We start from the raw sequence: 115343 nt of genomic DNA, 5'->3' as shown, positions 1-115343 counted from the left end.
CGGTGGCGAGCCCGCCTGCTGCGGCGCCGAGGGGGTACGCTGCATGAGGCGTGTCGCCAGCACCACGACGGCGACTATGACCGCAGCGCCGAGGATGAGTCGTGGCCAGCGTTTCATTGCATCACCGCTGGCTGCCGCAAGCCAGCGGCATGCGAACGAGGTTTGAGGATTCCGGCGACGGGTCGCTGGGGGCAGGCTGCTGCGACAGCCACTCAGCCACCGCAGAGACGTCGGCGTCGCTCAGCCGACCGGCGATGCGCTTCATGCAGTCGGGCTCGGCCGCATGGCGCTCGCCTACCTTCCATCGCGTGAGCTGGCCGACAATATACGCGCGGCGCAGCCCGACCAGCCCTGGAATACCCGGTTCCATCCCGGTCAGCCCGTTGCCATGGCAGGCGGCGCAGGCCGGAATGCCCTGGCCAGCATCGCCCTTGGTCACAAGCGCCTGACCGCGTGCGAGCACGGGTGGCGCGGCGTTGGTGCTCTCCTTGGGCGCGAAGGGCGGCCGAAGCTTGGCGAAGTACTCGGCCATTTCCTTCAGGTAGGGGTCGGGCAGGTAGGCCACCAGGTAGTTCATCGGCGGATAGCGCCGCGTTCCGTCGCGAAAGGCCGCTAACTGGTTATAAAGGTACCCTGCCGGTTTGCCGGCTATGCGAGGGAAGTAGCCGTTTGCTGTGCCTTGGCCACTCTGGCCATGACAGGTCACGCAGCCTTGCACCCTGGCTTCGAGGGAGTCCACTTGCCTGAACGCCGGAATCGCCTCAGGTTGCGCGATCCCGACCAAGGGAAAGACTAGTAGAGTCGCGAGCGGCGGGAACTTCCATGTGGGGCGCATGGTCGGTGTGCCGTGTGAGATGCATCAAGCGTAGCCGCCAAGCGTCGCGTGTCAAGCCAAAAGGCAACCTGAATAGGACTTGCATTCGAGGAACCAGCTTTTTGCGCCATATGCCCCATGACGAATTCGGCCATAGCAGAGGACCGGTCGTCTGCCATCGCTTGGGCGCGGTCTCGTCAGAATGCGGTGGGCGACAGGTCCAGCCCGCCGCTAGAATCGATCGAAATGCGATAGCGGACCGTCGAAGCTGGATTAAGCCTTACCTCCCTCTCCTTTAACCCTCCGGGACACATCACTGAAGTCTGGGCGCCAAGAATGATCGGCCCCGGTTTAGCGTAAAACCGGGCTACCTCACCTGATCTGAGTCGGCCCACTTCCTTCCCGTCCACTGATAGGACTGTATCGCAGGCGCTGCCGTAGAACCCTTCATCCCGGGTCACGATTAACGTCGCGAAATCGCCAGGCGGCGGCGTTTGCAATCCGCTAAGTCGTTCTGAAGGCGCTGGCGCCGCCTTGGTCGCCGTTATGGGGGTGGTCGAGCATGCGCACGTCAGCGTTGTCGCGACACAGACAGGAAAGATTATGGTTCGAATCAGCACGTCACTCTCCAGAATGCTCCAACTTGTCCAAGGGAACAAAGCGATGGTTGTGAGTTGATTTTTGCCATTTCAAGCTGAATCGTGTTATCCAGCTGTGGAAAATAGGCCTTCTCACTTATGGTCCACTCAAAATCTGTGCCGGACGCCCAAGGCGACGCCGAACATGTTGCTCTGGCCGTTGCCCAAAACATAGCTGTTACCTAGTGACAGGCTGTTGGCATAGAAAGTCGCCAGCGACTCAAGCATCAACCCCGCGTTCTTGGCGTAGGCCGTAGTCATGTAGAGATCAGTGCGTTTGGATAGCGCATAATCGGCGACGAAGGAGATCTGCCACGGGTTGGCCACGCTCGTGTTGCCGTAAAGGTTCTTGAGATCGTCGTAGTTGTACTCGAGCGTGAGCGCAAGCGCCGGCGTGACCTGGTAGTTTGCCCCTATCCAGTAGAAGTCATCCCGCTGAATCAAGGCATCGGCCGCATTCCTGTTCTGGCCCCAGCGGTAGCCGCCCATGATCTTGGCGGGGCCGAAGGCATAGCTGGCGCCTACTACGGCCTTCTTGACGGTGCCGGTGCCGGTGCCGATGGTGGGATTCCACTGATCATAGCCGGCTGTCGCGGCGAACGGGCCGAACGTATAAGCTAGCGCCCCGCCATAGGCGGTGTCGCGTCGGAACTGCCCCGGCACTTCGCCATTGCCGCCGATCGGAATGGGGAACCCTACCGAGGGCGGCAGGGCTACCCCGACGCCGAAGGACCAGTGCGCAAGCGCCGTCAGTCCTCCGAACTTCCCGGTGTACTTGACGGTGTTGTCCGCGCGGTAGTTGGGGCCGGACTGCATGACGACCGGTTCATACTGCGTGGCATAGGCGGTTGGAGAGAAGTTGGCCAGCGCCTCGAACATCGAAGTGTACTGACGGCCCAGGCTGACCTGGCCAAAACGGTCGCTTTGGACGCCCACGAATGCCTGGCGGCCGAACAGACGGCCGCTTTGCTGCGACAAGCCGTTGTCGATGCCAAAGCCGCTTTCCAGCACGAAGATAGCCTTGATGCCGCCGCCCAGGTCCTCGTTGCCGCGCAGGCCCCAGCGGGAGCCGGAAAGTCCTCCCGAAGTCAGCCGGTAGGCGTCGTTGCCCGGTCCCGGATTAAACCCGTTGGCGGCCGTCGGCACGACGCCCGCGTGGTTGACGTATTCCAGGTTGGCGTCGATCACGCCGTACAGCGTGACGCTTGACTGCGCAAGGGTTGCTAGCGGCCAACCCATCAGTGATGCCAGGGCCATCCTTTTCAGTACCATGCCCGCTCTCCTCTTATTATCTTCTTCGTGGTGGGTCCAGTCCAATGCGTTGCTTGTTGCATGCCCTGACCTTACAGCATGCTGCCGGGCAGCATGTTCGAGCATAGGAGGCAGTCCGTTCTCCGCCAACATCCGATGAATGAAAACCGCGTGAAGCGCAACACAGTGTCGGCCAATTGCAACAGTCGCCTGCGCCGCATGCTCCGTGCCCGCTCTGAAGCTTCACCGTGCGCTCAACAACAGCCATGGCAATACCTGGCGTGATCCACGACATGCGGACGCACAGCTCTCGGACAGAGTCCAGACCCAAGATGTCTCAAGGTATGGCCGGGCTCGGTCTATGGAACGGCAAGATAGAAATCGAGGCCATCGCTTATAAGACTTGAAGCCGGAACGTGCACGCCACGGTCCGCGCGAGCGTCGCGCCAAAGTTCAAATTGCGCACTATATTGGACTGGCGCTGTCGCAATATGCCGGCGGCGCCACTGGAAACCGGCCACGCCATGCGCACCGAAGACATCGACCCAGTACATTCCCGGCCGTTTGGTGCCGGGCCAGGCTCGCTCGGCATCCGCGGTTTTGGCTGCGCCCTGGTTATGGCCACGGCATGGCTTGGCGTTTCTTTATGGTTGGCGTTGCCCTGGATGGCCGGACTTGCGGAAAGGATCGGCTCGGTACCTACATGGCTGATCGTCGGTGGCATTGCGCTGGCGCCAGGGTTCATGAACGCCTTTCAGACCGCCAGTCTGCTGCAACGCCCAAGCGCTCGCTACCGCGAACCCATTGCCTACCCCGCCCTGACAGTACTGATCGCGGCCTATAACGAGGCCGACCAGATCGCCAATGCCTTGCGCTCTCTTCTGGGCCAGAAGTACTCTGCGCCGTTGGACATTATTGTCATTGACGACGGTTCCCATGACGGAACCGCAACGATCGTACGCGAGACGTTCCCGGAAGTACGTGTGATTGCGTTGGCATGCAACGGGGGCAAGGCGGCAGCGCTCAATCGTGGACTGGCTGTCGCGCACCATTCTCTGGTCGTCACCGTCGACGGCGACAGTTGGCTACATGCCGATGCGCTCCGGTATCTGGTACTGGAGTACGTGAATGGCCCACCCAATACCGCAGCGGTTGCCGGCGCCGTATTCGTGGGCAACGGGGACAGGAGTTGGTCGTCTCGCGTCCAATACTGGGACTACTTGCATGGCATAGCGGCGACCAAACGCACGCAGGCCGCTTATGGCGGCACGCTGGTCGCCCAAGGTGCCCTGTCACTGTACCGTACCGATCTGCTGCGAGAAATCGGGGGGTGGCCACAAAGCCTTGGCGAGGATATCGTCCTCACCTGGGCGTTGTTGTCTCGAGGATACGACGTCGGCTACGCCGAGCGGGCGCTCTGCTTTACCAACGTGCCGGAAACTTTCGGCGGCTTGCTACGGCAGCGGGCTCGCTGGGCGAGAGGCATGGTCGAGGCCTTCCGTCATCACCCGGGCATTCTGCGCCAGCGCCGCATCACAACATTTCTGGTTGGCTGGAATCTGCTTTTCCCGTGGCAGGACCTGGCCTTTACCTTTGCGTTTATTCCGGGCCTGGTACTCGCACTGTTCGGTCAGTACTGGTTGGTTGGTCCAGTGACGCTGGCGTTGATCCCATCGGCCGGCCTTATCGGCTTCGTGATGTACCGGATGAGCGCGAAGGTGTTTCAGCAGGCAGGCTGTACGGTAGCGTGGGATCCGCTGGCGCTTGTCTTCTACACGCTGGCCTACGGACTCATCAATCATCCGGCCAGTTTGCGTGGCTACCTCGCCGAATTGTTCGGACAGGCGAAAACGTGGGGTACGAAATAATGGTCCTGCGCTTCCTGCCAGTGCTGCTCCTTGCGGTCGCTGTCAGCGCGGCCGCATCCGATGAGGTGGTCGACAAACGCCCGCCCGGACAGAGCCCCGACCTCTTCGAGTCGCCTGAATATGACCCACTGACCGGGATAACAACCGACTATTTTGGGACCCGCGATACGACGGGATTCAAGCGGGATTCGCTCCGTCTTGGTGGAATGGTTCACTATGCATCCCGGTACGACTTTGTCAGCGTTGGCGTGTCTCGCGATGAATTCCGCCACGGCGATTGGACTGGCATTGCTGACTCCGTCCTGGTCGAAGGGCGGAGAGTCAATCAGCGTACCGCAGAAGGGATCACTGGCCGATTGGCGGTTACCACGAATACCGGGCATCCTCAATGGCATGGGGAGGCCACATGGAACGTGCGCTTTGGAGAGCGTGGCGGTGTCGAACTCATTGCGAATCGCGACGCTGTAGAGAGCGAAGCGGCTCTCCAGAATAACATCCTCTCCAATTTCCTTGCGGCAAGCTTTGACTACGCGCCCACCGAGCGTCTGACGATGATAGCCATGCCAACCTGGCGGCGATTTACCGATGGCAACAAGCAACTTGGGGGGCGAGCGTGGCTGATCTTTACCCCGGTGCCGGAGAGCGGGATCGGCATTGAACTGAAGGGACAGGGCTTTCACGGTAGCGGGCAACCCCAGCAGATGTATTTCAATCCAGAGGAGTACCGCAAGGCAGAGGCGGGACTACGGTTGCGGCGCTCGTTTGGCGATTGGTGGGTTTTTGCGTATGCCCGCTTGGGCCACGAATGGATCGATCACCACATTGACAAGCCGACGGCAGAATTTGGAATCTCCGCCAGACGCACCTTCAGCAACGGCATCACCGCTGCGGTGCAGTTCGCCTACAGCCGAAGCTCCTATTCGGATGCAGTCCAGAACCTCAATGAAAATTACGGATGGCGCATGCTGAGAGTCGTCGTCGTATTGCCTTTCGACCGCCTTTTCACTTCTTCTCAGGTACCTGATTGAAGTCTCGCCGTCGCAGCACGTGTGCCAGATCTCCTCTCCGCCCGGACTGCCGGGCGCTTCGTTTTCAGATCGACTGCCTGCCGCAAGCGGATTATCGGCCCACGGCGGCAGGAATGCTGCGTGCGTTGTTAGTTGCTCGATGCGAAGCGCTTGTTTCGCCCTTGGTTTTGGATAGCGGCGATAAGGTTGTGGTACGCGTCCCTGTCAACGCTCTCCACGGTATTCCAAATCTTGACGCGATCGAACATGCTGCTGCTAATGTCGAATGCCGCTTCTTCGATCTTGAGGAAAGTGCATTTGTCATGTTCGTGACTTGAGCCAGCAACATCTTCATACACTATGATCCGGATTTGGTTCGCCAAACTCTGTGCTAGTTCGCGAATTTCTTCCTGGCTCTTTTCACCAAAGGGCAAATCATGGATGTTGGCAGGCTTCTTTTTGAACAATCCAAACATATCTAAGACTTCGTTTAGGTAATTCACAAACTCACGGGCGACAGCCCGCTCCACCCTTGCCCGATTGGAACCTTTAGTCGTTGGAAAGGAATTCGATAGTGAAAGCCGGTGGTGCCATGCCGTTTTCGGAAATTCTCTCCCAAACAGCACAGACGGAGGAAATATAGGCCGCACCGAAAGCGAGCACAGCGCTAATCTTGATAGCCATTTCATTTTGTACCCCAGAAAACTTACACTACCAAAATAGGCGTAACGCAGAGGCGCGACTTTGCCCGAGCCGCCACTAGCTTTGCATTTGATGTCAGGTGCAGATAACTGCACTCAACTAGCAGAACTGGGCGAGCGCGATTCCCCATGCGACCCGAAGGCCACGTCTGTTGACGGGAGGGCGCGCGGTTGATGGATGGGTAAATGCCGTGAGGCAGAAATCCTCGTACCCCAAGGAAACTGCCGATGGAACGCAAACGGACCTGTCGGGCGAGGATTTGCGGGCTGGGACGAAGCGCTGAATGATCGCTGTGCGGCGGAAGCTGACGCCGGACGGTATCCACCAGAATGAACGCGTGGCGTGTTCAGGAAGGCGGCAGAATCGCCGTACCTGTTCGGACTAGAATCCTCGGAGGAGGTGTGAATCATGTCCGCTATCAAGTGCATGGATCCGGGCCACCCCGCCTACCAGGCAGCGCTGCATAGGACAACCCGCTACCCTGCGGAGCACGTCACGTCGACGGCTAGCTCCAGAAAAAGGCTGCGCCCCTGTGTACCGCATCGCAAGGTCGGGCGCGGTAAGGTCGGCACCGGCGGCAAGCGCAGCGGCGAGTAGGCCTTGGAGCGCCGATCACCACGGTTGCAGCAGCCCCTGTGGTCGCAGCATGGACGGCATCCAGAAGGCCAACGTGGCGGATCGACCATGCTGAGGCCGCACGCAACGCCGGTCTGGCAATGCCGCCAAAGCAGGTGCTGATCTATGGCAACGCCAGGCGGGGAACGCCGTTGATGCTCGCGGCACCCAGCGTTGCGCTGGACTTGCCCTGCGCGTGCTGGTGCGCGATGACTGCCAGGGCAGCACCAGGGTGAGCGTCCACACCGCCGCGGAACTGGAAGGCCCTCACCCATTGCCGGCCGGCAGCGCCGCGCCGCTGGCTGTGGCGCAGCAGCTGATTCTTGACACGGTGGGGGCGCAAGGCGGCCCGGGGTGGTTTATCCCGCCAGGCCCTTGTTCGGGTTGATCAGGTACTTCTCCCCCGTCGCACGCTTGTTGTAGATGGCGATCACGTCCAGGTCCAGCACCTCGGCCAGCGAGATTTCTTTCGAGTAGTGGCTGGCAAAGGTGGTCTTCAGCTCCGCCACTACGCGTTGCTTCAGCGCGTTGGCCCGCTCGCGCCCGATCTTCTGCAGGAACGGGAACAGCAGCCAGCCGCCCATGCCCCACGCCATGCCGAAGTTGCGGCTGAACTCGGTCGGGCTTGTGTCCAGGCCGCCGTAGAGGTAGACCTGCTTGTGGGTGGTCGAGCCATAGCGGCTGTATTCGCGGGCCGTCTTGTTCAGGGCCGCTTCCATGCAGGTGAGGATCTGGCCGCCGAGCTTGCCGCCGCCCGTGGCGTCGAACGCGATCGTTGCGCCAGTGGCGACGAGTGCCTCGGTGAGGTCCTGCATGAACGTGGGCGACGCGGTGTTGCAGACGTGGACCGCACCTTGTACCTTGAGCAGGTCCGCCTGCTCTTGCTTGCGCACGATGTTCACCAGCTTGATGCCATCCTTGAGACAGATCTGATTGAGCATCTGGCCCAGGTTAGAGGCCGCGGCGGTGTGCACCAGGGCGCTATGTCCTTCGAGCCGCATGGTCTCGACCATGCCCAGTGCGGTGAGCGGGTTGACGAATGACGACGCGCCGTCAGCAGGTGTGGCGCCTTCGGGCAAGATTAAGCACTGGTCCGCGGAAATGCAGCGGTACTGCGAGTACATCGCGCCGCCGATGGCAGCCACAGTCTTGCCCATCAAGGCTTGCGCCGCAGGGGACGAGCCTGCATCGACGACCACGCCCGCGCCCTCATTGCCAACCGGCATGGACGCATCCAGGCGGCCCGCCATGCTGCGCATCGCGCCTTCCGGAACGCGCGCGGTGACTATGGGGCGCTCCGCCGTGCCGCTGGCCTTGGCCGTGCTCATGTCGGCCGCACCGAACAGCAGGCCGAGATCGGACGGGTTGAGGGGAGAGGCTTCAATGCGGATGAGCACTTCGTCCGGGCCAGGCTGCGGCGTGTCGATGCTGTCTAGCGAAAGCTCGAGTTCACCGCTGCTCTTGATTTTCGAACGAAGTTGAAGTGCAGTGGGCATTCGATGTCTCCTTGGTCTGTCGGTTTGCGGTGAGCGAGGCGGCAGCGTGCGGCCGTTTTCGCCAGCAGTCAGCAATGTAGCAAGTTCCTGCGAATCCCGTACTGGGCCGGAAATTCAGGTCATGCGTCGGCCGACAGGCCATCATGCATCGTACTGATAGCTGCGGATGGCGGTCAGCCCTCCCACAATCGATCCACTGGCGCCAGTGTCCAGCAACGGGGAAATCGCCTTTTGATGCGGAGTGGTGGCTTTCGGGTTCCCGCTGTGGCCTGCGCGGGACGGAATCCTGGGGGCGGAGGTCTTCAGGCGCTGTTCGTGCTCGAAAGCAGCATAGGCAGCGACACCGGCACCCTGCAGCTTCAGATAACTGCACGGTCCCTTGCACAGGGGTTGAATGCGGGCTAAGTTGGAACAGCCGTCATGCGCCGGCGGGGGCAGATATGGTGCGATTGGCACTTCTACCATGGTTGCTGGCCTTTGCGGTCATGCTGTTCGGACCAGCGCTACTTGCCCAGCGGAGGCCATCGATGCCGCTCATACTGACATCCCCCGCGTTTGCCCAAGGCGGGGAGATTCCCACTGTGCACACGTGCGAAGGCGCCGATGTGTCACCGCCCCTGGCGTGGTCAGGGTTGCCACCCTCCACTGCCAGCCTGGCCTTGATTGTCGATGATCCGGATGCGCCTGACCCGGCGTCACCGCAAATGACATGGGTCCATTGGCTCGTGTACAACCTGCCTCCGCAGCCCGGCGCGCTTGCGCAAGGTATGAGCCGGCAGAGCTTGCCGCCCGGCGCACGCGAAGGTCTCAACGACTGGCACCGTGCCGATTACGGCGGACCGTGTCCTCCAATTGGCCGGCACCGGTATTTCCACAAGCTATATGCCTTGGACGTCGTGCTGCCGGATCTCGGCAAGCCGGACAAGGCGGCGCTGGAGCAGGCAATGAGGGGGCACGTTTTGGCCCATGCCGAACTCATCGGGACCTACCAGAAGCATGCGCGCTGAAGTAGTCGCGCACTCGCCCCGAGCAGCGAGCTCAGGCCAACCGTCTTGCCAAGGATGCCGGTCTCCGACTCCATGATGACCGTGGTCCCATTCCGGCCAGCAGCACTCGTAGGCTGACTGGCTTGGCATCGCTCGCTCCCGGCTAGACGGCGTTGCGACTGCGACTATGGGCCTAGAAGCAAGTCCGGAGCATTCCAAGCGCGTCGCGGAATTGCTGCTCGACTGGAAAGCGGAGATTCTAAAGCTTGAACGGGCCTTTCGCGAACTGTGGCCCTGGGGCGTCAAGGCGGACCGACGTGTCTCTTGTCCCCAGCCGAGCGCGTCTCCGAGTTTAGTCAGCGCTTGTAATACCAGCCGCCGGCGAGGAAGCGCGTGACCCCCATGGTGACCAACGCGACCAGTAGCGCGTCCTCGCCCCGGCCGGTGACGTACAGCCAGAGCGCCCACCCGCCCCGCCAAAACCCAGCGCAAGGACGAACAAGATCGACATCAGCTGCCCCCATGTCTGAATGAGTGCGGACCGGTCGCACCCGACAACGCGACCTTCAGTCGTGGAGATCAATCAGAAAACGCTGGGGCTTCGTGCCAATCCATGCCGGAGCCCTGCCACGACCCGACCAGGTCTGCCCCGTTTTGGGATTGCGGTACTTCGGAAGGGGGGCAGCCTTTTTCTTAGTTGGAACCGCACCAGCAGCGCGCCCAACGCTTGGCTTGCCTGCAATGTCGTCAATGCTCAGGTCGTACTCCTGCATCAACTGCTGAATCTCCTCCACCACCTTTGGCACCTCCGCAGCCCACAACTGCTCAATTTGCGCATCGACGGATGCCAGTTGCGCGAGCAGTTCATGAGAGGTTACGGGTTTGGGTGTGCTTTGCGTTTCGGCAGGCGCTTCCCGCTTCTGTGGGCGCTTCCGGGTTTGCGTCACTTCAGTCGTTGCTTCCAAAGCGACGGCTTCAGCCAGCGTTTTCAGCTTCTGTCCACGCTTCCGGGTTCGCGTCCCTTCAGTCGGAGCTTCCGGAGCGGCAACTTCAGCCGACGCTTTCGGCTTCTGTTGGCGCTTCCGTGGTCTCCGCTCTTCAGTCGTTGCTGCCGGCGCGGCAGGTTCTGTCAGCGCTTTCGACGTCTGTCGGCGCTTCCGTGGTCGTTTCTCTTCAGTGGATGCTTCCGGGGCCAGGGCTTCAAGCGGCTCTATCGAGGCTTGAGCTTCAGGGAACTCGCCCTGGACGTCCGGTTCAAGCGACTCTACCGCCGCCGCGGCCTCAACCGGAACTTCGGCGGTCAACGCTTCAGTCGGCGCTACTGGCCGCATCGCTTCAATCGGTGCCTCAGCAGCGCCATACTCGACCAGCGCTTGCGGGGCGGCAGCTTCAATCGGTTCTTCCTGGGTCGGCGCTTCAGTCGGGGCTTCCGGGCTTGCGTAAGTCCGTCGGCGCCGATATGACACCGTCGCCTTGGCGCTGCTATTCCGGCTGGTCGTCCAGAAGTCCAGGCGTCGGGCCTCAGTATCAATGCTTCCAACACCGCCGCCTTCGCTACTGGCCTGACCAATGACGGGGTTCGCGTCGGACGCCACGTCAGCGCTGGCCACCTCCATCTGACCGGGAACGTCCGTCGCATCCTGCGCGACAAGTGGTTCAACCGCTTGCTCTGGGGCCAATTTGTTCTCCTTCGTCGAAGTCACTGCAGGTGCGGATGCGCTGAAACATTCTAGCGGCTCTCGTCAACGGCGTCGTCAGACCTACGGTCGACCATCCCACAACCAATGACGGAAGGCCCGGATCGCGCAGCGCGCACCACGAGGCTATGGTTCCCACGTCCAGGGATTGAGCAGCGCGACCCGTGAAGCGACGAAATCTGAAACGTTTCGTGTTGCGACTGTCATTCCGTGCACCAGCGCGGTGGCAGCAATCAGGCCATCCCGCAGCGGCTGCGGGTCCGGGACATGCAACCTCGCACGCCTCTGCGCAACTGCCGTATCAATTGGCAAGATGCGTCCCGCAAACGCTGGCAGGACGTGGCTATCGAGCCAGGCTCGTAGAACCGCTCCCTTCGGCGGATCACGACGCTCGGCCAGCAGAACGCCTATTTCCAGTTCGTGGATCGTGATAGCCGACACGAACAAATCGGCAGCGGCGACGCTGTCGGCCCATTGAACGACGTGGAAATCAGCTTTTCCATGTCGAGCCTTGCGCAGTTCGGAGACGACGTTAGTGTCTAGGATGAACATCAGTCGAGGTCCGCCGGTCGAGCAAGTTCAGCATGATGGGGGATATCGAGATCAATATCCTCGGCTTCCGGCATGGCCAGCAGGTCAGCAATCTTTTGCTGACTACCAGTGAGTCGCTGATATTCCTCGATGCTCAACAGGACGTGAGAAGGTCGGCCGCGATCAGTAATGAAAACGGGGCCGTCCTTCGTGGCCTTCTTGGCGCGAGTTACATCCTGGTTCAGCTCTCGACTGGATAGAGTTGTGATGTGCACTTTTAGCCCCTGCAGACCGAAGATGTAGTTACGTTACTACACGAACCTATAGCGTGCAAGGGCCCATATGAAACCGCGCCAAACCGGGGCTGACTAGGCGGCAAGGCGGTGTTCTTCTTTTCCGGCGATGGACGGATACCATCGGTCAACGCAAGACCGGAGTTGGCTATTGAGCACGGAACTACTCCCCTCCCCCACCAGCCGGCATCGGACGCCGCTTTCTCATGACCACAGGAGCAGTGATGTCGTTATCGGAGGGCACGCGTGTCGGACGTGTGCCAGGGCCTGATTGATGTGCCCCGGTATTCAATTGAATAGTCGATATGGCTCGCTTGTAAATAGCCTGCATACCGCGCTGGTTTCGCGCTGCGTCCTCACTTCGCGTAAACGTCATCGAGATTCGCACAGCCCTTCACCTCAATGGGATTTCCGCTCGGATCAAGGAACATCGTTGCCTGCTCGCCAGGGCTGTCCAACGAAGCGCGAACTGGGCGGTAGCACAAAGTCGATCGCTTGCGCTGTCAATCGATTGGCAGGAGTTCGCCAATCTTGCATGTCCATGACCAGGCCCCAGATGCGGCATCGGTACGAGATGATCTCCATTTGTGTGCGCAGCGGACTGCAAGGTGCAGAAGCATCGAAGCCCTTCGCCCAGTCCCAAGGACGGCTCATCTTTTTGGCTACGTCCTGCAGATCGCGCTGCGTCAAGTCTATGCCGACGCCATAGCCCCAAACAAGCTCGAGTGTGTCGATGGGTCGACAATTTCGCCGGATTGGCCAATCGCAACCACAAGCTCAATTTCGTGATGCAAGTTCTCTGTCAGCCGCGGAGCCGGAATAACGTACTCAGTCATTTGTTTCTCATAGGTAGGAATGACAGCGCTCGGCAGACCTGCCGCATGCGGGCCAGTCAAATAGGAGCGAGGTCGTCGAACTCAGGACATTTCCGGACGAGCCCACCAACTAATCCTCCGTCGCCCATCAAGACCGCGACCGTGCAGCATCTTAGGCGCCGGAGAAAAGGAGCGGCATCCGGAACATCAGCACAGCGTCATGTAGCGCGCGGGTATCCGGACATGGTGAAATCTGCTTGGCGGAGCTGCCCGAGCAAGCTCGCTGTGGTAGCGCTACCAAGCGCGGTCAACGGCGGGCGCACCGTGCTCCAGCTCGCATGTCCCGAAAATTCAGCAACTACACGCTTCATTGCCGGAATCATCGGCGCGGATTGGAACACCTTGCGAATGACGTCCGCATTGACTTGCAACGCTTCCCCTTGCGGCGAGTTCCATCCCTCGTAGAGTTGCACAGTGCCATGTGGATTCATGTTTACGGTCGCGCTGATGCAACCCGCAGCACCGCTGCTCAGCCCCTTCGTCAGAAGCGATTCGCTCGCCGGAAAGACGTCGAACCCATCGGCCGCGAAGTGGTCGATCATGGCGCGCGTGTTCTCCCAATCGCCAGACGAGTCCTTGGCGCCCACCACCGTTTCTGGATAGCGTTTGCGCAGCATCTCGATCAAGTTCAGGGTGATGGGTGCCGCCGTAAACTGGGGAATGTGGTACAGGTACACCTTCAAGCGATCATCGCCGATACGCTCGATGACTTCCGAGTAGTAGGCAAAGAGACCCGCGTCGGGAACATTCTTGAAGTAGAACGGCGGCAGCATCAGGACACCTGCGGCGCCATTCTTCACCGCGTGGCGGCTCAATGTGACCGCGTCCGACACCGCGCACGCCCCTGTGCCGGGCATGAGCTTGCGGGGCGGGATGCCGGCTGCCAGAAGTTCGTCGGTTAGCGCGATACGTTCGTCCACGGACAGCGACGCTGCCTCCGAATTGGTGCCGAACACGGCGAGCCCAGCACCCTTGTCCACCAGCCAGCGGCAGTGCGCGATAAACCGCTCGGTATCTGGTTCGAGGCGATTGTTAAATGGAGTAAGGACCGGCGCAAGTGCGCCGCGAATGCGGTCTGTCATCGAGTCTCCTTCTGTGAAATGGTCTGGCGACGCACGGGGCGCGCCCTGTCTTTACAAGACAAGACACCGGCGGACGCCAACGGCGCCCTATGGCTGAGGGTGGGCAGGTGTCCTGCTGGCGTAGGCCGTAACACCCTGCTGCGACTCGATCTTATGAGTCGATCACATAGGTCATTCCACGTTTAGAACCAAAAATTTTTATGCCTTCGAGCCCGCCCAGGGCCCTAGTCTTCATCCCAGACAGCCGCCAGGTCTGTTGCCAGCAGCCGGATGGTTCACATTTGCTCGCCCACGCCTGTGAGGTAAGCCCAAGGCACTCCAGCCCCGATGCTGCGCATTAGACGAACGCCACAAAAGAGGTATGACAATGACTGATCGAGAGACAACCGCCGACGCCGAAAACCCCGAGAAGGGACTGAAGAAAGGGGTAACCAACTACGGCGACAAGGAGTTCTCCCTGTTCCTGCGTAAGGCTTTCATCAAAGGGGCCGGCTATTCCGACGACGCGCTGGATAGGCCGATCATCGGCATCGTCAACACGGCGAACGACTACAACCCCTGCCACGGCAATGCGGCGCAGCTCATTGAGGCGGCCAAGCGAGGCATCCTGCTGGAGGGGGCGCTGCCGATGGTGTTTCCGACCATTTCTCTGCATGAGAGCTTCGTCAATCCGACGGCGATGTATCTGCGCAACCTGATGTCTATCGACACGGAGGAGACAGTGCGCGCGCAGCCAATGGATGCCGTCATCCTCATCGGCGGTTGCGACAAGACCGTCCCGGCCCAATTGATGGGCGCGGCGTCCGCCGACGTGCCGGCAATCCAGTTGGTGACCGGCCCCATGCTGACCGGCTCATACGAAGGCGAACGAGTTGGTGCTTGTACGGACTGCCGGCGCTATTGGGGTAAGTACCGCGCCGGAGAAATCAACGCCCAGCAGATCGCCGACGTTAATACGCGGCTCGTCTCGAGCATCGGCACGTGCTCGGTAATGGGTACGGCGAGCACCATGGCATGCGTGGTAGAGGCGCTCGGCATGATGGTGCCGGGCGGCGCGACTCCGCCCGCGGTGACAGCCGATCGCGTCCGCATCGCGGAGCAGACTGGTCGCTACGCCGTGCAACTGGCAAAACACGGCTTGCGGCCCAGCCAGATCATGACCGGCAAGGCCTTCGAGAACGCGCTTCGCGTGCTGTTGGCGATCGGCGGCTCAACCAATGCGATCATTCACCTGACTGCCATCGCAGGTCGTCTGGGTATCGAAATCGATCTTGACCAGCTTGACGCAATGGGGCGCGAGACGCCAGTACTCGTCGATCTCAAGCCGTCCGGCCAGAACTACATGGAGGACTTCCACAAGGCCGGCGGCATGGTGACCTTGCTGCGAGAACTCCGTCCTTTCCTTCATCTGGATACGCTGACCGTCACCGGCCGCACACTCGGCGAGGAAATCGATGCGGCGCCCAAGTCCTTTCCCCAGGAGATCGTGCGCTCCGTCCAAAAGCCGATCTATGCGAGTGGTGGCCTGGCTGTCCTGCGCGGCAACCTTGCCCCACAAGGAGCCATTATCAAGCAAGCCGCTGCCACGCAGGAACTGCTGGAGTTCGAAGGGCGCGCCGTGGTGTTCGAAAGCCTGGAAGATATGGCGGAGCGCATCGACAGCCCGGACCTCGACGTGAATGCCGACGATGTGCTTGTGCTGAAGAACATTGGCCCCCGCAGCGGTACCGGCATGCCGGAAGCGGGTTACCTCCCGATCCCCAAGAAACTGGCGCGGGCTGGCGTCAAGGACATGGTCCGCATCTCGGATGGTCGGATGAGCGGCACGGCCTTCGGAACCATTGTGCTGCACGTCAACCCGGAGGCATCCGTCGGTGGACCACTGGCCTATGTGCACAACGGCGACCGAATCCGCCTGAGCGCGAGCAAGAGGGAGCTCTCCTTGTTGGTTTCCGACGAGGAACTGGAACGCAGGAAGCGAGCGAAGCCGATCACGCCACCGACGGTCGAACGAGGCTTCCAGCGGCTGTTCTATGACTCGGTCACCCAAGCGGACGCCGGCGTCGATTTTGAGTTCCTGCGACCGAAAGTCATGACCGACAAGGTACCCAAGGCGCGGTAGCGCGATCAAGCGAGCGTTGAGCACCAGCAAAACTTCAACCCTGCTCGACGCTTTCCCAACCCGGCGCTCCTGAGGCGCCGTGAACACACACGTCACGAGATCGCTCATCAAGCGACGGGGCAGTCTGCCGTCGTGCAGTCGCGCAGATCGCCATCAGGAGACACACTTGCCAAGCATTTTCAACTCAGCCCCGTGGAAATGGGCTTCATCCTATCGGCATTCGGATGGGCCTACGTACTCTTCCAACTTGCCGCGCTTCCTGGTGGGGGCGTGTGAAGCGCCATCGTTCCCTGGGAACAGCCGCATCGTAGCGGCCTGGTTTCCAGGACATGAACGCGGGACTGCCTCGGCAATTTTCAACGCGTGGCTGCCTTGGGCTGGGCCTTGAACTCGGACACGGCGGCAAAGCAGGCCACTGGCATCAGCGGTGCTGTTTTGAACACCTGTGGAAATCTGGGGGCCATTACGATGCCGCTCGCCATCGGATTCCTGGTGAACAAGGCGGGGTCATTCGAGTCTGCACTCCTCTACGTGCGCACGGAGCCGTGGCGATCTTCTGCTATCTCTTTGTGGTCGGCGAAATCAAACGCGTTGAGCTGAAATAGTCGGGGCGGGAGCGCTTCTCCATGCAGGGCACGTCATGAAGCATGGCGTGCCCTTTGACGTTCGAGTGCGGGGGCCCTTGAGCGATTCATCGCATAGCACGGTCTGCCGAGCGCTCTGGAATTCCGATGTGCGACTCAACATCGTAGAATGAGCCCTCATAATTTTCTTTCGCCGCAACCACTAGAGCGCGAGGATGGCCATGGATGTGCGCTATATCCAGAGTTTTGTGAGCGTGGTTGAGTTCGGGTCCTTGGCCGAGGCTGGTCGACGCCTGGATCTAACGCCGGCTGCAGTAGCCGCCCGTATTCACGCGCTGGAAGATGAGATTGGGGCCAAGCTGATTACGCGCGTCGGACGCGTCGTCAAGCCTACGGAAATGGGGGTGGTTTTTCTCGAGCGCGCAAAGCCGGTCTTGAGAGACCTCAGGGAACTGCGATCGATTGCAAGCTCAGGGCTTGCCGTCGGAGAGATGCGGCTTGGCGTGTTCGTATCTGCCATGGTGAGCGTGCTGCCACCCGTGTTGAAGCGGCTCTACGCCAAGTATCCCGAGCTGAAGATCTTCGTCAAGGTGGGTTCCTCCATCGAACTGTCCAACCTGGTCAGCCAAGGAGACCTCGATGCCGCCATCGTCGTCGAACCCCAGTTCGCAATCGGCAAGGGCTGCGAATGGAAAGCGCTAATCGAAGAAGAGTTGATTGTTGTCGCCCCTTCGTCCCTTGGGAACCGCGACGCCCACGACCTACTGAGAAACGAGCCGTTCATCCGTTATGACCGCAGCGTCCTAGGGGGACAACTCGCCGACCGGTACCTGCGTGATCATGGCATACGCCCAAATCAACGTCTGGAGATTGACGGGCTGCTCGCCATTGCCGCGCTCGTCGAGCAGGAACTTGGCGTGGGCCTGGTTCCTGATTGGTCGCCGCTTTGGAGTCGGAACATGGCGATCGCAAGAGTGCCCCTGCCTGATCGGCCGCCGGTCAGAAAAGTGGGGATCGTCTGGAGTGAGTATGGCGCGCGTGCGGTCATGGCACGGGAGCTAATGATTGAGGCGAAAGCAGTGTTCGCGCAGTAGGTCCTCCGCGCCAGGTTGCGTGCTGATTCCTTGCCGCCTGGCCGCAGGGTACATGGGGTTGCTACCCACACCATAAAAAGATTCTGTTCTGAACATAACGGCACTGTCTTTCGTTCGTCGGCTGCAGCGACAAGACTGTGGGCTAGGCACTTCACCCACAACAGAGAACGGAGACAATCGCCATGGCTCATACCCACTTCCCCGCGCGTCGCCTGCTGCTGGCCGCCATTGCAAGCGCAGCGATCCTTCCCCTGACTGCATTGGCAGCGTACCCGGATAAGCCAATCCGGATGGTCGTGCCTTATCCTCCAGGCGGCGCAACGGACGTTATCGGACGCATTCTTGCAGCACGCCTTTCGACGGCGCTGGGCCAACAAGTCGTGGTGGAGAACAAGGGCGGTGCGGGCGGAAACCTCGGCGCAGACGCCGTCGCGAAAGCGAAGCCGGACGGTTACACGATACTGATGGGTGCGATCACCTCTCATGCAACCATGGCGACGCTCGAAAAAGGGCGCCTCTCATACGATCTGCTAAAGGACCTGAAGCCCGCTATGGTGGTCGGATACGTACCGCTTGTGTTTGTGGTCAATCCTTCCGTGCCTGTCAAGGACTTTGCCCAACTGGTCTCATATGCCAAGGCAAATCCGGGCAAGCTTAGCTATGCCTCCTCGGGCGTAGGCGCACCGCAACGAATGGCGGCCGAGTTGTTTAAGAAGCAGGCAAACGTCGACATTCTCCACGTACCTTACAAGGGAAGTGGTCCTGCAATGACCGACCTCATCGCCGGGCAGGTCATGATGATGGCCGAGACCGTCCCTGCCGTTCAGCAGTTCATCAAGGACGGTAAGCTACGCGCATTGGCAGTTACAACGCCACAGCGACTGTCCATATTGCCCGATGTGCCGACGGTGCAGGAGTCGGGATGGAAGGATTTTGAGGTGGTGTCCAACTTTGGTGTACTCGTCCCGGTCGCCACGCCAGCGGAAGTCGTCGCCCGTCTCAATAGCGAGTTGGCCAACATCGTGCAGAGCGCGGACGTGAAGGCGCAGATGCTGCAGCAGGGCGTCTATGCGGCAACGCCGCAGTCGCCGGCACAAGCCTCTGCACGGCTAAACCAGGAGGTCGCCCGTTGGGGGAAGGTCATCGCCGATGCCGGCATCAAGTCGGACAACTGATTGCGGCGCAATCTGAAGGTAGACTGCATGGAACCGCTGATCAAGGTAGGCGAGTTTGCTCCTGGGTTGCAGGAATGGATCGACCAGGAGTTCGTTTGCCATACCCCTGATATCGGCCGACCTTTAGCTCATGCCATCGGCCGCTATTGCTGCGCGAGCATCAGGTTCAGGTTCTGAACCGCGGCGCCGGATGCGCCTTTGCCAAGGTTGTCGAAAACCGCGGACAGCAGAACGTGCCCGTGTTCCATGTTAGGAAATACGCTTAAGTGCATGTCGTTCGTACCGTTCAGCACTTGCGGATCCAGGTGCTTTAAAGCGCACGACTCGTGCAACGGCAGGACATGTACATGGGCCGCCCCGGCATAGTGGCGGGCGAGGCATGCGTGGAGCGTGGCGCCATCCACGTCGGGGGCCAGCAGCCTCAACGCGACGGGCACAGTCAGCACGATGCCCTGGCGGAACGCACCATACGCGGGAACGAAGATGGGACGCTGCGCGAGCCCGGCGTGCTGCTGGATCTCCGGGGGGTGCTTGTGGGCGAGTTCCAGGCCATACACTTGGAATGCGGGTGCGCTGCCGGCATCCGGCCCCTCAAACTCCTCCACGCCGGCATGCCCGCGTCCGGAGTAGCCGGACACCGCATGAATGCTGACCGGGTAGCTGGGTGGCACAAGCCCGGCCTGCACCAGGGGACGCAGCAGGCCAATCGCACCGGTCGGATAGCAGCCAGGATTGGTGACGCGTCGCGCGTTCGCAATGCGCGCGGCCTGTCCCGGTGCAATTTCCGGAAAGCCGTATGTCCAGTCCGGATGCGTGCGGTGGGCGGAACTTGCGTCGATCACTCTGACGGCGGGATTGACGATGGCGTTCACCACCTCGCGTGCGGCGGCATCGGGCAAGCAGAGGATGGCGATGTCGCAGGCATTGATGGCTTCCGCACGACGCCGCGGATCCTTGCGTTCCGACGCGGCAAGCGTGACCAGGCTGAGGTCGGCCCGGCCGCGCAGCCGTTCGTGGATTTGCAACCCGGTGGTGCCTTGGTCGCCGTCGATAAAAACCAGGGGAGAGCTCATACGAGGAATACTCCGGTGACTGAAGGGTTAACACATCGAAGGAGCCTCAATCTTCCATGGACCACTAGAATAGGGAAAGTTGAATTTCACAACCTTGACATTCAGTTTTCCTGAATCTGGAGCCGACATGCGAGAGATCAGCCTGGACCGCCTGCGCACGCTGGTCGCCATTGCCGACCATGGCTCATTCGCCGAGGCGGCGCGTGCATTGCACCTTGCGCCGCCCACGGTCAGCCTCCACATCGCTGAACTGGAACACCGCATCGGAGCACCGCTCCTGTCGCGAAAGCGCGGACAGGTAAGGCCGTCGGCGATCGGAGAGGTGCTGGTGGAGCGCGGGCGTCGGCTGCTGGCCGATGCGGAGCAGGCGCTGGACGATATTCAACGACAAGTGGAGGGGCTCGAAGGGCGCGCCCGGCTCGGTGCTTCAACTGGTGTGATCGCGCACCTGCTGCCACAGGCGCTAGAGGTGCTGCGCCAGCAGCATCCCGCGATCGACATTCAAATTGCGGTCCTCACTTCGCAGGAAACACTGTCCCGACTGGTGGACGGCACGCTGGATATCGGACTGGTTGCACTGCCTCAGCCGCCGGTGGCCGGACTGGTGATAACGCCCTGGCGCCGCGACCCCGTGATGGCCTTCGTGCCGGCGCACTGGCAGTGCCCGGCCCGCGTCACGCCGGAATGGCTCGCCGCCCAGCCGCTGATTCTCAACGACGCGACCACGCGCCTCTCGCGTCAGACTGCGGAGTGGTTCGCGGCCGCGGGACACCATCCCGCACCACGCATTCAGCTCAACTACAACGACGCGATCAAGAGTCTGGTTGCGGCGGGTTACGGCGCGGCGCTTTTACCCCACGAGGCCACCACGCCATTTCCGGACAAGCGCATCGTCATGCGTCCGCTGCGCCCGGCGTTATGGCGTCGGCTCGGCATCGCTCATCGTGCGGGGTACGTTGAACGCTCCACCCAACACGTACTTGATGTGCTGTGGGATCTGCGCTTGGTGTAGTAGTTGCCAGTCCCAGCTTCGGTTCGTTCTCGCTGGGACGGTAGCCTTATTGCACGCCACCGGCGGCGTGCTCAAGTTTGTCCCGGCGCGGTCGCGCTTCGATGATTCGGCTACGCTGGCTTGCGTGGCGGACCGCGGGGAATTGGGCAGGATTACGGATTTTAGCGACAAGGGTGATATCAGCGGCATAACATGGCTCTCTTTGTTCGATGAACTCACGCAGGGTCGCGTCGGTCGGCGCCGAAGCTTCAGCAATGACCCAGGAAACATGAAGTGGTGATGTACCCCATCACCGCAGGCAACGTCGCAAAGGAAAAGGTGTTTGAGCTGAAGTTCAGGTCCGCGACGGACAGACCTGGAGGCAACGCTATGCCATCGCGACGCCAAGTAAGCGGCCAGCATCTGGCGGCCAGATAAGTGCGTTTCCGCACGTAAGAGTTTGAAGCATGGACTGATACTAGCGACACATCGATCCTCTCTTCTTCAAGAAATAAGCGAAATGACAGAAGTGATTGCACGAGGATTGATACGTTGTCGCCGGCCTGGTCTCACTGCCGCCAATGGGAGCGTGGGCCCTGGGGCTGTTCGGTGTTGACGTTCCCCTGCATTTGGAGGAGCGTATTCTCACCTCGGCGGCTGGGCTCCTGCTCTGGCTGTCAAGCGAAATGGCATGGCACTCCAGCGAGCTTTGAGGGGCGGCGGGGCAAGCCTCCACCGTGTGTGGTCAAGATGACTGTGCACATTGCAATCGCTCCGATGCCCGCCTCTAACAACGGGCCCTGGCGATGAATCGAGCGGCATGGATAGCACGCACTTTGATTGCATTCCCCTGATTCGATACGTCGTCGGATCTGGGAGATGTTCACGATGATTGACGGCCGACTGCGATCACGTTCGGCTTGCCGTCAACCTCTTCAATGCGCGGCAGGGTGCCGGCAGCAATCCGCTGCCTGACCGTATTCTTTAGTTCAACGGCATGCCAGCAACCCTGCACGATGGCGAGCAGCGCGTCAGCGGTAACTGCGAATCGTCCCCCGCACGAGGCGCAACGGTACATACGACTTCCATGTCGATGATCTAGTCGGTCGCGCCATCGTCGCGCTAATGCAGCACATAATAAGCAAGGTACCGCTTCTGTAGAACCCAACTTCAGACTCCTGTGCCTTTCAACTGGACAAGGCAACCTCGCCCGTCCGTTGGCGTTAGTTTCCCGCTCCCAAGCAACCGAGCTACGGTCAGCCTATGCAGGAAGGCCAAAGCTCTATTGCAAGCAACTTTCGTGTGGTCGAGGATCGACGTTCCCGCCACTTGCGCTCGCGCCACTGTTGGTCGGGCCAGGCACGCCGCGCTCGCCAGAGGCGGGGCGACATTGGACGGGGACGGGTTCGTAATAGACGAGTGGCGGTGGAGCAGGCACGGCATAACCCGGCACTCCAATGCCGATGCCTACCTCGACACGGGCTTGCGCACTCCCCCGATCGACCACGCCAATGCCTAGCATGCCAACTATTTCCTCCTGGCATGGACTGTAGTCGCGACGCGAGGCAGGAAGTGTTTACAAAACGTTAGCGCAGTACCCACTTGTAACTCATCTCTGCGTCCCATTCGTCGGCCACGGTGCGGCAAAGACTTAGCGATGTTTGAATTGTCTGACTGACATTTCCGACGATTCCACGTACACCCACCCAGATTCCGTTCACCGCCGACAGTCCGTCAAATGATCGTTTGCACCGGCAACAAGACATTGATTCCGTTGCCCAGCACACAGAACCCTCGTCTAAAAGATGGAGTTGCAATGTATCGTCATTTCAGCTGCGAGCGACACACATGGGCATGAATGCTCTTGGCCCGGCGTCAAGGCCAGAATAATTTGAGGAAGGCCAATCAACATGTTCGACGATCTTCGCAGCGCCTATAACCAGGTCTATGTTCCCTTCTCCGGCGCGGAGTATCTGCGTAGCCTCGATGATTCGAGAGAGATCTGGATCTATGGCGAACGTGTGCGCAATGTCGCAGAGCATCCTGCATTTCGCAATATGGCGCGAATGGTCGCACGCCTGTATCAGGCCCTACACGATCCGGCGCACCATGCAGTGCTCTGCGTTCCAACCGAGTGGGGCGGGTACACTCATCGCTTCTTCCGCGCGCCGCTCGACGTGGCCGAACAAGTCGCACAACGGAATGCGATCGCCTGCTGGCAGCAGCGCGCCTGGGGCTGGATGGGACGGTCGCCGGACTATAAGGGCGCTTTCCTTGCCACGCTAGGCGCTAACGCAGACTTCTACAAAGGCTATGAAGTCAACGCACGGCGGTGGTACCGCAAGGCTCAAGAGAGAACCTGGTTTATGGGCCATGCCGTTGTCAATCCGCCGGTGGACCGCGATCTGCCGCCATCGTGCACATCCGAGGTGTACGTACGCGTAGTCGGTGAGGACGATGCCGGCATCTATGTCAGCGGCGCCAAGGTGGTAGCGACCGGCGCGGCGCTGACCCACTATATTTACGTGGCGCATGTCGACACCATGCCGGCGCGTGGGCCAAAGTTCATAGTGGCCACCAACACGCCGGGCGTAAAGCTGCTGTGCCGGGTCTCGAATGAATACCGCGCGGCGGTACTCGGCAGCCCGTTTGACTATCCGTTGTCATCGCGACTGGACGAGAACGACGCCATCCTGGTGATGGACAATGTCTTCGTGCCTTGGGAAAACGTATTCATGCACGGCGAGGTCGCGCAGGAAGACTGTACACAATGCGGCTCCGGATACCTCGAACGCGCGTCGCTTCATGGCTGCACGCGCGTGGCGGTCAAGTTGGATTTTATTGTCGGACTGCTGGCGCGCGCGCTGGAGATCACGGGTACCAGAGGCTTCCATGGCGTTCAGGTTCAGTTGGGCGAGGTGATCGCGTGGCGCAATGCCTTCTGGGGCTTGTCGGATGCGATGGCCAAGAGCGATGTCCCATGGCAAGGCCATGTCCGCCCCGATTCGCACTTTGCCGGCGCATATCGCGTGCTAAGCCAGGAGGCACTGCCGCGCATTCGCAATATCATTGAACAGGTGGTGGCCAGCGGTCTCATCTACATCAATTCGCACGCCTACGATTTCCAGGTGCCCGAAATTCGCGCCTGCCTCGACAAGTACCTTCGCGGCTCTGGCGGCGCCCCGGCACAGGAGCGCGTAAAGGTGATGAAGATGCTTTGGGATGCCATCGGCACCGAGTTCGGCGCGCGCCACGAGTTGTACGAAATCAACTACATTGGCAGCAATGACGCAAGCCGACTGACCAACTTGTCGGCGGCGCAGGACAGCGGCAACCTTGAGCGCATGAAGGCGTTTGCGCGCTCAGCGATGGACGAGTATGACCTGAGCGGCTGGACCGTGCCGGACTTGGTCAATCCCAACGACGTCAGCATCCTCCCGCCTGGCCCGCTTGCCAAATAGCGGCGCGCGTGCCATTGGCGCTAGCTCCCATGGGAGAGACTAGCAACGATGAGAGTTCTCGCCTTTCCTGGCCGAGAGATCTTTCTTTATCGCACCCCTGACGAATCGTCGTCCGGAATACTATCGCAATTTTTTGAGCACCTTCCGCTTGGGGCCTGCGATTGTAGAATCGCAGAGCACCCGTGACATCGGAGGGTTGGCCGAGCGCAGAGAGGGTGCATTCTCTTCTGCCATCGGCGTGCCACCCCGGGGTTTTCTTCCTGTTAGTTGGTCGCAAGTCGGCGTTTCGCTGCAGCAAGGATCTGCCGCTCCATTTCGGCGACTTCTGCACGCGCCGCGACCTCGCAAGCGGATTCGATTTTGACGCACCATCACGAGACAGTCCACAGAGGTCTGCACGAGCAATCCCAATGGATGATCAGGCTACCAACTAAGCGTCGACACCAGGCAACGTAGCGACGATCTCTCTTTTCTTACCATCCGCCAGATACGCAACGCGGCCGTCCTTGCGCACATATAAGCCTGAAGATGAAAGCACAACATTTAGTTCTTCCGGGCACAAACGAAAACCGTCCGAATCATGAGTCGCGCGGTTGATCAACAATATCAGATGATTTCCTACCCGATAGCTTGCCTGTGCGCTCGCCAGTGCTGTAAATAGGCGCTTCCACTTAGTCGCGGTTTGGCACGGATCCGGCAGTCCCATCTCCTTGAGCAGCCTTCCAATTTGTGGGCCTGTAAGGCCGCGCTGCCTGTCACCCAGCACCCGGCATGCGGCTTCAAGATGCTGCATTTCGAAGGGTACGAAGTGCGTCATGAAAGCTCCGTGAAAAAGAAGCGGTAGACCCTTGCGCCTCACTGTAGTGAGGGCCAATGGGTGGCTGGATCACTTCTATCGCGGCCTAATGGCTGCCTCCCTAACGCTGGCGCAAACGCCGTACCAGGTGGGCCGCGGACCCGTCTGATGCGCCACTATGAGGTCAGACTGTGATGCGGCCGTGGATGGAGGCTTGCCTCGCACACGCGTCACTCTTTACGTCTTAGCGACCTGGGATCGCTATTGTCAGCGCTGCTTCCCGGGGTGAGGGCGGCGGCGGCTGATACGCTCTGCTTCTCGCTTTGCTGTTCAGGCTTTCGCTTCGCTCTACTTCCCATGCTTTGGCGCTCACCGTTATACAAAGTCGGCAAATTTGCGCGTTGGATTGCTTCCAAAAGCCCTCACATCGTAAAATGTGCGCTAGTGAGCTTTTTGCAATCAGAGCAACCTCATCGTTGACGCCCGGCATCGAATTCTTGGCGACCGCCGATTGCACGTAATGCCAACGGTGGCGTTTGCATCGAGGAAGCTTTGCGCGCCGGGACTGTCCATGGCCCCTGCGCGAGACTCTTCCCGACAGGCATTGGCGAGCAAAAAGAAAACCCCCGGCAAATGCTCAGGGGCCATAAGGGTGCGACGGGCGTTCGCAGACCCGCCGATAAACATCCTTACACGTAATGCGTCCATTGGCTTCCCCACTTCGGTGGGTGGCCGAAAATTCATCTCACCAGGCGACTGTTAACCTCGTCCGTTGTGACAACAGCGCAGAGGGGATGGGCAAGCCGATCCTGCTTCAAAAGGAGTAGTTTGGTATTGACCGTCCGCCGCGGCTAGTCGGGCATCTCGCCCTGCCCGTCCCTGTCCCGCGGCGTCGCGCAGCTTCCAGCGATGAAATCGCTGGGTGTCTAGAAATCACTCTCCAAAATTCGAGCGCAACCTAGTTCGGGCCGGAAAACGCGAATGATTCACGCACTCATTTCGCCCCCTCGTCAAAGAAGTGCCGCGGTGTGAGCGGGCGAATCACAGATGTCGATTAGTAGCGGCATGTACCTTCTCAACGCGGCAGATGGGCCAACAGAAGGATCGCCACCAGTTGCCGGCGTGCATGCCGTACGTCGCGCAAATTTCCTTGCCCCGCGCCGGAGATCCTAATGGCTCGTCTGCTGATGCTGCTCTGTTGGGAGCGGATTGCCTGCCTACGCGATGGAAGGCACTGTCGCGCGCGACATGCACAAGCTGTCCAATCCGCGTGCCTTTGCGTTGATACCTGAGGTGTTGATCCCCGATGCGTGCGGACCAAGTATGTATACTTCAACGCGCCCATATCGTTTATGGCTACCTCAGAGTTGGTAGGTGGCGGCGCACCGGAATGCCGAGCACTGGATAGCTGACCATCCGAACGCTGCGATAAGGCGACTTTAATCGAGCCAACCACATGGGCCAAGCACCTTCACCCACCCAGTTGCTGGCCACCACCGGCAACGGCACCGTGCCAGCTATCCCCACCACACCCCGCTATGGCAGCGGTTCCTCTCACTGGGACGGCTTTGTACTGGAGCGCCATGTGCTCGCCGCCGGCGCCCTGGACACCACGGTCATGCCTGTGCACTGCTTGGCCATCCCGGTCACCCGCCATCCTGTGCCGATTCGTTGGCAAATCAACGGACGGGGAATGGACGGGACGATGGCGCCAAAACGGGTCTACTTCCGCGCCGCTGGCGACGCGCTGTCGAGCAGTTGGTCAGCGCCGCTAGATGCCGTCTATTTTTCCGTGCGACCCGATGCCGTTGTCCACGCTCATGAACAGACGCACGAACGCAGCGCACCTGATCTGCAGTCCGACTTCGCCGGCGGGGCCGACAGCGGCCTTGTGCAATTGGTGCTGACGCTCGACGCACACGTTAGGGGTGGTAGCGTGGGCGGTAGCCTTTACGAGCAATCCTTGCTGCTGGCTATTAGTTTGCGCGTGGGCCTCCTCTATGGCGCCGGCGTGTCGAACACCACAGCGCTGGCCGTCACGCCTCAGCGTGGCCTTCTGTCCCGACACACGCTCGCGCGGCTGGACGATTTCATTCTCGCTCACCTCGCCCAGCCGCTCACTATCGACACAATCGCCGCGGCGATCCATGTCAGCCCTTTCCACCTGTGCCGCATGTTCCGCAAAACACGCCAGGTCAGCCTTTGGCAATATGTATTGATCTGCCGGATCGAGTATGCACGCAAGCTGATACGGCGCCACCCCCATATGCCACTGGCCGATGTGGCGGCCGCCAGCGGCTTCGATTCCTACACTCAGTTCTTCGCAGCCTTCCGCAAATTTAGCCGAATTTCACCAAGCGAGTTTCGCCGCAGTGTCGGAAGGCAGTCAAGCTAAGCCAGGCCTGCCCGCCATGAGGCCGGCTTAGGCGCGGGCAATTTCCGCGCCCCAAATTTTGCGCAAGAAACCGCAAGTGGGAACGGGCCGGATCCCCTATCGTCTACGCATTCCCCCGATTGGGGGGCTAGGCCAGACAGAGCACGTGGGCCGTCACGCTGTACGGGGCAGCGCTCTGCAGGTGCACCGCTGACGGCATTGTGGGGAAGCCGATGAACGAAGAAGTGGTATCTCAAACCATACGAGGTCTGTACGAGGGCATCCTCGACGAGACCGCCTGGCAGTCCGGCCTGGTAAGGTTGCGCGACGCCAGCGACAGCATGAACGCCTCGCTAGTCGAGTTCACACCCATTAACCAGCGGTTCCGGGTCAACGAGATATATGACCAAAACCAGGAACTGGTCGACGCCTACAATGGCCATTACCAAGCCGAGGATCCGGCGCGCACATACATGCGCCACATGGACCAGGGTGACTGGTATATCGATTCACGTGAACTGGGTCAAGCGAACATGATGCGGCTACCCTTTTACCGGGAATTCATGTACGGTTTCAGGCTGAGTTCCGTCATGGCTTGCCTGGTCGAGCGCAAGCCGAGCCAGGAAATCTATTTTTTCCTCCAGAAGCCCCTCGGGCACCCGCCCTACCAGGCCGACGACGCGCACCGAATAGGCTGGGCGATCCCGCACCTGCGCCAGGCACTTCGTCTGCGGCAGCGCGCGCACGAGGCCCGCGCGCTTGTCGAATTGTCCGAACAAGTACTCGAACGACTTTCCTTTGGCCTGATCGCGGTCGCCGCTGATGGCAAGGTGCTACTCCACAACGCCTGTGGCGAACGTTGGGTCAGGCGGTTGTTGGCAGGCCATGGCGTCTCCTCGGGACTCGTGAGCCACGACGGTTGGTGGATGAAGCGGTCGCTCCAGGAGATGTTGGCCTCGGCTTGCGACCCGTGCGAGACCGTCCCGGCCCAGGCTACGCATGCCTGCGACAACAGCGGGAACAGCGCAGACGTCATCGTGCTACCTCTGCCACCGGCCCACCATCTGGCCGAGCCATGGCAGCGTCCCGCCGCGCTGGTGGTCATACACGAGGCCGGCGCTGCGGCGCCTCTGTTGTCGGATATGCTGTGCGATTTATATGGCCTGTCGCCAGCCGAAACTCGGCTGGCGACCCTACTCACCGCGGGAATAGGATTGCCTGAAGCCAGTGCGCGACTCGCCATCGGGCACGAGACGGCTCGCACGCAGCTCAAGATGATCTTTAACAAGACCGAGACTGGTTCCCAAGCAAGGCTCGCTCATCTGCTGACGCAACTGGGGGCTTGCGTTGGCCCTGGCTGACGATCGGCAGGATCCCAACGGACGTGCTGGAGATCATCGCGTCAACGTCCCAAGCGAGCCCCTCGGCCCTAGGGCGATAGACCCTATACCGCTTGCGGGCACGACTGACGAAGATGCACCACGGCAGTCCTGCACCCGCCCGTTTCGCTCAGAGCATCGCCCTCCCCGTTCGAGGGCTCTTTCGTTTCTGGCACGCCCGGAGGCAGAAGGAAATGCCCCCCGCGGAGCTTCTGTGGATGTTGTTAATCTGAAGTTCGATATTTTCGGAAGGTCCGAGTCAAGAGTGTGCGTAAATGCCCGTTGGTCCAGGGTGGCGATGACTCGAATGGCGCAAAAAGAGTCCGCGAAGAGACGACCGGGTTGAGGCGGCGCAGCCGTAAACGCAACAGCGGGCCCCTCGTTGTCGAAGCTGACCGCCTCGAGAGAAGTCGGGATTGGCTTGGCAATCCAGCGCCCGCGGTTTTTCAGGCTAACGGGGGAGAGCCCAGGCTCTCTTCCAGGCGGTCGATCCGGGCGACACGGTCGAATGCTCGACACCGAGCTAGGATCCGCACTTGGCGAAGACGCTAGCGGATTCGGCTGGCATCGACTTGGGGTTGCTGGATCAGGTCTCCCAGTATCTCGACACCAACGACAGTCAGGCAATGCAGCGATGGATGTGCCTCGGTCGCCCAGTTGCTTGAACCCGCCCCTTCCGAGGGGTTTATACCGAGCCTGCCGGCTCCCGTGAGCACGCGCTGCGGACACCAGCCTGCAGCCGAGGCCTGGCGATCTATGACTGGTCTGCTTTGATAGCTGTCATTGCCTTCGTGTCAGCTCGAATGGCAGGACAGGGTCGCAGATGTCCTGCACGCGCAGTCGGGTTAGGGCTATGCTGAACAAGCCGCGTGAATTGGTGCGTTCAGACTGATAAGAACGTGTGCGGTCGAAAAACTCGGCTCTGATGACGAGAATTTTCCTACCGCATCCCCAAATGGGGCGTGTTGGCGGAGCAGTTGCCCCACATTCGCCCTTTACGGACGGACTGCTCCCATCAAATGCCCTCGGCTGAGGTACAGATTGGCCAGCGCCAGGGCCGTGAAGGCCCGGCCGGCATTCTTTTTCAAGCCACGGTAGCGTACTTTGGTGAAGCCCCACAGGCGTTTGACTACGGCAAAGACATGCTCGACCCGAGCACGGATCTTCGATTTGTTGCGGTTCTTCCCACGTTGCACTTCGTCAATCTGCCCGTTCTTGCGCGTACGCTGATTGGTGAAGTCCTTGGCGCGGGGCGCCTTGGACGCGATCAGCGCCTGCTGACTGGCGTAGGCGCTATCGCCATAGACTCGCTGCTCCTGCCCATGTAATAGCCGGGGCAGTGCATGTTTGTCGTGGACATTAGCCGGCGTCACGACTGCCGAATGGGCCAACCCACTCTGGCTGTCCACGCCGATGTGCAGCTTCATTCCAAAAAACCACTGCTGTCCTTTCCGCGTCTGATGCATCTCGGGGTCGCGTGCCTTCTCCTTGTTCTTCGTCGAACTGGGTGCGCCGATGATCGTGGCATCCACAATGGTGCCGGTCTTCAGCTTCACGCCACTGGCCTGCAGGACTCGGCCAACCTCAGCAAACAGCCTTTCGGCAAGCTGGTGCTTCTCCAGCAGGCGGCGAAACTTCAGCAGCGTGGTGGCATCCGGCACCGGTTCACGACCCAAGTCAATCCCGACAAAGCGGCGCAGGCTGGCGCTGTCATATAGCGCCTCCTCGCAGGCCAGATCCGCCAAGTTGAACCACTGCTGCAAAAAGTGGATGCGCAGCATCCGTTCCAGGCCAATAGGCGGCCGGCCGTTGCCCGCCTTCGGATAGTACGGCTCGATCACAGCGCACAATGCTGCCCACGGCACGATCGTCTCCATCGTCGCCAGAAATGCCTCGCGTCGCGTTGGCTTGCGGTATTGCTCGAATCCTGCCCCTTGATCTGCACCCGCCGCCAACGTCATCTGCTTCATGTTCATCTCTTCGCGCTCGTGATTCTTCAGATAACGCTTACTCTCACGAACTGGAGGACTTAATCAGCATTGCCTTAGATCGCACGCTCGGAGCTTGCTGTCAATGGCAAGGTTGAACATCGCCAGTTCGCGAACATTCGTCGTAAGCGATCCGACGTACCAAAGCAGCGTTGATCCGAATGGCATTTTGCGCACTACGAGCAGCAGAAGCGGGGATTGCAATCCGGCCGCATGGTGAATGATTCTAGAAGATGAGCAGTGGGCATTGTAGCGCCGCGTCGACCTTCCGGCCGGACAACGGCCTGCTAGCATGAACGTGGGCTAGGACCAGATGGGACAGTCATCTCTGAAAATCAGAAATAATTTCGAGGAGAATTCATGCACTATAAGAATTTGGTCATTTTGAGCGCTGTGGCGCTGATGACAGGTAGCGCGCTGGCGCAGAAGTCGGGCCTGACCCGCACCGTGGTCGGCCGGGCCGATGTATCCGTACCGGGTCGCGAAGCCGTGGTCGCGCGCGTGGAGGTGGCGCCAGGCGCCTATGCGGGGCGACATACGCATCCCGGGGACGAGATCAGCTACGTCATGGACGGCGAGGTGCAACTCCTAGTCGACGGCCAGTCGCCGCGCACGATCAAGGCCGGTGAGTCGTTCGTGGTGCCGGCCGGCGTGGTGCATGACGCCCACAACAGCGGTAGCACGGCGACTCGGCTGGTGGGCGTGTACGTGGTCGAGAAAGGGAAGCCGCTGGCATCGCCGGCGCCGTGAGTGATGTGTCGATCGGTGCGGGTTGCCACATCAAACAGGGGCACCAAGACCTTCGAGGCCAAAAGCAACGATGGCAGAGCCGGTAGGGCCGTACGCTGGCGCATCGGGCTTGCGGGCGGCGGCCGCTCGACATTGCCGGCGTCTACCAGAACGAACGCATGGCGCCGCCTTCCGCCCGGAACGCGGCCAGCGCAAGAGCTGACAGGGGCCTCCACAGGTTCAACTCAAGGCTGCGCACGTAGTCAGTGTAGCCATCGTCAAGCCCGACACCATTCGCCGCCGCCCACTTTACGCCGGGCCTCGCAAATCGCTTTCAGTCCGCTCATCCGTTGTTCCGGCTTCGCCTTGCATTGTACAAACAGTGTCCTTGCCAGCCGACGCCAAGGACATCGGCCATGCGGATGAGGTCGGATTCATTCACGTACGAGGGACTGTCAAAAATGTCCAATTCGATCAGAGATCTGCAAGGAGGTACTGAATTGAAACTCGTGGCAGGAGACTTTGCGTTTCAATATTGTTACGTTTTGAATTCCGCACAGTGCAGATAGAAAGGAAAATGAATTCTGCATCATGCGATGCCATCCTATTGTGATTGGATCTCGCACCATCATGAAGTCACTCCACGAGTTTGATGAGAGCGAAGGCTCGAATCTCAATGCAATATCCTTTTATTTCTGTTTTTTTCTGAGTTGCGCAACAAAGAGGGACACAGAAAATGCGTCATACCTTACTTGCCTCAATAACTGTGGTCGCGGGCCTTCTAGCCTTTCTGGTGTCATGTGCGACAGGGACGAGCAGCGTTCCTGGGAAAAACCTGCTTGATCTGATCAACGAAAAGCGGACCGCTGCGGGATGCCCTGCCGTGCTTGGCTCAAGTGAGTTGCGGAGTGCTGCAGATCGACATGCGGTGGATATGCGCGACAAAAAAGCCCACCTACAGCCCAACACGGACGGGCACACGGGTTCGGATGGAAGCAGACCGGGGCAGCGAATCGCCAGTGCCGGCTTCGCGCCCCTCTCGCGCTATGGTGAGATCCTCTATTTTAGCGAGTCAACTTCCAGCGAGGCAGCGACGGTCAACTGGTGGATGAACAGCCCAGCGCACAAAGCAATTATGCTCGACTGTCAGTTCACTCACGCCGGTGTAGGGCTTCTTTACCCCGGTGGCACCAAGTGGTACGCCGTGGTGGATTTCGGTAAGCATTGAGCTGAACCGACGACACAAGGCCATACGTCGGGCAACTGCGCGCGGTGCAGAAGAAGGTAGCCTGGTTCGTCGTGGAGAAACAAGATGCGGAGTACCGCCTTGATCAAACCTGAGCTGCTCCGTCATTGATCACTAGTCGAACCTGGCTCGCCGAGCAGACCACGCATCTGTTAATTATGGCGGTACGGGGGCGAATCAGGATTGGCGTATCCGGTGTGCGCCTGGGTTGTCCTGTTGCTCGCCGATTTGCCACACTCACGACGTGCTCCCCAATCGATTCAACGCGTTCGATATCCAGTGGCTCCTGCATGCCACCGAAAAAGCGCGCAATAGCAGGAAGCACGCCACACGGGAAAGCCTGCCGCGCGTTCGCGTGGCAGGTCTTCTCGAGCGTTGTTCATCGGAGCGGGTTGCCGACCATGTCGGCTGGGCGCACCCATTCGTCGAACTGTTGTTCGGTCACATAGCCGAGCGTGAGTGCGGCCGCTTTCAGCGTCGTGCCTTCCTTGTGCGCCTTCTTAGCGATCTGTGCAGCTTTGTCGTAACCGATGTGAGGATTCAGGGCCGTCACCAACATGAGCGACTCGTTGAGCAGAATGTCGATGCGTGCGCGGTTTGGCTCAATGCCGACCGCGCAGTGATCGTTGAAGCTCTGCGCACCATCCGTGAGCAGGCGGATAGATTGCAGCACGTTGTGCGCGATCATCGGCCGAAACACATTCAACTCGAAATTGCCGCTCGCGCCTCCGAAGTTCACCGCGACGTCATTGCCGAATACCTGGCAGCACAGCATCGTCACCGCCTCGGACTGCGTAGGGTTCACCTTTCCGGGCATGATCGAACTGCCCGGCTCGTTTTCCGGAATCGACAGCTCCCCTAGGCCGCAGCGCGGGCCACTCGCGAGCCAGCGGATGTCGTTAGCGATCTTCATCATGCTGGCGGCGACTGTCTTTAATGCGCCGTGCACGAACACGAGTGCGTCGGCGGCGGCCATTACCTCAAACTTGTTCTGTGCGGACACGAATGGAAGGCCCGTTAGCTTACCGATCACTGCGGCGACCTTGTCCGCGAACTGCGGATGAGCGTTTAGCCCGGTTCCGACCGCGGTGCCGCCCTGCGCGAGCTGATAGAGATGCGGCAGCGCCGATTCGACATGCGCGATCCCCTGGTCGAGCTGAGCGACGTAGCCGGAAAACTCCTGGCCGAGGGTGAGTGGCGTCGCGTCTTGTAGATGCGTGCGGCCAATCTTCACGATGTCTGCGAACGCCTTCGACTTCTGGTCGAGCGTCGCACGCAGCGTTTTTAGTGCAGGCAGCAGGCGCAGGACGATCCCGTACGCGGCGGCGACATGCATGGCGGTCGGAAACACGTCGTTAGACGACTGGCCACGATTCACATCGTCGTTCGGATGGATCTTGCGCGCTTCGCCGCGCTCCCCGCCAAGGAGCTCGCTCGCGCGGTTCGCAATCACCTCGTTCAGGTTCATGTTGGTCTGCGTGCCGGAGCCGGTCTGCCAGACCGCAAGCGGAAACTCGTCCGGGTGTTTGCCGGCGATAATCTCGTCGGCCGCCTCGATAATCGCACGTGCCTTCTGCTCGTCGAGCACGCCAAGTTCGTGGTTGACTTCGGCCGCCGCACGCTTGATCCACGCGATAGCAACGATCAGCTCGGGCGACTGCTTTTCAGTCGAAATGCTGAAGTTCTGCAGCGAGCGCTGGGTCTGCGCGCCCCAAAAATGTGCGGCGGGCACGGCGATTTCGCCGAATGTGTCGCGCTCCATCCTTACGGTATCAGTCATCGCTAATCTCCGCTGTATAGCCTCATCCGGCAATTTTTCCTGGCTGCGGTGAAGATTTTCTGCACGCCGGAACTCGCAGGAGACAGGCCGGGTCGGCTTCTGGCCCTTACGCCATCAGAAGCGCCTCGTATTCTTCCCGGAACTGATCCAGGGAGCTGTTCACCACCGTCACGGCGCCATCGATCAGGCCGCAGCGCCCGCTGCCGGGAAGGATGCGGCACAGGTTTTCCAGCGCTTCGACGTCCGCGCGCACGCCGCGGCCGGTATCGATCCGATTGAGCAGGCGCATCAGCTGGAAGGTCCCGCCCTTGCATGGCGGACACTGCCCGCACGATCCCTGCGCGAAGAAGCTGACATACTCGGCCACCTTGCGCACGATGCTGGTGCCTTCCGAGACCACGATCATCGCGCCGGTGCCCAGCCGCGAACGCCGCTGCCGCACGGAATCGAAGTCCAGCGCCACGTCGAGGTCGCGCTTGGTCAGCAGGGTATTGGAAGGCCCGCCCGTGAAGACCGCCTTGAATTCCTTGCCCTGCAGCATGCCGCCGCCATGCGCGAACACCAGGGTCTCCAGGCTGGTGCCCATCGGCAGCTCGTACAGCCCGGGCCGCAACACGTCACCCGACAGCGAATACAGCTTGGTGCCCGCGGCATGGCCGATGCCGAGGCTGCGGTACCACTGCGCACCGTGGCGCATGATGCCGGGCACGTGGGCCAGCGTCTCGGTGTTGTTGACGACGGTCGGTGAGCCATGCACGCCGTGCTGGGCGGGAAAAGGCGGCTTGCGGCGCGGGAACGGGAAACCGCCCTCCACGCTCGCGATCACCGCGGTTTCCTCGCCGCCGATGTACAAGCCCGAGCTCGGCACCACGCTCAGCGATACCGGCCCGCCCACCAGCCGCGCCAGCTCGGCGAACTGCGCATGCGCCTGCCACTGCTGCACCGCCTGCCGGGTCATGTCCAGCGCCAGCGGCTGGTGCGGATTGACGTACAGCACGAGGTGGTTGGCGCGGGTGGCGGCCGCGGCGATCAGCGCACCCTCTATGACCTGGTGCGGTGTGTGTTCCAGCAGGAACCGGTCCTTGAACGTTCCCGGCTCGTCTTCGTTGCCATTGCAGATGACGTATTTGTCGCCATCGGCGGCAGCGGCCACCGGTGCCCATTTGCGATGCGTTGCGAATCCGGCGCCGCCCATCCCGCGCAGGTCCGCCTGTTCGATTTCTGCAATGATCGTGGCCGGATCGCGCAGCGCCCTGGCCAGCCCCTCTCCGCCGCCCCGCGCAAGCCAGCCATCCAGGTCCGCACCGACGCGGATATCCTCGTTGAGGAGTACCTGATTCAGGTGTTCCATCGCGCGCTCCGTGGGTCGATCACCGCGTGCCGCCGACCGTGCGGCCCCGTACGCCGGAGCGCAATCCGGCATCGTCGCGCAGATCGAAATGGGCGTAACCGGGGAACAGCTGCGGTGCCTTGACATGCAGTGGCAGCCCGGCCAGCGTCAGTTCCCGCTGCCACGCATGCACGTGGCCGATCCCGGCGCGCACGGCCATCCCAGCGCGCCCCGCTTGTGCCGCGCTGGCACCGGCACGCCGGCCCATGCTCAGGATGTCGAGCAGCGCGTTGCCCATCAGCCGGTTGCGCCCGTGGATGCCGCCCGTAACCTCGCCCACGCAGTAAAGTCCCGGCACGCTCGTCGCGCCATCCTTGTCGATGGCAACGCCGCCATTCTGGTAGTGCAGGGTCGGATAGACCAGGAAAGGCTCCTGCGCCGCGTCCTGCCCGCACTTGTGCGCCAGATGGCGCAGCGTGACCAGCCGCTTGGCGAGGATGCCGGGATTCTCCATTTCGAGCGTCGGCGTGTCGAGGAACACCCCGACCTGTCCGCCCCGCTCGATGCCGCGGCCCTGCGCGCACTCGCGCAGGATGGCCGAGGCCACGATGTCCCGGGGCTTGAGTTCATCGACAAAGCGCTCGCCCTCGCCGTTGAGCAGCCGGGCGCCCGCCGAGCGCGCCGCTTCCGAGATCAGGCCGCCCGCCAGGTGCGGCGGGTAGGCGATGCCGGTGGGGTGGTACTGGAACGAATCGAGCTCGCGCAGGCGCGCCCCGAGGCGATAGGCAAGCACCAGGCCGTCCGCGGTGGCGCCGTAGTGATTGGAGGTGGGGAAGCTGTTCAGGTGCAGGCGCCCCGCCCCGCCGGTGGCGAGAATCACGGCACGCGCGCGCACCAGCATGAAGGTTCGCCATTCGAGGTTGTAGATCACGGCGCCGGCGCAGCGGCCCCGTTCGTCGGACAGCAGCTCGACCGCGGGGCAGCGGTTCCACACCGCAACCCCCGGTTCCAGGTCCACGGCCTCGCGCAGCACGCGCATCATCTCCAGCCCGGTGTAATCCCGATAGGACAGGATGCGCGCGGCCGACGCCCCGCCTGGCTTCTTGCGCAGCAGGTTGCCGCCAAAGGGCCGGTCCTCTTCCTGGTCAAACATCATGCCCAGCCGGATCAGCCAGCGGATGACATCGGGCCCGTCCATCACCATCTGCGCGACCAGTTCCGGCTCGCCGCGGAAATGACCGGCGCGCAATGTGTCCTCGAAGTGCAGCTGGGGACTGTCATCCTCGCCGATGGCCGCCTGGATGCCGCCCTCGGCCATCACGGTATTGCTGTCGCCAAGGCGCAGCTTGGTGGCCAGGATCACCTGTGCGCCCTGCCCGGCCGCCGTGAGCGCTGCCGCGCAGCCGCCTCCGCCGCCGCCGATGATCAGCACATCGGTGGAGACGAGTTGGGCGCCGGCAATGTCGACATCGTCAATCAGCGCATTAGCCTGCAGACAGCGCGCAAGATCCGGCTGGCAGGGCTCGCCGCGGTTCACGCCGACGGCCAGCGCGACGCGCGCATTGGGACCGTGGTCTGGGTGATAGCCCTTGAGCAGGGCTTCGACACTGGTGTCGTCGCTGCGCATCGCCGCGGTAACGCCGGGCCGGTAGCGCCGGCGCGCTTCATCGTATGGGATGCCGGTTGGCATGTTTGTCTGCCCCGTCAGCCCGGCGGCTGCGCGCCGGGCGCGTCAAAGTCGATCGTCATCGCGCCGCTTTCGATCTGCTGCAGGCGCAGCATCAGGTTTGCGGGCCGCAGTGTTTGCGCCGCGATCATGCGCCGCACGAACAGGCCGAGATGGTTGGGGCGGATATGCTCGGGGCACGCCAGCGTGCAGAGGTTGCACATGACGCATTCGTCGAAGACCTGGCTGGCGGCGGTCAGCTTGCCTTCCACCGCGAACTGCACGCCCTGCTGGACCGCCAGTTCCTTCGGGCAAGCGCGGTCGCAGCCGCTGCAGTGGCGGCAATGGGCGGCCTCGGGGAATACCGTGGAGACCGTCTGCAACACGTCCCAGCTCTCGCCGACCTCCTCCATGCGATAAACGTGCCGCTCCGACGCCGTGAAGTAGTCCAGGAACGCGACCTGCATGCCGTCCTCGACCAGCGTCTCGCAGGCCAGCGCCGTGCGCACCTCCGGCTCGCCGCTGCGGCGCACCATGACCCGGCACGAGCCGCACACGCCCTGGCCCATGCAGCCCACGCCTTCAACCAGCGTTTCCCCGGCGTGCAGGAAGGCTTGCAGGATGGAGCAGTTTGCCGGTGCTTCGAGCTGCCGCCCTTCCACGCTCAGACGTACCATTGTGCACTCTGTGGTATGGGGGACGCCAAATGCACACTGGCGCCATGTGCGAAAAGATCATATAAAAAACCATAGCACACCGAAGGTCTTTGCCTAGGGGAAGTCGCATGAAGACGATGTGGAAGCCGCTTGCGCCGGTGATTGCAGCGATCTTGGTCGCGCTGGCCCCCGCCCCAGAGGGACTACAACAGCACACGTGGTTCTACTTCGCCATCTTCATTGGCGTGATTGTCGGGCTGATGCTTGAGCCCATTCCCGGTGCGGCCATCGGGCTGATCGCCGTGACCGTCGTGACGGTCTTCTGCGAATGGGTGTTCTACAGTCCCGAGCAGCTCGCGAAGCCTGGCTTCAACCCGGCGAACGCCGCCCTCGCCTGGGCGCTTTCCGGTTTCGCCAACAGCACGGTGTGGCTGATCTTTGGCGCCTTCATGTTCGCGCTGGGATACGAAAAGACCGGCCTGGGCAGGCGCATCGCCTTGCTGCTGGTGCGGGCGATGGGCCGCAAGACGCTCACGCTGGGCTATGCGGTGATGATGGCCGATGCGTTGCTGGCGCCCTTCACCCCTTCAAATACGGCGCGCAGCGGCGGCACGATCTTTCCCGTGATCCGCAACCTGCCGCCGCTCTATGACTCGAAGCCGAACGATCCGTCGGCGCGGCGGATCGGGTCGTACATCATGTGGACCGCGATCGCCACCACGTGCGTGACCAGTTCGATGTTCCTTACCGCGCTGGCGCCCAACCTGCTCGCCGCCGAGCTGATCCGCAAGACGGTCCAGGTCGACCTGAGCTGGATGCAGTGGTTCATGGCCTTCGCGCCCGTGGGGATCCTGCTGTTGCTGGCCGTGCCGCTGCTCGCGTACCTGCTGTATCCGCCGGAAGTGAAGGAAGGCACCGAAGTGCCGGCCTGGGCGGCGCAAGAACTCCAGAAGATGGGCCCGCCAAGCCGGCGCGAGCTTCTGCTCGGGGTCCTGGTGCTGATCGCCCTGGCGCTGTGGATATTCGGGGACAAGCACGTCAATGCGACCACTGCGGCCCTGATGGTCATTGGCCTGATGCTTGTGACCGGTGTCGTGACCTGGGACGACATGCTCGCCAACAAGCAGGCCTGGAACACCCTGGCCTGGTTTGCGACACTGATCGCGCTGGCGGACGGCCTGAGCCGGACCGGCTTCGTCAAGTGGTTCTCCGACACCATGGCAGGCCACATGAGCGGCTTTCCGCCACTGGCGGCGGTAGTGATCCTGGTGCTGGTCTTCTACTTCACGCATTACATGTTCGCCAGCGTCACCGCCCATACGACGGCAATGCTTCCGGTCATGCTCAGCGTCGGCTCCACCATTCCCGGCATGCCAATGGAAGCGTTTGCGCTGATGCTCGCCCTCACGCTGGGCCTGATGGGCATCCTCACACCGTACGGCACCGGGCCCAGCCCGGTCTATTTCGGCAGCGGCTACCTCCCTGCCGGCGATTACTGGAGGCTTGGCGCAATCTTTGGCGTCATCTTCATCGCCGTATTCCTGATGATCGGCGTGCCGCTACTGTTTTGAAACGGATCGCCCGATCCACGCTGCGCCACACTTCCCTCCACCGCGAGGGCCACAAGCGCCGATCCGCCTGCATGTCGGAACGCTTCGCGAAGTCGGGGATTCATCATTGGCTTCAGCTGGCGCCTTCCCATGCGATCAGCGCGCTGGCAAATCATGACGCTCAGGGACTGGAACCTGACAACAATACCGAAATTTTCCCGCGGGGCGGTCGTCGCGCTAAGCCGCGGCTAGGTATCTTGTCGTGTCAGGGCACGGATGCCAGGGTATATCTCGGAGTGCCATCGGGTGCCAGAGAAAAGATCATAGTTGCCGCACCGGCGCGCCGTCATATATCGCTTGTCCCGTGCCGCAATGCCGTGGCACAGACCGTGCGCCGGGTGGGCCTGCCCGCAGCCGGAAATGGCGTCTTGATCGCCTTCCATGGTCAGTAGCCTAGTGGCGCGGGTGTCTTGCGGACGCACGGGCCGCCTGCGACACCGCTGGCCAAGCTGACCCCTGCTCCGAAGTTGTAGCGCTGGTTTCTCCTGGCTGTGAATTAATGAGTGGGTTTTCAATCGAGCATGTTGCCGTGCTCGACTGAACAGACGCATGGAGCGTGCCGGTTGTGAAACATAGCCAGAAGACTGCCGAGGTGGCCGCGCAAACGCCGGGTTTCCGGGCGGGATGGTCTGTATGACCTCGGCGTGGCGGAACGCAACGCGACGTGGAGTGTTGGAAGGCATCTGGCAGTGCGACGAACCTCTTTAGTGCCACCCTACACCTACACGTGGCGCGACGGATGCAGGGCCCGCACTGTGACGCCGCTGACGAGGCGGAGGCGCTGCTTCTTCTCTAGGGCCGCATGGGCGAGTTCCGCAGTATTCGTGCGCCATCGGTCTCGAATCTGACCCGGTGATGCGCCGGCTCCTGAAACTGAGCTTACGCATTCGGCTCCACCACCGCGGCCGCGTTCACCGGGGGGCAGGTAACCTTCGTCGCCACAGAAGGATCTAGCGGCAAGGCATCTGGTGCGAGACTCAAGGCCGGGATCCTCAATTCCGGTAGTGAGGCGCAGGCTTCATTCGCGCGGCCACAAGCACTCTGCGAGCGAGGGGCGACGCCCACTCGAGCCTGGGTGGCTGTACGAAATCAAGTACCTGGTCCGGCGTGCGGTCGCCCGACTGGGTGAAAGTCAAGCAACCTAAAGCGGTATCACCGCAAGACTCGGGCGCCTTTATGAGCATTTGCTGAGCCCGGCGCATGGGTTATCGCGGGCCCGAGCGCATTCCCGCCTGTATCAGCGCCTCGCTGGGCGGCGCCACCTGAAGTGTCGCGAGCAACAGCCCCATGCCGGCCAGGATGCGGTACTGGCTCGCCAGTTCGGTGTACTGGCCGGTCACATAGGCCGTGCGTGCGCTGAAGTACTCGTTCTCGGCATTGAGCAGATCGAGCAAGCTGCGTTGCCCAATGCGGAACTGCTTGCGATAGCCGACGCGCGTGGCGTCGCTGGCCTGCACGTATTGCTGCAAACTCACCAGCCGGTCCTGCGCGGTCCGGTAGGCGTTATAAGCCAGCGACACACCTTCCTGCACCTGCCGGCGTAGCCGCTCCAGGTTCTGCTCGGCTTCCTGAATCTGGTAGCCGGCCTCGTTGATGCGGGCCTTGTCCGCGTTGCCGCGAAACAAGTTGTAGCGCACGCGCAGCATCACGCTGCGCTCATCAGTGGTGCCCAGCACGCGATCGCGATCGCGGGCCGCAGTGGCCTCCAGGTCCAGTCGTGGCCACAACGCGGAGCGGGCCAGCGAGCGGGCAGCCTGGGCTTCAGCGATATCGGCCTGTCCGGCGCCCAGTGCGGGATGGCTGGCATTGGCCACTCGCTGCGCTTCGGGCTCTGTGGCGGGCAGCACGGCAGCTAGCGATTCCGGCCGGGTCAAGCGCTGTGGCGGCGCGCCGACCACACGCAGGAAGGCCGCGACGGCGTCCTGCAGTGCGCCCTGTTCGGCGCGCAGGTTGGCTTGCGCCAGCGCCAGCCGGCTCTCGGCCTGGTATAGATCGGCGCGGCGCAGAACGCCATTGTCGGCGCCGAGCCGGATTTGGTCCTGGATGTGCTGGTGGACTTCGAGGTTAGCCTCGGCTATCGCCACGGTCTCCTGACGACGAAGTACCTCCACATAGACGCCAACCGTGCGCAGCGCAATATCTTCGGCGGTGGCACCGACGCGGTACGCAGCGCCATCGATCCGGGCGCCCTGGCGTTCCACGTCGCTGCTGACTCCAAAGCCGTCGAACAGCATCTGCGTGATCGTGACGTCGGCGGCATGGCGGGCATACGATGAGTCCGACAGGCCGGTGACCCGGGTGCTGTGGCTGTCCAAGCGCACGCGGCCGGTGGCGGCGTTGACATCGACCCGTGGCAGGTAACCGGCGCGCGCCTGCTTCAACCCCTCATCAGCGGCCAGCCGGCGGCTGCCCGACGCTAGCACTTCGGGATTGGTGTGCACGGCCTGTTCGACTGCCTGCGGCAGTGGCTGCGCTGCCGCGTGATGCGGCACCGCAATGGCTGCCCATAGCAGTACGGGTGCCAGCCGGCACCATCTCGTCGTCATGCTTCCCCCAGATCGGGTACACCGCGCTCGCGCAAACGGCGCTGCGCAACGCGGTGCCCTACCCGTTTATTATGGTTGTTTCAATGCGCCGGCAGTGTGCTGCCGTCCTGCATTTCCGCTTGTCGTTCTTCCTTGTTTCTGACCTCGACTTTCTTCCCCTCTTCGTCGTCTTTCTGTCATTCCCCTGGATTGCCCTCTCCGGAGGCCGGCGTCAGGGCGTGTGGATATTGCCGTTGCTCAGCAGCGTATTCAGGTCCAGTCCCACCACGCCCTGCAGGACGGCGATATCCTGGAATGCGGCGCCGGTACCACTGCCGTCCCGGTCGAGGCTGACGACGGTGTTGCCGTCGACTTCGGACAGGCGCACGAACTGCGCTGCATTGGCAGTGGTCACGCTGACGCCCGACAGCAGGTCGGACAGATCCAGTGCGTCGCCTCCGGCAGCCGCGGACGCACGGTCGAAGTCGGTGATCGTATCCACCGACGCGGCATCGGCACGCAGGAAGCGGTAGGTATCGGCGCCGGCGCCGCCGGACAGCGTATCGGCCCCGGCGCCACCAACAAGCAAGTCATTGCCCGCGCCCCCGGCCAGTTGATCGTTGCCCGCGCCACCGCGCAGCACGTCGTTGCCGCCCGAGCCAGTGATCGTGTCGTTGAAGGCCGAGCCAATCACGCCTTCCATGTTCCTATAGCCGTCGGTACCAAGTCCGACCGCACTGAGGTTGACTGACGTGACGCTGCTGCTCTGGACCAGCGTGAAACTGACCGCGCCAGTGGCATCGGTGAAATCCAGCAGGTCGATGCCGGCACCCCCATCCAACGTATCGTTGCCAGCAGCGCCACGTAGGACATCATTGGCGGAGCTGCCGCTCAGCGTGTCATTGAAGCCCGACCCAATCACGCCCTCCATGTTGCTATATCTGTCGCTGCCGAGGTCGACACCGGATAGGTTAACGACCGTGTTACTGCCCGACTGCGTCAGCGTGAAGGTCACCCCACCGGTGGCATCGGAGAAGTCCAGCATGTCGATGCCGTCACCACCGTTTAGCGTATCGTCACCGGCGCCCCCGCGCAGCACGTCGTCACCAGCGCCGCCCAGCAGCGTGTCGGCGGCAGCGCCGCCGATGAAGGCGTCACTGCTGGCAGCGCCGGTCAACGCATCGCTGTTGCTGCCGCCATCCAGGTAGGAGGCCTGGTAGCTCTGGCTCGCCAGGGACACCGTGGCCGCCCCATTCGTCGACGAGACATTAACGATGACGTTGGCCGTGCTGGTGCCGCCCGCGCCATCCGAAACGGTATAGCTGAAGCTGCCAGAAGGCGAGTTGTCGGCGTCGAACATGACGTAGCTGTTATTGCTCCCGGGGGCGAACCTCAGGTTGCTGACCGCGCCAGCGGCCGAGCTCAGCGATGTGATGGACAAGGCCCGACCATCGACGTCGCCGTCATTGCCAAGCAAGGCGCTGACCGGGATCAGGATGCCGTTGGTATTGTTCGAGACATAGACCACGTCCGCCGCGGCAACCGGTGCGTCGTTGACCGGATTGACCGTGATCGCCACCGTGTCGGTATCGATGGCAGTGCCGTCGCTGGTCTGGATCTGCAGCGACGCACCGCCCGCATAGTCCTTGTTACCGGTAAAGCGCAGTCCGTCTAGCGCGGCATTGATCGCCTCATCGCTGCCGGTGAAGACCATGGTGCTGTCCGCCGTGCCGTCGCCTGCAAGGAACTGTAGTCCGGCAATACCGCTCAGCGTCAGTGAGCCGGCGGTGGCGGTCAGCGTCACGGTGTGGCTGCCGTTGTCCACGTCCGAGATGCCGAGGGCGTTGCCGGTGACCTTGCTGAAGACCAGCGACGTGTCCTCGCTGACGGACTGCGCCAAGGGGACGGTGTTGACGACGGCATCGTTGGTGCCGGTGATATTGACGGTGATGGTCTGGCTGCCGGTGAGATCTGCGGAGCTAACGCTCAGCGTATCGGTGACCTGCTGTCCCGTGGTCAGGGATTCCGCTTTGGCGTTGTCGAGCTTGTAGGTCCAGGCGCCAGTGCCGCTGTCGAAGGTGAAGGTGCCGTACTGGCCTGTGAGGCTGGCAGCCGGCACCGCCGCGAAGTGCGCCTGGCCAGCATCGACATCGCTGACGGTCAGTGTGCCGCTGGCGGATACGTCGCCGGTTATGGCATTGGCGAGGCCGCCGGCTTCCGTCACTGACGTATCTTCGCTGGACGATGCCGTGATGCTGGCGTGGTCGTTGGCACCGGTGATGTTGACCGTGATGGTCTGCTGGGCGGTCTGGTCGGCCGACACCACTGTCAGCGAATCGCTGGCCTGCTGACCCGCAATGAGCGCATCGGCCTTGCTGTTGTCGAGCGTGTAGGTCCAGGCGCCGGTGTTGCTGTCGAAAGTGAAAGTGCCGTAGTTTCCGGCAAGACTTTCCGCCGGGACAGCGGCAAAATGAGCTTCACCGGCATCGACATCGCTGACGGTCAGCGTGCCGCTGGCCGAGATGTCACCGGTTATGGCATTGGCCAGGCCGCCGGCCTCCGTCACCGACGTCTCTTCGCTGGTCGATGCCGTGATGGTGGCGTGGTCGTTGGCGCCGGTGATGTTGATCGTGATGGTCTGTTGTGCGGTCTGGTCTGCTGAAACCACGGTCAGCGAATCGCTGGCCTGCTGGCCCGCCGTCAGCGCATTGGCCTTGCCGTTGTCGAGCGTGTAGGTCCAGACACCGGTATTGCTGTTGAAGGTGAAGGTGCCGTACTGCCCCGTCAGGCTGTTGGTCGGCACGGATGCGAAGTGCGTTTGACCAGCATCGACATCGCTGACCGTCAGCGTGCCGCTGGCGGAGACGTCGCCGCCCATGACGTTGGCCAGGCCGCCGGCTTCCGTCACCAACGTGTCTTCGCTCGTCGATGCTGTGATGGTGGCGTGGTCGTTGGCACCGGTAATGTTGACCGTGATGGTCTGTTGTGCGGTCTGGTCTGCTGACACCACCGTCAGCGAATCGCTGGCTTGCTGGCCCGCAATGAGTGCATCAGCCTTGCTGTTGTCGAGCGTGTAGGTCCAGGCGCCGGTGTTGGTGTCGAAAGTGAAAGTACCGTAGTGCCCAACAAGATTGTCCGGCGGCGCTGCGGCAAAATGCGCCTCACCGGTATCGACATCGCTGACCGTTAGCTTGCCGCCAGCCGAAGGATCGCCGGTAACGGCGTCGGTCAGCCCCCCAGCCTCAGTCACCAACGTATCTTCGCCCGCCGAGGCGTGGATGGCGGCCACGTCGTTGGCGCCGTTGATCCGGATGCTCAGCGTCGACGACGCCGACGCCTGCCCATCGGTCACGTTGTAGCTGAAAGCCTCGTCGACATGGTCGCCCGGCCGCAGTGCCTGCACCTGCGCATTGCTGTTGTCCAGAGTGTAGTTGTAGCTGCCATCGGCGTTGATCTGTAGCGTGCCGTACTGGCCGACATAGGCGCCGGGATTGGCCACCGCCAGCACGTTGCCGGCGTCGACATCGCTGTCGTTGGACAGCACATTGCCGGTAATCGGATTCGGATGATTGTCTTCGCCTATGCGATGGGTATCTGCCGCGGCAGTGGGCGCATGGTTGTCGTAGCCGGCGAAATCGGTCTTGGCCAGTTCATGCAGGCCGTTGAGCTGGATGACCATCTCCGCCGTGGCGGGATTGCCATCGACATCCACATAGACATAGGTATTGCCGCCCGATTGCCCGAACCAGGCACCCTGAGCCGTCGGCGTGCGCCCTCCCCATTCGAAGCCGGTCTGGCCCAACACTGGCCGCAGGTCGAGACGGTCGGTACCGCGCTGGAAGTCGGTGATGACATCCATGCCCCCAGTAGAGGAATCCAGCACGGCGTTGTAGATGAACACATCGCGGCCTGCGCCCCCGCTCAGCAAATCCCCGCCGCCGCCGCCGCCGATGGTGTCGTTGCCACCTTCGCCATAGATGGTGTCCTTGCCGTTGCCGCCGGCAATGATGTCGTCGCCGCCCACGGCGACATTGTTGCCGTTGTCCCCGTAGATCAGGTCATCGCCATTTCCGCCAGCGATGCGGTCGTTTCCGGGCTGCGCCGACTCATGGCCGCGACCAAGCTGATAATTGGCGTAGCTGTCGAAGCCGTCGCCATAGAGGATATCGCCGCCGTTGTCGCCGGTGTAGAGCGCAGAGCTACCATCGAGGCTACCGATCACGTCGTCGCCGCTGCCACCATAGACCGCATCGGTACCGTTGCCGCCCGACAAGCTGTCGTTGCCGCGTCCGCCGAATACGCGGTCCTTGCCATTCGCACCCAGCAGGGTGTCGTTGCCGTCACCGCCTTCGACGATATCGTCGCCGTTGCCGGCGTCGACGTAGTCATTGCCCTCGCCGGCGCTGACATAGTCATTGCCGTTGCCGCTCAGGATGGTGTCGCTGGAATTGGTGCCGATGATATTGTCGCTGCCGTTGCCGCCCGTCAGTGTTGCCATGGTTTCCTCTCTCCGTCCTGAATGCCGGCCCGGTAGCCGTCTCTTGCTGGTTGTGCTTGTACGCAGGCTGTGCGCATTTCCCTTTGCGCTTATCGTTCCCGGAACGCCAGTTCGCGAGTCTTGATGATGGGCTTGAGCAGGTAGTGGAGCACCGTCTTCTGGCCAGTCAGTACGTCGACCGTTGCCACCATGCCGGGCAGGATGGGCACCTGCACGGCGCTGCCGCCGGGCCGGTTGTCGCGGGTGCGCACGCGTACCAGGTAGTAGCTCTCGGGCCGCTCGCCCGGGCGCTCCGGCGTCAGCGTATCGGCGCTGATATGTTCGACCGTGCCCGGGAAGCCGCCATAGATCGAGAAGTCATAGGCCGACAGCTTGACCACCGCCGGCTGCCCCGGGCGCAGGAAGGCGATATCGGCTGGGCGCACGCGCGCCTCCACAAGGAGCGTGTCTTCCAGCGGCACGATCTCCACCAGGTCCATGCCGGGCTGCACCACGCCGCCCACGGTATTGACCTTGAGTTGCTTGACGATGCCGGCCAGCGGCGCGCGCACCAGGGTGCGGTCGACGCGGTCCTGCAGCGCGGTGTTGGTGGCGCTCTGCGCAGCCTGTTCGGCCTTGGCCTGGTTCAGTTCGCGCATGGCCTCGGCGCGGAAATGCGTGGCCGCCTCGTCAAGCTTCTGTTGGCTCTCGCGGTAAGCCGCCTCCAGGCGCGGCATGGCCAGCCGCGTGGCGTCGAGCTCGCCCTTCAGGTCGTTGGTCTGCCGCTCCAGCCGCAGCACGTCGACGTCGGACACCACGCCCTGCGCGACCATTGGCCGCATCATCGCCAGCTCCTGCGCCACGAGGCGATGGCTCTGCCGCAGTTGCTGCTCGCGCGAGCGCTTCTCGGTCAGTTCCTGGCGGCGTTGCTCTGACTGCTGGCGCAACACGGCCAGATTGGCTTCGAGCGCGCGCTTGCGTGATTCGAACAGCGAGCGTTCCTCAGCGACGAAGCGGCGGCTGTCGGCATCGGCGGCCGCACTGGCGACAAACACCGTGCCGGCGGCCTCGGCGCTCAGGCGTGCGATGCGCGCCACCAGCGCATCGTCCTTGGTGCGGCCCTCCTGGTACGAGGCAGTGAAGCGGGTATCGTCGATGCGCATCAGCGGCTGGTCCTTGTTCACGACCTGACCGGGGCGCACCATGATCTCGGCGACGATGCCTCCTTCGAGGTTCTGCACCACCTGCACCTGACTGGACGGGATCACCTTACCCTCGCCCACCGTCACTTCGTCCACGCGCGCGAGCGCGGCCCATGCCAGCGCCAGCACCACGAACAGCAGCGCGCACAACAAGATCCAGTGCGTGAACCAGCGTGGCCCCGCCACCGCTGCGGCCTCACGCTCGTCCATGAACGCGGTGTCGTCCGCGTGCGGCCGCAGCGCTGCGGTCAGGCGGCGCAGAAGACCCCGGGTCTCAGGCAGAGGCGACATGGAGCTTCCTTCCCGCGAGCGCATTCAGCACATCGGCCTTGGGCCCGTCCGCGACGATGCGGCCCTGGTCCATTACGATCAGGCGGTCGACAAGGCTCAGCAGCGAACCGCGGTGCGTCACCAGCAGCAGCGTGCGTCCACCCAACGCTGCGGACAGCCGTGCCTTGAACTGCTCTTCAGTGCGGTTGTCCATCGCGCTGCTGGGTTCATCCAGCAGCAGCACCGGCGGTTGCAGCAGGTCCGCCCGGGCGATCGCGATGGCCTGGCGCTGCCCACCTGACAGGCCTTCGCCGCGCTCGCCTAGCCGAAGGTCATAACCGTCCGGAAGGCGATCGATAAAGTCGCTGACGCCACCCAGTCTCGCCGCGCGCAGCACCGCCTCATCGTCGGCATACGGTGCGCCCATCACGATGTTTTCGCGCACGGTGCCGCTGAACAGCATCACATCCTGCGGCACGTGGCCCATATCGCGCCGCAGCGCTGCGGGATCAAGCTGGCGTACGTCTGCGCCATCGACCAGAACCGAGCCAGCCTCCGGTGCGTAAAGGCCCAGGATCAGCTTCTCGATGGTGGTCTTGCCCGAACCGATCCGGCCGATTACGCCCACGCGCTCGCCGCTGGCAATGCGGAACGACACGCCGTCCAAGGCGGCGCCATCGCGTCCCGGATAGCGAAAACTGACCTGCCGGAACTCGATCTCTCCGCGCAACGGCGGGCGGTGCACGAAATGCCTGCCGGGCGCGCGCTCGACGGGCAATGCCATCATCCGGTCGATGCCGGCCAGCGCGGTGCGCGCCTGATGGTAACGCGTGGTCAGCCCGGCCATTTGCGACAGCGGCACCAGCGCGCGCCCGGCCAGGATGGTGCAGGCGATCAGGCCGCCCATGGTGAGCCGGTCTTCGGCGATCAGGTAGACGCCAATGACCACCACGACCAGCGTGGCGGCCTGCTGCGCGAACAGGGACACGTTGATCACGCACGCTGACAGCAACCGTGCCCGCAGGCCCAGCTTTGCCATCTGCCCGACCACCTGCTCCCAGTTGCGCTGGGCGGCACCTTCGGCGCCAACCGTCTTGATCGTCTCGAGCCCGACCAGGGTTTCCACCAGCGCAGCTTGTCGCTGCGCCGCGCAGGCACTGCTGGCGCGCACCGCGCGCGACAGCGGTCCTTGTAAGGCCAGGCTGACGCCCAGCACCAGCGGCACCGTCAGCAGCGGCACCCAGGCGAGCGGGCCGCCGACCCAGAACATCGCGGCGATAAAGACCGCGGCAAACGGCAGGTCGATCAGCGTGGTGATGGTGGCCGAGGTCAGAAAATCGCGCACCGACTCGAACTCGTGCAACTGGCTGCTAAGGCTGCCTACCGATGCAGGCCTTGACCTCATCTCGATGCCCAGCACTTTGCCGAACACCGTTGCGGAAACCGTCACATCGATGCGCCTGCCCGCCACGTCGACAAAATATCCACGCAGCGTACGCATCGCCAGTTCGAACAGCAGCACCAGCCCCACTCCGATGGCCAGTGCCCACAGCGTCTCCAGCGCATGATTCGGCACCACGCGGTCATAGACGTTCATGGTGAACAGCGGCATGGCCAGCGCGAACAGGCTCAGCAGCAGCGAGGCGACCATTACCTCGCCATAAACCGGCCAGGATTGGCGCATCACACCCCAGAACCATTCACGGGGCGAAGGCGGCGCGCCATCGTGCGCGCCATCGTGCGCGGCATCCATGCGATGCGCAGGCCGGGCAAAGATGGCATGGCCCGAGTAGCGGTCCAGCAGGTCTTCTGTGCGCACAACCTGCTCGCCATTCCCGCACTCGGGCAGCGCCAGCATCAGCGTGCCCGCCTCGCCGCGGCGCAGCAGTACGCAGGCCTGTCCCTGGTCGAGCAGCAGGATCGCGGGCAGCACCAGATCAGGAATCTCTTCGAGTTTGCGCGGCACCAGCCGCGCTGACATGCCCGCGCGAGCGGCCGCCCGCGCGAATAGAGCCGGGGTCAGGCGATGGGATACAAGCGGCAGGCCGGCAAGCAGCGCCTCGGCCGACGCCGGCCGGTGGAAGTGATGGGCCAGCCAGAGCAGGCATTCCAGCAACGGATCGTCCGGACGCGCGTCGCGGCATGGCGGATCCGGCAAGTTCCAGCCGGTATCCCCGGCCCCCCGCGCAGGGATGGTGGCGGCGTGCATGGCCTGGGTCTCGCGCCTCAGCGTGCGCGCGCGCCGCGACGCCGCGGTGCGATATGGCATGGCGCCACCAGCCTGTCGCTGCGTGCCGCTGCCGCGCGCCATGCGCAAGGCGTGCGTAGATTGCATCCATCCATGGTGCCCCCCGGTCCCATTTGGTGTGACGTTTTTTGCAAGCGTATGCGACGGGGGTCTGTGCGCCCATCCTGCAAATGGCGCAACGCGGGCATCGGAGACGCCTGACAGCACCATCCGTATGGCGTTTCACAAATGCAACTGTTTGGGGGCAGAGCCGGTTGCGTGCGCTTCAGTGCACCGCCGGAACCACAACAGCGGCAGCCCCAGCAGCAACACAGGGCTGCGGCCAGCAAGGCACGGATCTCGATTTCCCTGCGTTCGGGCGCGGAACGGGCGCTCAGTTGCCGATCCCCCGCCGGGTCTCAATCTCTACTAGCGCGGCCGGGCCGACGAAACGATGCTACGTATTCGTGCGACCGCTTTCTGGCGCGGCCTGCTCATGCGCAACCGGCCAACTACGGCCACTCGACTGCGCTCTCAAGCCGACATTCGACTCTCGGCTTATTTCTGAAAGTGCTGCTTGGTCGCACAGACACTCAAGCGGCGGCCCCGGCTAGACAACGGCCCTTCGTACGTCAGTCGCACTCGTCGCGTCATCCGCCATTGCAGCTCACGCATACTGGATCCGGAAGCCGACCCTCAAGCCCCTGCCTTCTGAGGATTGGACCCCGCAGGAGTAAACTCTCCCAGAACGTGCTCAGCGCCCCGTCAGCCGAATGGAAAGATACGCGTCGATATTGACGCCAATTCAGGGTAACGAGGCAATGGCCTTGCAGGTGAAAGGCCAACCCACTGTAGGGAGGGCGAAATCATGAGGCAGTTATTCGCTGCGATGGTGTCACTTGCGGGCGTCGCCGACGCTCAGCCGAACCTCAAGTCCACCGTCCTCAGCCTAATTGCGGCTTTCATGCTTGTCTTGCAAGGGTGCGCGACTGCGCCGGCACGCCTGCCGGCCGTTCCCCGCGACCTGACAACAAAAGCTGAAATACCCGGCATGCCCGGGGTACGCTACGTCGCAGGGATCGATTCTCCACAACTCACCCAAGCAGCTTTTGAATCACTTAGGCGGGAACAGGATTACCGCGCACGGGAGGGGCACAAAGGGCCCATGCCTGCGGCGGTGTACGCCGCGATTTCGGGTGGCGGTGACAACGGTGCGTTTGCTGCCGGCCTTCTGAATGCATGGACGGAGACTGGGACACGACCGGTGTTCAAACTCGTCACCGGCATAAGCACTGGTGCGCTGATCGCGCCCTTCGCCTTTCTCGGGCCGAAGTATGATGCGACGCTGAAGGAGGTCTATACGACCCTCTCCCCAAAGGACGTTATGAAACCGCGCAGCTTTCTTGGGGGCGTGTTAAGCGACGGAATGGCCGATAACGCGCCACTGCTAAGGCTTACGCGAAAATCGGTGACCGAGGATCTGCTCAAGGAGATTGCCGCCGAGTACGCCAAAGGCCGCATGCTTTTGGTGGCCACTGCTGACCTCGATGCACGCCGCGGGATTATCTGGGACATGGGCAAGATCGCGAGCTATGGCGGGCCCAACGCATTGGACCTGTTTGTGAAGGTTATGGTCGCCTCCGCCTCGATTCCAGGTGGCTTTCCGCCGATGATGATTGACGTGGAAGTCGACGGCAAACACTACCAGGAGATGCACGTTGATGGCGGCATCGTCGCGCAGGTATTTGCCTACCCGGCGGTGATCCGCGTCAAGGAGGACGCGGCTTCAGTTGGCGTTAGCCGCGAGCGCACGCTCTATGTGATTCGCAACGCCCGACTCGACACGGAATGGGCGGAAGTCGAGCGCTCCACGATGAGCATTGCCGCTCGCGCGGTCTCCTCACTGATCCAAAGCCAGGGCATTGGTGACCTTTATCGTATCTATGCCACGGCGCAGCGCGATGGCGTTGATTTCAACCTTGGCTTCATCCCAGCGAGTTTCAACGCACCACACAAGGAGGAGTTCGACAACGAATACATGCGTGCCCTCTATGACACCGGTTATCAAATGGCGTTGAAGGGCTACCCGTGGGTTAAGGCACCCCCTGGATTCACATTGCCGAGCGCCGCCGCAGCGGCAAAATAGCGTGCGCAGCCGACGGGAAACGCACGGTGGTATTCGGCGGACGTACGACCTCGGAAGCTGCCGTTCGCTTAACGCGTGTCGAAGAGCCGAAGTGGGTCGACCTCGGAAAATTGCACTATCCCTTGCACCGTGGTTGAATCCGGGCTAAGTAAGAACAGCCGTCATGCGCCGGCGGGGTTGCTGGCCTTTGCGGCCCAGCGCTACTTGCCCCGCAGAGGCCAACGAATGGGTCTATTGGCTAGTGTACAAAACCCGCCTCCGCGGCCCGGACGAGCCGGCATAGCTTGCCGCCGGGCGCTCGCGAAGGTTTCAACGACTGGCACCGAGCCGATTACGGCGGGCCGTGGCTTTGCATTCATGCCATCCGGCGATAAAGTGGAAGCTGCTTCAACCAGCAAGGGGGCATGAAAAATGGTCAAATTTGGACGTTGGACCCGGACAGGGCCGATTCTGGCAGGAGTCGCTGGACTGCTGGTATTGTCGGGCGCTGCCCTGGCTACCGAACAATCGCAGCAGCGGCAACAAGGCCGAGATGCAAACCAGGCTGCCAAACAGAACGCGCGGTCCGGCAAGATCGACTGCAGGGCTGAAAACCAGAAGAGCAACGCTGAGTGCAGGCAGGACAAGCGCGACACAAAGCAAGAGGGTCGCCAGGAGAAACGGGAAACCAAGTATTGAAAAGACTTGAGCTTCTGCTGGCGATCACCTGGCCGGCTTGTTCCGCCTTGTGGGCACAATGGAATAGCCGGCCACTAGCTGCCCTTGTTTGAAGAGATCGTTACGTCCTTCTTCCTGGTCTTGTAGCTGCAGACGGGGAAGTTGGAGCAGGATCGGAACTGACCGTATGGGCCGGTCCACAAAACCAGAACTCCTTGGTTGTACGCGGGGCAACTCTCCTCTCGCATGGCTTCGCCTTCGGAGTAGGCGATTTGCACCGTACGGTCCTTAACCAGCTGGCGTCAGGGTCCAAAGCCCCGCCTAAGCTCACCAATCGGCGCAACGCCGGATAGGGGCAGCCGTGCTACAGGTTAGGCCATGCCGTGCCCAACCGTGCAAGCCATCAGTTCCCGAACCGCTCGGCCAGGACGCCGTGGCGCAGGCCGCGGTCGCTGACGGTCAGCGAACCCTGGCCGAGCTTGTCCATCACTGTCCTGACGATACACGCACCGGCCAGGATAACCTCCGCGCGCTTTGGTTGCAGGCCGACGATCGTACGGCGCTGCGCCGCGTCGCTCGTCCGGTACATCTCGATCTGGCGTTCGATTTCGGCGCGGTCGAGCACCGTGCCGTGGACGATATTTGGATCGTACGTGGCCAGCCCATGCTTGACCGCGGCGATGTTGGTGACCGCGCCACCCATCGCCACCAAGGCGTCCGGCGGCGGGCGTCCCTCAATCCGCGCCAGATCGTCGGCGATCACCCCGAGTGCTTCGCGCAGCACGTCAGGGGCGACCGTGCCGGCAAGCCCGAAGCGTTCCGTGTAACGCGCGGCACCGACCTCGACACTGAACCGCTCGTCGACGCGCGCATCCGTTCCGAACGTGAACTGCGTGCTGCCGCCGCCGGTGTCAAACACGACCAGTGTGCCCTCGGGCATGCGCAGCCCCGCCTTCACAGCGAGGTAGGCCAGTCTAGCCTCCTCCTCGCCCGGGATCACCTCGATCTGCAGCCCCGTTCGATCTTGAATTGCGTCAAGGACCGCCCCACTGTTGCGGGCGATCCGCAAGCCGGCCGTGCCGACAGCGATGATCGCCCGTACCCCGTTGCGTCTCGCTTTGCCGACCATGTCGGCGATCGCGCTCGTCGTCCGCTCGGCTGCTTCGGGTGTGATCTCGCCCGTCTCTTCCAGACCCTCACCCAGACGTGTCAACTCAGCGCCATCGACAATCGTTTGCCACGTTCCGCCGGCGCCACGTTCGCCGACATGCAGCTTGACCGAATTCGTGCCCACGTCGATGACTGCGTAGCGTTCGGGCGCATCGTCGAGCAGCGCGCGCAGGCCCAGCGCATAATTTGTGTTGATATAACCGCCAAGGCCGACCAAAGCAACGGCCGAGAGGACGGCGCTTGCGTCCTCGGCTTCGATCGCAATGGTGCGGCTGGCCCTGCCGTCCGCCCGCACATCGCTGAGTTCGGAGACGCAGCCGCCCACGGTGTAGCGGACACGGCGTTTGTGGACCTTCACGGGGCGCAACACCCCACTCGGCGCCACCAGTTCGCCGACGAACTGGTCGAGGGTGTAGGCGTCCCGTGCAAGCCGAGGCGTTGGAAGACCGACCGACGCGAACACCTTCGCCGCGTCCGCGGCGGGCAACGGGAAGGCCTGCTTCATGACCGGCTCCCAGCGCTCGAGACCGTTTTCGTCCACCTCCCGGAGCACCTTGATGTCCATGAGGTCGTCGCGCACCTTCACGTTCCCACCGGTGCCACCAAGGAAGTACAACTCGTCGCTCTCCTGCACAGCGCCCGGCGTCAACTCGGCGAACCGGGTCTCCGCAACCCCAAAATGGGTGCCGAATGTTCGCCACTCCCATCGCGGAACGATCATGGCCATGGAGGACCTCCTGGTGGCTGGCAGCGCCCGCGTTACGCGGGCAGGTGTTATGGCTGTGCTTCCTTGCAGACCCTCGCGAAGTATTCCAACGCCGTGCGGGTCTTGGTTTCCTGGGCACCCTGCGGGTCAAGACCGAGTTCCAAGAGATGCTTGTCGAAGGCCTCTCGTGCCTGGGCCGCCTTGTCCGGGAGCACTTTGATCGAGACCTCGACCAGGTCGTCGCCGTTGGGGAGTCTCCACTCTTCGACGGTCAGTTCATGGGGAAAGGTCTCGTGCTTCAGCTTCCAGCGCAGCACTCGAATGGGTCCCATGACGCAGAGCTTTCCGAAATCGACCGGTCCATTGTGAAACTCGCTCAGGAAGCGCTCCTGCTGCTTGGAAAAGAGCTTGTCGATGGCACGCTTTCCCTTTGCGACCTCGTCGATCTCATCCCGCTGCTGGATCTCCGTGAGGGATGCGGAGCAGACTATATGGTCGCCGACGCAATCGGCCTCCAGTTTGAACCCCTCCAGTCGCTGCCAATCCTTTAAGAGCGCAGTCGCCCCTACCGGACGGAACTTGACGGTGGAATCGTCGGCGTCGCCCTTGACGAGGCGGGCACGCAAAACGATACCTGCCTTGAGCAGATCCAGGTCCGGCGTGTCGTAGAAATAGACAAGTCGGATATCCGCGGTGTCCTCGTTGACCTGCATCGCGCGTTCCGCACGAAGCTCCTGATCGGGGCGGATCGTGACTTTGATCTCGACGGCATCCATCCCGGCCAAGGAATCCCCTGGCGGGTTCTGAGAGGTCATGATGGTGCTCATTCGCGAAGTCCTTTCCGATCGAACCGCCAACCGTGTCCCATCAGGCCTCGCCGCCACGGCACACAGTGAAGGCAAGTGGCTGCGACGATGCGATTTCAGGTGCGCGCCGTTAAAGTTGTCGGCACGCGCTAAGCGTTGCCTGCTCTGAGCGGCTGCAGCATGCCACAACGCGAGCGCTAACAGCTCATCCGCCAAATCCCGCACCTTGCCCGCTGCCTCTCTGTCACACTAGGTCAATGACACGCAGCGCACAAGGCTTCAGACTCCCTCGCTTCAGCGACTCAGTGCTCCACGCTTTTCGCTCCTGGTGGCCGGACAACAAGTGGGCCAGGATGTCGCCAATCCGAGGCCCGGCCAGGATTTGAAAATCTGCGAAGCCTCACATGTTTGCGACGGTACTAAACCGCTGACGCGGTAGTGCGAGTAAGCGAACGTTGTTGTCTGGCGCTATGTCAGGGACGCGACCTGAAGCTGGGACTGCGAGAAGCGGAGACCCGGGAGCAACATGGAAAGGCCCAACGGGCATTTCATTCACTGCTTCCAGGAGTTCCGCCATGACACCGCTTCGCGAACAGCGGAATACCACATTCAAGGTATTGGCGCAGGCCCCAGTTGCACCAATACTGTGCCCGGGCGGCTGCGATCTGCCCGCTACCACTTCCAGCCCTCAGCCACCCCGGCAGAGGGCTTTTTTCTTGTGATTTACAAAGCACTGTAGTTGGCTGCGGCGCGCATGAAGCCGCCTTGTGATCCAGTCTTGAAAGGCCATCCAGGACGACTCGGCCAGATCTGATGCCTGGAACGCAGCCAGGATTTCGGGTTGAATGCGCAGCGACAGCGCGACCTTGCGCGGCGCCTTTTGCGTGCCACGCACGCGGCGCGCCGCGGACGAATTCGAGTCGACTGTTTTCTGCGCCATGATGCTTCCTCCTGCATGCGGCGACGCGCATCAGCTTTTGCAGAACGGCCAGGCAGCCACCGGACTGTCGCGCACGGGCAAGCGGCGGCGGGCCGAAGCGATGGATGAAACCCCCACCTTTTCTCCGGCGAGATCACGATCGCGGATCGCCTAAATGGGATACTAGGATCGACCGGAATTGCTGTCCACGGTCACTCCGGTCCGATGTTACGGAGGTTAGGAACACGCAGCCGCCGGTCCGCCAGACGCCCTAAGCGGGCAAGACAGGCGCCAACTGAACTCTGCGGAGGGGGAGATAATTGCCTTAATGTGTTCTGATTTATCCTTATTCCTGCAACGATGAGGGCCTTTGATTGGCATTCTTCGGTGACGTGCCGCCGCCCACGCGGGTCGTCTTTGCATTGGGGTATTGCATAGCTACAAACGCGCGCGCCTCATCTTCGGAGTCGAAAGCATGGGCGTCACCGACCGAACCGTCATCGAAAACGGGCATAGCGAAGATGCGGCCGTTGATAGCGCTGCTGATTGCAATTTTTGAAATTTTCCGCATTTGTTAATGCCGTGGATTCATGAGTCAAAGCAGCAACCAGCTCAGGCGCGCTCTTGCCATGCGGTGCCGGTCGACTTCAGAAATTACCACGTCTGCATTAACTTACCGTGATGCGCAAACTTTTGACAGGTGCAAATTACATTCAGAATATTAGCTTTCGAAGCTAAGTAGGGGACTGCCTGAGCAGGTGGACACCGCATTCAGCGCATGCCGGACCCTACTAAATAGAGGGATGCGTCTGGCTGGGTTGCAAGTGATCATATGATCGCTGGCGGTTCCGCGACACGTCAGAGTACTTCAGCCCTCCCCAGCCCGGCGGAGGGCTTTCTTTTGGTCAGCGCGGAAACGACACGAGGGTCACAGAACTCCACGATCAACAGGACGGATCCCTGGGTGTAACATCGGCGGATCGGGCTTCAAGGGCAGCAAACTCCGACTTCCTCTACCATCGCGTGACCGGTGTTTCGGCCCGGCGCCGCGAAAGGCGCGCGTGGTCGACAAGTTCGGCATGCGCGCCGTCCTCATCGGGCCGCGTGCGACCCAATCCGAGGAGTTCAAGATCAAAGGTAGGAGTCCGCAAATCGCCGATGGACTCACATTACGACTTCTGCCCTGCCTTCGCACGCGCACTTGCGATCGCCGTGTCCCGCTCCTTCGCGGCGGCTTTCTTGGCCTCGTTGTACACGGCCTTCGCCTCCTTAACCTTTCGGTCATACTCCTTGCGGGCAGCTTGTTCGTCCATACGCAACTGGACGAGGCGATCCTCCGCCGGCTTCTCAGCGCCCCAGGCAGGCGATGCCATCACTGCCGCAAGCAGAAGGGTAGCCGCGATTATTTTCATGCATTGCTCCCGACTTATAAAGAAAGAAGAGGACGGGAGTAGGCCGCACGAAGCAGCGGCGAAATGTGTCATCGTCCAGGCCTTTGCACGTTGCAGCGATTGTTTACTTACGCTGCACACCTGACTATGCATGGGCAATACCACGGAACCGTGATCGAAAATGGCATTCGTGCGCACAGGGCCGCACGATCAACTGGGAACCGGTGTTGCCTGATTGCGGACTAATCCCAATACCTCTTCACGTGGAAAACAGTAACCTTTTCAGCAGCCTCACTTGGAGTCATCCTCGATCAGACACCGACCCTGCGAATGTTGAGACTGACATGCCCACACCGAAAGAATTGATGGATTCACCTCCGGATACCCGGTCGCTTTACCCTGCAACAGCCCTCTATGCTCGTGTCGATACGGTGGAGTTGACCGCGGCGGTGGCCTATGGCAACTGGTCGCCGGATGCTGAACTGGCCGCGCGGCTCGAATGTCCGATCCTCGCCCTCAATCCTCTCGCGTATCATTTTTTCGTCATGCCACCAGAGGCCACAGTCGACGGCCATGCGCTTGTGCGTGCCGTGCCGAAATAGCCCCTTCCCCCATTCCTCGGCTTGCGCCGAGTGAGCGCCCTTTTGATCGTGCGGTCGAGTTGTGGCTTTCGACTCAGTTCAATAAGCGCAACGTTATGGAACCCTATCGCCTGTGCCAGGAGGCATACCAGCGTCCCGTCCATCTGGCAGTACTCGGGGCGCAACGGCAGTTGCCAGCCATAAGAGTCATGCCCTGTGCTCGTTCAGTGTGCCGAGCGTGGCGAGCCCGAGCTGGCGCGCCATCGGCTGTACCACACCATAGGTGGCGAGCTCCGGGCCGATGATCGGGAACCTGCCGGGTCCCAATTGCGCGGGAGGTGGATCGACCGGCAGGACGCCACCAGTCGCCGTTGCAGGCGGTTCCTGTTGTGGTCCCACAATGAAATGAGAGCGCAAGAACCAGTCGTTTGGTCCGCTCCCGTCAGTGCCGCCCCTGAACAGCCGATAGTCGAAGGCGCCCGCGCGCAGTTCGCCCGGCAGGACAAATGCCTGCGTACCAGTCGTGGCGCCGTTGACTGCCTGCACGACCCGGATGCCGTTGCCCTGGGTCAGCGCACCGGTCAGCCCGGACGGATGCACGACGACCGTGCTCGTGCCACTGGTGGTGCCGCCGTCGAGCACCACGCGGCTTGATGGCGATGCGTCGGAACCGAGCAGCGTGTTGAAAACGACCTGTCCCTCGGGGTCGGCATAGCCGCCCCGGATGGTCAGTGCCCCATATCCCGTATCGCCGGCCACCGGATTGCCCGGCCAAACCACACCCTGATTTATCACATTGCCCACCATGCCGGATCCGGCCAGCGTACTGCCAGGCAGCACCGTCACAAACGAACGGATCGAGCCGTTGACGATCAGCGTGCCGCTTTGCACCATGGTCGGGCCGCTGTAAGTACGCCAGCGTCCCGTTATTGGTCACGTCACCGACGATGTTGCCGCTGGTTCCACCATTGCCGAGTTGCAGCGTGCCGGCACTGATGGTCGTATCACCGCTGTATGTGTTGTCCGCGGTGAATATCGTCGTGCCTGCGCCAAGTTGAGCGAGGGTACCGGTGCCGGAGATGACGCCGCCGAAGATCACTGTGTCTGCGCGGTTGAAGGCAAGCATGCCGTTATCGGTGACGTTGCCGGTAATGCTGCCAATGGTACCGCCGTCGCCGAGCTGCAGCGTGCCCGCGCTGATCGTCGTACCGCCCGAATAGGTGCTGTTTCCGGTCAAGGTCAGCGTTCCTGCACACCAGCAAACTGCTGCTGGAACCGAGGGTATTCAACGTAATACCGCGAAAGTTCAGATTTAATCCAGCGCCGGAGGAACTGATTACCTTGTCCTGCGCTCCCCCCGTCGTGGTGATCGTCAGATTCCCTGCCTGCACCACACCGCCAAAGTTGCTGGTCCCGGTTAAATCCACAGTTCCGCCGCCAGCTGTATCCAAGGTGATGGTCCCCCGAATATCCTCCCGGTTTATGGCATTGACGATCAGCGTCGAAGGCCCATTCACAAAAAAAGCTGTTGACCGTATTGCCGAGGCCGCTGTCGGCGAAGCAAAGCTCAGGGTTGCTCCGTTCGAGATGGTCGTCGGCCACGTATAAGAAATGGAGCCTAGTGAAAGCGTGACGTTACCGGCGGACTATCGAACTGGGCTAGCTCGGGGACCGGCGTCCTCACAACGGCATCGTTAATCCCTGCGGTCGAGGTAACAGTGCGGTCACTGCAGCAGCGAAGTGGCATCAAGTCATCAATGCCGCAAACCCCTGCAGCAAGCGCTCAATGTCGTGCGCCTGGATATGTCCCATCGTGGAGATCCGGAATAGTTCGTTCGACAGCTGCCCCTGCCCTGCGTAGATCACAAAGCCGAGCGCTTTCAGGCCGTCGTGCAGCTGCGTGTACGACAAGCTCGCCGGCAAACGGTAGGCGCGCAGGACGACGGAGGACTGGTCCGCCGGCAACGCGCTTGCGATGCCACGCAATTCAAGTCCCGCGCGCACTTGCTCGGCCAGGGCCGCATAGTGCGCGTGCCTGGCGGGCTGGCCGCCGCTGTCGTCGAGTTCGCGCAGCGCTTCCACCAGCGCGTAGTAGGCGTGCACGGACGGGGTGAAGGGAGTGTTGCGCTGATCCTGCAGGCGTGCCAGCCGGCCAAGATCCAGGTAGTAGGTCCGGCTTTCGGCCTGGGCCAGCGCGTCGCGCCGCGCGATCACGAAGGCGACCCCCGGCACGCCGTGCAGGCACTTGTTGGCAGTGGCGGCCACGGCGGCAATGCTGCCGCCGAAGTCGATCGCCTCGGCCCCGAAGCTGCTGACGGCATCGACCAGCAGGCGAACGCCGCGCTGGTGGCAAACGGCATCGAGCGCGTGCAGATCGTTCAAGCGCCCGGTGGTCGTTTCATGGTGGATCACCGCCACATGGCCGATGGTACGGTCCGCGTCGAGCATGGCGGCCAGCCGCTCGGGATCGGGCGCCTGCATCCAGTCATGTCTGATCACCTCGTGGTCGATGCGGTATTGACTCGCGATCTGCGTCATGCGCTCACCGTACACGCCGTTCTCGACAATGAGCAGCTTGCCGCGCGCGGGCACCAGCGCGGCAATCATGCTTTCGACTGCTGCCGTGCCTGACCCGGTCATCAATACCGCGGCCCATTCTGCAGGGTCCAGCCGGTAAACGTCGAGCAGCCGCGCGCGCGCCTCGTCCTGCAAATCGAAGAATTCACTTTCGCGATGGCACAGGTCGGGCTGCAGCAGGCTGCGGCGGACGCGCTCGGACAAGGTAACCGGGCCGGGGTTGAGCAATAGCATCAGTTCTCTCCGAGATCAGCGCCGATGTGGCGCGCGAGGCGGAACTTCACTTCCGCGGGGGTGATGGTGGGCCGGGGCAGGCCATCCGGCGTGCCGGCGCGTATCATCAGCCGCACGAAGCGCGAGCCGGCAGCGGGCGCACCCGGCTCGACAGGTGCCGCCGCAAGCCTATCGTCAAGCAGCTCAAGGCGGTCGCCTTCGACCACCGAGCGATAGCCGCAAGCCGCCGCCACGCCGGCGAACGACACATTGGGCGACACCGTGGCCTGTGCGCCGGTCGAGTCGTGCGCGCCGTTGTCGAGCAGCACGTGGGTGAGGTTCGACGGGCCGTATGCGCCCAGCGTGGCGAAGTTGCCCATGCGCATCAAGGCGGCGCCGTCGCCATCGATGGCGACCACATGCAGGTCCGGCCGCACCAGCGCGAGGCCGAGCGCCAACGACGCCACGCAACCCATCGATCCCACCATATAGAGCTGGTTTGGCCGGTCATCGAGCGCATACAATTCGCGGCCGCAGAAACCGGTCGATGCCAGCACCACCGTCGAAGCGGCCGGCGTATGCGCGATCACGCGCTGCAGGGCCTCGCGACGCGAAGGCAGTGCATCCAGCCCCCCTCCCCGCCATTGCGTGCGCACCTCGCATCGCGCACGCGGCGCGGGTCGATCCTGCGGCTTGAGCGCAAAGGGCGCGACACTGCCCTTTTGCATGACCAGCGCGTAAGGGCGTCCGGTCGCGTCCATATGCGCCAGCGCGCGGTCAAGCGCCGGGCCGATGGCGGCCGCATCGGTCGGGAACAGCTCCCAGGGTATCTCCATGGTGTCGAGCATCGCAGGCGTGACCGGGCCCATCAGCGCGTGCTGCGGCTCGTCCGCGGTGCCCGGTTGCCCTCGCCATGTAACGATCAGCAGTTGCGGCAGCCGAAACGTCCAGGTCAGCGAAGTGAGCGGGCTCACCGCATTGCCAAGGCCGGAGTTCTGCATCATCGTGATGCCGCGCTGCCCCCCACTGGCCCCGAGCGCCACGCCCGCGATCAGCGCCACCGCGTCGCCTTCGTTCGCCGACGAGACGTAGTGCAGCGATGGATCCTGCAGCACGTAATTGATGAAGGGAGTGAGGTACGAGCATGGCACCCCCGCATACCAGGAGAAGCCACGCGCCAGCGCCGCCTCGATAAACTGAGCCGCTTCGATCATGGGCGATTCTCGCTGCTGGTTGCGCCCTGGGCGATCGGCAGCCGGGCATGCGCGAACTCGCCAGCGCGCTGGTAGTCCTCCAGGTCGTTCACGCTGCGCCAGTGGCCGTGCACATACTTCACGTCGATCTCCTCGCCTGCATCGATCAGGGCGTTGAGCAGGTCAGGCATGTCCAGCGTGTCGAAATCCGCTCGCGCACGCAGGCCGGCAAGGGTCTGCTGCAGGGCCTCGCGCCCGGCGCCGCGCACGCACAGCAGGCCAATCCAGCGTCCCTGCGGGGCCTGACCGCCAGTGACCGCCACTTCCCGCGCCTTGTTCGAGACGTGCCGCAGCAGGATCTTCTGGCCGAACAGGGCGCGATCGTCGGGCGCGGAGCAGTAGGCGAAATCGCGTACGCTCTGATTCGACGGTTGCGTCTGCGACGAGTCGACCACCACGCTGAAGCGGGACTCGCTCTCGAACAGGTCGCGCAGGAAGTAGCTGCGAAAGAGCAGGTCACCGTAGGCGATCACGGTATCCGTATGCAGGCCGTCGGCCGCACACGCAAGCGACGCCAGTTCGCCGGTACTCGCGTGGCGCTCGTTGCGCACAAGCTTGACACCCGTGCTCTGGATCGCATCGGCACGATAGCCGCCGACCACGGTGATGTCGTGGATCCCTTGCATCTTGAAGGCGTCCACCAGCCAGCGCAGCAGCGGCTTGCCCGCGACCGGAAGCATGACCTTGGGCCGCTCGGCGGTCAGCGCGTCAAGCCCTTCACCCCGGCTCGCCGCCAGCACGACCGCGGCGCCGAGCGCCTCGGTTCCAGACAGGTACAGCCGTTCGGCGGCGGAATACTCGTCGGCATCCTGCAGGCGGAAGATCTCGCTCATCGGCGCGATACGGTCCTCGACATGGACCAGCGTCTGGGTGTCGTGGATCTCCGTGGCCACCGCCTGCATCGACGATGCCGCGGCACGGATCAGATGGTTGGCCCAGATCACGACGCTGATGCCGGCCTGGCGGAACACCTCGGTGGGGGTGCTGTAGTACTTGGTCGGCACGATCACCAGCGGAGCGCGGCCGGCCCACTCGCGTGCGAACTCGAGGATCTCATCCGGCCGCGACAGCTTGCTGTGGATCAGGATCGCGTCGGCACCGGCCTGCCGATAGGCTTCGGCCCGGCGCAAGGCCTCGTCCATGCCCCAGCCCGCGATCAGTGCTTCCACGCGCGCGACGATCGAGAAATCGGCATCCGCCTGGGTATCCTTGCCGGCCTTGATCTTGCCGCAGAATTCGTCGATGGTGGCCAGCGGCTGGTGTTCGCCGTCGATAAAGCTGTTGGTCTTGGGAAACTGCTTGTCCTCGATGCACAAACCCGCGATGCCGCGCTGTTCGAGCTTCCTCACCAGGCGCCGCACATTGTTGAAGTTGCCGTAGCCGGTATCGCCGTCGACCAGGATCGGCAAGCCGCTGGAGTCGGCCATGAATTCGAGCGTGTCGACCACCTGTGTCCAGCTTGCCTCGTTGTTGTCGCGCACGCCGAATTGCGCCGAGATCGCCAGGCCGGAGGCCCAGATGGCCTTGAAGCCTGCTTCGCGCACAATCCGGGCCGAGAGCCCGTTGTGGGCCTCCATCATGAATTCAAGTTCGCTGCCCACCAGCAACTGGCGCAGCGCGGCGCAGCGCGACGCAGTGGGCACAGCCAGATCGCGTGCGTTCATGGCGTGACTCCCGAGGTGACTCCAGATTGGCGCTGGAGTTGCGGCAACACTTCATCGCGCGCGCGCACGACGTCGCCCGGGAAGTCGATCTCGAGCCAGGGCGCACCGGTGACGTCCGCGATCTCGAAGGCATGGCCGCCCTCCAGCAGCAGATCGCGCACGGCTTCCTCGTGCGGCATCTTTTCCTGGTTGCGCCCGACATACCCCGCGACGATCTGCGCCAGGCGGCGTGCAGTCTGCTCGCTAAATCGGAAGAAGCCGACCGACTCGCCGATCGTGTCATACTCCAGGCCCACCGCGACCTGCTTGCGCAGCTCGACCGGAAGGCCGTCCCGCAGGCAGAGCTTGACTGGCTCGTCGCCGGTTTCGAAGTCGCGGTCGATCAGCAGGCGGTTGACGCTGTCGCCGGCGACCAGCGCGGCGAGAATGCGCTCGTCGTAGAGCACGTCGGCGTCCATCAGCAGCACGTCGCCGCCGCGCGTGAGCGCGTCGGCGACGGTGTGCACGGTCAGGACGCTGCCGAGCTCGTAGCGCGGATTCAGAACGATTTCAGGATCGGGCAAACGTCCGATCCGGTCGAGTTCGGCCTTGACCTGTTCAGGCTGGAAACCGAGCGCTAGCACGACCTCCGTGACGCCCGCCGCGTCCAGCATGCGTAGATGCCGTTCCAGCAGGGTGATGCCATCGAAGCGCAACAGGCACTTCGGGAATTGTGCTTCTGGCGGTTGCTGCAAACGCAGGCCAAGGCCCGCGGCAAGAATAATCGCTCGCATATTTCTCCGCTCCCATGCAAACCGCCATCAATCTGTAGCCGGCACACCACCCATGCTTCGCCGCCGGTGGTTTCGTTCACTCCAGTACAAATACAGAAGCCCGGGCGCGCCAAGCACGATTTCCCGGGCGCGCTTGATCAGCGACAGCGCCAGCGCCGCGTCGGCAGGCAGACCCACCAATGGCGCGAGCAGCAGGTAGCCAGCCTCCTGGGCACCCAGCGAGCCGGGAATCGCAAACGCGGCGCCCCGGATCGCCTGCCCGGCGCTCTCCAGCAGCAACGCGTCGAGCCAGCTGACGGGATGGCCGAGAAACCGCAGGGCCAGCCACACCTCCCCGGTGCCGACCAGCCAGCCCACCAGGCTCAGCGCGAAGGTCGCGGCGACCTTGCCGGGCGCGCGATAGGTCTTCCGCACGGCTGCGTCCACGGCATCGGCACGCGTCGTCAGCGCAGACCAATCGCGCTTTCCCGACAATCTCGACAGCAAGCGCAGCACGCGCCCAAACAGGCCGCGCCGCTGCGCCACATAGAACCCGAACAGGCACAGCGCCAGCAGCGCGGTGGCGGCAATGGCCGGCAGGCGAACATCCTCGCCCGCGCCGCTCGCCGTTGACGCGCCGAACAGCACGAGGCCGAGCACTGCGAACACCAGCTGCGCGATCGCTTGCATCGTCGTGCTGACGGTGATCGCCGCGGCAGCGTCGCGCATGCGCGCACCGCGTTGCGCAAGATGGCGCACCATCACCACCGGACCACCCAGCTGTCCGGCGGGCAGCAGGCTGTTCACGGACTCGCCCACCCAGCGCGCAAGCAGCGCGTCGCGCATGGCGCGATGCCCGGCGTGGCGATCGAACAGTACGAAAATGGCACCTGCATCCAGCGCCAGCGGCAGCAGGTGAAACGCCACCACCACCAGGCTCAACCACCCCGCCGACATCAGCGTCGATGTCACCGGGCCGAATCCGGTATAGGCAATCAGGGCGACAAAGAGCGCCGCGCCGAGCGACAGCGAAATCATCGCCGCACGCGTCATGCCCGGGGTTGCTGGCCCTTGGCCAGCCGTTTGAATACTTGCCGGAAGCCGAAATACGCGAGCGCGTCCTTCATGTTGGAGACGAAACGCAGCCAGGGCCGCATGCCCGGGTCGGTGACGTATTCGAAGGTCAGCGACACCCGCATCTGGTTCGGCCCGAGTGGCGTGATGCGGTGGCGCAGCTTGTCGCCATCGAAGAAAACGAGGCCACCGGGGGAAATCTGTACCGACCCCGCTTGCACGGGCACATCGGGCTCGCGCGTGTGCAATTCGTAGTCGAGACGGCACGACGATTCGTCGATCACGCCGAACAGCAAGGTGTAGCGCCGGCCGTTGTAGTAAGAGGTGTCGTAATGCCAGCCGATATGGTCGCCCTCGCGCGTGTAGTAATAGAGCGCGTAGGCATGCGGATCCTGCTCGGGCGAAGGCAGCAGCTGCTCGCCGCAGATCTGTTCGAGCCAGCCGATCAGCGCCTTGGACCGATAGAGCTGCGCGATAAAAGGCGCGTGCTGGTCGATCGTATGGCGACTGACGCTGCCGCCCTGCTTGTGGCCTGGAAGATAATTGCGATTGATCCGGTCTTGCAAGGCCTGGGCGCTGGCAACCAGCCCTTCCGTGACTTCGTCCGGCAAAAACTCGCCCACATGCAGGAACGCACCCTGGCGCTCGAATTCCGCGCGCAGCGCGCTGTGCCCGAGTGTGCCAACACGTACGGCCACAACTGCATCGGGATCGGCACGCGCGTCCGCAGGGTCGGCGAACGGCTGCTGCCGCTCGCCCGGCACGGTGAGAAGATCCCGGTCCGCTTCGGCTTGTTCGCTCATCGGCGCCTCATGGTCTGGTAGACGCTGTAACGGGGCGAGTGCGCCGCACGACGCGCCAGTAGTCGATGAACACCCATGCCGCGAACAAGGGCGCGCCGATCGACGCCGCCGTCAGGAACGGGGCGACGGCACTGCTCAGTGTCACAAGTGGCAGGAGGTAGAGCACATCCTCCGTCTCGAAGCCACCGACCGAGGCCTGTTTGGTGGCGGTCTTGCCAGCGAGCGCTTCGATGCGCATGCGCAAGAAAAAGATCAGCGCCACGGCCACGCCCGCCACGCTGCCGCGCATGACCGCTGACACCGCGGCGTCCTGAAACTGGCCCGAGACGCCAATCCCCATGCTGACGAAGAGCAGGATAGTGACCGCTGCGTCACTGGAAAGATCGTATAAATGGCCTAACTTGCTGGATTTCCCGCTGATCCTCGCGAGTTCTCCGTCAGTGTGGTCAATAAAATTGGAAAGCACGACCAGCAGCGCACCGCCATTCGCCCAGGCGAAGCCGCCTTGCGCGAGGCACGCCGCGCCGGCCATGCCGGTCAAAAGCCGGAGGGTGGTCAAATGATTGGGCGTAACCCAGGAATCCTTGAGCGGTTCGACAAGCCGTCGCGCCAGGCGTGCGTCCCATGTGCGCGGAGATGGCGGCGGTGCAGGCGGGCCCATTGGATTGCTGCTCATCTTGCAAATCCCCCGCGGCAGGAAATGCGACATGGCCAGGACTGCAGGGCCAGTTCGCGTGTTTTGCTTGGCAGTATTTCGATCTGAAGGATCAAGGTCTATCGCGCGCGGGATTCCGCGCCGCAGTCGCGTTCAGACACTGCGACCGCAAGCCCCGGGCCAGGTGCCGTCCCTTGGGTGCACAAGACAAGTGCACTCCGGCCTTCATTGGCGTTAATGATAGACGTGATTCCGACAAGCTGTCGAGGCAGCGTGCTTCTTCGCCCCTGCCATCCGCTGGGCGATCTGCAAGAGTTTTCCCAAGGGTTTATACTACGTCTGTCTCCTCCCTTTCTCCTAAGGGATTCGTGCCCGCCCTTGACGCGGGCTTTTTTTTCGCCTGCTTCAGGAGCGGCCTGGCGGGGCTGTGTCGGCCGTATCCGTCGTGAGCGTCGACGGCGGACAAAGGTTCTGCCGGCGTCCGGCCTCCTCCATTCAGGCATTCAAATAACCTCCAGCAGTCCGCAAACTTTTGCTCTGCGGGCGCTAAGTTCAGCTCTGTCTATCGGCATGTCGTCGGCGCGACTGATGTCGGCTCAGGATTTGCAGAGCATGGCGCTGCACAAGGAAGCGATCCGCCTGATTCAGGTGAATGATCAGGGCCCGCACACTTTGCGCTTTCCCTAACTGTCCCGAAATGTCAAATATTTGCCCCCGAATGTTAAGACGCTTTGCATCGACCGCTCATACTTCTGGCACGACTTCCGTCGTCAATGGCACCCAATTCCAGCCCACACCCATAACGGGGAGACATCTATGCCAATCCGCCCTGCCCTGAACTGCGTGCGCCGCGCCGCCGTCTGCGCCGTCCTGGCCCTGTCCATGCCCGTCGCCATGGCATGGACCAACAAGCCGGTCCGGGTACTGATCCCTGCGCCTGCCGGCGGCACCATGGATGTGCTGGCACGCGTGCTGTCAGAAGCGCTCACGGCGGAACTGGGCCAGCCCGTGGTCGTCGATAACAAGCCCGGCGCCGGCGGCAGCATTGCGATCAACACCATGCTGGCGGCGCCGGCCGACGGGCAGACCATCCTGGTATCGACCACCAATGTGCTCACGGAGATCCCGCATGTAATGAAGACGTCCTTCGATCCGATGAAGGAAGTGAAGCCCGTGGCCGCGGTGGCGAGGTCGACCCTCGTGCTGGTCGGATCGACGAGCCTGCCGCCCAAGGACCTGCCAAGCCTGGTCAGCTATGCGAAGGCCCATTCGGGCCAGCTCAGTTTTGCTTCCTACAGCGCGGGCACGGTCGCCCACTATGCCGGTCTGATCATGAACCAGAAAGCTGGCATGGATCTGCAGCACGTGCCTTTTGCCGGCTCTCCGCCTGCGCTGACACAGGTCATGGGCGGACAGATCGCCGTGATGTACGACGGCATGGTGACCTCGCTGCCGATGATCAAGGCCGGCAAGCTGCAGGCCTATGCCTTGGCCGCGAAACAGCGCTCGCCGCTGCTGCCGCAAGTCCCGACCTTTGCCGAACTGGGCTATCCGGACATTGACTTCAACAACTGGGCGGGCGTGTTCGTATCGTCCAAGGTGCCGTCAGACGTGGTCCAGAAAATCCAGGCTGCCGTCTACAAGGCGGCCTCGACGCCCAAGGTGCAGGACCGGATTCTCGGGCTCGGCTTCGAGACCGTGTCAGCGCAAACCCTTGCTCAGCTTGGTCAGGGCTTGCGCACCGAGTACGATCGCAATGCCGCCATCGTGAAAGCCAATAACATCCAGCCCTGACGGTCCGCGGCTCCGGCGGCGTTGGCTGTTTCCTTCCTGCCGGAGCTCGCTTTAGCACCCGCTTCATAATGAAGAAAAGTGCGCGAAGCCTGCTGCCAGGCCGCAGGGCTAGGCGTGGCCTCCGACCGTGTCCGGTCGGCCCCTCCTCCCCGATCCCCATCGCCACCCGCTTGCGCAATGTCCCCAGCGGTCACGGCAATGCCCCCTATCATCAAGCGCCAAGCCGACCGTCTGCCTAGAATCGGCACACATACCTCACGGCACCGCGCACCGCGCACCGCCGCCCCTCGGTCCGCCGAAACTTGCAGGAGCTTGCTTTGCCTCTCACCCATGCCCTGGACTATGCCGACACCCCCGAAGAGGTGGGGCTGTCCGCGCGGCGGCTGCAGGCGATCTCATTGGTGATCAATGCGGATGTCGACCGGCGCAAGATCCCGGGCGCTGTCGTGCTTGTTGCGCGCAAGGGCCGGATCGCCTGGTTCGAGGCGTTTGGCTTCGAGCATGCGGATACCCCGTCGCGTCCGATGCAGCGCCATTCGGTCTTCCGCATTGCAGCGATGACGCGGCCCGTCGTCGGCGTGGCAGCGCTGATATTGATGGAAGAAGGCCGGCTGGCCCTGAACGACCCGGTCGAGCGCTACATCCCCGAGTTCGCCTGTCTCCAGGTCGGTGTCGAGTCGGTCGATGCGAACACCGGGGAGCGCCGCCTTGCGCTCGAACCCATGCGCCGCGCCATGACGGTTCACGACCTGTTCCGGCACACCTCCGGTCTGACATACGGGCAATTCGGCGATTCGCTGGTGCAGCGCCAGTATCGCGAAAGCGGCCTGATGGATCCCGGACAGACCAATGCCGAGATGGTCGCGAAGCTGGCGGCCATCCCGCTGCAATGCCAGCCGGGCGAGGTGTTCGAATATGGCATGTCCACCGACGTGCTTGGCCGCATCGTCGAGATTGTCTCGGGCATGGACCTCGCTCACTTCGTCGCGGAGCGCGTGACGCGGCCACTGCGCATGCATGCAACAGGCTTCCGGTTGATCAGGCAGGACGGCGCGGGCCTGGCGCTGCCCTCCGGCGCATCCGGCAAATCCACCGCCCTGTTCGACTACGACGAACAGAATCCGCCTCGCTGGCATTCCGGGGGCGCCGGCCTGCTGTCCACGGCTGGCGACTACGCGCGCTTCTGCCAGATGCTGCTCAACGGCGGTGTGCTCGATGGCGTGCGCCTGCTTTCCAGGAAAACGGTCGAATTGATGCTGGGCAACCATCTGCCTCGGTCCACGCGCTTTGGCGGTTCGACAACAGGGCTCGGCATCAACGCGCCGTTGCCCGATCTCGGCCAGGGCCATGGCCTGACAGTGGGCGTACGCACCTCCCCGGGCTTGAGCCCGGTGCCGGGTTCCGTCGGCGATTTCTACTGGGGCGGCGCGCTCGGAACCTATTTCTGGGCGGATCCGCAAGAGCAGCTGCTCGCCATCCTGATGCTTCAGGAAAACGACCTGGCGACGCGTGTCGGATACCGGTCCCTCTTGCGCAACCTCGTCTACGGCGCGCTGGAAGACTGAGCAGCGAGCGCATTACGGCGACCGTCGGTGCGGCCCGCGCACACGGCGCCAGGCAAATATTTTGGAGGAGCAAGCATGAAGACAATGAACCGGCGCTGGATCCTCAGGCAGCGCCCCGTCGGCGATATCGGCGACAACGACCTGCAGCTCGTGGAAGCACCGCTGCCGCGACCGCGCGACGGCGAGATCCTGGTGCGCAACATCTATCTGATGGTGGCGCCGACCAACCGCGTCTGGATGAGCGATATCGACCAGTACATGGCCCCGGTGGCGCTGGGCGAGGTGATGCGCGGCGTCACCATGGGCGTCGTCATGGAGTCCCATCACCCAGACTTCAGGCCTGGCGACATTGTCGAAGGCGGCATGGCGTGGGAAGAGTATTCGGTAACGAGAACGGCCCGGCGCGTCCCGGTGGAATACGGCCTGCCCTTGCATGCCTATGCGAGCGTGCTGGGCAACTCCGGCATGACGGCCTATTTCGGCATGCTCGACATTGCCAGGCCCAAGGCTGGCGAGACCATTGTGGTGTCGGCCGCCGCGGGCGGCGTCGGCTCGATCGCCGGCCAGATCGGCAAGATTCTCGGCTGCCGGGTGGTGGGCGTTGCGGGCGGCCAGAGCAAATGCCGGTTCGTCACGGAAGAGTTTGGCCTGGATGCCTGTGTCGACTACAAGGCGGGCAACGTGCTTGCCGATCTTCGCGCCGCCTGCCCAAACGGCATCGACGTCGATTTCGAGAACGTGGGCGGGGACACCATGGATGCCGTGCTGGCTCTGATCAATCCGGGTGCCCGCATCGCCCTGTGCGGGATGATCTCGACTTACAACGCGAGCGGTGACTGGTGGAGCCCGAAAATGTTCCGCAACGTCATCATGAAACGCGCCCGCATCGAAGGGTTCCTCATTGCCGACTACCGCCCGAGGTTCCACGAAGCCGTGGAAGTCATGGCGAAATGGGTCAGGGACGGCCAGCTCAAGTACCGGGTCGACATTATTGATGGCATCGAGCAGGCGCCCGCCGCCCTGAACCGCCTGTTTACCGGCAAGAACATCGGCAAGCAGCTAGTCCGCCTTGCCCCGGAATCCGTGATCGGCTGAATGCCGCGCCCCTCAGCCCCCCCGCCCCTCAGCCCTTACCTGCGACATCCATGATTCATCCAGACATCGACAGCAACGATCCCCCGCCAGACACCCGACCCCGCCTTCATGACTTCCAGGGCAAGACGGCAATCATCACAGGCGCCGCCTCCGGCATCGGCCTGGCACTGGCCAATACACTCGCGGCGCGCGGTGCTGACCTTGCGCTGGCCGACATCGACGCACACGGCCTTGACGCTGCACGCGAGCGGCTCGCATCGACCGGCAGGCGCATCTGCACGCGCGTACTGGATGTTTCCTCCGATGCGGAGGTACGCGATGCGGCGGCGGAGTTCGCGGCGAAACTGGGGCGCATCCACCTGGTCTTCAACAATGCCGGCATCGATATGAGCGGCGAGCTGGCATCGCTGTCCGAGCAGGACTGGACCCGCGCGTTCGGCATCAACGTGTTTGGCGTGATTCACGGCATCCGTCATTTCCTGCCACTGCTGCGCCGGCACGGCGAGCCGGCGCATTTCGTCAACACTGCGTCAGGCGCGGGCTTCTGGGTGAACGGCGACTTTCCCATGGGCGCCTACGCCGCCACGAAGTACAGCGTGGTGGCCCTCTCCGAGGCGCTCGAGCAGGAGCTTCGCGGCACCGGCATCGGTGTATCGGTGCTTTGCCCTGGTCCAGTAAAGACCCCCATCGCCGAACGCTCGCTCCATGCCAGCGATTCGTTCAGGGCCAGCGTTGCCGCAGGCACGGCTCCGGAGCTGGTGGCCGGCCAGGCGCTGGAGGCGATACAGGCAGGCGAGTTTTACATCTTCACGCCAACGCGCATGCGGCCGCGCGTGGAGGCGCGCTTCGCGCGAATTCTCGATGCACTGGAGCGCGCGCCCACCATCGTCACCTGAGTGCCGACGACATGATCAATCTCACTGCATGCCACCGCTGCGCCATGCACTGGGGCTGCAGCCAAAATGGTCGCGGAACCAGCGTGAAAACGCGCTCTGCATCGAAAACCCAAGCAACACCGCCACATAGCTGACCGGGCGTTCCGAATGCCGGAGATACTGCACCGCCAGCGAGACACGGACCTCATCGAGAATGCTGCTGAAAGTCGAGCCTTCCTGCAGCAGCTTGCGGTGGACCGTGCGCCGGTCGACGCCAAGCTGGCTGGCGACGCGCTCCACACTGCAGTTTCCCGAAGGGAGCAAGGAGAGCACCATGCGCCGGACCTTTTCGGCCATGGACAGGGTCGCATGCGCAGTCAGTGAGTCCAGATAGGCATGCGCGTACTGCGCCAGCTCCGGGCGCGCGGAGCACGGCACTGCCTCCAGGTCCTTCTGCTCGCAGACAATGCCGTTGAAGTCGCAGCCGAAATCCACGGACCGGCCGAACACGCGCGCGTGGGATGCCGGATTGCCTGGGGCGCCATGCGCAAGGCAGATACGCCGCGCGCGCCACCCCGGACCGATCAGTTCCTGAAGCATCCGGTAAAGCGCAACCACTACCATCTCGTCGGCCTGTCGTGTCGACCCGGAATGCTCGACCATCAGCGACACGCGGATGACAAGCGCGCCCTCCCGTTCTTCCACGCCGAGGAACAGAGCCTCGCTGTGCAGCGTGATGTAGCGCACCATCGCACCAAGCGCCTCCCGCAGCGTCCGCGAGTCTCGCACGGCCATGCCGAGGGGCCCGAGAACCGAGAGTTGACGGCCCTCCCCCAGGCGCAGTCCGAAGTCTTCGGCATCTGAAGCTGCCGCGGTCATTTCGAGAAGCCGGCAGACTGTGCTGGCGCAAACCAGGTTGTCGCCGGCGTCCAGGCAGCTTGGCGGCAGCCCTACTTCTGCCAGGATCCGCAAGGGATCCGCGCCAACCGAGCGGGCCACCTCGGTATAGCGCGACAACGTGGCACTGCGGACTAGACGGCTCACGGGCCTCCTTGCACGGGCAGCGGCTGCAAGGCATGGCAGCCGGCGGTTGTCGCGGGAACTGTGTGCGCCCGCCTTTCGGCCACTTGGCGTCAGGCGCGGCGCATCAGGCTGTAGCTCTGCGCACTGGGGCCGAAATCGGGCATGCCGGCCAGGAACAGGGCAAGCGGGACAACGTCCGCGGGATCCTTGAACCATTCGCCGGGCGGCGCCGCAACGTCGCGCGTCATGTCGGTCCTGACCGGCCCCGGTATCAGCTCATTGACGCTGATGTTGTCCTCCTGGAGTTCCATCGCCAGCGACTGGGTAAGCATCCACAGGCCGCTCTTGGAGCACGAGTAGGCCGAAAAGCCCGCGTTGGGCCGCTTGCGCTGGCCGGAACCGATCATGATGATCTTGCCGGCGCCGCGGCGGCGCAGGTGGGGAATGGCGGCATGGGCGGTGTGGTAGGCACCGGTCAGGTTGATATCGATGGTCTTGCGCCAGAGCGCGGGATCGCCGTCAGCGATCCTGCGCTGCTCGAGCGCGACACCGGCATTGGCCACGACGATATCGACACCGCCGAAGGTATCGCTGGCGCGCCGGAACAGGGTCGCGACGGTCTCGTAGTCCGCCACGTCCACGGTCTGGGCAATGGCCCGGCCACCCGCTTCGCGGATCAGCGCGGCCGTCTGCGCGATGTCGGCCTCGCTGCGGGCGCTGCACACCACCGCAGCACCGGCGCTGGCATAGGCCAGTGCAATGGTGCGTCCGATGCCGCGGCCCGCGCCGGTGATCACGGCAACCTTGTCCTTGAGCATGTTGGGATCGATCTGGCTCATTGTCTGTCTCTCAGTTTCGCTTTGCGTTGCATTGGGGTGCAGGGAATCAGGACACTGTGATCAAGCGTGTCGCTCAGAACGGGCGATCTCCCATCACCGTGGCCCGGTCCATCCTGCGATGGCACGGCGGGTAATCCATGACCGCGTAATGCTGGGTCGAGCGGTTGTCCCAGATCGCCACGCTGTTCGGGGTCCAGCGCCAGCGCACCTGATACTCGGGAACGTAGGCTTGCGTGATCAGGTAGCGCAGCAAGTCAGCCCCGCCGGGATTGAAGTCCTGCCCGAAGCGCACGCGTTCGGGCGTATGGAAGTTCGTAAAGTGGGTGGTAAAGCCGTTGACGAACAGCACTTTCTCGCCGGTCTCGGGATGCGTCCTGACGACAGGGTGCTCGGCATCCGGAAACTGGGCCTTCAGCGCGAGACGCTTTTCGATCGGCATGGCTGCGCCGAAACTTGCCTCGATGCTGTGGCGTGCGCGCAGGTTGGCGATCTGGTCCTTGACGTGTTGCGGCAGGTTCTCGTAGGCGAGCACCATATTGGCCCACATGGTGTCGCCGCCGACAGGCGGGCATTCCCGGCAACGCAGGATGCTGGCAAGCGGCGGGGCTTCGCGCCAGGTCGCGTCCGTGTGCCAGGAGTTCTCATAACGCGGCGTGGGCTCGTCGGGACTCTTGTAGATACGGACCAGCCCCGGATGTTCGGGATCGCTGCCCGCTACCGGATGGTCTTCAAGTTCGCCGAAGCGGCGGGCAAAGGCGACGTGCTCGCCGGCCGTGATGTCCTGGTCGCGCAGGAACAGCACGCGGTGCCTGAGCAGCGCTTCACGAATGCCGGCGAATATGCCGTCATCGTGGATCGCGTCGGCGAGGCTGACGCCGGCCAGTTCGGCGCCGATGGAACAGGTAAGTGGCTCGACTCGCATTGCGACTCCGAAAGTTTGTAGGTACAGGTCGAAGCAGAAGGGTCGATGCAAAGTATTGAAGAAGCCGCGCACGATGCATTGACATTGCGGGGCAGCGACTATACATTTTGGGGCACCTTGGGGGAACTCCTATGTCGACCCTGCTGCAACACGTGAACCTGACGGAGTTTGTCGACGTGGCCCGCCAACTCGGCCTGGATCCGTACCGCCAACTCCGGCAGGCGGGTATCAGCCCGACGGCCCTGGTGGACCCGGAAATGCGGGTGCCGGCGAAGTCGGTCATGCAGTTGCTGGAGGATTCGGCACAGCTTGCCGGCCTGGAAGATCTTGGCCTACGCGTGGCGGAAACCCGTCAACTGACAACACAGGGACCTCTGTGGACGGTGATGCGCGAGGGCGCCACCCTGCGCAATGCGCTGGATGCGATGGCGCGCTATCTGCATTTGCTCAACGAAGGCATCGATTTGCGCATCGAGACGGTCGGGGACGCCGCCGTGGTCAGGCTCGAACTCCTCGTGTCCATCGAAGGTTCCATGCGGCAATCGACGGAGTTCGTCATTTGCCTCTGGTTCCGGTTGTTCAAGCTGCTTGCCGGGACGGCATGGAAGCCGCGCAGCGTCTGCTTCACCCACGCCGCGCCCGCCAGCCTTGCCACGCATCGGCGCGTGTTCGGTGTACCGGTGCGATTTCGCCAGGATTTTGATGGCATCGTGCTGGCCGCCTCCGATCTCGACGTGGCTGGCGCAGCCTCGGATTCGGCGCTGGGCCGTCATGCGCGCGAATTCCTGGATATCAAGCTGGCGCAATCCGGCTCCACCATGCCGGACAAAGTACGGAAGCTGGTATTCGCGCTGTTGCCAACCGGCGAGTGCGGGGCCGAACAGGTGGCCCGGCAGCTTGGCATCGACCGCAAGACGATGCATCGCCATCTGGCTGCCTATGGGCAGAACTACCTGTCCGTCGTCGATGCGGTCAGGGTCGACCTCGTCACGAGATACGTGAAAAACAGCGAACGACCGCTGTCGGAGGTTGCCATCCTGATGGGCTTTTCCTCCCTCAGTGCCTTCTCCAGGTGGTTCTCCATGCGCTTCGGCTGCAGCGTGTCGGCGTGGCGCCGTCAACCACCGGAACCGGAAAATACGCGCTAGACGCCGTGCATCGCGGCCGGCATGGCACGAGTCGGGTCCGATTGGCGCACTGTGGTTAGGGCTTTCCGATTATCCGAAGCAGGCGGCCAGCTGCGCCCCCTGCGCGAAGGATGCGCGAAGGAGGGGGCGAAACGGACGCGAAAGGCCGGGAACTACTCGAGCCCCTCCAGCAGTCCCAGCAGCTGGGCGCGCCGTACGGCGTGCTTGCGCGTGCCGGCGCTCAGCTTGCCGAACAGGTTCTTCACATGCCACTTGGCCGTGACTTCACCCACGCCGATGGCCTGTGCAATCTCCTTGTTCGAGAGATTGCGCGCCAGCAGTTCCAGGACTTCGCGTTCCTTTGGGGTCAGCACCGTACTGGCCACGACACGCGGCGCCATGGTCGGACGTTCGGCGCGGCGCGGTGTGCGCGCCACCGGCAGCGGCTGGGCGGCGCCAGGCTCCGCGGCCCCCTCCTCCACCAGGCGCCTGGCCCAGTCGGCGAGGCCTGGATGTGCGTCAGCGAAGGTGCGGGCCAGGCCATAGGTCCGCGCAAGGTTCATGGCTTCCTGCATCAGCGGGCGGCTGTCCTCGCCGCCGCGATGACGCACGAACGCCTCCAGCGCCATGATCTCGATGCGCTTGCGCCCGAGCTTCATGGCTTCCGCCGCAGGCGCCGCCCGGCGCAGCGCATCGAGCGCGGATGGCCAGTCCTGGGCGGCGATTGCCGCATTGGCATGTGCCATGGCCTGCATCAGCGCCACGTCGCGGCGCCACAAGGGGCCGTGGCCCGCCTCGGCCCCGGCGACCAGTTCGTCAAGGCGGACGATCAGGGCCCGGCAGGTCTCGGCACGGAAGCGCCCGGCGTGCATGCGCACCTGCTCCGCCAGGCTCGCAATGCAAAGCCGCGGCGTCCGGCGCGCGACGCCCACCGCGTACAACGCTTCGAGCAGGTCGAGTGCGCGGTGCTCGACGCCTTGCACGGCGGCCACGCGCGCAGCGCTCAGATACGCCAGCAACGACGTCTCGGCCGTGCCCGACCGCTCCAGCACGTCGAGCCGGTTGGCGAGCAGCGCAGCCGCTTCGTCGACCCGGTCGCATTCGTAGACCGCCGCGGCCAGCAGCGACGCGAGCATGCAGGCGAGCGGGTGGCGGCGGCCAAGATCGGCTTCCGCGCTCGCAAGCGTGGGCCGCAAGATCGCTTCGCTCAAGATCACCTGCCCCTCATGCAGGTAGCTCAGCCCGATCACGAATTCGCCCCAGCGCGCTGCGTAGCGATGTCCCTCGCCCAGGTTGCCGCGGGGCGCGAGTTGCAGGTGGCGCCGCGCGTTCCCGGTCTGCCCATGCAGGATCGCGGCCATTGCCAGGCGGTTGGCATGCATCTGGGCGAGGCGCGGGTCGTGCGCGGCAGGCTGCTGCTGCCATGGCTCCAGCAGCGCCAGGCAGCGGTCTGGCTGGTCCGCGTAGTAGGCCGCGATGCTCAGGATCAGCGCGCATTCATAGCGCAGGACGGCATCGTCGCCGGCGCCGTCAAGCATGCGGGCGACCAGCGCCTCGGCCTCCGCATGGCGCTCGCCCAGCGCGAGCACCCAGGCAGCGGCAAGGCGCAGGCCCGGGTAGCGGTCCAGTTCCGCGTCAGGCAGGCGCTCCAGCCATTCGAGCACGGTACCCAGCCGCCCCTGCATCACGGCGTCGTATAGCGAGCGCCCTGCCAGCTCGTAGGCAAGCGCATGCTGGCCCGCCGCGTGTGCGTGACGCGCGGCTTCCTCCGTGATGCCGCGCGCGGCGAGCCAGCGCAGTGCGCGCGTATGCAGTTCGTCCTGCTCCGTGCGGGACAGCTCGGCCACGCGCGCCTGCAGGGCACTGCGCGCGAGCGCGTGCAGCCGGCACCAGTCGCTGTTGTCGCTGGAGATGAAGATCGGTATCTCGCGGACCAGCCGTGCCAGCTGCTCCGGCGCCTGCTCGGCGCCCGTCAGCGCACGGCACAGGTCCGGATGAACGTGGTCGACGACGGCGATGCGAGTCAGGAACGCGACGTCGTCGGGCGTGAGCTTGGCAATCAGGCCACCAACCAGGTGCTCGCCTTCATCAGCCGGGCGAGCCGCCATGGCGTCCACGACGCTGCGCGGATCGGCGCCGCGCTCCATGGCCGCCAGGACAAGTTGCAGGCCGAGCGGCCATCCGTCGGTCAACTCATGCAGCCGCGCGCAACTGTCGGCATCGACCCGGTCGCCGAAGCGGCTGCGCACGAGGGTCATGGTTTCATCAAAGCGGAAACGCAGCGTTTCCGCGCCGATGCCGGTGCATTGGCCGTACGCCGTCAGGTCGCTGAGCGCGGCGTCGAACCCGCCGCGCGCCGCGACCACGATGCGCAGATTGGGAGGCGCGTTGTGCAGCAGGTAAAGCAGCGCCCCAACCCCGTCCTGCGAGAGACGTTCGGCTTCGTCGACGATCAGTACAAGGTCCAGCGATGTCTGGGCCACCTCGGCAAGCCAGGCCGTGAGCCCTTCAGTGCTGCCCGGCGCCGCGGCCGCGCCTTCGAGAAGGGTGCGGCCAAAGCCGGGCCGCGCGCAGCCTGCGCGGACGGCAAGCACAAGGCATTGCAGGAAATGCAGCGGATCGTCGTGGGTGTCCGCCGAAATCCAGGCGACGGCCGCGCCGTGCGCCAGGTACTCGCGGCGCCATTGCGCCAGCAGCAGCGTCTTGCCGAAGCCCGGTGGCGCCTGCACGACCACCGCGGGCCGGTCGCGCAGCGCTTCGCTGTCGAGGCTGAGGCGCGCACGCGCAAGCAGGTGCCGCGGCGCGCGCGGCGGCATGGTCTTGAGCGCAAGCTCGGAAAATGCGGTATCCGAGCCGCGGTTCACGGAGGTCATCTGGCGGGTACTGGTTGGCTTGGATGCGACGCTCGCCGGGACGTGCATGCCGGGCTGCGGCGCGGCAATGCAGCTTCCGTGGCTTCGCCCTGCCGTTGGGCGCGGCGTGCCTGGCTCGAAATCTGGTGTCTCATTATAGGCACACCGCCGGCCTGGCGGGCAATCGCCCCCTCCTCCGCGGAGGGGGCGAACAAGGTGTGCGGCGGCTAGCATGCGTCCAGGTCGAAACGGAACGCGAGGTGCCTTCGATGCAATTCATGGACGTGTGCGCGCTGGAGCAGGGACGTGTACGGGTCGGGGTGTCGGCATGAGCCGCCTTTGTCCCGATGCCGACGCCGTCACGTGCCGCCACCTGCTGGTCCCGCTCGACGAAACGGATGAATGCATGGCCACCATCACCGGGGCCATCGAGCTGGCACGCATCGCGGCGGCACGGATCACGTTCGTCCATGTGCCCCGCCTGATCACAGCACCGCGCGACGAGATGAGCCGCGGCCGCGAACTGCTCGGCAAGGCCGAGTCGGTGGCGCTGGCGCTAGGGGTGCCATGTGCGTCGACTGGCGTAGCCGAGGGCGACGCACCTGCCGCCATCCCCGCAACCGCGCGCAAGGCTGGCTGCGACCTGGTCTTCATCGGCGCCCACGGGCATGAAGCGATGACAAGATCGCTGGTCCAGGCGGTGCTCGCGGCAGGTATCCCGGTATTCGCCATGCCGGGTCACACGCCGGTAATGCCAGTGCCGGCCATCCGCGAGATCCGCGACGAGCACCGCGCCCTCAGTACCGTATTGCGCGCATGGCTGGACCTGCTCACGGCTGCGAATGACCGCGGCGCCGGCGCGAATGTGCAGGTGATGCGGAACATGATCCGGTTTATCGAGGCCTTCCCAGTGGCGCGCCACCATCCCCGCAAGCAGGCCTGCCTCTACGGCAGGCTGCGCCGGCGCACGGCCCGGACCGACGCCGAACTCGACGAACTGGAGCGCCAGCATGAACGCAATGCGCAATGGGTTGGCGCGCTCACCGAAGCCGTTGAGCGGTTTGCTGCAGGCGGCCCGCTGGCGGAGCTGCTAGGCAAGGTAGATCACTACGCGCAATTCGTCTGGGCACTCATGGGGCGCGAGGAAGGCGTCATCCTGCCGGCGGCGCAGCGCTACCTGACAGAAGCGGACTGGGACAAGATCAACGCCGCTTACGATTCGGCGAATCCCGTCGCCGCTCCCGGCACGCGTGCCGGTGGGCATGAGGACCGCCAGTTCGACACACTGCTTGCCTTCATTGCCGACATTCCGGATGCCGATTGCGTGGCCCGCATTTGCTCGCGAGCAGGAAACGTATCGGTGCGGTTCAGCTGAGAGCGCGGCCACGCGCTCCGAATCGTGGCCTGTGGATCAAGACCGTCAAACGGGCGCCAATGGATGCGCCATTCACCATCAGGAGGAGACCATGCAATTTCTCGACGATTCCCTGCACCCGGAGAACCAGGACAAAGTGGTAATCACCGTGGCCCCGTATGGCCCCGAATGGATGCCGGAAGATTTCCCGGAAGACATTCCGGTGACCATGGAAGCGCAGGTGCAGAAGGCCGTCGATTGCTATAACGCCGGCGCCACCGTGCTGCACCTGCATGTGCGCGAACTGGACGGCAAGGGCTCCAAGCGCCTGTCGAAGTTCAACGAGCTGATCGCCGGCGTGCGCGCCGCCGTGCCCGACATGATCATCCAGGTCGGCGGCTCCATCTCGTTCGCGCCGGAAGACGATGGCCAGGCCGCCAAGTGGCTGTCGGACGACACCCGCCATATGCTGGCCGACCTGGACCCGAAGCCGGACCAGGTCACCGTGGCGATCAACACCACGCAGATGAACATCATGGAGCTGCTCTATCCGGAGTACCTGAAGGGTACCTCGCTGGAACATCCCGCCTACCAGGCCGCCTACCGCGAAATGACCGTGCCGGCCGGCCCGGGCTGGGTGGAAGAACACCTGCGCCGCCTGAGCAATGCCGGCATCCAGCCGCACTTCCAGCTGACCGGCATCCATGCCATGGAAACGCTGGAGCGCATGGTGCGCGCCGGCCTCTACAAGGGTCCGCTCAACCTGACCTGGATCGGCATCGGCGGCGGCTTTGACGGCCCCAACCCGTTCAACTTCTTCAACTTCGTCCACCGTGCGCCGGATGGCTGCACGCTGACCGCGGAGTCGCTGCTGAAGAACGTGCTGCCGTTCAACATGATGGCGATGTCGATGGGCCTGCACCCGCGCTGCGGCATCGAGGACACCATCATCGACCAGCACGGCAACCGCATGACGTCGGTGCAGCAGATCGAGCAATGCGTGCGCGTGGCCGAGGAACTGGGCCGCGAGATCGCCTCGGGCAAGGAAGCGCGCGAGATCTACCGCATCGGCACCTGGTACGACAGCGCCGAGGAAACCCTTGCGGCGCACGGCATGGCGCCCAACCGCCAGGCCGGCATCAGGAACCTGCCGCTACGCGCCGCCTGATGTGCAAGGCCCGCCCGGACGCAGCGATTCGGCTGCGGCCAGGGCGGCCGGCCATCCTGTCCCTGACGGAGTCCAACATGTCCCATCGCCCCCCCCCGCTTCCCATTCCGCAAGGTGGGGGCCTGCCGGAACTCAGCCACGCGCTGCGCACGGAATACGAGCGCAATGCCGGCATCGTCAAGACTTACCACATCCAGCCATGAGATCCACGGCCCTTGCGGGCACCGGACCGGCATGAACTTTCTCCAGGAGTCCTGAATGGCAAGAGCAATCCGCTTCTACGAAACCGGCAGCGCCGACGTCCTCAAGCTTGAGACCGTCGAAGTTGGCGATCCCGGCCCGGGCCAGGCCCGTGTCCGCCATACCTATATCGCCGTCAATTTCATCGACATCTACTTCCGCACCGGCCACTATCCGCTCCAGCTGCCCAACGGCCTGGGCTCCGATGCGGTTGGCGTGGTCGAGGCCGTCGGTCCGGGTGTGACCGACATCCGCGTCGGTGACCGCGTCGGCTACCTGCTCGGGCCGCAGGGCGCTTACTCGGACGTGCGCGTGATGCCAGCGGAAGTGCTGATCCCGCTGCCCGATGGCGTCTCCGACCGGACTGCCTCGACGCTCATCATGAAGGGCATGACGGCCCAATACCTGTTCCGCCAGGTCTACCCGCTCAAGGGTGGCGAGACCATTCTCTATCACGCGGCGGCGGGCGGCGTCGGCCTGATCGCGTGCCAGTGGGCACGCGCGCTTGGCGTGACCATGATCGGCACGGTCAGCTCCGACGAAAAGGCGGAGATCGCCAAGGCCAATGGCTGTACACACACCATCGTCACCTCGCGCGAGGACATCGTCGAACGCGTGATGGAGATCACCGACGGCAAGAAGGTCCCGGTCGTCTTCGACTCGATCGGCAAGTCGACGCTGGAAGCATCGCTGTCCTGCCTGCAGGTGCGCGGCGCCCTCGTCAGCAACGGCACGACGTCTGGCCCCGTGGAAATTGACAGCCGCACGCTGGCAGCCAAGGGGTCGCTGTGGGTCACGCGTCCGGCCATGGTGCACTACGCCACGCCGCGCTCGCACATGCTCGACATGGCCAGGGAAGTGTTCGACATGGTGCTGGCCGGCAAGATCACGAGCGAGCCCAGGCAGAGCTTCGCGCTGGCCGATGCCGCCGAGGCCCATCGCGCGCTCGAATCGAGGAAGACCAGCGGCGCTACCGTACTGGTGCCGTAACGCATGCGGCCTGGCGCCCGGGCATCACCGCCCTGTACGCCTTGACGCGAAACGACCTACGGGGCGACGTGTTCCTGGCACGATCGCCCCGAAGCCATTTCAGGAAATCGGAGGGATCATGGACCTGAAGTTAAAAGGCAAGCGTGCAATCGTGACCGGCGGCAGCCGCGGCATAGGCAAGACGATTGCTCTTCAGCTCGCGCAGGAAGGCGTGGACGTCGTGCTCGCCGCGCGCGCGAAAGAAGCGCTGGAAGCGACCGCCGCGGAACTTGCGGCGCTGACCGGCCGTCGCATTGTGCCGCTCACGGTCGACACCGCCGACAAAGCTTCCGTCGATGCCATGGTGGCGCAAGCGATCGAAGCCCTGGGCGGCATCGATATCCTGATCAATGCCGCGGCCATGCCGGGCGGCATTTCGCCAGCCACGCAACTCGACGAGATCGTCGATGCGCAAGCGCTTGAAGACATCGACATCAAGGTCATCGGCTACCTTCGTACCGCGCGGGCGTTGGCCCCGCATCTCGCCGCGAATGGCTGGGGCCGCATCATCAATATCGGTGGCCTGGCGATCTACCACACGGGCCGGCCCGTCGCCACGCTGCGCAACGTCGGCGTGGCGGCCATCACCAAGAACCTTGCTGACGAACTTGGCCCGAAGGGCATCAATGTCACGGCGGTCCATCCCGGGCCAACGCGCACCGAGAAGACGGACGCCGCAACCGAGGCGTGGGCGGCGACCAGGAGTTCCCTTGGCCGCATGGTCGATGCCAGCGAGGTCGCTTGCGTGGTGACCTTTCTCGCCTCGCCATTGAGCGTGGCAATCAACGGTGAGGCCATCGCAGTCGGCGGCGGGACGCCGGGCATCATCCACTACTGACGTCGCCGCCATCGGCGGCGGCGGGTTGACCTGCGAGCTCCTGGACGAAGCGGGGCCCGCAGTTTGCTGCCGACCTCAGTGGCTGTTGCCTTCCTGGAGCCGCTGGCGCAACACCGCGCGCAGATCCTCACCGTAGCCGGTAAGGGTGCCGCCGTCCACAGCCAGCATCTGGCCCGTGATCATGTCCGCGCGCTCGCTGGCGAGAAAGGACACCGCTTCACCAATCTCCGAGGGCTCGCAGAACCGGCCCAGCGGTACCGTGCGCCGGATCAGGGCCTCACGCTTTTCGGGGCTTGCGTACGCTTCGATCGCAGGCGTCCGGATGCCGCCGGGGCATACCGCATTGACGTTGATGCGCTGGTCGGCCAACTCCCATGCAAGATGCTGGGTCAGTCCCGTTACCGCATGTTTGGACGCGGTGTAATCGACGCTGCTGAAGTACGCCATGCGAATACCGGCGATCGAATCGATATTGACGATCTTGCCCTTGCCCTGCGCCCTCATTGCCGGGATGACCGCCTGGCAGCAGAACAGGATGCCCTTGGCATTCACCCCCATCACGTGGTCCCAGTTCTCCTCGGTGACGTCGCAGACCAGCGCAGAGGCCCCGCCCACGCCGGCATTGTTGACCAGGATGTCGATGGCACCGAAGGCCTCGAGGGTCTGGCTGGCCATGGCCTGCGCTTCGGCCTTCTTGCTGACGTCGGCGCGGATGGCAATGGCGCGCTTTCCCTCCGGATCGAGGCTGGAAGCGACGCGCCGGGCCGCTTCAAGGTTCAGGTCGACCACGGCGACCCTGGCCCCTTCCCGCGCCAGCACGCGCGCGATGCCTTCGCCGCCACCCTGGCCAGCCCCGGTGATGATGGCTACTTTGTCCTTCAGTTCCATTGTCGTCTCCTTGCGAAGCCGCGCCGGTTCAATACCGTGCGCGTGCCGTGCGCGTTGTGGGTCGGGCCGCCGCTAGTGGCCGGATACAGTTCTTGACGCCGCAGCGTCATGTCCCGAAAGCCGTGAGATCAGCCTGTCCGCCATTGGCCACTCGCCAAACCGGAGGCCGGATTCAGGTGCCCCACCTGACCCAGGTCGACCAGTTCGCTGCTCCAGTCCCGCGCCAGCGCGGCGACGCGTCCAGACCTGGCAAGCGGATCATTCCGACTCGCCGCCACAATACTGGGCAATGGCAATGGCTCGCGCGGCACCGGCAGCCAGCCCGCGGCGGACAGCGCGTCCATGGTCGGATAGCCGGCAGGCATCGGCTGCTCAAAATCAGGAGGCGCTGCCAGCAACGCACCGAGGATCGGATGGCGGTATTTGCTAGCCCAGTGGGCGACCATGACCACGCCACCGCTGTGCGCAATGATGAGGGCCGGGCTCCTGACCTGCGCGAACGCGGCTTCGATCGCCTCGACACGTGACGTGCAAAACAGGTCGTCGCGGCCCATCGGCGGCACGCTGACCACCGACCGGCCCGACTCGCGCAGCCGCCTCTCCAGCAAAGTCTGCCAGTGCTGCGCAACATGGTCACGTAGTCCCGGTACGAACACCAACGTCGGCTCGCTACATGTCTTGCTCATGGGTCTCCTTCTGCGGATTCGGACGGGAAATTCCATGCCGGCCGGGGAAATGGCTAGTCAGGCGGAGGCGCAATGAGACGCGCCATTGCATGCAAGCCCAGCAAGTATCCGGGAATGACGACTACTCACTTGACAATCCGGGGCACTGGATTGACAGTTTGGGGCAGGGCACTGGATTGACAGTTTGGGGCAGGGCACTCGATGGCCGTGGAGGTGACCCCGCTCCGCTCGCTTCAACGCGTCGCTTACTGCCACAAGCTGTCGGCTTCGCAACGGCGGTAGCCGGCCATGAAGCGTCATTCACTCGTACCATCGGTCGGGCGTTCAGACGTCGGCTCCGGCCGCAGCTTCGGTCATAGGCCGGACCCGATCAAATGGCCGCTTAACCGTTGGATGTCCAGGAAGGCGGTCACTCACTCGTGCAGTCTCCAATTGTGCGCAGAAAGTAAGCCTTCTGCGCGGAAGCCGCAAACTCCGGGGCGTTGCATAACGGGGCCCACACGATCACTTGCGCAATACAATGCTCCTGTACAAGCGGCGGTGGGCCTGAGTGAGTCTCCATATGACCGACAAGAGAGTGAACTCCAATCTTCGCAATACCTGGGAGTCGGCAGCACCCGGCTGGGCGAAGTGGGAGCATGTGTTCGCCACCAATCTTGCGGGCGCCACGGACACGCTCATCGATATGGCCGGTATCCGGCCGGGCATGCGCGTTCTCGATCTGGCTTGCGGTGCCGGCAGCCAAAGCATCCAGGCAGCGATACGAGTGGGTGCCAGCGGCGAGGTGGTCGCCAGTGATATATCGGGCACCATGCTGGAGCATGTCCGCCAAAATGCCGCTCGCGCCGGTCTTCAGAATATCCAAACGCTGGAATGCGCAGCAGATGAATTGGACGGGACATTGGCCCCGTTCGACGCGGCGATGTGCCGATTGGGATTGATGCTTTTTCCGTCACCTAGAGAAGCATTGAAAGCTGTCCGAAGCGCACTCAAGCCTGGCGCGCGTTTCGCGGCGCTGGTTTTCACGACGCCGGCCAACAATCCCTTTATGGCTCAGCCGATGGCGATCCTTCTACGCCACGCGGGCAAGTCTCCTCCTGCGCCCGGACAACCTGGAATCTTCGCACTGGGAGGCGATGGCGTGATGGAACGCCTGATCAACGACAGCGGTCTTGGCGATGTGAAAACACAGCACCTTCGAGCGCAGCTCGTCTTGCCGAGCGCGTCCGATGCTCTGCAACTGATGCAGGAAGCCGCCGGGGCATACCGGGCCGTGGTAGCGGACCTCGACGTCGCTGCAAGACTGAGGGCCTGGAGCGATGTTTATGAATGCCTGAAGCAGTTCGACGTCGGTGAAGGCTTTAAGACCGAGCTTGAACTTATCATCGGGTCGGGCGCCAAGCCAGGATAGTTTTCGCCCGTTGTAGACTGAGGTGTCGGCGTACGCGCGAATTGCGCTGCGGATTCAACAAGCCGATGCAGATCGGCAGAAAGTGAGTCCTGTCTGCGCTTCCGAGTTTTTAGGTGTGAGCGAATGACGGCTCAACGACGATGGACGGCCGTTCCAGACACGAAGACTTGATTGACGGCGAAGGGCCGCTTTGAGCCCCCCACCCGCCACCGGATTCCCGGCTCAATTGCAGGGGGCCTCTCTCCAGCATTAGGTGCGCTGCGCCACAAAACCACTTCCTCCGAGGGGGGCGGCTAATCCGGCGCCTTGCCCTATATTGCCTTGGCTACCAGGCTGCGGCCTTCGTGACTCAGGACCAACTGCTATGAAAAGAAGATTCCTGTTTGCCGCCGTTCTCATGTGTTCGTTGCAGGCGATCGCGGGATGGACAGATGGCAATGGACGCCCGGTGCCGGATAGTGACGCTCGCAAGTCCTCAGGTGATTTTGGCGTACAACTTGTGTTGACAGGCGATGCCAAGATGTTTCGGGACACGTGGAACCGCCCGGGCACGCCCATCCTCCCCACCACGAAGGCCGTAAAACGGGGGGAGTCGGTGAGCACCATGCTCCTGTTCGCTGGATGTAAGCCTGGTAAGGACGGACGATGTAATGTGGAGGTGAAATACCGCCTGATCTCACCCAACGGTTCGAGCGACAACTTTGGTACAACCCTGGTCTCTCGTCGAGCGGCACCGAAGCGCGGAATCACGGAGCTGGGGGATTCCGTCGTGACCCTAGAGTTCACCCGCGAAGAACCCGCAGGAAGGTATGTATTCGTTGCCACGGTCACGGATCGCGTTGCCAGCAAGACAATCGAAGTCTCAGCGCAGGTGACAGCCAAGGACAAATGGATTTAGAGAGAGGTCCTGAAGCGCTAGTCGTTATGGTTACGCTGAACAAACTGGGTGAATGGCCCGTCAGAAAGGGATGAAGGCCAATGCCGGCCAGTTTCTGTCTCTCAGGCACGAATTGTGGATGGCAGATGTATCGCTGATTGCGGTCGTTCGTCGTCGTGTCATGCCATACAGGTGCGCATATGCGACGGATTTCGCTGGGGCGACCGGGGCGCAAGACAGTCCCCGGTCCACGAACTCAAACTAGAGCCGGTGAGACAGCACGTGACTCGCCAGGGCGGCAACGCCCGGCTTTGCAAACTGGGCCGCCAGCATTGTTTCCACCCGCATGCGGTTCGCTGGGTCACCTGTCACGACAATCAGTCCGCTGTCCAATGCTTGCTTCCAGCCGATCCGCCCGTCCAGCAGGCCACGCAGCACCTGTTCGCCCGTCACCACGACGGCATCGCCGTCGGCCGGACCCGCGTCATGATCCGCATGGAGGTCTGCCTTGCGTTGGCTTGCCAGGGCGTAGCGCGTCCAGAGCCTCGATTCGATCAGCAGCAGCGAGGTGGGCGGCAGCTTTACCCTGACCGACGCCAGCCGCTGTTCCAGCAGGTGCGCGGTGACGTCGGCTCGCAAGCGCGCTTCGGCGCCAGTCAGGCTTTCCGGGGGCGCCAGCGCGCCCGCCCTTAACGCATCGTTCATCGCGAAGGCGACGCCGATCGAGGCCGGGTGCGCGGCGCCGACTTCGTCGCCGAGGACAAAGTCGGATCCGCACGCCGCAACCGGCCCCGGCGCGAGGGCCAGCCAGCCGGCGGCCAGCACGGCCATCAGGGCGTTCGGCTTGGTCTTCATGGCGTCACGATGTTGAACCAGAACGGGAAGGAATCCAGCAGGCCGAGGAACTCCCCCAGCGCCTCGCGTCGGCCTTCCACTTTCATGTCGCCCTTCGCGATGGCGTTTTCGATCGTCGTTTCCTTGAGCTGGATGGCATCGAGCGTCGCCTTCGACATCGTGATCTTCGCGTCCGCCTGCGGCAACGGCTTGCCGTAGTTCAGGACCGCATTCTCCACCGCCAGGCCGTATTGCTTCTTCAAGTCAGTGAAGTCGAGATTGAGCGCGATCTTCTTTCCCGCAGCCTTCGGGCCATTCAGGCGCACCGAGAGATAGTCGAACAGCATTTCAGGCGGCATTGCCTTGATCGTGTCCGGGCTGGCAACGTCGGTGCCGCCTGCCTTTGGCACGCCATTGCGCAACTCATACGCCCCCATCAAATACACGCCGCGCCATGGGCCACTTTCCGCCTGATAGCCGAGTTGCTCGAGCGAATCGGCGAGCAGGTCCTTGCCTGCCTTGCTGTTCGGGTTGGCGAAGACCACGTGCTTGAGCGCTTCGGCAGTCCAGCGATAGTCGCCCTTGTCGAAATCGGCCTTGGCGCGGCGCAGGATCGCGGCCTCGCCGCCCATGTACTCCACGTATTTCTTCGCGGCCATTTCCGGCGGCAGATTGTTCAGGTCCGACGGATTGCCGTCATACCAACCCATGTACCGTTGATAGACTGCCCGCGAATTGTGGCGCAGCGTGCCGTAATAGCCGCGGTTCGGCCAGAACTTGTCGAGCTCTGGCGGCAGCTTGATCATTTCCGATATCTCTTCACCGGTATAGCCCTTGTTCATCAGGTTGACCGACTGGTCATGCGTGTACTTGTAGAGGTCGCGCTGCTTCTTCCAGTAGTCGATGATCTTGGCATTGCCCCACATCGGCCAATGGTGAGCCTGGAACTTGAAGTCCACGTCCTTGCCGTACGTGTCGATGGTCTCGTTCAGGTAGCTCGACCATTTCAGCGCATCGCGCACCTGGGCACCGCGCAGCGTCAGGATGTTGTGCATGGTGTTGGTCGTGTTTTCCGCCATCCACATGCCCTTGAACTGCGGGAAGAACGTATTCATTTCCGCCGGCGCCTCGGTGCCCGGCGTCATCTGGAATACCATCTTCACGCCATCCACGGTGACTTCGGTTCCGGTCTTGCTGATGATGTCGGAAGGAACAATCAAGCCTGCGGTGCCGGTCGAAACTGTCTGCCCCAGCCCGCCGTTCACACCGCCGCGGTCATTGCGTGGCAGGAGCGCACCATACATGTACACGGCACGACGGCCCATCGCGTTGCCGGCAATGACGTTCTCGCTGACGGCATGCTCGGTAAAGCCTTCGGGTGCGAAGATCTTGATCTTGCCCGATTTCACATCGGCCTCGTTGACGACGCCGCGCACGCCACCGTAGTGATCGATGTGCGAATGGCTGTACACCACCGCCACTACGGGCCGTGAACCAAGGTGTTTGGTCACGAATTCGTAGGCCGCCTTGGCCGTTTCCTCCGAGATCAGCGGATCCAGTACGATCCACCCGGTATTCCCCTGGACAAAGGTCACATTGGAGAGATCGAAGCCGCGGACCTGGTAGATGCGATCCGAGACCTTGAATAGACCGTGCTGCATAGTCAGTTGGGCGTTTCGCCACAAGCTGGGGTTGACGGTGTCCGGCGCGGGCTTGTCGATCCCAATGTATTGTTTGTATGCTTCGAGATCCCAGACCACGTCGCCCTTGGCGTTGCGAATCGTCAGCGTGTCCGGCTTGGCAACCAGACCGCGTTGCGCGTCTTCGAAATCGGATTTGTCGTTGAACGGCAGCTCGTTCAGCAGGGCGGCATTCGCGGCCTTTGTCGCTGCTGTGGCAGGCTTGCCGCCTATCGGCTGAGCCTGGGCCCAACCAGAGGATGACCACGTCATGGCAATCGCAGTGGCTAAAACGAATGCGGCCTTCATCGCTATCTCTCCGGAAATGTTGGTCCTGCGGATCGCTTAGATACTTGCCGGCTCAACTAAGCGTGCAAAGTGCATCGATGCTCCCTTATCGAGGGTCGCGACAGAAGTGAATATTTTTTTTGCGCGCCTGAAATGATTTGATCGCGCTCGCTGGATGCGCGCACCAAGAAGCACTTTCTCCAGCAGATGACCTCGACGAAAAATCGATCCTTGACGGCTGACAGACACCGTAGAGCAGCCGCTGGGAGTTGGAAAATTCAATGGCAGAGAAGGGTCGGGAAGAGCCTACCGGATGGGGCGGCAGGTCCTTGCCGGCGTCCGCGCTGCTCTGCCTCTCCAGTGATGAAGACCTGGCTCTGGCGATGCCGAGAATTACCTTGCAAGCTAAAGCACCGTGTCGGTATCAAGGAGAGAATCGGCGCTCGAGCCTGTCGGAAAACCAGCCTTCCCTGGGGATCGCTGCGGATGATTGATCGAGCCGGTGCTTAGACGTTGCGGGACAGCCTGACCTTGCATCCGGGATAGTTTTGGCAACCCCAGAATGTGCCGGCTGGCCCTTTCCGCTCTACCATCTTGATTCCGCAGGCCGCGCATGTCGGCGTCCGGTAGTCGTCCCGAAACGCCTGCTTCAGCAACGTCGCTTGCTTGTACTGATCGAGCGCGCAGATCCGCTCGACGATGGCCGCACCGTCAAGTAATTGAATACCGGCTCGCTCTGCCGACTCCTTTACCGGCCGCCCGACATAGCCAGACAACGACCAGAAAACGCCCCGACGCACCTTGTGTTCGTGCATGACGCCGGCAAGTGCGCGGACCTGTTCCACCTTCACCGGCTTACTCCATGCTTTGCATGGGACCACGGCCACGGGAACATCCAGGCCAGCCTTGTACAAAGTAGCATCGATGCCGCCATCGGGCCCATGGGGGACGGTCTTGACCGCGAACCCCATCGCCTCGTAGTACCCAACACAAATTAGCTCAAATCGCTTCCACTCCAACTGCTTGAGGGCATCCAGCGTCCAGCTATTGATTTCTGGCTTCTCCGGTACGGGTACTGTCCGCGCTGGCGGGCCAGCGGCCTCCTTTGACTTGGCGGATTCACTGGAGGACCGGGGTGACTTGGGCGGCGAGGACGGTCGGCTCGTGCGGAAGCGCCGAGCCCTGATTGGGACTTCTTGCTTGCTGGTCCCTGCCCTACCTCGCGCACGGATGTATGACAGCACACCCAGGAAGCCGAACATGGCGGCGGGAACCCAGGCTAACGACTGGCTTAACACGGAAATGCCCGTCAACAACTGCCTCGACGCGAATATCGCTGGCACGACCGCGCGAAACACAATGTAGGCACCCACGGCCAGCGCGGCGGATACCCACCACGGCGCATCCATCAACACCTCGCTAAGCGAGGGCTCCTTTCTCCTGCGACCCATTTCTCTACCTGTTGTTGTTCTTCATCTCATGCGGCGGCATCCCGCCATCGGCAATCTACCTGATCTGATATACACGGCGGGTTGCAACAGGCCAACACCCCACCAACTATGGGTGGCCAAGCAGCCGGCCTATACCCTGGTGAGTTCACGGATTTCGCCATAGTTTCGCTTGACGGCATCCCTTAAACTGGATCCTTCGCGCAACACTAGACGAAAACCATGAGAAAAGCAGGTCGGGTCAAGACGTGGCATGCCGACAAGGGCTTTGGCTTTATCGACGTCCACGCGGACACGAAAGATGTGTTCTTTCACATCACCGCGCTACAGACACGGGCCGTGACGCCGACGCCTGGCGACCGCGTGAGCTTCGAGCTCGGCAAAGGCCGGGACGGCCGGATACAAGCCCTGAGCGTTGCCATCGTCGGTGCACCGAAGGCGCAGTCAGGCGTGAGTCTTTGGCCAGTGTTCGCGGGTCTCGCGGCGTTGGGGCTCATCGCCGGCGGCGCCCTGGCGGGTTATTTCCCGCGACAGGCCGGCATTGTCAGCCTCCTGGCCAGCCTCATCACGTTCTTCGCTTATGCAGACGACAAGACGCGGGCCAGCCGGAATACGTGGCGCACGCCTGTTTGCGAGTCCGGCGAAACGCAACGGCAGTAGCCCGCTGCCAGTTTCCGCCGCTCCGAGCCAGCTTTCCCGATATGAAGGGATTCTCACCGCGCAACCTCAAATAAATGCGCCACCGCCCTAGCTGAGACAAGGCCGGACGTCGAATTTGTGCAGCAGCCTGCTGCATGCTTCAGCTCTGCACCTCGCTAAAGTGAATAATACGCATCTTTCAAATGGCATGCCGCTCAAGCACTCGCCCACGGTTGGTCCCGCAATGTGTTTGGTGATGCAGATAGAGACCCGATTGCATGAGCGCGAAGGTCAGGCCGTCCTTGGATGCTGATCGCGCACAGGATTGAACTAGACCCTACCCGAGCCCAAGAGACGAACCGGGCTGCCGCAGTCCACGTGGCTAACTTTGGCGAGATATGAACGTAAATTGTCATTCGTGCCACTAGTTCGTTCAAGCCGCGCTCCCTATCCTGTGCTCGGTGGATCGTGGCCCGACAGGGGCAGAGGTCCGCCAGAAACGTCAACTTACTGTGAGATAGAAATTGAAAGACAAGCTACTGATGCTCCGCGCCGATTTTGCTCAAGCCTCGGACACAGCCATCTAATGGACATGGACCGCTACGACAAGCAAATCCTTGACATCCTGCAGGAAGACGCCACTGTCTCCGTAACGGAAATTGGGGACCGCGTCGGCCTGACCTCGACGCCGTGCTGGCGCCGCATTCAAAAGCTGGAAGAGGCCGGCATCATTCGCAAACGGGTTGCATTGCTGGACGCAGACGCGTTGAACGCCGGTGTCACGGTCTTTGTCTCAGTGCGTACCAGCCAGCACAACCTGAAATGGATCAAGCTGTTCCATGGATTGGTGGCATCGATCCCGGAGGTGACCGAGTTTTACCGGATGGCCGGCGACACCGATTACCTGCTGCGCGTGGTAGTACCAGATATCGCGGCCTATGATCGCGTTTATAAGAAGCTGATCCAAGGGGCGGAGCTTGCCGATGTCAGCTCCAGCTTTGCGATGGAACAGATCAAGTACACCACTGCGCTACCATTGGATTACGCGTAAGCGGGCACCGGTCATCCTGGACTGGCGAAGGAACCTACTATCTCACGCGTACAGGTGGCTCGGTTGGATGGACACCCCGTGCCACCATAAAAGAGCGCAATGGCAACTGGGATCCGCCATTGGCCGGAATCAATGCAGCGCAGATGTACTGAAATGTCGTCTGTAGTGTCCGGGACTTGTTCCGAGCCGGGTCCGGAAGTGATTGCGCAACGTGGCTGCGGCGCCGAACCCCACTTGCACCGCGATGTCATCCACGGATGCATCGGTCTCTTCGAGCAACCCCTTCGCTCGGCTTAAACGCTCTATCAGCAACCACTCGCCAGGCGGCATACCCATCATACTGACAAAGTGCCGCTGGAACGTGCGGGCACTCATTGCGGCTTGCCTTGCCATCCTGGCAATCGGCCAGTCTTCGTCCAATGTTGCGCGCACCGCGTCCACCAAGGGGGCCAACGAAGCATTGCTGCGCTTCGAGACCGGCTCGGCAATGTACTGGGCTTGGCCGCCTTCACGGTGTGGCGGCATGACAAGTCGGCGTGCGACCTGATTGGCCGCGCGAGGGCCAAAGTCCCGGCGGATAAGATGCAGGCACAGATCGATTCCTGCTGCACTTCCGGCCGACGTCAGGACATCGCCGGCATCGACGTAGAGGACATCTGCCTCCACCCGAATTTCCGGATATCGCTCCGCTAGTGTTGCCGCGTGACGCCAGTGCGTCGTCGCGCGCTTACCGTCGAGCAATCCTGCGGCGGCCAATACAAAGGCCCCCGTGCAGATCGACATGATTCTCGCCCCTCGCTTGTTCGCCTTTCGCAAAGCGCGGCAGAGATCCGGTGGCACAACCGCTTCAATATCCCGCCAGCCCGGGATGATGATCGTCTTCGCCTTCGACAGAAGTTCAAGGCCACCGTCAGCCTGTACTTGGATGCCACCCGGCCCGCGCAACGTCCCGAACTCGGCCGAACACGTCGCAAAGCGATACCACGTGCTTCCCATTTCCGGTCTGGGCAAACCGAACACTTCAACGGCGCAGCCGTATTCAAAGAGGCTCAGGCCGTCGTAGACGACGACTGCGACAAGTCCCCCATTGGCGCCTGATTTGGATTCGTTTCTTGGCACGATGCAGATAGAAATAGGCATTGATGCCATCTCGCCAGATTTTGCGCCCTCTGCCTCGCGTCTCGCAAGTGTGGAAACGGGTCAGTTTGACAGTGCCGGGAGCACGCCAGCCTGCTCGCAGGCGCTGTGGACATCATGCGGCGCACTTTGGCATGATCGAGACGAAAAGTGTTGTTCGTGCCACTAGTGCCTTAAACGGTCGCTCCCTATCCATTGCTTGGTGGATCGGCGGTCCGACCTTTTTCGCGAGACTCCATGTGCTTCGAAAGATGATCTTCACCCCGGCTTGCGCCGGTCAACGGAGACACCGGCGGCGCGTCGAAGGCACGAACCTCCGGCGGTTCTCCGTTGGACCACGGCGCGATCTCGACCAGTGCGGAATGCGCGCTGCACCCTTGGGCCAGGCGGGACGTGCCGCGGTCCATTGTCAGGACGTTGGGATTGCCGTGGCGCTCAAGCGAACTGTTGCTCGCATCGAACCAGGCACCGGTCGACATCACTACGACTCCTCGTATCAGCGTATCGTCCAGACGAGCGCCGGCCAGGCATGCCCCGCGCTCATTGAACACACGCACAATATCGTTCTGCACAATGCCGCGCTCTGCTGCGTCCATCGGATGCATATGGATCGCCTGCCGGCCTCCAATCTTCATGGACATGGAGTGGCTACCCGCGTCCAGCTGGGAGTGCAGCTTGTCCGCCGGCTGGGACGTGATGAGGTGCAAAGGCCAGCGCTGGGCGGCGGCATCTCCAAGCCATTCGGCGGGTGGCAGCCAGGACGGATGAGGAGGACAATCCTGATAGCCGAATTCTCCAATGCGCCGGGAGTAGAGCTCGATCTTGCCACTGGGTGTGCTCAGGGGACGACCCTGTGGATCGGCACGGAAGTCCGAGAACAGCACGAACGGCGTGCCCGGCTCCGGCAAGCCGGTGTACCCCTTCTCCCAGAACTGTTCAAACGGCGGCGCTTCGAAGCCTGCCTCGGCCCAGCGTTCCACCATGCTGTCGTAGATATGGCGAATCCACGCGAATTCGTCGCGGCCTTCAGTAAACGCGAATTCGCAGCCGGCGCGCAATGCAAGGTCTCGATAGATGTCGAAGTCGTTGCGGCTGCTGTACTGGGGCGGCAGTGCCTGATGCATCGCCAGCACGTACCGGTCTCTTGAGGAGCCCCCGATGTCGTTGCGCTCCAGCGTCGTCGTGGCTGGCAGAACGATGTCCGCGCGCCGAGCGGTCGGCGTCCACCAGCTGTCATGCACCACGATCGTCTCCGGCACTTGCCAGGCGCGTGCCAGCCGGTTCAGGTCCTGATGGTGGTGGAACGGGTTGCCGCCGGCCCAGTACACCATGCGGATATCCGGATAGATGCCTTCGCGGCCGTTGAAGTCGTAGCGCAGCCCTGGATGCAGGAGCATGTCCGAAATACGCGCAACGGGAATGCTGCTGCGCGCGGGATTGGCACCCGCGCCCATCTCCGGCGCCGCAACGTCGGGCCTGGGCGTTCCGGCGCCGTTGATGGAGCCATGCCCGAACGCAAAGCCACCGCCCGGCAGCCCGATCTGCCCCAACATCGACGCCAGCGCGATGCTGGCCCAGTACGGCTGTTCGCCATGATGCGCGCGCTGCAACGACCACGTGCAATTCAGCATCGTGCGCTGCCGGGCGGCTTCCGTGGCCAGTTCGATGATGGTCCCGGCCGGCACCGCGCAGATCGATTCCGCCCAGCGGGCGTCCTTGGCCTGGCCATCGTCGCGGCCCAGCAGATAGGCCGCGAATGCGTCAAAGCCCTCGCAATGGCTCGACAGAAAATCCGCGGCGTGCAGGCCGCGCGTCAGCAGGGTGTGCGCGATGCCAAGCATCAGCGCGGTGTCGGTGTTAGGCCGGATCGGCACCCATCGGGCCTGCAGGCCGTCGGGTATGTCAGCCCGCGTCGGGCTGACTACAACGAATTTCACTCCCGAGCGCTTTGCACGTTCTATCCACTCTTGCGAGCTGTGCGCACCCGCGCCGCCGGAAGTGATCTGGGTGTTGCGCAAGGGCAGACCGCCAAAGGCGATGAACAGCTCCGTGTGTTCAAGAACGCTGCGCCAGTCGGTTACTCTTCCCGTGACTGGCTTGTAGGTGCCGATCACATGGGGCAGCAGGAACTGTGCAGCGCCCCAACTGTAGTTGCCCGCCTGCGTGGTGCAACCCCCGCCTGCGAACAAGAAGCGGTGCGTCAGCGTGCGGGCATGATGCAGGCGCCCGGCGGAGGACCATCCGTAGGAACCGCCAAAGACGGATGCGTCGCCATGGTCGGCACGCACCCGTGCCAGCTCGCCGGCCACCAGGTCCAGCGCGGTGTCCCAATCCACCTCGACGAACTCATCGTTGCCCCGCTCGCTGCGCTGCGCGTTTTCGCGCTTGCGCAGCCAGCCGCGCCGCACCGAAGGGCGGTGGATGCGCAGGGGCGAATGCACCATGCCCGGCATGGATTGCAGGATCGGTGAAGGTGCGCTGTCGCAGGGAAACGGCTCGCACGCGACGAGTTTTCCGCCTTCTACGATCGCCGTATATGCACCCCAGTGCGAAAGCGTGGGAAAGCGGCTGCGAGTATCGGCTGCAGCAAGCTTCGTTGTCATGTTGGTCTCCTCCACCGGAATACAGACGCCCGCTACGGGCGGCGCAAGCACCCAATGTTGGGCGGGCCGTGCGAGCATTTTTTTCTCTTTTGGACGGGATACTCCAGTGGAATGAGATGAATTTTCTCCGCATGCATCCCTAAGCTGATCGACATCCAGCGGCGATCACCACACGAATGCCGCACCGCTCAGCTACGGAGATCCGATGAAAGAAAGCACTCAGTTAGTTTGCGCTGGCCGCCACCCGGAGCGGTTCGGCGGGGTCGTCAACACGCCGATCTTCAGGGCATCGACCATTCTTGCCGGGTCGATGGCCGAATGGGAGGAAATGAAGCGCGCCCGCGCCGCGGAAGAGCCTGGCGCGACGACCTACGGCCGCTACGGCACGCCAACCACCCACGCGCTGGAAGAAGCCGTTGCCGCGCTCGAAGGCGGATACCGGTCACTGGTGTTTCCGTCCGGCCTGGCTGCGATCAGCACCGCGCTGACGGCGCTGCTGTCGGCCGGTGACCACGTGCTGATCACTGACAGCGCCTATTCGCCAACACGCGCTTTCCTGGAGCGCGTCCTGACGCGGTTCGGCGTCGAAGTCGAGACCTACGATCCCACCGGCGGCACGCCGATCGAGTCATTGCTGCGGCTCAACACGCGTGTCGTATACGTCGAATCACCGGGGTCGGAGACGTTTGAGATTCAAGACATAGCGGCCATTTCGGCCGCCGCACATCGACATGACGCCGTCGTGGTCATGGACAACACGTGGGGAACTCCGCTCTTCTTCAAGCCTTTCGCCCACGGCGTCGACGTTTCGATCCAGGCCGCCACCAAATACATCGTCGGACATTCCGATGCCATGCTCGGCGTGGTCACGTGCAATCGGGATACCTGGCCGCTGATCAAGCAGACGACGCAGGACATGGGACAGACCGCGGGGCCGGACGACGTCTACCTGGCACTGCGCGGCCTGCGCACGATGGCGGTGCGGCTCCAGCGCCACTGGGAATCCGGGCTGCGCGTCGCCCAATGGCTGGAGCGCCAGCCGCAGGTCGAGGCAGTGCTGCATCCCGCCCTGCCGTCCCATCCCGGCCACGTGCTGTGGAAGCGCGACTTCACCGGTGCCTGCGGCCTGTTTTCCGTAGTGCTGCGCACGAACTCGAAAGCATCGCTCGCCGCCTTCATCGACGCACTGGAGCACTTTGGCCTGGGGGTTTCCTGGGGCGGCTATGAAAGCCTCGCCATCCCGTTCACGCCGGGAAAGAACTGCACCGGCGCGCGCTGGCCGCATCAAGGGCAGGCCGTGCGCCTGCATGTGGGTCTCGAAGACCCGCAAGACCTCATCGACGATCTCCAGCGCGGCTTGATGGCGCTTTCCGCGCATGAATCCAGCCTGGAGGCCTTGCAGGACGCCCAGGCCGACCAGGCTTGCCCGACCTGAACGACAACGCAGCCTAAAGCCGGGTGTTCCCGGCACTTACCCCTCCCCTACACAAATCCACGACGGAGACAGAGATGAGCAAGATGAAGATTGAAGGGTCCTTTGTTGCCCTGATCACCCCCTTTGCCAAGGACGGCAGCCCGGACTTCGGCGCCTTTCGCGAACTGCTGGATTTCCAGGAACGCCACGGCACCTCGGCGGTGCTGATCATGGGATCCACAGGCGAGGTCTCGATGCTCTCGCAAAAAGAGCGCGAGGCCATCATCCTGGAAACAGCGAAGATGAAGACCGGCAAGATGAAGCTGTTCTATGGCTGCACCGGCAACAACACCCAGACCACCAAGGACTACCTGCGCTTTGCCAGGGCCAACGGCGCGGATGGCGCCATCATCGCCGCGCCCGCCTACATCTGCGCGCCGGAGGCCGATATCGAAAGCTACTTCCTGGAAGTGGCCGACGAGACCGACCTGCCCCTCGGCATCTACAATAACCCGCCGCGCGTGAAGACCGACCTGCATTGGGACAGCCTGCTGCGCATCTTCAAGCATCCCAACTATGTCGTCCACAAGGAGTCGACGACGCGCGTGGGACAGGTAGCGCAAGTGCTGCGCGGCGCGCCGGATGTCTCCGTGATGTGCTGCGACTCGCCCAACCTTGGCCTGGTCGTTCCAACCATGAGCCTGGGCGGCCATGGCACCGCGAACATGACCGGCAATATCGCCCCGGCGGAGCTGACGCAGATTTCCCGTCCGTGGACATCCCCCGACATTGCGGCGAGCTTCCACAAGGCCTACCTGCAGAACCTGCAGTTGCTGCACTACGCCTACTCGGCCATCAACCCGGTGGCGATCAAGTCGCTGATGAAGGCGGTGGGACTGCCTTCGGGCGAACTGCGCAAGCCGCTCACCGGCCTGGAAGGCGAGCCCCTGCTGCGCGGCCTGCGCGTCATCAAGGAACTCGAACTCGACCGGAAGTACGGCTGGTCGTCGCCGCTGCTCAAGGCTGTTTGAACCGAACCGGGAGCGATCAATGGACCTCGGCATTGCAGGGCGCCATGCCCTCGTCTTCGGCGGGAGCAAGGGCATGGGGCGCGCTTGCGCGCACCAACTGGCGGCGGAAGGCGTGAAGGTATACATCGCCGCCCGCACGGAGAGCACGCTGGCCGCGGCGGCAGCGGAAATCGGCGCCGCGACGGGGGGTGACGTCCGCTACGTGGTAGCGGACATCACCAAGGACGAGGGGCGCGTCGCCGCGCTGGCAGCATGCCCTGCCCCAGACATCCTGGTCAACAACGCGGATGGTGCCCCGCCCGGTGATTTTCGCCAGTGGACACCGGCAGACTGGCACGCCGCGATCGATGCCATGATGATCGGGCCGATCGACATGATCCGGCGCACCGTTGACGGCATGATCGATCGTCGCTTCGGCCGCATCGTGAATATCGTCTCGCGCAGCGTGAAGACGCCGCAGCTGGAACTGGGCCTGTCCAATGGCGCTCGCTCTGGCCTCGTCGGCTTCGTCGCAGGGCTTGCGCGCCAGACGGTTCGCCACAACGTCACGATCAACAACCTGCTCCCGGGCGTGTTTGCGACCGATGCCCAGCGCCACCACATCGAAGGCATGCTGGAATCGACCGGCAAGAGCTTCGAGCAACTCTGGAACGAACGCGGCGCCAACAACCCGGCTGGCCGCTATGGCCGGCCGGAAGAGCTGGGCGCACTCTGCGCCTTCATCTGCTCCGGACACGCGAGCTATATCTGCGGTCAGAACATCCTGATCGACGGTGCAGCTTACCCCGGCACCTTCTGAGCCACCAGCTTCTCCGAAGCCATCCTAAGGCAGCGCCGCACGCCGCACCCCACGTCATCGCTCGCGATGGCGCTGCCTTCCCCTGTCCAGCAAGTTACGTTGATCCGGCTATGCAACCACGCCCCCTCACCCAGATCCGTTCCGACCACATGCCCCTCGTACGCATGGGCATCTTCCTCCTATCTTTCGTGACATCCGCAGGCGTCGTGAAAGCGGAATCCAGGCCTGACAGCGCCTACCCCGTTCGTACGATCACCATCGTCGTGCCGCATGCGCCTGGCGGCTCGGTGGACGGCCTTGCGCGCGTGTTCGCGATGAAGCTCGGCCAGGAGCTGAAGCAGACCGTCATTGTCGACAACCGGCCGGGTGCATCGGGCCTTGTCGGGGCTGGCATCGTCGCCCGCGCGGCAGCTGACGGCTACACCCTCTACATCAATGCATCGATCCACAACATCAATCCGATGCTCTATCGGAAGACTATCAAGTTCGATGCGGTCAAGGATTTCACGGCGGTCAGCATGCTCGCGCAAGGCGCGCTGATCTTTAGCGTGAATCCGCAGGTGCCGGCAAACTCGCCGCAAGCATTGGCGCGCGCCGTGAAAGCCAACCCCAAGCAGTACAACTTCGCGACCAGCGGCAACGGCTCCGCCGGCCACCTGGCCCTGTCCCAGTTCATGCATGACAGCGGCATCGCGGACCTGCAGGTGCCCATTGCCCTGTACAAGGGCGGCGGTCCGGCGCTGACCGACCTCATGAGCGGCCAGGCCCAGGGGATGATGGATCCCATGCTCTCGTCGCTGCCCGGGGTCAAGGCCGGCAAGCTGCGCGCGATCGCGGTGACCGGGCGCACGCGCAGCCCGTTGTTGCCGGATGTCCCGACCATGCAGGAAGCGGGCTTCAAGAACTTCGAGTTCTATTCCTGGTACGGCCTGTGGGCGCCGGCCAGGCTGCCCGATGGGATCAGGAAGAAGCTCGACAGCGCCTCGGCGAAGATCATGTCGTCGCCAGACATCAAGGATCGCCTGAACGGACTGGGATTCGAGAGCGCCTACAAGGATGGCGGCGAATTCGAGCAATACATCGACAGCGAAACCAGGCGCTATCGCGCGATCATCGATCGTGCACACATCACGGCCGATTGAATCCTTGGAACGGGGCAGCAGACATGCGCGTACTAGTGCTTGGCGCCGGCGTCGCCGGCATATCCGCCGCCTACCACCTGTGGCGCGATGGCCATGAGGTGACCGTGCTGGAGCGGCAAACGGGGCCGGGGATGGGATCGAGCTTCGGCAACGCAGGGGGCCTTTGCCCCGGCTTTGCCGGGCCGTGGGCGTCGCCGGGCATGCCGTACAAGGTGCTGCGCATGGCTCTGCAAAGGCATGCGCCGGTGCGCTTTTCGATGATGCCGGATGCCGAGCGCCTACGCTGGCTCGTCAAATGGCTCAAGGAATGCAATGCGGAGCGCTTTGGCATCAACAAGGCACGCATGCAGCGCATGGCGCACTACAGCATGCGCTGCATGCAAGCCTTGCGTGACGAAGTGCCGGAGTTCAACTTCGGCTTTCACCGCGACGGCACGCTGCAACTGCTCGAGACCGACCAGGAAGTCGAACTGGCACAGCTGGCCACGCGCACACTCAGCCAGTTCCAGGTGCCATGGCGAATGATGGGGCGCGACGAAGCCATGGCGCTCGAACCATCGCTGCGGGCGTCTGCTACAGCATGGCAAGGCGCACTGCATCTGCCAGACGATGCGTCAGGCGACAGCGCAAAGTTCTGCGCCGGCCTTGCCAGCTATCTTGCCCGTCGCGGCGTGTCGTTTCAGTACGGTGCTTCGGCAACCCGCCTCGTCCATGCGCACGGCCGCCTTCGCAGCGTCGAGATCACGCATGGCGGGCAGACGGATCAGCGCCAGGCCGATGCCTGCGTGGTGGCGCTCGGCTGCCAGGCGCCCGCGCTGCTCGCTACTGCAGGCCTGCGGCTCCCGATCTATCCGCTCAAGGGCTATTCGATCACGATCCCCATTGCCGACACCGGGGCTGCACCGCGCATGGCGATCATGGACGAGCACAACAAGATCATGCTGACTCGCCTGGGCGACAAGTTGCGCGTCGCGGGAATGGCCGAGTTCGTCGGATACGACCTGTCAGTGCGCCGGGTCCGCACGGAACTGCTGTCCGCACTGACGCGACGGCTCCTTCCACGCGGGCTCGACTATGCCGCGGCCACGTCGTGGGCCGGCCTTCGTCCAATGACACCGGACGGGCCGCCCATCCTCGGCGCGACACCGCTGCAGGGCCTCTACCTGAATGCTGGCCACGGCTCCAATGGCTGGACACAGGCATGCGGCACCGGCCGGCTTGTTGCCGACGCGGTCACCGGCAGGCCGCCGGAGATCGACATGGACGGACTGACCGTGGAGCGCTTCGGCATGCACCGCGCCGGATGCGCGCCGGCTCGCGTGGGCTGATCCATTCACTTACACGGCCGCCGCTGCCGGCGGCCCCGTTCGCGCCGAGTGCCATCGGCGTGGATGGCAGCGCCTGCGTGACACGCACGGCCGCCCGCTGAACCGCCTTAGCCGCATCGCCAGTTATCGCCGCATCGCCCGTGCCCGGGCGGTGGCGCGCGCTGCCCTGCGCGGGCAGCAACTCGAACATACCTACGGAGGAGAACGATGAAAACATCAGGAAAGTGCGCCATCGCGGCGTCAATGGGGTGCCTGCTTGCCGCGACGGCACAGGCGCAGTCGAACGTCACGCTGTATGGCGTCATGGATGCCGGCGTGGAGTATGTCAGCCATGCCGGTACGAATGGCTCGGGGTCCGCATACCGGGTCACCTCCGGAAACACTGCGGCATCGCGGTGGGGCATGCGGGGCAAGGAGGCGCTGGGCGCGGACATGAGCGCGATCTTTGTGCTGGAGAGCGGCTTCCTGACGGACACCGGCATGGCCGGATTTGGCGGCCGCCTGTTCGGCCGGCAGGCATTCGTCGGTATCGCGGGGCCTTGGGGCCAGGTCACGCTCGGGCGCCAGAACAATATCCTGTTCGATTTTTTTATCCCCTTTGACGCAAACCGCTATGCGCCGTACTCCGTGCTTGCCCACGATGCGCAGTTCGCGGGTCGGGCCGACAATGCCATCAAGTACACGGGCAACTTCGGCGAACTGACTATCAGCGGGCTGTACAGCGCCGGCTACGACTCGACCATTGCCAATGGCGGCGAAGTCCCCGGCGCGCCTCGCGTGGGCCAGGAGATCGGTGCCGGCGCCTCGTACACCGTCGGCAAGTTCGGACTAGCCATTGCCTATGACCAGCGCCGCGGCACATCCACGGCCACGGCAGGCAACATTGAACGCCGCTACGCAGCAGGACTTCTCTACACCAGCGGCCCCTTCACGGCCGAGGCCGGATACCGGTTCCTGCAGAGCGGACTGGGCGCGCCCGCCAGCCGCTCCCATCTCTACTGGCTGGGCGGTGCTTACGTGGCAAGACCAGCACTGACGCTGCGCGCCGGTATCTACCGGACGGATAACCGTGACTCGGCTGACGACGCCACCAGCTACGTGCTGCAAGCCGCGTACAACCTGTCGAAGCGCACGGAGCTTTATGTCAACGCGTCCTACATGGACAACGCGGGCCGCTCGACGCTGGGCGTGGCGAGCGCGACCAAGGTCGCGCCAGGCGTCGGACAGACCGGCCTGGCAGCGGGCATGAAGCATATTTTCTAGTCCCACACGTGGGGCGCGGCAGGTATCCCCGGCCGCCCGCGACCCACATCGATCATCATCCAAGGAGGCAGAGATGTACATAGGTATCCCGCGCGAGACGCGGGCCGGCGAAACTCGCGTCGCCGCCACGCCCGAGACGGTCAAGAAGTACGTCGCCCAGGGCCACAAGGTGGTCGTCCAGGCCGGCGCCGGCGTTCGCGCCAGCCAGCCCGACGGCGCATACGAGGCGGTCGGCGCCACCATTGGCACTGCCGCCGAAGCGCTGGGCGCACAAATGGTGCTCAAGGTGCGCGCCCCGGACGACGCGGAACTGGCACAGATGAAGCCGGGGTCCGTGCTGGTGGGCATGCTCAACCCCTTCGATGCCGAGAACAACGCACGCATGGCGGCAGCCAACGTGATCGCGTTCGCGCTCGAGGCCGCGCCGCGCACCACGCGCGCGCAGAGCATGGACGTGCTCTCGTCGCAGGCCAATATCGCCGGCTACAAGGCCGTGCTGGTGGCCGCGCACCACTACCAGCGCTTCATGCCGATGCTGATGACCGCCGCCGGCACCGTCAAGGCCGCGCGCGTGCTGATCCTCGGCGCCGGCGTGGCCGGCCTGCAGGCGATCGCCACCGCCAAGCGCCTGGGCGCGGTGATCGAAGCGTCCGACGTGCGCCCCGCGGTCAAGGAACAGATCGAATCGCTCGGCGGCAAATTCCTCGACGTGCCGTTCCTGACCGACGAAGAGCGCGAGATCGCGCAAGGCGTGGGCGGCTATGCGCGCCCGATGCCGCCGGACTGGATGAAGCGCCAGGCCGAGCTGGTGCACCAGCGCGCGATCCAGGCCGACATCGTCATCACCACCGCGCTGATCCCGGGCCGCAAGGCGCCGGTGCTGCTGCAGGAAGCTACCGTGCAGCAGATGAAGCCGGGCTCGGTGGTGGTCGACCTGGCCGCCGCGCAGGGCGGCAACTGCCCGCTGACGGTGGCCGACGAAGTGGTCGAGCGCCACGGCGTCATCCTCATCGGCCATACCAACCTGGCCAGCATGGTGGCGGCCGACGCCTCGGCGCTCTACGCGCGCAACGTGCTCGACTTCCTCAAGCTGCTGATCGACAAGGACGGCAAGCTCGCGATCAACCCCGACGACGACATCGTCGCGGCCTGCCTGATGACGCGGCGCGAGCAACTGGCGCTGGCCAGCTGAACCGGCAATCTAGGAGATATCGATGGAAATGGTTAGCCACACGGTGATCAACCTGATCATCTTTGTACTGGCGATCTACGTGGGCTACCACGTAGTCTGGACGGTCACCCCCGCGCTGCACACGCCGTTGATGGCGGTGACCAACGCGATCTCGGCCATCATCATCGTCGGCGCCATGCTCGCAGCGGGCCTGACCGAAGGCTACGTTGGCCGCGCCATGGGCACGCTGGCGGTAGCACTGGCCGCGGTCAATGTGTTCGGCGGCTTCCTGGTCACGCAACGCATGCTGGAGATGTTCAGGAAGAAGGCTCCCAGGGCGCAGGCTGAAGCCAAGGGGCAGCCTGGCGGCAAGCTGGCGGAGGTGGCGCAATGAATGGCCTGTCGATGAATATGGTGACGCTGTCCTACCTGGGCGCGTCGGTCTGCTTTATCCAGGCGCTCAAGGGGCTGTCACACCCGACCACGGCGCGGCGCGGCAATGTCTTCGGCATGGCCGGCATGGTGGTCGCGGCGCTTACCACGGTGGCGCTGATCTTCAAGCTGAAGGGCGAACTGCTGTCCGGCGGGGCGGACCCGTCCGCGCCGGGCACCGGCCTGGCGCTGATCCTGGCCGCGCTGGTGGTGGGCGGCGGCATCGGCGCCTATGTGGCAAAGAAAGTCCAGATGACCAAGATGCCGGAACTGGTGGCGGCGATGCACTCGCTGATCGGCCTGGCGGCGGTGTTCATTTCGGTCGCGGCAGTGGCGGAGCCCGCGGCGTTCGGCATCACGGCTGCCGGTTCGCATGACATCCCGCTGGGCAATCGCATCGAGCTGTTCATCGGCTGCTTCGTCGGTGCCATCACCTTCTCCGGTTCGGTGATCGCCTTCGGCAAGCTGGCCGGGCGCTACAAGTTTCGCCTGTTCCAGGGCGCGCCGGTGGTGTTCGCCGGCCAGCACTGGCTGAACCTGCTGCTGGCGGTGGCGATGGTGGGCTTTGGCATTGCGTTCTTCCTGACGCAGGACTGGCTGCCGTTCCTGGTCATGCTGGTGATTGCCTTCGTGCTGGGCGTGCTGATCATCATCCCGATCGGCGGCGCCGACATGCCGGTGGTGGTGTCGATGCTGAACTCGTACTCGGGCTGGGCGGCGGCGGGCATCGGCTTCTCGCTGAACAACCCGATGCTGATCATCGCCGGCTCGCTGGTGGGATCGTCCGGTGCCATCCTGTCGTACATCATGTGCCGGGCGATGAACCGCTCGTTCTTCAACGTGATCCTCGGGGGCTTCGGCAGCGACGCCGCCGCCGCGAGCGGCCCGGCAGGGCAGGCCCAGCGCAACGTGAAATCGGGTTCGGCCGACGACGCCGCCTTCCTGATGGGCAATGCGGAGACGGTCATTATTGTCCCGGGCTACGGCCTCGCGGTCGCGCGGGCCCAGCATGCGCTCAAGGAACTGACCGAAGCGCTCACGGAAAAGGGCGTGACCGTGAAATACGCGATCCACCCGGTGGCGGGCCGCATGCCCGGCCACATGAACGTGCTGCTGGCCGAGGCCGAGGTGCCGTACGACCAGGTCTTCGAGATGGAAGACATCAACAGCGAGTTTGGCCAGGCCGACGTGGTGCTGGTGCTGGGCGCCAACGACGTGGTCAACCCGGCGGCCAAAACCGATCCCAAGTCGCCGATCGCCGGCATGCCGATCCTGGAGGCGTACAAGGCCAAGACCATCATCGTCAACAAGCGCTCGATGGCCGCCGGCTATGCCGGCCTGGACAACGAGCTGTTCTACATGGACAAGACCATGATGGTGTTCGGCGACGCCAAGAAGGTGGTCGAGGACACGTTCAAGGCACTTGCATAGATCCCCGACCGCTTTTGCGCTCAACGTAAGCAGACTGCTGAAAACGCCGGCTTTGCGCCGGCACACCGAGATGCCGTTTCACGGCGCTCCGATCACAAGCCCACGATGACACCAGCCCAAAATTCCTCGTCGCCTATGGAAGTCGACGCCTTCTTCGACCCCGATACCGGGACCCTAAGCTACATTTTGCTCGATAGCTCCAGCCGGCAATGCGCCCTTATCGACAGCGTGCTCGACTACGACCCGAAGTCCGGCCGCACCCGCACCACCAGCGCCGACCGGCTGGTAGCGCGCGTGCAGGAACTGGATGCGACCGTGCAATGGATTCTCGAAACTCATGTCCATGCCGACCATCTCTCGGCCGCGCCATATCTAAAGCGGCGACTCGGCGGACATACCGCCATTGGGAACCAGATCACCACAGTACAGAAGGTCTTCGGCAAGCTGTTCAATGCCGGTCCGGAATTCTCGCGCGAGGGGTGCCAGTTCGATCTGCTGCTGAACGATGGCGATACCTTTGCCATCGGTAGCCTGCAGGCGCGGGCGATGCACACGCCCGGCCACACACCGGCCTGCATGACCTATGTGATCGGCGACAGCGACGGCCATGAGATGGCAGCCTTCGTCGGCGACACACTGTTCATGCCCGACTATGGTACCGCCCGCTGCGACTTTCCGGGCGGCGATGCAGGCACTCTTTACCGTTCCATCGGCAAGTTGCTGACCCTCCCGCCGGAGACTTGCCTTTACATGTGCCACGACTACAAGCCTGACGGCCAGGAACTACGCTACGTGACCACGGTAGCAGACGAGCGCGCGAACAACATCCATGTGCGCGATGGCATCCCGGCGGAGGAATTTGTCGCGATGCGCGAGGCGCGGGATGCCACGTTACCGATGCCCGCGCTGATCCTCCCCTCAGTGCAGGTCAACATGCGCGCCGGTGAATTCCCAACGCCAGAATCCAACGGCGTGCGCTATCTAAAAATTCCACTCGACGCGCCATGAACAGGAAGGCTTTCGCCAGCGCCGTAGCGTCTTGAAAAAAATGAAAGGGACCAGCTGCCCTCACCCCGCTGACCTTTGGGGTAAAACCTAGGAAGGGACATCCGGGCACAACGTTTTCGAACCATATTGCTGCGCCCTGCGAAGGCTGGAACTTGGAGCCAGTCCACGCGCGGCGAGTCTGGAGGGCAGCGGCAGCTTCCGGCAGTCGGGAAGAGCCGGCCGGCACCGCGCTCACTCGGCGGATGCCGAGCCAGGCGTTAGTTTTGCCGCGCGGTAGCAGATAGCTGGACGTTCGTCGGAAGCGGCCGCGAACCGAGGCAGGCCGTTCGCCAGCGACAGCTCTCGTGCACTATATCTAGCAGAAGCAGGTGTGGGGCCCTCAGCGCTTGGATTGGTACCGACCTGATGGTCGCCACCAGCACCGTGTGCGCAACCACCAACCCCTTCGACCGCCTCCCTCGACCACCGGCCTCGCCCATTTCGCCCGAGCCACCGCCCGCACGCGACTGACCGCGCTCATGCCGGCCCCGCTGGAGCTGGCGGACATCCTGCGCCGCCACGGTCCGTCGCATCGTCAACTGCACGCCGACTTGCTTGGTCGCGAGCCGCAGCGTGTCATGCGCGCCATCGAGCAATGCCGTACCGCGGCCTTGGGCGGTCATGTCGAGCAGTGTGATAGCTGCGGCCATCAGCGTATTGCCTATAACTCATGTCGTAATCGGCACTGTCCGAAGTGCCAGTCGCTCGCCCGCGCGCAGTGGCTTGACGACCGCCAGGCGAACCTCCTGCCTGTGCCGTACTTCCATGTCGTCTTTACCGTGCCCGAGCCAATCGCGGCTCGCGCGCCTATTCCGGCGATTGTTTCTCGCGCGCCTGCAACATGCCTTCGACGCCGGAAGGCTGCGATTCTTCTCAACGCTAGCGCACTTGGCCAAGCGGGACTCCTTCCTCGGCCATCTTGTCGGCCCGCGCCACACAGAGTGGGTCGTCTATGCTAAGGAGCCGTTCGGTGGCCCCCGGCAGGTCCTGGACTATCTGGGCCGCTACACGCATCGCGTAGCGATCTCCAACAACCGGCTACTTGAGCTTACCGAGGAGCACGTCACGTTCCGCTGGAAGGACTATCGCCACCCCGGCGAGCCGCACGCGATGTCCTTACCCGCCCACGAATTCATCCGACGCTTCCTGCTGCACGTGCTGCCGCGAGGATTCCAGCGGATCCGCCACTACGGCCTGCTCAGCAATCGCTCACGCGAGCGTGGGCTGGCCGATTGTCGCCGGTTGCTCGAGGCCCCGCCCTTGCGCGAGGTTCGCCTTCTCCCGCAGTCTGACTACCGCGACCGCTACGAGAAGCTGACCGGCCGGTCGTTGTACGACTGTCCCGTCTGCGCGCGGGGGCGCATGTTTTGTATCGAGCGCCTGTTGCCAACCGCTTTGCCACGCGCACCGCCGAGGAGGGTTGCATGACCCCCCACGCGCGTGCCGTCAATCACTGCGTTCGCTCCCTTTGGCGCGACACAGCAGACAGGTTCGTGCCACAGGCCTCCAAGCGTCGCCGGCTCCGCCTAGGGTCAGCCGCCGATCCCACGCAATGGCATCCATTGCCCACTCAGGTGCGAAGCGAAACTCCCAATCCGCACTGTCGCTGGCATCCGACCCCCAGGCGCAACGCGATTCAATGCCCATAGCTCCCACGGCCCGTGGAGCGGTTTAGCTCAAGTATTTTTTTGCACAGCGAAGACGGGACGCGCAACTGTGCCCATGCTGACCATTGCGCCGTCTCCGCTGCGCAAAAAACTCTCTGGCTTATTGCCTCCTCCTGCGTTGCGGCGTCTCCGAGCGCCGCTCGCTAAGGCGCGTGCTTATTCGAGAGCACGCAACGGCGGGTATCCAGCCACAAACGGTCGGCCAGCCAGCGGCCCTTTAAAGCAGGCAACTAAAGGCTTCGAGGGTTGACCCTCCGTGCCTGTACCTCGGCAAGCAATGCAATGCCGGAGACACTCCCACTCCACTACTCAGCGGCTTCAGGCGTCCGCACCGGGTAATGTCTTCTCCACCGTCGGCGCAGCACCGACGGTGTTGGTTTGCTTCCTCGCGACTTGATCGCGGTAGTGCAGCCGCTGCTCGTGCACTGGCAGCACGTTCGGCGTCAGGGGGATGTCCAGCGGCATTTCCTGCACGTGCCACGGTTTGGACGGTGCGCGGCCTGCAGGGCAATGCAGCAATGTCAATTTGCGGCACGACGACAGTCGCTGATGGAGCGCGTTGGGAAGGGGCACGTCCAGGAAGTCGAACTCCTCCTCAGAGCTCGCAGCATCGAAAAAGACAAATACGCGCCGTTTTTCTTCGTAGACCGCCTTCACCAGTTTGCCCTGCATATGGAACGGCATCGCGTGGAGCAACCACACCTCATTGCTTCCGTCGAACACCATGAGTTCGAAGAAATCCAGCCGGCCAAGTGCAGCAGGAGACTGCAGGATCTGCTCTAGTGAGGTCTTCGCCTGCTGCAGGGAGCGGAAGAACAGGATGCTGTTGAGCCGGATCACCAAGCGGTCGAGCGCCGGAAAGCGCGTCGGGACGCGACTGTCGTTGCCGGACAGTGCGGCTGTCTTGCAATGCAGCAGATCCAGCAGCAGCTCGCGCTTGTGGCGCTGTTCGATGAGAAGCGCAAGCGTGAGCACCAGCACAGTGATCAGGAAGGCGGCGGCCGTGGCTTCAAGTCGGCCGTAATCCAGCAGCCCAGCAAGCAAAGCCCACGCTGGAACAAACACCAGAGCCGCGGAGAACAGGAAAGACCGCAGCGCACCCAGAGATTCCTTGAATTGTGCCCGGTCCTTGGCCTCCACCTCCCGAGGATTGAAGACCTTGTAGACTTTGTACGACATCCCCATCAACGAGTACACGGCATTGCGGACCTTGTCGTAGTCCTCACCTTCGCCGAAAGGATGCACAAACTTGCCCCGCGCATCCACACGCCAGGGCGGCGAGACGCTCGTGATGAGCCCGACGTGGTCGCGTAGGAGTCGCAGCGAGACACCCGAGTCGGGAAACGCGAAGGCACGCTCCAGCGCGATCGGCCGCACGGTGTAAGGCGGATCGCCACCGGGGAACTCGACCGCAAGCCACTCGGTGAGCTCGTCGAGCGAGCCAACAAACGTGTGCCGCGTGGCGATCACCTTTATCATTGTGGAGACGACCGTACCGGCCACCGCGAAAGTCATGAGCGATTTGGCCCACAGCGTGTTCGCAGCGGCCAGTAGCGACGGTGGTTGGAACGCGGCCAACTCGCCGAACAGCGCCTGCGGCACGCCGAGCGAAACGACGTCGGCAAACATATAGGCGAAGAAGCCGAGCCAACTCAGCATGGACGGTGGCTCTTGAAGCGCAGGATCGATGAAGATGGTCGTGGTTGGGCAAGCAGTTGCGTACATCAGCAGCGGCATGGCCATCAGCCCTGCCACCTTGATGCGCCCGACCATCTTTTGGCGCGAGGTCTCCGACACGCTGAGCACGTAAGTCATGGCCCAGTAAGCGGCAGAGCCGGTGAAGTACGCCGCCATGCCATACGCCACCGCCGACAGGATGGCCAGGTGTCCGACCAGTCCCGCTGCGAACCACACAATGCCAAACAACGCGAGTATGACAAGACCCAGGCGGGCGAGCACACCGGCCAGCTTCGCGGCGATTCGCTCCAGCGCAATGAGCAGCGGCACGGCGCGCCGCGACTCCTCCTCGAACTCGCGAAGCTGCTCGGAGGACTCGATAGCCTGTGGCAGCAGCCGTGCGAGCACATGACGTGACACGAGTGGATCGTTTCGGATAACCTCCCAGCGGATCACCGCGTCACGGTCGAGCACATCAGGCCGTACTGGCGGCTGCTGCGGGTCGCTGTCCATATGGCGTCCTCCCCTAACCATCCGGCGGGCCGCGTGTCAGGAGGTGCACCGCGGCACCCGACCGCGCAGGCAGATGGATGCCGAGACTTCAGCCCCTATGCGCCGACATTACCGAAAGCGGCAGGCACAACTTACCTGATCACTAAGTCCGACGAACAGATGCAGCTTAACGTCGCCGGCTGGTAAAGCGCAAGACGACACACCCTGCCGAAAGGGGCACCGTGCAATTGGTGATGTCGCCGCAGAGTTCGTTCAGGGGTGCAACGGGTCGGCTAAAGACGACGAGCATGACCTTTGGCGGGATCCTCGCCACAGCCCAATAATTTCGTGATCATGAAATTATTGGGCTCTTCCTAGAACTGTCGCCTGCCAAACCTGCAGCCTAGTTCACCGGGCCTCTGTGAAGTGCTCTGCGGGAGTCTTCGCAAGAGTTTATACTGATCCTCGTCTCCTCTCTTTCTCCGAAAGGGATTCATGCCCGCCCGAGCAGCGGGCATTCTTTTGCTTGTATTCCCGATCGACTAGCCAGAAGTCCCCGGAAGTCAGGATTCTCACGTCCGCCACCAACAGAGTCGAGTGCGAAAAAATCAGCTAACCATGTACTGTGCCTCGATCATAGGATTGGTATTCATTGATTGTACGTCGTCACCTCCGCCGCCGCAGGCCGTCAACAACAGCGCACACGCGATTCCAGTTAGCCAAAGAACAGGACTTTTAAACATTTGCCGTTGCGTCATGATCCACCTCGCTTGATAAGGCACCTCACCTCCTGCGTTGTCGCTCAAGAAGGAAGTTGTACGGGAAGAACGTGGCGTCGGAAGCGAAACCGATAATATCGCCACGATTGTTGATCGCCGCGAAAGAGTTATAGCGGAGGCCCTCCGGCGCGCCTTCGATGGCCTCCAGCAGGTTGAAACGCACGCCAGGACGTGGAACAACGTAGACATTGCCTCTTTCGGAGGCAGGCCTTGTGACCCCATAGATCAGGATTTGCTCGTCGTTACTGACCTTAAGATTTCCACTGATTGTCGGGTACTCTGGGATCCCTTGAGTGAAATGGTTGGTGAATCGCCCGTTTCGGTCCCAGATGCCGACATGTTCGATGCCGCCCGGGATGAATGACCAGCCTACAAATTCATCGTGCTTGTTAGCGTCCTCGATCCTCGTATCGGTATCGCCCTGGAAGACGGGCGAGAACAGGGTCGTTTTGCCGGTCTTTGGATCCATGTGATACGCCCGGTGGGTGATGACGTTCGCAGAATCCACTGCGAAGATCGCGTTTCCAAAAATAAGCCCGCCGTTGCTAAGACCGTAAGTCGCCACGCGGTAGCCGACATCCTCTAAATGGACAGCAGTCCATCTTCCTCCATCGTAGAGCCAGAGCGAAAAGGCGAAACTTTGGTCTTGGGATACCACTAAAGCGACATCGTCATCAGTGATGCCAACCACTTGGCTGCTTACTTCCCCTGGTTGTCTCGGGATGAGTTCAATTCCTGACCTCCGAGCGAACGCTGCTTGCCCATAGAAAAAGACCGGGTCAGTCACCACCATCCCGGCGGCAGTGCCCTTGTCATTGGCGACATTAGGAATGAAGTTCCTCACGCGTGCGTAAATCTCTTTGTTGCGAATGAAAACTACGTCATTGAGAACATCATCTCCTGTAAATGCGGCCGCCCATCCAATGATCCGACCGGCATCATTCAAACTAAGTGGTTGGATTCCGAGGTTGTATTCAACCGGGGCTAATGCATCTAGTGACGTATATTGATAGTCAGGCGGCTGCTGCGGCGTCCTGCGCGCAGTCGTTGAGAGACTGCCGGCACTTAACTGCGCTTCCTCAACTGGCTTGAAAATATCAGGTCGCTTCGTCGCCAAGCGCGCATATAGCGCCTCTGGAATCCGTTGCCCAGTTCCGCTGAGGCATGGGTCCGGAACCGCGGCGGCTCGCCGGTTGGCCGCATCGAGCACGGCTTTCCCCATGACTTGCGGGTCGCGGGAAGCATCCCGCATAAACCAGGCGCCAGCGGGATCTCTGACAATGCACCCCATTTCGGCTGAGACCGATGGCTTAGAGATTGTGGCTAGAAATAACGCAGCGCCACACGCCGCGATGAGCTTGGCGAGTTGCATGATTGTTCTTCCCTTCATTGTTGCAAGCAGACTTGTCACCCCCTGTTAGAGAATGGGCC

Annotated in this window: 87 protein-coding genes and 7 pseudogenes (1 of these 94 cut by a window edge); 43 read left to right on the top strand and 51 right to left on the bottom strand. The window is 62.8% G+C overall.

Annotation, left to right across the window (positions count from 1 at the left end; translation table 11 throughout):
* The 3 genes from LPA45_RS31550 to LPA45_RS31540 all read right to left on the bottom strand — a co-directional run.
* Nucleotides 1–117, bottom strand: the 5' portion of a protein-coding gene (locus LPA45_RS31550) for a cytochrome c (RefSeq protein ID WP_116323601.1). Its footprint begins 1197 nt before the window's first position; 117 of the gene's 1314 nt are visible here — the first part of the coding sequence; its start codon is at nucleotides 115–117; its stop codon lies off the left edge, out of view.
* A gap of 4 nt (nucleotides 118–121) precedes the next feature.
* The gene (locus LPA45_RS31545) at nucleotides 122–835 is read right to left on the bottom strand and encodes a cytochrome c (RefSeq protein WP_116323600.1); all 714 of its coding nucleotides are present in this window, start codon (nucleotides 833–835) and stop codon (nucleotides 122–124) included.
* Nucleotides 836–1560: 725 nt separating this feature from the next.
* Nucleotides 1561–2724, bottom strand: a complete 1164-nt coding sequence (locus LPA45_RS31540; protein WP_116323599.1) for a porin — start codon at nucleotides 2722–2724, stop codon at nucleotides 1561–1563.
* A 395-nt stretch (nucleotides 2725–3119) separates the two neighbouring features.
* On the opposite strand from LPA45_RS31540, the gene LPA45_RS31535 reads away from it, so the two are divergent.
* Nucleotides 3120–4571 (top strand): glycosyltransferase family 2 protein, encoded by a 1452-nt coding sequence (locus LPA45_RS31535; RefSeq protein ID WP_367395335.1) that lies wholly within the window; start codon nucleotides 3120–3122, stop codon nucleotides 4569–4571.
* Entirely contained in the window at nucleotides 4571–5599 is a 1029-nt protein-coding gene (locus LPA45_RS31530) for a hypothetical protein (protein ID WP_317921588.1), read from the top strand. The genes LPA45_RS31535 and LPA45_RS31530 overlap by 1 nt, the downstream gene beginning before the upstream one ends.
* A gap of 128 nt (nucleotides 5600–5727) precedes the next feature.
* Here the strand turns inward: LPA45_RS31530 and LPA45_RS31525 are convergent, their stop codons facing one another.
* A complete protein-coding gene (locus tag LPA45_RS31525) occupies nucleotides 5728–6267 on the bottom strand; it encodes a hypothetical protein (RefSeq protein ID WP_147316329.1) in 540 nt (179 codons plus the stop codon).
* 729 nt (nucleotides 6268–6996) lie between these two features.
* On the opposite strand from LPA45_RS31525, the gene LPA45_RS34260 reads away from it, so the two are divergent.
* Entirely contained in the window at nucleotides 6997–7131 is a 135-nt protein-coding gene (locus LPA45_RS34260; protein ID WP_317921586.1) for a DUF302 domain-containing protein, read from the top strand.
* A 123-nt stretch (nucleotides 7132–7254) separates the two neighbouring features.
* On the opposite strand, the gene LPA45_RS31515 is transcribed toward LPA45_RS34260, so the two are convergent.
* The gene (locus LPA45_RS31515; protein ID WP_317921584.1) at nucleotides 7255–8391 is read right to left on the bottom strand and encodes a zinc-binding dehydrogenase; all 1137 of its coding nucleotides are present in this window, start codon (nucleotides 8389–8391) and stop codon (nucleotides 7255–7257) included.
* Between the two features lie 527 nt (nucleotides 8392–8918).
* Between LPA45_RS31515 and LPA45_RS31510 the strand changes: the two genes are divergently transcribed.
* Entirely contained in the window at nucleotides 8919–9398 is a 480-nt protein-coding gene (locus tag LPA45_RS31510; RefSeq protein WP_317921581.1) for a YbhB/YbcL family Raf kinase inhibitor-like protein, read from the top strand.
* 545 nt (nucleotides 9399–9943) lie between these two features.
* Here the strand turns inward: LPA45_RS31510 and LPA45_RS31505 are convergent.
* From LPA45_RS31505 to LPA45_RS31480, 6 genes and pseudogenes are all read right to left on the bottom strand, one after another.
* Nucleotides 9944–11056, bottom strand: coding sequence for an H-NS histone family protein (locus tag LPA45_RS31505; protein WP_233528456.1), 1113 nt, complete (start codon nucleotides 11054–11056; stop codon nucleotides 9944–9946).
* A 144-nt stretch (nucleotides 11057–11200) separates the two neighbouring features.
* Nucleotides 11201–11626, bottom strand: a complete 426-nt coding sequence (locus LPA45_RS31500; RefSeq protein WP_367395334.1) for a type II toxin-antitoxin system VapC family toxin — start codon at nucleotides 11624–11626, stop codon at nucleotides 11201–11203.
* Nucleotides 11626–11880, bottom strand: a complete 255-nt coding sequence (locus LPA45_RS31495; protein ID WP_022538192.1) for a type II toxin-antitoxin system Phd/YefM family antitoxin — start codon at nucleotides 11878–11880, stop codon at nucleotides 11626–11628. The genes LPA45_RS31500 and LPA45_RS31495 overlap by 1 nt, the downstream gene beginning before the upstream one ends.
* A gap of 374 nt (nucleotides 11881–12254) precedes the next feature.
* Nucleotides 12255–12481: pseudogene (locus tag LPA45_RS31490) on the bottom strand (dioxygenase); the annotation flags it as partial.
* 8 nt (nucleotides 12482–12489) lie between these two features.
* A pseudogene (locus LPA45_RS31485) lies at nucleotides 12490–12794 on the bottom strand (fumarylacetoacetate hydrolase family protein); the annotation flags it as partial.
* A 137-nt stretch (nucleotides 12795–12931) separates the two neighbouring features.
* The gene (locus LPA45_RS31480; RefSeq protein ID WP_367395333.1) at nucleotides 12932–13855 is read right to left on the bottom strand and encodes a dihydrodipicolinate synthase family protein; all 924 of its coding nucleotides are present in this window, start codon (nucleotides 13853–13855) and stop codon (nucleotides 12932–12934) included.
* A 367-nt stretch (nucleotides 13856–14222) separates the two neighbouring features.
* On the opposite strand from LPA45_RS31480, the gene LPA45_RS31475 reads away from it, so the two are divergent.
* From LPA45_RS31475 to LPA45_RS31460, 4 genes and pseudogenes are all read left to right on the top strand, one after another.
* Complete coding sequence (locus LPA45_RS31475) at nucleotides 14223–15977, top strand: IlvD/Edd family dehydratase (protein WP_376790707.1); 1755 nt, start codon at nucleotides 14223–14225, stop codon at nucleotides 15975–15977.
* A 147-nt stretch (nucleotides 15978–16124) separates the two neighbouring features.
* A pseudogene (locus LPA45_RS34255) lies at nucleotides 16125–16341 on the top strand (MFS transporter); the annotation flags it as partial.
* A 441-nt stretch (nucleotides 16342–16782) separates the two neighbouring features.
* Nucleotides 16783–17655: a LysR substrate-binding domain-containing protein gene (locus LPA45_RS31465; RefSeq protein ID WP_116323609.1), complete on the top strand. Its 873-nt coding sequence runs from the start codon at nucleotides 16783–16785 to the stop codon at nucleotides 17653–17655.
* Between the two features lie 182 nt (nucleotides 17656–17837).
* On the top strand, nucleotides 17838–18830 hold the full coding sequence (locus LPA45_RS31460; protein WP_317921572.1) for a tripartite tricarboxylate transporter substrate binding protein: 993 nt from the start codon (nucleotides 17838–17840) through the stop codon (nucleotides 18828–18830).
* Nucleotides 18831–18973: 143 nt separating this feature from the next.
* Here the strand turns inward: LPA45_RS31460 and argC are convergent, their stop codons facing one another.
* Complete coding sequence (gene argC, locus LPA45_RS31455) at nucleotides 18974–19903, bottom strand: N-acetyl-gamma-glutamyl-phosphate reductase (RefSeq protein ID WP_116323588.1); 930 nt, start codon at nucleotides 19901–19903, stop codon at nucleotides 18974–18976.
* A 127-nt stretch (nucleotides 19904–20030) separates the two neighbouring features.
* On the opposite strand from argC, the gene LPA45_RS31450 reads away from it, so the two are divergent.
* A complete protein-coding gene (locus LPA45_RS31450) occupies nucleotides 20031–20915 on the top strand; it encodes a LysR family transcriptional regulator (protein WP_116323587.1) in 885 nt (294 codons plus the stop codon).
* Nucleotides 20916–22804: 1889 nt separating this feature from the next.
* Entirely contained in the window at nucleotides 22805–24355 is a 1551-nt protein-coding gene (locus LPA45_RS31445; RefSeq protein ID WP_116323584.1) for a 4-hydroxyphenylacetate 3-hydroxylase N-terminal domain-containing protein, read from the top strand.
* Between the two features lie 430 nt (nucleotides 24356–24785).
* On the opposite strand, the gene LPA45_RS31440 is transcribed toward LPA45_RS31445, so the two are convergent.
* Nucleotides 24786–25172 (bottom strand): hypothetical protein, encoded by a 387-nt coding sequence (locus LPA45_RS31440; RefSeq protein WP_233528455.1) that lies wholly within the window; start codon nucleotides 25170–25172, stop codon nucleotides 24786–24788.
* A 1435-nt stretch (nucleotides 25173–26607) separates the two neighbouring features.
* On the opposite strand from LPA45_RS31440, the gene LPA45_RS31435 reads away from it, so the two are divergent.
* Nucleotides 26608–27546 carry an AraC family transcriptional regulator gene (locus LPA45_RS31435; RefSeq protein ID WP_317921564.1) on the top strand — a complete coding sequence of 313 codons (939 nt, stop codon included), beginning with the start codon at nucleotides 26608–26610 and terminating at the stop codon, nucleotides 27544–27546.
* A gap of 212 nt (nucleotides 27547–27758) precedes the next feature.
* Nucleotides 27759–28886: a helix-turn-helix transcriptional regulator gene (locus tag LPA45_RS31430; RefSeq protein ID WP_317921563.1), complete on the top strand. Its 1128-nt coding sequence runs from the start codon at nucleotides 27759–27761 to the stop codon at nucleotides 28884–28886.
* Between the two features lie 1013 nt (nucleotides 28887–29899).
* Here the strand turns inward: LPA45_RS31430 and LPA45_RS31425 are convergent.
* The gene (locus LPA45_RS31425) at nucleotides 29900–30874 is read right to left on the bottom strand and encodes an IS5 family transposase (protein ID WP_317921562.1); all 975 of its coding nucleotides are present in this window, start codon (nucleotides 30872–30874) and stop codon (nucleotides 29900–29902) included.
* 75 nt (nucleotides 30875–30949) lie between these two features.
* Nucleotides 30950–31069 (bottom strand): annotated as a pseudogene (locus LPA45_RS34250) (integrase); the annotation flags it as partial.
* A gap of 183 nt (nucleotides 31070–31252) precedes the next feature.
* Between LPA45_RS34250 and LPA45_RS31415 the strand changes: the two are divergent.
* Both LPA45_RS31415 and LPA45_RS31410 read left to right on the top strand, forming a co-directional pair.
* A complete protein-coding gene (locus LPA45_RS31415) occupies nucleotides 31253–31642 on the top strand; it encodes a cupin domain-containing protein (RefSeq protein ID WP_116323579.1) in 390 nt (129 codons plus the stop codon).
* A 715-nt stretch (nucleotides 31643–32357) separates the two neighbouring features.
* Nucleotides 32358–32849 (top strand): CAP domain-containing protein, encoded by a 492-nt coding sequence (locus LPA45_RS31410; protein WP_367395332.1) that lies wholly within the window; start codon nucleotides 32358–32360, stop codon nucleotides 32847–32849.
* A 397-nt stretch (nucleotides 32850–33246) separates the two neighbouring features.
* Here LPA45_RS31410 and fumC read toward each other — a convergent pair whose 3' ends face one another.
* From fumC to LPA45_RS31390, 4 genes are all read right to left on the bottom strand, one after another.
* A complete protein-coding gene (gene fumC / locus LPA45_RS31405; protein WP_317921560.1) occupies nucleotides 33247–34647 on the bottom strand; it encodes a class II fumarate hydratase in 1401 nt (466 codons plus the stop codon).
* A gap of 106 nt (nucleotides 34648–34753) precedes the next feature.
* A complete protein-coding gene (locus LPA45_RS31400; protein WP_367395331.1) occupies nucleotides 34754–35998 on the bottom strand; it encodes an NADH-quinone oxidoreductase subunit F in 1245 nt (414 codons plus the stop codon).
* Nucleotides 35999–36017: 19 nt separating this feature from the next.
* Complete coding sequence (locus LPA45_RS31395) at nucleotides 36018–37667, bottom strand: FAD-binding protein (RefSeq protein ID WP_367395330.1); 1650 nt, start codon at nucleotides 37665–37667, stop codon at nucleotides 36018–36020.
* A 14-nt stretch (nucleotides 37668–37681) separates the two neighbouring features.
* Nucleotides 37682–38320 (bottom strand): 2Fe-2S iron-sulfur cluster-binding protein, encoded by a 639-nt coding sequence (locus LPA45_RS31390; RefSeq protein WP_317923074.1) that lies wholly within the window; start codon nucleotides 38318–38320, stop codon nucleotides 37682–37684.
* A 107-nt stretch (nucleotides 38321–38427) separates the two neighbouring features.
* Here LPA45_RS31390 and LPA45_RS31385 point away from each other — a divergent pair, with 107 nt between their 5' ends.
* Nucleotides 38428–39870, top strand: coding sequence for an anion permease (locus LPA45_RS31385; protein ID WP_317923075.1), 1443 nt, complete (start codon nucleotides 38428–38430; stop codon nucleotides 39868–39870).
* Nucleotides 39871–40097: 227 nt separating this feature from the next.
* On the opposite strand, the gene LPA45_RS31380 is transcribed toward LPA45_RS31385, so the two are convergent.
* From LPA45_RS31380 to LPA45_RS31360, 5 genes are all read right to left on the bottom strand, one after another.
* Nucleotides 40098–40460: a hypothetical protein gene (locus LPA45_RS31380; protein WP_367395329.1), complete on the bottom strand. Its 363-nt coding sequence runs from the start codon at nucleotides 40458–40460 to the stop codon at nucleotides 40098–40100.
* Nucleotides 40461–41114: 654 nt separating this feature from the next.
* On the bottom strand, nucleotides 41115–42455 hold the full coding sequence (locus tag LPA45_RS31375; RefSeq protein WP_317923076.1) for a TolC family outer membrane protein: 1341 nt from the start codon (nucleotides 42453–42455) through the stop codon (nucleotides 41115–41117).
* Between the two features lie 211 nt (nucleotides 42456–42666).
* The gene (locus LPA45_RS31370; RefSeq protein ID WP_317923077.1) at nucleotides 42667–46932 is read right to left on the bottom strand and encodes a VCBS domain-containing protein; all 4266 of its coding nucleotides are present in this window, start codon (nucleotides 46930–46932) and stop codon (nucleotides 42667–42669) included.
* Between the two features lie 89 nt (nucleotides 46933–47021).
* Entirely contained in the window at nucleotides 47022–48404 is a 1383-nt protein-coding gene (locus LPA45_RS31365; protein ID WP_317923078.1) for an HlyD family type I secretion periplasmic adaptor subunit, read from the bottom strand.
* Nucleotides 48388–50592, bottom strand: coding sequence for a type I secretion system permease/ATPase (locus LPA45_RS31360; protein WP_317923108.1), 2205 nt, complete (start codon nucleotides 50590–50592; stop codon nucleotides 48388–48390). The genes LPA45_RS31365 and LPA45_RS31360 overlap by 17 nt, the downstream gene beginning before the upstream one ends.
* Nucleotides 50593–51478: 886 nt before the next feature.
* On the opposite strand from LPA45_RS31360, the gene LPA45_RS31355 reads away from it, so the two are divergent.
* Both LPA45_RS31355 and LPA45_RS31350 read left to right on the top strand, forming a co-directional pair.
* Nucleotides 51479–52756 (top strand): patatin-like phospholipase family protein, encoded by a 1278-nt coding sequence (locus tag LPA45_RS31355; protein WP_233528490.1) that lies wholly within the window; start codon nucleotides 51479–51481, stop codon nucleotides 52754–52756.
* A gap of 411 nt (nucleotides 52757–53167) precedes the next feature.
* On the top strand, nucleotides 53168–53434 hold the full coding sequence (locus tag LPA45_RS31350; protein WP_116323937.1) for a hypothetical protein: 267 nt from the start codon (nucleotides 53168–53170) through the stop codon (nucleotides 53432–53434).
* 382 nt (nucleotides 53435–53816) lie between these two features.
* Here the strand turns inward: LPA45_RS31350 and LPA45_RS31345 are convergent, their stop codons facing one another.
* From LPA45_RS31345 to LPA45_RS31325, 5 genes are all read right to left on the bottom strand, one after another.
* Nucleotides 53817–55310: a hypothetical protein gene (locus LPA45_RS31345; protein WP_317923079.1), complete on the bottom strand. Its 1494-nt coding sequence runs from the start codon at nucleotides 55308–55310 to the stop codon at nucleotides 53817–53819.
* A 47-nt stretch (nucleotides 55311–55357) separates the two neighbouring features.
* Complete coding sequence (locus LPA45_RS31340; protein WP_116323940.1) at nucleotides 55358–56116, bottom strand: hypothetical protein; 759 nt, start codon at nucleotides 56114–56116, stop codon at nucleotides 55358–55360.
* Nucleotides 56117–56783: 667 nt separating this feature from the next.
* A complete protein-coding gene (locus LPA45_RS31335; RefSeq protein ID WP_317923080.1) occupies nucleotides 56784–57035 on the bottom strand; it encodes a hypothetical protein in 252 nt (83 codons plus the stop codon).
* Between the two features lie 325 nt (nucleotides 57036–57360).
* Nucleotides 57361–57585: a hypothetical protein gene (locus tag LPA45_RS31330; RefSeq protein WP_317923081.1), complete on the bottom strand. Its 225-nt coding sequence runs from the start codon at nucleotides 57583–57585 to the stop codon at nucleotides 57361–57363.
* Between the two features lie 598 nt (nucleotides 57586–58183).
* Nucleotides 58184–58426: a hypothetical protein gene (locus LPA45_RS31325; RefSeq protein ID WP_317923082.1), complete on the bottom strand. Its 243-nt coding sequence runs from the start codon at nucleotides 58424–58426 to the stop codon at nucleotides 58184–58186.
* 323 nt (nucleotides 58427–58749) lie between these two features.
* Between LPA45_RS31325 and LPA45_RS31320 the strand changes: the two genes are divergently transcribed.
* Entirely contained in the window at nucleotides 58750–59007 is a 258-nt protein-coding gene (locus LPA45_RS31320) for a hypothetical protein (protein WP_147316322.1), read from the top strand.
* A 186-nt stretch (nucleotides 59008–59193) separates the two neighbouring features.
* On the opposite strand, the gene LPA45_RS31315 is transcribed toward LPA45_RS31320, so the two are convergent.
* From LPA45_RS31315 to LPA45_RS31275, 9 genes and pseudogenes are all read right to left on the bottom strand, one after another.
* Nucleotides 59194–59880: an autotransporter outer membrane beta-barrel domain-containing protein gene (locus LPA45_RS31315; RefSeq protein WP_317923083.1), complete on the bottom strand. Its 687-nt coding sequence runs from the start codon at nucleotides 59878–59880 to the stop codon at nucleotides 59194–59196.
* Between the two features lie 88 nt (nucleotides 59881–59968).
* A pseudogene (locus LPA45_RS31310) lies at nucleotides 59969–60229 on the bottom strand (autotransporter-associated beta strand repeat-containing protein); the annotation flags it as partial.
* Between the two features lie 503 nt (nucleotides 60230–60732).
* Entirely contained in the window at nucleotides 60733–61797 is a 1065-nt protein-coding gene (locus tag LPA45_RS31305) for a 2-aminoethylphosphonate aminotransferase (RefSeq protein ID WP_116323383.1), read from the bottom strand.
* Nucleotides 61797–62990 (bottom strand): phosphonopyruvate decarboxylase, encoded by a 1194-nt coding sequence (gene aepY, locus LPA45_RS31300; protein WP_317923084.1) that lies wholly within the window; start codon nucleotides 62988–62990, stop codon nucleotides 61797–61799. The genes LPA45_RS31305 and aepY overlap by 1 nt, the downstream gene beginning before the upstream one ends.
* Nucleotides 62987–64693 (bottom strand): phosphoenolpyruvate mutase, encoded by a 1707-nt coding sequence (gene aepX / locus LPA45_RS31295; protein ID WP_317923085.1) that lies wholly within the window; start codon nucleotides 64691–64693, stop codon nucleotides 62987–62989. The genes aepY and aepX overlap by 4 nt, the downstream gene beginning before the upstream one ends.
* The gene (locus LPA45_RS31290) at nucleotides 64690–65466 is read right to left on the bottom strand and encodes a phosphocholine cytidylyltransferase family protein (RefSeq protein WP_317923086.1); all 777 of its coding nucleotides are present in this window, start codon (nucleotides 65464–65466) and stop codon (nucleotides 64690–64692) included. The genes aepX and LPA45_RS31290 overlap by 4 nt, the downstream gene beginning before the upstream one ends.
* Before the next feature lie 27 nt (nucleotides 65467–65493).
* Nucleotides 65494–66498 (bottom strand): flippase-like domain-containing protein, encoded by a 1005-nt coding sequence (locus tag LPA45_RS31285; protein WP_116323387.1) that lies wholly within the window; start codon nucleotides 66496–66498, stop codon nucleotides 65494–65496.
* Entirely contained in the window at nucleotides 66495–67322 is an 828-nt protein-coding gene (locus tag LPA45_RS31280) for a 2OG-Fe(II) oxygenase (RefSeq protein ID WP_233528437.1), read from the bottom strand. Before LPA45_RS31280 ends, LPA45_RS31285 begins: the two co-directional genes overlap by 4 nt.
* Nucleotides 67323–67329: 7 nt before the next feature.
* The gene (locus LPA45_RS31275; RefSeq protein ID WP_317923109.1) at nucleotides 67330–67998 is read right to left on the bottom strand and encodes a CDP-alcohol phosphatidyltransferase family protein; all 669 of its coding nucleotides are present in this window, start codon (nucleotides 67996–67998) and stop codon (nucleotides 67330–67332) included.
* A gap of 795 nt (nucleotides 67999–68793) precedes the next feature.
* On the opposite strand from LPA45_RS31275, the gene LPA45_RS31270 reads away from it, so the two are divergent.
* The 4 genes from LPA45_RS31270 to LPA45_RS31255 all read left to right on the top strand — a co-directional run bounded on the left by LPA45_RS31270 (nucleotide 68794) and on the right by LPA45_RS31255 (nucleotide 73327).
* Entirely contained in the window at nucleotides 68794–69771 is a 978-nt protein-coding gene (locus LPA45_RS31270; RefSeq protein ID WP_116323388.1) for a tripartite tricarboxylate transporter substrate binding protein, read from the top strand.
* A 317-nt stretch (nucleotides 69772–70088) separates the two neighbouring features.
* Nucleotides 70089–71336: a serine hydrolase gene (locus LPA45_RS31265; RefSeq protein WP_367395328.1), complete on the top strand. Its 1248-nt coding sequence runs from the start codon at nucleotides 70089–70091 to the stop codon at nucleotides 71334–71336.
* Nucleotides 71337–71411: 75 nt separating this feature from the next.
* Complete coding sequence (locus LPA45_RS31260) at nucleotides 71412–72431, top strand: NADP-dependent oxidoreductase (RefSeq protein WP_317923088.1); 1020 nt, start codon at nucleotides 71412–71414, stop codon at nucleotides 72429–72431.
* Between the two features lie 50 nt (nucleotides 72432–72481).
* Nucleotides 72482–73327, top strand: coding sequence for an SDR family oxidoreductase (locus LPA45_RS31255; protein WP_116323391.1), 846 nt, complete (start codon nucleotides 72482–72484; stop codon nucleotides 73325–73327).
* A 21-nt stretch (nucleotides 73328–73348) separates the two neighbouring features.
* On the opposite strand, the gene LPA45_RS31250 is transcribed toward LPA45_RS31255, so the two are convergent.
* From LPA45_RS31250 to LPA45_RS31240, 3 genes are all read right to left on the bottom strand, one after another.
* On the bottom strand, nucleotides 73349–74323 hold the full coding sequence (locus LPA45_RS31250) for an AraC family transcriptional regulator (RefSeq protein WP_317923089.1): 975 nt from the start codon (nucleotides 74321–74323) through the stop codon (nucleotides 73349–73351).
* A 116-nt stretch (nucleotides 74324–74439) separates the two neighbouring features.
* The gene (locus tag LPA45_RS31245) at nucleotides 74440–75168 is read right to left on the bottom strand and encodes an SDR family NAD(P)-dependent oxidoreductase (protein WP_317923090.1); all 729 of its coding nucleotides are present in this window, start codon (nucleotides 75166–75168) and stop codon (nucleotides 74440–74442) included.
* Between the two features lie 73 nt (nucleotides 75169–75241).
* Nucleotides 75242–76090, bottom strand: coding sequence for a TauD/TfdA family dioxygenase (locus LPA45_RS31240; protein WP_317923091.1), 849 nt, complete (start codon nucleotides 76088–76090; stop codon nucleotides 75242–75244).
* 131 nt (nucleotides 76091–76221) lie between these two features.
* Here LPA45_RS31240 and LPA45_RS31235 point away from each other — a divergent pair, with 131 nt between their 5' ends.
* The gene (locus LPA45_RS31235; RefSeq protein WP_116323395.1) at nucleotides 76222–77238 is read left to right on the top strand and encodes an AraC family transcriptional regulator; all 1017 of its coding nucleotides are present in this window, start codon (nucleotides 76222–76224) and stop codon (nucleotides 77236–77238) included.
* Nucleotides 77239–77390: 152 nt separating this feature from the next.
* Here the strand turns inward: LPA45_RS31235 and LPA45_RS31230 are convergent, their stop codons facing one another.
* Nucleotides 77391–80090 carry a LuxR C-terminal-related transcriptional regulator gene (locus tag LPA45_RS31230; protein WP_317923092.1) on the bottom strand — a complete coding sequence of 900 codons (2700 nt, stop codon included), beginning with the start codon at nucleotides 80088–80090 and terminating at the stop codon, nucleotides 77391–77393.
* A gap of 307 nt (nucleotides 80091–80397) precedes the next feature.
* Between LPA45_RS31230 and LPA45_RS31225 the strand changes: the two genes are divergently transcribed.
* The 5 genes from LPA45_RS31225 to LPA45_RS31205 all read left to right on the top strand — a co-directional run bounded on the left by LPA45_RS31225 (nucleotide 80398) and on the right by LPA45_RS31205 (nucleotide 84698).
* Nucleotides 80398–81444, top strand: coding sequence for a hemerythrin domain-containing protein (locus tag LPA45_RS31225; protein WP_317923093.1), 1047 nt, complete (start codon nucleotides 80398–80400; stop codon nucleotides 81442–81444).
* A gap of 91 nt (nucleotides 81445–81535) precedes the next feature.
* Nucleotides 81536–82591, top strand: a complete 1056-nt coding sequence (locus tag LPA45_RS31220) for a 3-keto-5-aminohexanoate cleavage protein (RefSeq protein WP_317923094.1) — start codon at nucleotides 81536–81538, stop codon at nucleotides 82589–82591.
* Between the two features lie 77 nt (nucleotides 82592–82668).
* On the top strand, nucleotides 82669–82794 hold the full coding sequence (locus tag LPA45_RS31215; RefSeq protein WP_317923095.1) for a hypothetical protein: 126 nt from the start codon (nucleotides 82669–82671) through the stop codon (nucleotides 82792–82794).
* 55 nt (nucleotides 82795–82849) lie between these two features.
* On the top strand, nucleotides 82850–83821 hold the full coding sequence (locus LPA45_RS31210) for a quinone oxidoreductase (protein WP_317923096.1): 972 nt from the start codon (nucleotides 82850–82852) through the stop codon (nucleotides 83819–83821).
* Between the two features lie 118 nt (nucleotides 83822–83939).
* Nucleotides 83940–84698, top strand: coding sequence for an SDR family NAD(P)-dependent oxidoreductase (locus LPA45_RS31205; protein ID WP_116323400.1), 759 nt, complete (start codon nucleotides 83940–83942; stop codon nucleotides 84696–84698).
* 75 nt (nucleotides 84699–84773) lie between these two features.
* On the opposite strand, the gene LPA45_RS31200 is transcribed toward LPA45_RS31205, so the two are convergent.
* Together LPA45_RS31200 and LPA45_RS31195 are read right to left on the bottom strand one after the other, a co-directional pair.
* Complete coding sequence (locus tag LPA45_RS31200; protein ID WP_317923097.1) at nucleotides 84774–85586, bottom strand: SDR family NAD(P)-dependent oxidoreductase; 813 nt, start codon at nucleotides 85584–85586, stop codon at nucleotides 84774–84776.
* Nucleotides 85587–85658: 72 nt separating this feature from the next.
* A pseudogene (locus LPA45_RS31195) lies at nucleotides 85659–86272 on the bottom strand (RBBP9/YdeN family alpha/beta hydrolase).
* A gap of 562 nt (nucleotides 86273–86834) precedes the next feature.
* On the opposite strand from LPA45_RS31195, the gene LPA45_RS31190 reads away from it, so the two are divergent.
* Complete coding sequence (locus LPA45_RS31190) at nucleotides 86835–87683, top strand: class I SAM-dependent methyltransferase (RefSeq protein ID WP_116323403.1); 849 nt, start codon at nucleotides 86835–86837, stop codon at nucleotides 87681–87683.
* Between the two features lie 364 nt (nucleotides 87684–88047).
* The gene (locus tag LPA45_RS31185) at nucleotides 88048–88581 is read left to right on the top strand and encodes a hypothetical protein (RefSeq protein ID WP_147316323.1); all 534 of its coding nucleotides are present in this window, start codon (nucleotides 88048–88050) and stop codon (nucleotides 88579–88581) included.
* A 240-nt stretch (nucleotides 88582–88821) separates the two neighbouring features.
* Here the strand turns inward: LPA45_RS31185 and LPA45_RS31180 are convergent, their stop codons facing one another.
* From LPA45_RS31180 to LPA45_RS31170, 3 genes are all read right to left on the bottom strand, one after another.
* Nucleotides 88822–89415: a hypothetical protein gene (locus LPA45_RS31180; protein ID WP_317923098.1), complete on the bottom strand. Its 594-nt coding sequence runs from the start codon at nucleotides 89413–89415 to the stop codon at nucleotides 88822–88824.
* The gene (locus tag LPA45_RS31175; protein ID WP_116323406.1) at nucleotides 89412–91382 is read right to left on the bottom strand and encodes an alkyl/aryl-sulfatase; all 1971 of its coding nucleotides are present in this window, start codon (nucleotides 91380–91382) and stop codon (nucleotides 89412–89414) included. Before LPA45_RS31175 ends, LPA45_RS31180 begins: the two co-directional genes overlap by 4 nt.
* Nucleotides 91383–91867: 485 nt before the next feature.
* A complete protein-coding gene (locus LPA45_RS31170; RefSeq protein ID WP_317923110.1) occupies nucleotides 91868–92770 on the bottom strand; it encodes a restriction endonuclease in 903 nt (300 codons plus the stop codon).
* A gap of 261 nt (nucleotides 92771–93031) precedes the next feature.
* On the opposite strand from LPA45_RS31170, the gene LPA45_RS31165 reads away from it, so the two are divergent.
* Nucleotides 93032–93469, top strand: coding sequence for a cold shock and DUF1294 domain-containing protein (locus tag LPA45_RS31165; RefSeq protein ID WP_317923099.1), 438 nt, complete (start codon nucleotides 93032–93034; stop codon nucleotides 93467–93469).
* Nucleotides 93470–94040: 571 nt separating this feature from the next.
* Complete coding sequence (locus LPA45_RS31160) at nucleotides 94041–94499, top strand: Lrp/AsnC family transcriptional regulator (RefSeq protein ID WP_116323418.1); 459 nt, start codon at nucleotides 94041–94043, stop codon at nucleotides 94497–94499.
* A gap of 129 nt (nucleotides 94500–94628) precedes the next feature.
* On the opposite strand, the gene ftrA is transcribed toward LPA45_RS31160, so the two are convergent.
* Nucleotides 94629–95639 (bottom strand): transcriptional regulator FtrA, encoded by a 1011-nt coding sequence (ftrA, locus tag LPA45_RS31155; protein ID WP_317923100.1) that lies wholly within the window; start codon nucleotides 95637–95639, stop codon nucleotides 94629–94631.
* 185 nt (nucleotides 95640–95824) lie between these two features.
* The gene (locus LPA45_RS31150; protein WP_317923101.1) at nucleotides 95825–98239 is read right to left on the bottom strand and encodes a molybdopterin guanine dinucleotide-containing S/N-oxide reductase; all 2415 of its coding nucleotides are present in this window, start codon (nucleotides 98237–98239) and stop codon (nucleotides 95825–95827) included.
* 205 nt (nucleotides 98240–98444) lie between these two features.
* Between LPA45_RS31150 and metC the strand changes: the two genes are divergently transcribed.
* From metC to LPA45_RS31095, 11 genes and pseudogenes are all read left to right on the top strand, one after another.
* Nucleotides 98445–99674, top strand: coding sequence for a cystathionine beta-lyase (gene metC / locus LPA45_RS31145; protein ID WP_317923102.1), 1230 nt, complete (start codon nucleotides 98445–98447; stop codon nucleotides 99672–99674).
* Between the two features lie 74 nt (nucleotides 99675–99748).
* Entirely contained in the window at nucleotides 99749–100684 is a 936-nt protein-coding gene (locus LPA45_RS31140) for a 4-hydroxy-tetrahydrodipicolinate synthase (RefSeq protein WP_317923103.1), read from the top strand.
* A gap of 19 nt (nucleotides 100685–100703) precedes the next feature.
* Nucleotides 100704–101483, top strand: coding sequence for an SDR family NAD(P)-dependent oxidoreductase (locus LPA45_RS31135; protein ID WP_317923104.1), 780 nt, complete (start codon nucleotides 100704–100706; stop codon nucleotides 101481–101483).
* Nucleotides 101484–101689: 206 nt separating this feature from the next.
* A complete protein-coding gene (locus LPA45_RS31130) occupies nucleotides 101690–102625 on the top strand; it encodes a tripartite tricarboxylate transporter substrate binding protein (RefSeq protein ID WP_317923105.1) in 936 nt (311 codons plus the stop codon).
* Nucleotides 102626–102648: 23 nt separating this feature from the next.
* On the top strand, nucleotides 102649–103953 hold the full coding sequence (locus tag LPA45_RS31125; RefSeq protein ID WP_317923106.1) for a D-amino acid dehydrogenase: 1305 nt from the start codon (nucleotides 102649–102651) through the stop codon (nucleotides 103951–103953).
* A 207-nt stretch (nucleotides 103954–104160) separates the two neighbouring features.
* The gene (locus LPA45_RS31120) at nucleotides 104161–105216 is read left to right on the top strand and encodes a porin (protein ID WP_317923107.1); all 1056 of its coding nucleotides are present in this window, start codon (nucleotides 104161–104163) and stop codon (nucleotides 105214–105216) included.
* 73 nt (nucleotides 105217–105289) lie between these two features.
* A complete protein-coding gene (locus tag LPA45_RS31115; RefSeq protein ID WP_367395327.1) occupies nucleotides 105290–106408 on the top strand; it encodes a Re/Si-specific NAD(P)(+) transhydrogenase subunit alpha in 1119 nt (372 codons plus the stop codon).
* A gap of 22 nt (nucleotides 106409–106430) precedes the next feature.
* Nucleotides 106431–106781 (top strand): NAD(P) transhydrogenase subunit alpha, encoded by a 351-nt coding sequence (locus LPA45_RS31110; RefSeq protein ID WP_195429349.1) that lies wholly within the window; start codon nucleotides 106431–106433, stop codon nucleotides 106779–106781.
* A complete protein-coding gene (locus LPA45_RS31105) occupies nucleotides 106778–108250 on the top strand; it encodes an NAD(P)(+) transhydrogenase (Re/Si-specific) subunit beta (RefSeq protein ID WP_271816123.1) in 1473 nt (490 codons plus the stop codon). Before LPA45_RS31110 ends, LPA45_RS31105 begins: the two co-directional genes overlap by 4 nt.
* 135 nt (nucleotides 108251–108385) lie before the next feature.
* On the top strand, nucleotides 108386–109258 hold the full coding sequence (locus tag LPA45_RS31100) for an MBL fold metallo-hydrolase (RefSeq protein WP_317925521.1): 873 nt from the start codon (nucleotides 108386–108388) through the stop codon (nucleotides 109256–109258).
* Between the two features lie 518 nt (nucleotides 109259–109776).
* A pseudogene (locus LPA45_RS31095) lies at nucleotides 109777–110725 on the top strand (transposase).
* Between the two features lie 557 nt (nucleotides 110726–111282).
* Here LPA45_RS31095 and LPA45_RS31090 read toward each other — a convergent pair.
* Nucleotides 111283–113154 carry a hypothetical protein gene (locus LPA45_RS31090; RefSeq protein ID WP_317920170.1) on the bottom strand — a complete coding sequence of 624 codons (1872 nt, stop codon included), beginning with the start codon at nucleotides 113152–113154 and terminating at the stop codon, nucleotides 111283–111285.
* Between the two features lie 762 nt (nucleotides 113155–113916).
* Complete coding sequence (locus LPA45_RS31085; RefSeq protein WP_317920169.1) at nucleotides 113917–115284, bottom strand: hypothetical protein; 1368 nt, start codon at nucleotides 115282–115284, stop codon at nucleotides 113917–113919.
* Nucleotides 115285–115343: the final 59 nt, after the last annotated feature.

This window comes from Cupriavidus sp. Agwp_2 (assembly GCF_040784895.1).
Lineage (GTDB): Bacteria > Pseudomonadota > Gammaproteobacteria > Burkholderiales > Burkholderiaceae > Cupriavidus.
This window is presented reverse-complemented; position numbering and strand designations above follow the sequence as displayed.

What these genes read in the sequence shown, in the direction of transcription:
- LPA45_RS31545 (WP_116323600.1), bottom strand. Translation starts at nt 835, where the DNA reads ATGCGCCCCACATGGAAGTTCCCGCCGCTCGCGACTCTACTAGTCTTT.
- LPA45_RS31540 (WP_116323599.1), bottom strand. Translation starts at nt 2,724, where the DNA reads ATGGTACTGAAAAGGATGGCCCTGGCATCACTGATGGGTTGGCCGCTA.
- LPA45_RS31530 (WP_317921588.1), top strand. Translation starts at nt 4,571, where the DNA reads ATGGTCCTGCGCTTCCTGCCAGTGCTGCTCCTTGCGGTCGCTGTCAGC.
- LPA45_RS31525 (WP_147316329.1), bottom strand. Translation starts at nt 6,267, where the DNA reads ATGAAATGGCTATCAAGATTAGCGCTGTGCTCGCTTTCGGTGCGGCCT.
- LPA45_RS34260 (WP_317921586.1), top strand. Translation starts at nt 6,997, where the DNA reads ATGCCGCCAAAGCAGGTGCTGATCTATGGCAACGCCAGGCGGGGAACG.
- LPA45_RS31515 (WP_317921584.1), bottom strand. Translation starts at nt 8,391, where the DNA reads ATGCCCACTGCACTTCAACTTCGTTCGAAAATCAAGAGCAGCGGTGAA.
- LPA45_RS31510 (WP_317921581.1), top strand. Translation starts at nt 8,919, where the DNA reads ATGCCGCTCATACTGACATCCCCCGCGTTTGCCCAAGGCGGGGAGATT.
- LPA45_RS31500 (WP_367395334.1), bottom strand. Translation starts at nt 11,626, where the DNA reads ATGTTCATCCTAGACACTAACGTCGTCTCCGAACTGCGCAAGGCTCGA.
- LPA45_RS31480 (WP_367395333.1), bottom strand. Translation starts at nt 13,855, where the DNA reads ATGACAGACCGCATTCGCGGCGCACTTGCGCCGGTCCTTACTCCATTT.
- LPA45_RS31475 (WP_376790707.1), top strand. Translation starts at nt 14,223, where the DNA reads ATGACTGATCGAGAGACAACCGCCGACGCCGAAAACCCCGAGAAGGGA.
- LPA45_RS31465 (WP_116323609.1), top strand. Translation starts at nt 16,783, where the DNA reads ATGGATGTGCGCTATATCCAGAGTTTTGTGAGCGTGGTTGAGTTCGGG.
- LPA45_RS31460 (WP_317921572.1), top strand. Translation starts at nt 17,838, where the DNA reads ATGGCTCATACCCACTTCCCCGCGCGTCGCCTGCTGCTGGCCGCCATT.
- argC (WP_116323588.1), bottom strand. Translation starts at nt 19,903, where the DNA reads ATGAGCTCTCCCCTGGTTTTTATCGACGGCGACCAAGGCACCACCGGG.
- LPA45_RS31450 (WP_116323587.1), top strand. Translation starts at nt 20,031, where the DNA reads ATGCGAGAGATCAGCCTGGACCGCCTGCGCACGCTGGTCGCCATTGCC.
- LPA45_RS31445 (WP_116323584.1), top strand. Translation starts at nt 22,805, where the DNA reads ATGTTCGACGATCTTCGCAGCGCCTATAACCAGGTCTATGTTCCCTTC.
- LPA45_RS31440 (WP_233528455.1), bottom strand. Translation starts at nt 25,172, where the DNA reads ATGACGCACTTCGTACCCTTCGAAATGCAGCATCTTGAAGCCGCATGC.
- LPA45_RS31435 (WP_317921564.1), top strand. Translation starts at nt 26,608, where the DNA reads ATGGGCCAAGCACCTTCACCCACCCAGTTGCTGGCCACCACCGGCAAC.
- LPA45_RS31430 (WP_317921563.1), top strand. Translation starts at nt 27,759, where the DNA reads ATGAACGAAGAAGTGGTATCTCAAACCATACGAGGTCTGTACGAGGGC.
- LPA45_RS31425 (WP_317921562.1), bottom strand. Translation starts at nt 30,874, where the DNA reads ATGAAGCAGATGACGTTGGCGGCGGGTGCAGATCAAGGGGCAGGATTC.
- LPA45_RS31415 (WP_116323579.1), top strand. Translation starts at nt 31,253, where the DNA reads ATGCACTATAAGAATTTGGTCATTTTGAGCGCTGTGGCGCTGATGACA.
- LPA45_RS31410 (WP_367395332.1), top strand. Translation starts at nt 32,358, where the DNA reads ATGCGTCATACCTTACTTGCCTCAATAACTGTGGTCGCGGGCCTTCTA.
- fumC (WP_317921560.1), bottom strand. Translation starts at nt 34,647, where the DNA reads ATGACTGATACCGTAAGGATGGAGCGCGACACATTCGGCGAAATCGCC.
- LPA45_RS31400 (WP_367395331.1), bottom strand. Translation starts at nt 35,998, where the DNA reads ATGGAACACCTGAATCAGGTACTCCTCAACGAGGATATCCGCGTCGGT.
- LPA45_RS31395 (WP_367395330.1), bottom strand. Translation starts at nt 37,667, where the DNA reads ATGCCAACCGGCATCCCATACGATGAAGCGCGCCGGCGCTACCGGCCC.
- LPA45_RS31390 (WP_317923074.1), bottom strand. Translation starts at nt 38,320, where the DNA reads ATGGTACGTCTGAGCGTGGAAGGGCGGCAGCTCGAAGCACCGGCAAAC.
- LPA45_RS31385 (WP_317923075.1), top strand. Translation starts at nt 38,428, where the DNA reads ATGAAGACGATGTGGAAGCCGCTTGCGCCGGTGATTGCAGCGATCTTG.
- LPA45_RS31380 (WP_367395329.1), bottom strand. Translation starts at nt 40,460, where the DNA reads ATGCGTCTGTTCAGTCGAGCACGGCAACATGCTCGATTGAAAACCCAC.
- LPA45_RS31375 (WP_317923076.1), bottom strand. Translation starts at nt 42,455, where the DNA reads ATGACGACGAGATGGTGCCGGCTGGCACCCGTACTGCTATGGGCAGCC.
- LPA45_RS31370 (WP_317923077.1), bottom strand. Translation starts at nt 46,932, where the DNA reads ATGGCAACACTGACGGGCGGCAACGGCAGCGACAATATCATCGGCACC.
- LPA45_RS31365 (WP_317923078.1), bottom strand. Translation starts at nt 48,404, where the DNA reads ATGTCGCCTCTGCCTGAGACCCGGGGTCTTCTGCGCCGCCTGACCGCA.
- LPA45_RS31360 (WP_317923108.1), bottom strand. Translation starts at nt 50,592, where the DNA reads ATGCACGCCGCCACCATCCCTGCGCGGGGGGCCGGGGATACCGGCTGG.
- LPA45_RS31355 (WP_233528490.1), top strand. Translation starts at nt 51,479, where the DNA reads ATGAGGCAGTTATTCGCTGCGATGGTGTCACTTGCGGGCGTCGCCGAC.
- LPA45_RS31350 (WP_116323937.1), top strand. Translation starts at nt 53,168, where the DNA reads ATGGTCAAATTTGGACGTTGGACCCGGACAGGGCCGATTCTGGCAGGA.
- LPA45_RS31345 (WP_317923079.1), bottom strand. Translation starts at nt 55,310, where the DNA reads ATGGCCATGATCGTTCCGCGATGGGAGTGGCGAACATTCGGCACCCAT.
- LPA45_RS31340 (WP_116323940.1), bottom strand. Translation starts at nt 56,116, where the DNA reads ATGAGCACCATCATGACCTCTCAGAACCCGCCAGGGGATTCCTTGGCC.
- LPA45_RS31335 (WP_317923080.1), bottom strand. Translation starts at nt 57,035, where the DNA reads ATGGCGCAGAAAACAGTCGACTCGAATTCGTCCGCGGCGCGCCGCGTG.
- LPA45_RS31330 (WP_317923081.1), bottom strand. Translation starts at nt 57,585, where the DNA reads ATGCGGAAAATTTCAAAAATTGCAATCAGCAGCGCTATCAACGGCCGC.
- LPA45_RS31325 (WP_317923082.1), bottom strand. Translation starts at nt 58,426, where the DNA reads ATGAAAATAATCGCGGCTACCCTTCTGCTTGCGGCAGTGATGGCATCG.
- LPA45_RS31320 (WP_147316322.1), top strand. Translation starts at nt 58,750, where the DNA reads ATGCCCACACCGAAAGAATTGATGGATTCACCTCCGGATACCCGGTCG.
- LPA45_RS31315 (WP_317923083.1), bottom strand. Translation starts at nt 59,880, where the DNA reads ATGGTGCAAAGCGGCACGCTGATCGTCAACGGCTCGATCCGTTCGTTT.
- LPA45_RS31305 (WP_116323383.1), bottom strand. Translation starts at nt 61,797, where the DNA reads ATGCTATTGCTCAACCCCGGCCCGGTTACCTTGTCCGAGCGCGTCCGC.
- aepY (WP_317923084.1), bottom strand. Translation starts at nt 62,990, where the DNA reads ATGATCGAAGCGGCTCAGTTTATCGAGGCGGCGCTGGCGCGTGGCTTC.
- aepX (WP_317923085.1), bottom strand. Translation starts at nt 64,693, where the DNA reads ATGAACGCACGCGATCTGGCTGTGCCCACTGCGTCGCGCTGCGCCGCG.
- LPA45_RS31290 (WP_317923086.1), bottom strand. Translation starts at nt 65,466, where the DNA reads ATGCGAGCGATTATTCTTGCCGCGGGCCTTGGCCTGCGTTTGCAGCAA.
- LPA45_RS31285 (WP_116323387.1), bottom strand. Translation starts at nt 66,498, where the DNA reads ATGACGCGTGCGGCGATGATTTCGCTGTCGCTCGGCGCGGCGCTCTTT.
- LPA45_RS31280 (WP_233528437.1), bottom strand. Translation starts at nt 67,322, where the DNA reads ATGAGCGAACAAGCCGAAGCGGACCGGGATCTTCTCACCGTGCCGGGC.
- LPA45_RS31275 (WP_317923109.1), bottom strand. Translation starts at nt 67,998, where the DNA reads ATGAGCAGCAATCCAATGGGCCCGCCTGCACCGCCGCCATCTCCGCGC.
- LPA45_RS31270 (WP_116323388.1), top strand. Translation starts at nt 68,794, where the DNA reads ATGCCAATCCGCCCTGCCCTGAACTGCGTGCGCCGCGCCGCCGTCTGC.
- LPA45_RS31260 (WP_317923088.1), top strand. Translation starts at nt 71,412, where the DNA reads ATGAAGACAATGAACCGGCGCTGGATCCTCAGGCAGCGCCCCGTCGGC.
- LPA45_RS31255 (WP_116323391.1), top strand. Translation starts at nt 72,482, where the DNA reads ATGATTCATCCAGACATCGACAGCAACGATCCCCCGCCAGACACCCGA.
- LPA45_RS31245 (WP_317923090.1), bottom strand. Translation starts at nt 75,168, where the DNA reads ATGAGCCAGATCGATCCCAACATGCTCAAGGACAAGGTTGCCGTGATC.
- LPA45_RS31240 (WP_317923091.1), bottom strand. Translation starts at nt 76,090, where the DNA reads ATGCGAGTCGAGCCACTTACCTGTTCCATCGGCGCCGAACTGGCCGGC.
- LPA45_RS31235 (WP_116323395.1), top strand. Translation starts at nt 76,222, where the DNA reads ATGTCGACCCTGCTGCAACACGTGAACCTGACGGAGTTTGTCGACGTG.
- LPA45_RS31230 (WP_317923092.1), bottom strand. Translation starts at nt 80,090, where the DNA reads ATGACCTCCGTGAACCGCGGCTCGGATACCGCATTTTCCGAGCTTGCG.
- LPA45_RS31225 (WP_317923093.1), top strand. Translation starts at nt 80,398, where the DNA reads ATGAGCCGCCTTTGTCCCGATGCCGACGCCGTCACGTGCCGCCACCTG.
- LPA45_RS31220 (WP_317923094.1), top strand. Translation starts at nt 81,536, where the DNA reads ATGCAATTTCTCGACGATTCCCTGCACCCGGAGAACCAGGACAAAGTG.
- LPA45_RS31215 (WP_317923095.1), top strand. Translation starts at nt 82,669, where the DNA reads ATGTCCCATCGCCCCCCCCCGCTTCCCATTCCGCAAGGTGGGGGCCTG.
- LPA45_RS31210 (WP_317923096.1), top strand. Translation starts at nt 82,850, where the DNA reads ATGGCAAGAGCAATCCGCTTCTACGAAACCGGCAGCGCCGACGTCCTC.
- LPA45_RS31205 (WP_116323400.1), top strand. Translation starts at nt 83,940, where the DNA reads ATGGACCTGAAGTTAAAAGGCAAGCGTGCAATCGTGACCGGCGGCAGC.
- LPA45_RS31200 (WP_317923097.1), bottom strand. Translation starts at nt 85,586, where the DNA reads ATGGAACTGAAGGACAAAGTAGCCATCATCACCGGGGCTGGCCAGGGT.
- LPA45_RS31190 (WP_116323403.1), top strand. Translation starts at nt 86,835, where the DNA reads ATGACCGACAAGAGAGTGAACTCCAATCTTCGCAATACCTGGGAGTCG.
- LPA45_RS31185 (WP_147316323.1), top strand. Translation starts at nt 88,048, where the DNA reads ATGAAAAGAAGATTCCTGTTTGCCGCCGTTCTCATGTGTTCGTTGCAG.
- LPA45_RS31180 (WP_317923098.1), bottom strand. Translation starts at nt 89,415, where the DNA reads ATGAAGACCAAGCCGAACGCCCTGATGGCCGTGCTGGCCGCCGGCTGG.
- LPA45_RS31175 (WP_116323406.1), bottom strand. Translation starts at nt 91,382, where the DNA reads ATGAAGGCCGCATTCGTTTTAGCCACTGCGATTGCCATGACGTGGTCA.
- LPA45_RS31170 (WP_317923110.1), bottom strand. Translation starts at nt 92,770, where the DNA reads ATGGATGCGCCGTGGTGGGTATCCGCCGCGCTGGCCGTGGGTGCCTAC.
- LPA45_RS31165 (WP_317923099.1), top strand. Translation starts at nt 93,032, where the DNA reads ATGAGAAAAGCAGGTCGGGTCAAGACGTGGCATGCCGACAAGGGCTTT.
- LPA45_RS31160 (WP_116323418.1), top strand. Translation starts at nt 94,041, where the DNA reads ATGGACCGCTACGACAAGCAAATCCTTGACATCCTGCAGGAAGACGCC.
- ftrA (WP_317923100.1), bottom strand. Translation starts at nt 95,639, where the DNA reads ATGCCTATTTCTATCTGCATCGTGCCAAGAAACGAATCCAAATCAGGC.
- LPA45_RS31150 (WP_317923101.1), bottom strand. Translation starts at nt 98,239, where the DNA reads ATGACAACGAAGCTTGCTGCAGCCGATACTCGCAGCCGCTTTCCCACG.
- metC (WP_317923102.1), top strand. Translation starts at nt 98,445, where the DNA reads ATGAAAGAAAGCACTCAGTTAGTTTGCGCTGGCCGCCACCCGGAGCGG.
- LPA45_RS31140 (WP_317923103.1), top strand. Translation starts at nt 99,749, where the DNA reads ATGAGCAAGATGAAGATTGAAGGGTCCTTTGTTGCCCTGATCACCCCC.
- LPA45_RS31135 (WP_317923104.1), top strand. Translation starts at nt 100,704, where the DNA reads ATGGACCTCGGCATTGCAGGGCGCCATGCCCTCGTCTTCGGCGGGAGC.
- LPA45_RS31125 (WP_317923106.1), top strand. Translation starts at nt 102,649, where the DNA reads ATGCGCGTACTAGTGCTTGGCGCCGGCGTCGCCGGCATATCCGCCGCC.
- LPA45_RS31120 (WP_317923107.1), top strand. Translation starts at nt 104,161, where the DNA reads ATGAAAACATCAGGAAAGTGCGCCATCGCGGCGTCAATGGGGTGCCTG.
- LPA45_RS31115 (WP_367395327.1), top strand. Translation starts at nt 105,290, where the DNA reads ATGTACATAGGTATCCCGCGCGAGACGCGGGCCGGCGAAACTCGCGTC.
- LPA45_RS31110 (WP_195429349.1), top strand. Translation starts at nt 106,431, where the DNA reads ATGGAAATGGTTAGCCACACGGTGATCAACCTGATCATCTTTGTACTG.
- LPA45_RS31105 (WP_271816123.1), top strand. Translation starts at nt 106,778, where the DNA reads ATGAATGGCCTGTCGATGAATATGGTGACGCTGTCCTACCTGGGCGCG.
- LPA45_RS31100 (WP_317925521.1), top strand. Translation starts at nt 108,386, where the DNA reads ATGGAAGTCGACGCCTTCTTCGACCCCGATACCGGGACCCTAAGCTAC.
- LPA45_RS31090 (WP_317920170.1), bottom strand. Translation starts at nt 113,154, where the DNA reads ATGGACAGCGACCCGCAGCAGCCGCCAGTACGGCCTGATGTGCTCGAC.
- LPA45_RS31085 (WP_317920169.1), bottom strand. Translation starts at nt 115,284, where the DNA reads ATGCAACTCGCCAAGCTCATCGCGGCGTGTGGCGCTGCGTTATTTCTA.